The following is a 112370-nucleotide window of genomic DNA, read 5'->3' on the forward strand; positions in this document are numbered from 1 at the left end:
CCGTTATCGACGCGATAGATATCTTCATATTGCCATAGTGTGGCCTTGCGAAGACTCGACGATGACAATTTTCTGTTTCTATCGAGACCGCAGGGCCTTTGTTTTGCCCTGGGTCGCATTTAGTACTTGAAGGAGTACACCATGGCACAAGATACTTTGGTTCTTAGCGCTACCCCTCGCCAGGAGTTCGGCAAGGGTGTTGCTCGCCGTCTGCGCGCTGCAGGCCGCGTTCCCGGCGTTATTTATGGCCAGACCCTGGATAACCCCGTTCACTTCTCCGCTGATCTTCTCGAGATCCACGCAGTTTTGCGTAACTACGGCTCCAACGCCGTTTTCGAGCTCGATATCGAGGGCGACAGCCACATGGTCATGATTAAGCACGTCGACCAAAACGTGTTGACCTTCAACGCCGATCATATCGATCTGCTCGCTATTAAGCGCGGCGAGAAGGTAGAGGTTGAAGTACCTGTGGTATTCGAGGGCGAGACCGAGCCTGGTACTCAGTTGGTTCAGGATATCGATACCATCCTGGTCGAAGCCGATGTATTCTCTATTCCGGAAGAGATCATCCACAATATCGAAGGCCTCAATGCCGACGATAAGGTTTTGGCTTCGGATATCGAGTTGCCTGCTAAGACCACCTTGATCCTCGATCCAGAAACCGTTATCGCTTCCGTTTCCTACGAGGAGCTCAACGAGGAAGAGGTTGACGAGGACGCTGAAGAAGCGGCTGAGGCATCCGAGGGTGACGCTGAGGAAGCCGAGTCTGAAGAATAATCAACACTTAAAATGCTGGGGTCCCCTCCTCGAGGGGACCCTGGCATTTTGCTTATCAAGGATCGATGATGACTTTTCTGATTTTTGGATTAGGTAATCCAGGCCCCAGTTATGCCAAAACACGCCACAATATTGGGCGCATGGCTCTTGATGAACTGCTCGAACGTACCGGGGAAACCCTTAAACAACATACTCGGACTCGCACTCAGGTAGCGGAAACTCATATCGCTTCCCACCGGGTTATCTTGTCACAGGGGCGGTCATATATGAATGAATCAGGAATACCTGTCCGAGCGCTCGCGGACTTTTATAAGATTGATCCCTCTAGAATGCTGATACTCTTCGACGACCTTGAGTTGGAGTTCGGCCATACTGCACTCCGGCATCACGGTGGCGATCACGGACATAAAGGTCTGCGCTCAATAACGCGGAGTGCAGGTAAGGATTATATTCGCTGTGCCCTGGGTATAGGACGGCCACCCGGCCGAATGGATGTCTCCAGTTTTGTACTCAAACCCTTTTCTAAAAAAGAGCAGGAATCTCTGCCGGTAATATGTGCCGATATGGCCGACGAGATCGAACGCTATATCGCTACCACTTCCTAGCTTTTACCAGAGCGGCTTTCAGTGCGTTATCGTCGAGCTTTAGTGCCCCCGCTCGCCGCAAACGGTGCATGACCGTGGGGCACTTTTTGCACCGCGGATGCGAGCGGCAGCACTTTTTCTTAGGAGATCCCTTGGCTATGCTGTCACGCAGTTCGCGCGTGGAGGTGGGTGAGGATACCGCTGAGGGATGAATGTCGGACTCAGCTAGAGCTTGGGCAAAGGCGTCGTCGATGATCTTCCGCGCTCTCAGTTGCGTTGTCACCTTAGGCTGATAGCTGCTTAAGCGCGAGGAAGAAGAACTCATAGTACTACGAAGATAGCACAGCCTAAGCTGGCTAGGAAGTTCTCAGCTCTCGAACAGTTCTTGAATAATCTTGCGCGCTCGCTTGCGTTTAATATGATCCAGATCGGCGCCGACGAGGCAATAAGCGAACTCCTTAGTTTCTGCTATCCCCTTGACGGTTGCGGTCATAAAAGCTAATTCGGGATAGCTAAAGGGAAGGTCTGCATTATTTTCGCTCCAGGAACTCGGGATCCCCCTGGCATAGCGTCCACTGAAGGCGCGAGAAACTACTGTAGACGAAGAGTTTTTGATGAGCTTACGGTTGAACTTTGAGGTGCCCGCTTCCTTGGACCGCAAAAAGATAGAGCCGGAACACACTGCATGGACTTGTTTGATCTCAAGCATCGCCTCTACTTGACGGGCGGTTCGTACTCCGCCTGCTGCAATAAGCGGGGTTTCGGTGTGTTCAGAGACTTCTTGGACTAAGAGGTAGGTGGGGATTTGATTGGGTTCAATTTTTGGATCGAAACTGAGGCGATGCCCTCCGGCATCATAACCTTGAACTATGAGGGCATCTGCGCCGGCTTTTTCGGCTATGTGGGCTTCTTGCGCATTAGTTACACTCACCCAGGCCTCTATCCCTTGAGTGTGCAGCTTCTTAATTTCCTTAGAGCTAAAACAACCGAAACTGGAAGAAACGACCGTAGGTTTTAATTCGAGAACCGATTGAAATTTTTTGCTAAATCCGAAGCTGTAATCAGCCGAAGGCACCATATAGGGGTGCTTGAGATTCTCGTCGCTTACAGCACGGTCAAGCTTTTCGTAGACCTCGAAGATATCCTGCTTTTTGGGTTTCTTCAGTTGAGGGTAGTAAAGGTTGACCCCATAAGGAACATGAACAGCATCCATTTCTTGAATAAGATGTTTTGGTTTCGAGGTGCCACCCGCGAGGAATCCGAAGCCGCCGGCCTCACCAACGGCATTGACGAGATCAGGGGTCGATGGTCCGCCAGCCATGGGAGCCGCGATGATCGGGTACCTCAGCGACTTCAAGACGCTCATGTGCACCATCCTTGAGAATATGAGACTATTTGTCTATGTTTTGGCAGAAATGTGCATCTTTCTTTTCCTCACCCTATATACCCCTCCAATCCGCTGAGTGGCTGATCATCGGTCTGGGAAATCCCGGAGAACAATACACCAAGACCCGCCATAACGTCGGCTATAGGGCTCTAGATATATTACTGAAAGAAAGCGGCCGCACACTGTCTCCTGTCAAAGGAATGCCAGTGTTACTAGCATTTGCCGAGATTGATAATAGCCCGTGCGTTCTCGCCCGTTCAACTGAGTTCATGAACAACTCAGGCAAGAGTGTGGCAGCAGTTGCAGAGACGCTCAATATTGCCGCGGATCATATTATTGTTATCCACGATGAACTGGATCTTCCCGAGTTTAAAGTGCGCCTAAAGTTGGGCGGTAATGAGAATGGTCACAATGGGCTGAAATCGATCACAGCCCATCTTGGTACCCGCGATTACCTCCGCATTCGGATGGGAATTTCCCGCCCTCAGAAGGGTACTAATATTGCCAATTATGTCCTTTCCGATATACCTGAAAGTACGGAGCTCTCAGCCAGCATAAATACTGCAGCCCGCGCCGCGGAGCTGATAGTCACATCGGGCTTAGCACGGGCTCAAAATCAGATTCACTAATTGATAAACCGAGCGACGCCGAAAGCGGCGAAGCCCATAATGAGACTCATCATCCCGATACCTAGTGCAACCCCCTCGCCCATTCGCGAATTTTCGCGGGCGTTCGTAGCCTCAACCTGCGCTTGAGCAGGCACCGGTTGCAAGCTCGCATTGGGAACGGAAGGGGGTGGAGAGGAGGCTACCGGGGGAGCGCTTAAGGCGGGACTAAAGGGCGACTGCTGGATCGGTGTTGTTTGTCGCCTAACAATCACAGGCAGCTGTGAGGAGGCGCTTCGCGGTTGCACAGGAACGAACGTTTCCGCTGGTGCCTGTAGAGACTCTGGTGCCTGTAGAGATTGGGGACTCTCGGACTCTGTGCTTTTTTGGCGCGGTTCTAGGTTGTCTAAAGACTTGCCAAGCTTAACAACCTCGGAGTCGAGTTTTTTAAACTCACGGACCAGCACCCTGGGCAATTGACCAATGGAGCTGGCCGTACGAGATTGTCTGGGGCCACAGTTGGCGTCGTTCTGAGGTTGGTACACCTGCTGCTCGATGAATTGATAGTCCTGAGCGGTTATCAGGTCATCGATTGTCTCCTCACCCACCACAAAGTTCACCGTATAATCCGAGGCAATCACCGGATTATGGGCAAAATTGCCACCAAAGGCGAATTTGGTTGTATAGATCCCTGGCTGTGTAAATATAATGCCGCTATGAACGTGGGCGTGAGCTGGGAAATCCCACACCTTTGATGCGTCGGCGGAATCGAGCAATACATCCGCTTGGGAAAAGAGAGAATTCTGTTGCTTCCAAAATACTACGCGTCCGTCTTCCGGGCTTTCGAGGAGATCCATGCTCAGAGGTAGCGACGTCGCACCACCAAGCTGCTCACTGGTTATACCCAGAGTGGAAAAACCGACCCAGGGCACGTGGGTGCCGCAGGTGGTTATTTGCACCTCAGGAAGATTCCAGATCTCATCCTCACCGTTTGGCGTTATCCCTGCGCGGTCAGGGCCGAGATCTGGTTCCAGTCGTGCAGATGTCAGGCGAGCATCGTCCCCGACGAGAATAAAAACGGTTTCGCTTTCCCGCATCGGCGAAAGCCCACGGGAGTCGAAGGATCCATCATCACGCATGAGAAAGTTGATGCGTTGATCCTCACCGAGGAAAAGGTGCATATCTTGGTGATTTTCGCGCACCAAGTAGCGTTGGATACCACTACTTTCCTCCGCGGCAACTACCGCTGGTGGAAAAGCAACAGTTGCCATCCCCAACGGCATAAAGGCCAAGCTGACACTTAAGGCAAGGGCGTATTTTCTCATGATTTTTTGCGTCCTATCAGCCCCTGCGTGGGACTAAAGATCCAAGCGAAAAGGAAAATGGAAGTTAGTACCAACACGATGGTAGCACCGGTAGGCAGATCAATTGCCCAAGAAAGGTATACCCCCGCGATAGCTCCGATGACCCCAACCAGAGCCGCTATGAGCATCGTCATCTTCAGGTTATCGCTCAGCAGACGGGCCGTGGCGGCGGGGGTTATCAAAAGAGCTAGAACTAAAATATTACCGATGGTGCGCACACTCATCACCACCGCAGCTGTGACTGCCATATAGATAACCAGGTCAAGGAAGAATACCGGTAAATTCATAGCGCGTGCGGTCTCACGGTCCAAAGCTACCGCAGTTAATTGGGGAAGAAGTAAAAAGACTGCGGCGATTATAAGCGTGCCAGCGATGGCGGCAAAACCAATATCGGCGTCTGATACCCCAGTGATGGAGCCGAAAAGAAAGTTATTCAAGCTAGCTGTATACCCCTCGGTTCGCGAGATGACAACGAGGCCAAGGGCGAACGCTGCAGCGAAGAAGATTCCTATAACCGCATCCTCTCGAATTCGACGTCGCTGAGAAAAGACAGCTATGAGCAGAGCAACCGACGCTCCCGCTACCGCACCCCCGGCGAGCACTGATACCTGTAATGCAAAAGCAATGGCCAGTCCGGGAAAAACTGCGTGGGCCACAGCATCACCGATAAAGGACATACCGCGCAGAACCACGAAGGTGCCGATAATAGCGCACACGATTGCTGATATCACCGAGATCAGCAAAGCGCGGGGCAAAAATGCTAGAGAGGGGTTTGCGAGATCGTGGAGGAAGTCGACAAAGGAAATATCAATCATTGTATATGGGCTCCTACCAGGGTGAGCAGCGGCGAGGTCTCCCCCACTTGAAAAGTATCCATCCACACGTGCGGGTCACTCAGCTCTCGAGGGCTTCCATCTGCACGGATTGCTCCTCGAAAGAGCACCAGACGAGAACAGGAGTTAAGTGCCTCCCCAAGATCATGGGTGCACATGACAATAGAGATTCCTTGCTGGGCTAATTCCACAAAGAGTTGCGTCAACCCCTCCGCGGTGGGCATATCGAGGCCAGTAAAAGGTTCATCGAGAAGTAATAATCGCGGATGAGTAGACAGTGCCCGGGCAACAAGCACGCGTTGCCGCTGACCGCCGGAGAGTTGGCCAATCGGGCGGTCTGCGAGTCCGTCGAGGCCTACTCGCTTGAGTGCCTGGTCACACGCTGCTCGGTCGGCGGCACGTTTTTTTATGAGGACTCCATTGATCCCAATGCGGCCATTGATCACGCAATCGCGAATACTGATGGGGAAATCCCACGCAAATTCGTGGCGTTGTGGCACATACCCGGTGAGCTGCCGCATCTTTTTTAGTTGCGTTTCCCCGGCTATGCTAACCGTGCCTGTAGACGGCACCAGTCCTAGAATGGCCCGCAAAAGGGTCGTTTTGCCGGCCCCGTTGGGCCCCAGCAATCCCAGAAATTCTCCTTGATTGACGCTGAGATCCACGCCTTGAAAGATTCGCCGACCTGAGAGGTGAACTCCCAGATTGCGGGCGCGCAAAATTTCCACTAGTTCTGCTCAGCTCCTCTCTTATTAGAGCCAAGGACGAGTCGTACTACTGCAATAATGCTCACGATAACGAGAAGCGCCACGAGTGCGATGATCGACCACAGCACCCACTGGCTTTCGCCCTCGGCGCTTGACGCGGGGCCAGGCGTGACAGTGTCGTCATCGTCAGCAAGGAATTCTCCATCCCATGTGACTGCCTGGGCTGCGGGGAGGTCGGCCTCTTCACCGACGGCGAAAACCAGAGTCTTAATCGACTCGTGAGTGCTGCCATCATTAAACTCAGTGCTGAACTTTAGTGCTACCTGCTGGATTCCAGGCTCAGTGAATACCCAGTTTGCATGCGTGTGGGTATTGAGATCGATCCAAATTTTTTGGGCTTTCTGCTGCGCGGAGTTAAAGAGTACTTGCGGCGCTTCGAAGCCACCATTTTGTAAGAAGAGGGTAAATTCTCCAGGACCCTCGTGCCCGAGGAAAGTCATATTCATGCCGCGCGTTGCTTTATCAACGAAAAGAGGCGATTGGGTAGACCACCCTAACCACGGCACTCCTACTTCCTCCACCTGCGGGGCGACCCATACCTTTGCGCCAGGTTTAGCACCGATAAAAGCAAATTCTTCAGTGTCGGGAATTTGCTGAACAGCTTTATTATCCAAAACGAAGATCATATCGTCGACGCTGCGCCACACGGGAGGCACCTGCCTGTCATCGCGAATGAGTACATCGAATCCCGATCCATCAGTTTTCACCAGCGGAGCGATATCAGCATGCCCACCGAAGAACTCGGTGAGTTCGCCTTCGGGTGCAATCGGCTCATCCGCGCTAATAACTTGGTTCAGATCGCCGGCAGTGCTGATACTTGGGGTGATGCACAGACCCAGGCATAGTGATGCGGTCAGTGCAGCAACCTTCTCTTTGAACATATTTTCTCCTTAAATTACTTTTAAGTGCGCTTATTTTTGCTATCCCAGACACCGACGGAGTTCTTCGACATTGCTCCGCATGAGGTCAATATAGTTCGTCGCGGTGGAGTCAAGGGTATCGCCACGTATAGTGCACACAGCGATATCCAAGGTGGCAGCGGTTTCGGTCAGTACACCTGAGCGGCCAGCTAGTTTTGGTTCCAGGAAAACCGCTGGCACCTGTAAATTCTCCAATGTGCGCGTTAAGGCGATCACATCTCGGGGGCTCGCTTCAACGGCTGGGTTAGGGGTCACGAAGCCCGCGATATTGAGATCATAGTCGTGGCCTAAATATCCGTAGGCGTCGTGCGTGGTTACTAAATGGCGTCGGTGTGGCGAAATTGTACTCAAAGAAGCCCTCATCCATTGGTCTAACTCCTGGAGTGAGTCCACATATCGGTCAGCGTTGTCTCGGTAGATATCTCGTCCACCCGGGTCTATAGCTGTTAATTCGTCTTGGATTACGCGAACCATGGCAATGGCATTGGCGACACTGTGCCAGACATGGGGGTCAACCTCCCCGTGGACGTGCTTACCCAAGACCGCTTGTGGCAGTAGATAAGTTTCTTCGCCGGCGGTTCCTAGGAAACGGAAGGTTGGGTCACCAGGAATTTGTTGCAAAACGGATGATGGGACAGCCACGACCGAACGCTCGGGGTCGTAATCATAATCTGTTTGAATCCCTTCCGGGGCATCACCGCGAATGGTCATTCGGGCTTGATCCAGGTCAGCGGTGAGGTCCATATGTCCGTGATCTAGAACCACCGGATGAGCTATACCCGGAGTGCTGTGGGGATCAACCCCCACGGCGAAAGTCACCGTTGAGGTGTCAACTGGAATGGAAGACTCAGCGGTGTTGAGGGTGGCAGAAAAATTCAGCCGGTAGTATCCCGGCTTTGAAAACGCCCAGGACACATGGGTGTGGGCGTCGACAGGTAAAGTAGCTTGATCGGCGGCGTCGATTCCATCGCGGGTATTAAATAGGATCTCTGGAGTGCCGAAGGTACTAGTGATATAGGCTGCTGCGTGACCTGGACCTTCAGCCGCTGAGAGGGCAATATCTACGCCGGAATTGCGGCTCGCACCGAGAGCTTGCCCCTGGCCACCAATGCGCATCCCGAACCACACCGTATCAAGGGCAATATTTTCAACCAGGGGAAGCAATTCCCCGCCATGTCGTGGCGCTTGCTCGGCGAGCTCTACGAAAGGCACGCCCACACGTTTGACGTGCTGAGCCGTGGTCAGGAGAGAGTGCTGTTCGAGGAGGAGCCCATTGGCAAAAACGATATCAGCGTTGGCTATATTGCGAATATTGCGCAAACCCGGCTCATAATTGTGAGGATCGGCGCCGAGGGGCATCAGGGAGATAACCCGAGCACGATCACCTGCGACTTGAGAAACCAGATCCGCGATAATAGGTGTGGTTGATACGGCATCAACGGTCGAGTCGTTAGTGGTGGGTACTTGAGCATTATCAGACGCACACCCAGTGATCATCAGGGAGCCTGCTATTGCTACCAGTATTGTATGAACAAGGTTCCGCGAAAATCTTGTCATTTCGGTGCTACCGCCGATCGTGCACGTGACCTCATCATTGCATTGATCAATACGGTGCTGCCGGCACCCAATACGAAAAGACCGAGGCCGAAAATGACGAACGGGAGTACCCCGATGATTTTTTCTGCCAAGGATTTGCTCTCTGCGGCGTTCTGGTGTTGGACCTCGCCGAAATAATCTGGAATATTTCCAGTCTCCCCTGGTGCACCATTGGATACGTCACTTGGTATCGCTGGCGCTTGGGGCACGGGCGCGATTGCTTGCGCTTGAGAGATCCCCGGATCGCACTGCCCGCCTGCGGGGTTGATCACACTTCCTATGTCAAAATGCCCCGACTGATCACCATGACCTACATTGAAGACAAGAGTACCTGTACCTTGTGCTTGCTCCCCCGTAGTCAAGGTCACTGATTGCCGGATCGACACATAGTAGGTACCAGGGGCTCCAAATACCCAGTTGGGATGGACATGGGAATTGCGCGGAATTTCGTGTACCCCAGACGCCTGGTTATTCGCTCCTCTAAACCATTCTTCCCCCACCACGGTGCCGAGTGATCCCTGGCTGTAGACCACCATGGGGCCAGGACCGCGGAAGCCTACAAGTTCCCACACCACGGATCCTTGAGTATGCTCCAGCATGGTGGGATGTTGGTTATTCGAACCCACCCATGGGACATGGGGCTCCTGGGTGGATCCGATCATCCAAACTTTTCCTCGCGGTACGGGGCCTATACTAAGAGGTAGATCTTTAATAGCCGCTGACCCCAAGTGAAACTGCAGGTCATTGAAATTCACCCAGCGAGCTGGAGAGGTGGTGTCATCTTTAATCTGCGGAATCACCGTGGGTTCGCACGTCCCGGGTTGAGGTACGTGAGCCTGCGGCGCTAAAGGTGCAGGCACCGATTGGATTTGGGGGCGTGCTGGCTGAGGTCGGGATTGCTGCTGTATAGGGGCACTTTGGTTGCGCGAGGGTGATGGAGTGCGGCTGTTGTCTTGATGGGTAAGATCTGAGCTATCGTCCTGCGAGCGCCCGAGGGCAGCGGTGTCCCCCACTTTCCACGTATAGAGAGCGCGGTTTGAACTGACCCCGTTGCCGCTGGCCACGACTTCGAATTGGTAACTGCCTGCTTGGGTGAATGCCCAATTGACGTGGCGATGCGCTGGGTAGCGTTGGTCAACAGTACTACCTGAGGTGAGCTCGAAGCCGCCGTCACTGGTCACAGCAGCTAGTTCCCCGCCGATGCGATCTTCGAAGAGATAGACCGACCCTGGGCCCGAAACTGATTCGAAGGTAAGAGTTATCTCAGAAAACCCACCGGTCCGCACTCCCAGGGTGTCCCATCCAGGCCATAGAATTCCGGGCTGCTGTGATTGTGGGAGAAAATAACTGGCTTGTCCGATTTCCGACACCCGTGCTGTTTCTTGAGAATAAGCATTCTCGCCGACAATCAGGGTGATGTCTTCTGCTCGTCTGATCACCCCAGTGCCAGTGATGTCTTCTTTTACCGCCAAATCAAGTCCACCGTCTTGAGCTCGAACAGTGAAAAGATCCACGTGCCCGCTGCTCAATTCAATTCCCTGAGCTTGGGCTGGGGCGGTTATGAGAATAACCGAAATAAGGATGCTGCCTAGTAGTGCAGCTAATCGGCGCGTAGCAATCTGAGACATGAGACCTTCACAAAATTGAGAAACGAAAAAATCGCAGGGTGCGGGAATCCCGACACTCACGTAGAGTGTCGGGATCTTAACGATGGTGCCCTCTTAGAAGCGCGGAAGTAATCCTCCGTTGAGAGCCGCTGCAATCAGCCCACCGAGAGCAGCGATAATAGCTATCACAATTCCTACAATGGCCCCAACGCTAAGGCCGCTCTTTTCAGTAGGTTGCGAAGGGGCGGGAGAGTCAGGTTCGGCTGGACGTTGTGTCGTACTAGGCGCACTCGGTGCCTCAGGCTTTAACGGCGATTCTACGACCTCCCAGGTGTATGTAGCCTGGTTGGAGATGAGCTGACCCTGCTGAGCCGACACTTTCATGGTGTAGGTTCCAGGCTCGGTGAAGATCCAATGAACGTGGCTATGGGCTGGTTGAGTGATCAGATGAGAACCGGTCTCCAGCTTGAGCTGCCCACCGTTGAGTACCGGGCGAACATTTAAAAGTCCATCACCATTTGTTCCATCGGTTTTAAAAATATAGATCGAACCAGGACCACTGACTTCGAGAAAGTTGAAGTCGACAGGTAGCTTCTTGTTTTTCAAAGGGGCGTCCCAGCCAGGCCACAGTGTTTCTTGCCGTTGAGATTGTGGCAGATACGCGGCATTGGCTCCAACGGGATTAGTGGAAAACTTCTCAAATTTTTTGGCCTCTATCCAGGCTTTTTCGTTGACTTTAAAAACAACCTCATCGGCCTCACGGATAACACCGACGCCGGTCACGTCTTCTTTGACGTTGAGCTTGAGTTGATCCTTGTCCTGTTGGAGGTGCAGGAAGTCAACATGGCCTCGATCGAGAACGAGGGTCTCTGCATGAGCTACAGACATGGTAGACGTTCCCACGATGGCAGCGGTGCCCAGGGCGACGACGTGTTGGCGTAACATATTTTCTCCTTGTGAAAATGCTTCAAAAGCTTGGTGCCCAGTTCATTCCAGTTGAACCGAGGTGGGCATGACCCTAAGGGGTGCGACATGGCACCCCTTAGGGCAGTGGTGCCTCGCGCAATTTAACGATGCAGTATCGATCGAAGGAAATCGATGAGCCATTGCATCTGCAAGATTGCCAGAGCTGTGAGGGCAATCGTGGAGATGGCTGAAACAATTGGTATCCAGACTGGGGTGGGCTCCTGCTTTGGATCTTCAGGCTTTGGATCTTCAGGCTGCGGATCCTCTGGTTGCTGATCCCCAGGCTGCGTGTCCTCAGGGCTTTGTTCATCGTGAGATTGCTGGCTCAAAACTTTACAGGCTTCGTCGGCATTATGTCCCACCACAAAGGTCATTTCTTCGGGCTCAGAGGAAATGTTCGTGCCGTTGTTAAGTTCGCCCGTAAAATAGCTCTTGAGCGTGTATACGCCAGCTTTGCTAAACGCCCAGTTCATGTGCACGTGGGAAGCCGTGCTGATTTTTTCCTCGTAGTCTTTGGTCACTGAGTTGATCATGACCAAGGTGTTATCGCTGAGGGTGGCATCACGGTAGAGCCCAAACTGTGCTCCTTGAGGCAGTTTCGTGGGCTCTAGGTGCCACGTAATCCCATCGGAGAAGTCCTCCATATCGAGCTTCATGGTGTTGTAGCCAGGCCACAGAATACTGGTTTTATTGCCTAAGCTCTCGGGAAGGAGGTAGAACTTCTCACCCTGATCGAGGTACTGGGCATCGATGAAGTCGAGTCCCTGGTTATCAAACCGTTGCGTGCGTACCACGGAGGCGGCGGGCGACACAACATTGATTACTGATTCGATGTCACGCTTGATGAAGTCGTCGGTCTCGATCCCCGTCTCGTCGTAGATCATGGCGCTCAGCTTCTCGCCTTCCCGATCCACCACCAAGTCGGTGTGCCCGCGGTCGAGCAGAATCTTGTCTTCACACCGATGAATTACCCGGGGTACTTCTGGGGTTTCAGCGGGAGCGTCGATAAGCGGTGTGGACACCATGGGAGGAGTAGCAATGGTTATCGAATCGCTTTCCAGATCTATTGGTGCTGTGGCAGTTACGTCGACAGCACTAACCGCAACTGCTGGGTGGGGGATGATCTTGATATGCGGCTGGCGATCTTGAAGATCACTATCGCTAAGAACAAGGGTGCCTACACCGTTTTCAACGAAGAAGGAGTATTCATCGCCGCCCTCACCAGCGCGGAACTTGACTACGCCGCGCGCCCTGGGGTCGCTTGCGGTGAGCGTAACGCGATAGTGATCGTCTTCAATAGGAGTAATGGCAATTGCCCAGGTGATATCTTCACGTGGCTCAAAATTGTTGAGATCAAGGTCTACAACGTCGTTGGCAACCGGAGCTAGAACTTTTTCATCAAACGATGATTCTTCGGTTTCAACGCCTCCCACCGTCGCGGGGATGACCTGGAATTCCTCATCGACCTCGCGGCTTAAGATAGGCGAGATCCAGCGTTGCCCAGCGTCCCCCTCGGGGACGAAAATAGCTTGAAGTTTGGAGGCTTCAGGCCCCATGAGCTCATTCCAGCTCGCCACACCGTCTACCACGTCTAGATCAGTGAGATGGTAGCCATCGATAAGCACAGTCAGGGTACCGCGCACCGAATCGTCTTTGGCGTCGAAACGAATGGTGTCGAGCTTGTCATCGCCGGCGCTACTCTCGGCATTGAGCTCGGTCGGGGCAATGCTCAGTGTATAAGCCGGGGAATGCGTTTGGGCAGGTGCGTTGGAGTAGCGGTCCTTCAGGCTGGCGCTCGCAGTATCCTTAGGAGCTTCGCCGCCTACTTGTACCACTAGCGTGCTGAGCTTGGAGGAGAGCAGCTCCTTGTCAGTTTGGCGCGCTACGGTTCGGTAGGTGAGCTCATAGCGTCCAGGCTTGGTGAAAAGGGTGTAGTTATGGGTGTGCTCTCCGAAATCGAGCTTGCTCGAGCGAGGGCTCTGAGCGCTTGACCCGAGCAGTTGATTGAGACCAGCTGGGTAGTCCTCGTAGTAGTTAAACAGTTCCACGCGGCCTGGGCCTTTGACGCTCACGAGGTCGAGCATGGCCATTTGATTGAGGTACTGGTTGATTTTGAAGCTTTCATCTGACCCATAACCCCACCAAATCGGTGTTGCTGAACTGCGGATATTCGCTGGACTCGCGTAGTAGGTCGCTTCCCGCTTAAGTCCCATATGATCGAATAAATCATTATCAGGGGTGGTGAACTGATAGGTGGGTACATATCCACGGAATCCGCGCTCCCAGCCTTTACCGATCCAGATGACCGACTCGTCAAATTCGGCTGTCTTTCCGTCGGAGTATTCGGTGCGCAATTGGATAGATCCCGTTGCTTCATCGTAGAAGGTCTTTGGGGAATCGACATGGTGGCGCGTAATCACACGCTTGCCATCATCGGGGCTGGCAGTTGCTGTTGAGGGCACTATGAGCGCTGCACCGAGCATGGATAGCGAGGTTAGCGACGCTAAGAGCCTCTGAGCGGAAGGACGAAGGGACATGGGAGCCTTTCCATCAAGGGGTTCTTATTGAAAATAATGAAAACGAGTACCAATAGGCATCAGAATCCAAGAATAAACGAATAAGACTTTCAAACCAACTAAGCCACGCCCTATGTAATCAACACCACTCTGCTCATACGGAGAAAGAAAGGAGAGCACCTAGTTTGTACTATCCTTAAAAATCATGAGTTCAACCCACACCGCCACAGAAGCCGCCCGCCGTCGCACCTTTGCAGTCATCGCCCACCCCGATGCCGGTAAATCAACACTTACAGAAGCTCTCGCGCTTCACGCACACATCATTAACGAAGCCGGAGCCGTGCACGGTAAAGCAGGACGTAAGGCAACTGTTTCTGACTGGATGGAGATGGAAAAAGACCGCGGGATCTCGATCGCGTCATCGGCTCTGCAATTTGAATATGCGCCGGCGGGTCATGAGGGCGAGCCTTATATGATCAATCTCGTCGATACCCCAGGGCATGCCGACTTCTCCGAGGACACATATCGCGTCCTCACCGCGGTCGACGCAGCCGTGATGCTTATTGACGCTGCCAAAGGCCTCGAGCCGCAAACCCTCAAGCTTTTCAAGGTATGTAAAGCTCGTGGTCTCCCCATTATCACGGTGATCAATAAATGGGACCGCCCAGGCCGCAGCCCTCTGGAACTCGTCGATGAAATCGTTCAAGAGATCGGGCTACAACCCACTCCGCTTTATTGGCCCGTGGGAGAAGCAGGCGATTTTCGCGGACTCGCTCGCATCAATGATGAGGGTGAAGCAGAAAACTATATCCACTTTGTGCGAACCGCAGGCGGATCCACCATTGCCCCAGAGGAGCACTACGAGCCCGATGCCGCCCATACCCGTGAGGGCGCGGCATGGGACAATGCCACCGAAGAGGTAGAACTCCTCGCTGCTGATGGAGCCGTGCACGATCAAGAACTCTTTTTATCCTGCATGACTTCCCCTCTTATTTTTGCCTCCGCGATGTTGAATTTTGGTGTACACCAAATTCTCGATACCTTATGCACCCTCGCCCCCGCCCCCCAGGGAAGAGGCTCAGATGAGAAAGTATTAGCCGCCGCCACCGGCACCTTCGACGGTTTTCGCGAAGTAGGGTCGGAATTTTCTGGCGTAATCTTTAAGGTACAAGCCGGCATGGATAAAAATCACCGCGATTCACTAGCATTTATGCGAATCGTTTCAGGTGAATTCGAGCGCGGAATGCAGGTCACCCACGCTCAATCGGGGCGCAGCTTCTCCACAAAATACGCGCTCACTGTTTTCGGTCGCACCCGATCCACAGTGGAAAGCGCATTTCCTGGCGATATCGTAGGTATGGTCAATGCCGGTTCCCTCGCACCAGGCGATACCATCTACGCAGGACGAAAAGTGCAATTCCCACCCATGCCGCAATTCGCCCCCGAACATTTCCGCACCCTTCGCGCGAAGAGCTTGGGCAAATACAAGCAATTCCGCAAAGCGCTAGACCAACTCGCAGCCGAGGGGGTAGTGCAGATTTTGCGGAATGACGCCCGTGGCGATGCCGCCCCCGTCATGGCGGCGGTAGGTCCCATGCAGTTCGAAGTCATGATGGCTCGAATGGAGAATGAATACAACGTAGAAACCCAAGCTGACCCTATCCCCTACTCCGTAGCACGGCGCACCACCGAAGAGACCGCCCCAGAATTAGCCAAACAGCGCGGAGTTGAGATTTTCACGCGCACCGATGGCGAGCTCGTCGCTCTCTTTGGGGATAAGTGGAAACTTGCCTTTATCGAAAAAGAGCACCCCGAGTTTGAACTCTTCCCCATGGTCGCAGATTAGGTTAAGAACTTCCGACACCTCAACTGTCGCCGCAGCCCACGAGGCTCTCGAGATCTCACCATTTTCAAACGCCTCTCGTGGGGAATAGGTGAATCCTGATCACCGGACTGTAAAGCTATATTCGAAGAGTTCAAACTGATACCTAGGGGCATATGCGATCATATAGCGTGAGCCTTGGCCTACTGAGTGCAATGAAGTTCAGTATCTAGCGGCTGGCAGGGCCCCATAAACAACAGCCGGGCACCACTAACCGTTTCCTATATTGATTATGTGAGGCAGGCATCCAGTGATGCGTGCTGAGTCGGGCCACTTTTGCTCCTGAGCATTACGTCACTGTGCTAGCTTTACGCGATCTACTATCCCCTGAGCACCCCTCGACTCCTAGCAATAGTGCTGAACACGAGATGATACTAAGTGTCGAGGGCAAAAGCTCTCAATCCCGAGAATAGGAAATCCGCACCTTCGTGACAAAGGTGCGGATTAAACCACTGCTAGTTGAGGAAATACTCAACGACAAAAACCTGGCCTCTGCGCGCCGATGTAGCTACCCCAAATCCTCGCCCATCTGGATAATAGTTTGGGGAGTTTTTCAGCCACTTCGCCCGCTCGCGAGCTTGTTGCGGGGTATAGCGGTAAATATTTCCGGTGCCTTCACGCAGATGACTGCCGCCGCGTCCAGCATTGCCGTGGAATACCACTCGTCCGCGTGCAGCCTCATCAGCCCAAGCAGCAGCTATGCTATACGCCCGTTGATCAGGGGTATGCCCCATCTTTGCAAGGTGCTTTTCTGTGGCAGATTGCAAAGCAGCCCGCTCGTGAGTAGTGCGAGCGAGGGTGTCATCAGGACGCAACTCAGCAGGAACTGGGATCCTCAACTGATCGGCCACGTCGAGCAATTCCTTGGGCAGCACAAATTCGGAGCTTCCGCCTATCGCTGCTAAGTCTGAGCTACTCGGTGCAGGCTGGGCAGCTGCCTGAGGAGCTAATCCCATGACACAAGCAAGAGAGGTGGCGAGAGCGATATGGCGAATCTTCTTCATAGCTCTATGGTGGCATAGTTCCGCATATTTTTACATCCCCGCGCCCGAAATTTACCGAACCGTTATGAGATGAACTCTGTGCTACCAACCACTTAAAGATGAAAGCTGCCCATAAGGATCAGAGCGATTCCAACAGTATAACCGGCAATCTGCGAAGCCAAACGCGGTCGTCCACGCATTGCCTGGAACAGGACCGCTGCACGCGAGGTCGGCCGAGATCGGATAGACACCATCATGAGAGCCGATAACGTCGGTAGTGACAGAGCAATACTGGCGTAAACAATCATTCCCAGATAACGGGTCATCCAAGAAAAATCGCCGGCGCTTAAGACTGCAATACCCGCAAAAAAAGGAACCGATGTAACAGATTGGGCGAGCCCAATAAATAGTCCCATAATTAGGGTACGAAAGCTGGGGGTATGCAAAGGTGGCAGGAACTTTGCGACCATCGCCTGGGAGTCCCCTCCGCGAGCCGTCATCACAATACTTAATATGCCCACAAAGATAAGCAACCAACCAAATATGGGCGAAGAAACCGCTTTCCGTACGACATCGCCTAATTGGTCAAAAATAAACATCGTACTTAATGCAAGTAAAAAAACTCCCAACCAGTCACCAACAATGAGGACCCCCACCACGTGGCGATAACGGGAGCGCTCAGGCAGCATAATCCCCAATGCAACCACAATGCCGATGAGGAGGACGTTAAGCGAATCGAGGAATGCATAGGTTACAGCATGAAGCATTAAATACTGCCTTTATTTTTTGTGGGCTTCCTTTTGGTGTCCCTGACAGTCTAACGGGCATCCCTATTTTACGAGAGCTCCTCCAATAGAAAATGGGTTAGCAAGCTCGCATTTGATAGGCTGATAGCAATCTTTGTTGACTCTTCTGAAGGATTTCCGATATGAAAATTATTCCCCTCATTTGCGGGCTCGCCACCATAACCGCCCTTGCTGCCTGCGCTTCCGACGAAGACCACACAACAGCCGATTCAGGCACCAGCGTTGGCAGCGATGGTATTACCGTAGCCAAGCTCTACGACTATGTCCTCCCCTTGGGTGCAACGGAGATCGAGGATAAAACTGCCGCAGAGGGAACTTACTTCTGGGATGCCTACTACCCCGAGATGTCCACGGAAGCGCTCGCGACTTATATTTATTCCAACCCACCGCGCAAAGAGCTGGATATGACCCTTGTCTACGACCAACCGCTCAACGACGAATCCGAGACCCACGAGTGGTGCTGGCATACTCCCGCCAATGGCGAGGGAGTTTTTGAAAAAGTCATGATCTTCAACGTGTCTACTTACGAGGGTAAAACGCTCTTCTCAGCAGCTGCTGGAAGCGACACCATTGGTTGCGTTCAGCCCACAGGTTCCTAAAAGTCCTCTACGCTAAGATAAATAGCGGTATGTCCAGATTACAAGCTAGGTAACGCTGGTTACCTAGCTTGAAGTAATTCACCCTAGAGGAACCTCATTGTCTACCCACCTGCAACCACCTCGAACCCTCGATGACGTACGTTCAGATGGTTATTTCTCTGCTCTGCGCCGCGATTATGCCCTGCGGACCTGCTTGGGTACGTCCCCTAAGGTTGCTTATATGCGCACTGAATCCGGCTATGCGATTGACCTTATTGGGGCTGACCGGGCATTGAAGCTTAAGGGCCGAATTATCGGCTCACTCAACGCTGATCGGACTCATATTACATGGCTGGTTCCCCACCCCGATTTCGATTTTCTCTTCGCTCCCGCTTCAGATGAGCTCATCCAGGCGGCCCGGACGATTTTTGGACCAGGTTTGCTCTATCTAGCACCGCAGGATGACGGGACAACGGATCTCGTGCTAGCCGAAGATGCCGACTGGGGCGGTTTCTTGCCATCTATCGATGAAACACTCGCCCTTGGTTTGCGCTCCCTGCCACATTCCATAGATCTACAGCGAGCGCTGCTGTCTTTCGCGGCCTTCGAAAATATCAGGATTCGCGCCGACGATGATGTGATTGTCTTCGAAAACGGATCGCGCGTCAATCTAAGCTCGGGAACTTTAGAGTCGACGAACTCACTCAGCATCGCCGACGTTGTGGCAGATTCCTTCTACTTCAGTGTGGAACATCAACTCTTCTTCCACGGCGCATTTCCCCAGGCCAGAGTAACCTATGACGAGCAAACCCATCAGGCTCAGGTCAAGTTTCGCGGCAATTCCATTAATGCCCACGGGATCGTAGCTGGCTTCCTCAGTGGGGATACCTTCAGCTTCGCCCACTCCAGCGAAGCTGAGCTGCTACCGGTACGAGCCTTCGCGACAAAATACGCTATTCCTGAACTACTCCAACCTACTTCTATTGCTCGTGCCCAGGAACTAGGTCTTGTCCATGCTGTGAAGCGCATTGTAGGTCACTGGACTCACGTCTTTATTCCCGTGAATGAGTGCACCACTGCTCTCGTGCTTATCGACGCTCCCGCCTTCCATTTACCTCCCTATACTCCGGAGGCTGCGGCGGCCGCTCGATCCACACGTCTCCCGAGCGGCGTCGATAAGCAACGAGCAGAATTCGCCTACCGTCAACTACGACAATTCTAGTGCAGCTTTAATCGCATCCTTGTCCACATTATCGATGTGAGCAGGAGAGAACGAAGCATCGCGAGTTTTGTCCACGAGCACTGCTCGGACCCCCTCGGCAAAATCTGGGTGCTGGCGCTGATAGGCCCCCAGCCTCTCTTCTAAACGAAGTTCTTCCTCTATAGTGCTGGCTTCTTGGCTGCGAGTTAAGAGCTCGAGGGCGGCAATCATGGAGGTAGGACTTGCCACCTTGGTGAGGGTATCGAAACGCTCAGCGAGCTCGGGATAGGCAGTAAGTCGTCGTTCGATATCGGGCCATTCGGCCGCCGAAAAGACCTCCTCGATGGCCTCCGCAAATCTCGCAAGCTCCGATTCACCCTTCACTGGTCGAGCATAGCGATCAAGCGCTTGATCAATACCGTGGGCAATGATCGCAGAGCGCACACCTTCCATATCTGCGTGTTCGACATAATGGGTGGCAAAACCTGACCATAGAAGATCAGCTGGCCCCAGATGCCAGCCGCTGAGGAGCATAAATCGCGCGAGGGCTGGCGATGCGAAGCCTCGCTGCCCCACCATTCGTTGTGCCATATAGGCAACACCCACATCTGGGATGAACCCGATCGCCATTTCGGGCATCGCCGCAAGAGCATTTTCACTTATGATGCGGTGACTACCATGCACCGAAATACCCAAGCCGCCGCCCATGGCTACACCATCAATCAGCGCGATATACGGTTTAGTGCAGTGATGAATCTGAGCGTTCATGGCGTATTCAGCACGGAAAAATTCGTCGGCGCGCTCGGGATCGCCAGCAATAATATACTCTCGGGCGAGGCGCACATCACCGCCGGCGCAGAAAGCTTTGGAATTAGAATAAATCAGTATTTGGTCAATATCGGGATCGGCTTCCCAGATGCTCATATGCTTCGAGATAATAGTGACCATCTCGAGATTCAGAGAGTTAAGAGCCTGGGGGCGGTTAAGCTCGACAATACCGGTGCGATTTTCAACATAGGCACGAATCACGCTATCTGTCATAGGCTAAGTGTGACATATTAAAATGTGCTCCGCTAGCTAGCATCTTGTAAGGTAGCGTGGGCATTGCATGAACTTATCGAGAAAGGCACGCCGAGATAATGGGTAATCAGGATCCGCAGTACAAACTAGTCGTATGCGATATGGACGGCACGTTATTAGATAGCGAACACCATATACCTGAGGGGTTTTGGGCTCTTCTTGATCGACTAACTTCGCAGTCCGTCGCCTTCGCTCCAGCCTCAGGCCGTCAGCTGTATACGCTGCTTAATCAGTTCGAGCAGGCATCCTACCCGGTTTCGGTCATCGCCGAGAATGGCACAATGGTCTACCACGAGGGTGAGATCATCTCAACGACAACGATCGCCCCTGAGGATGCCCACCGCATTATTGACATTGTTGACGCTCACCCAGAGATCGATTGGGGCCTTGCCCTGTGCCGCACAGATGGGGCATTTGTTTCACGCACCGACGAGGACTTCCTAGCTGAAGGTACCCGGTACTACGCCCGCCTCACCCATATCGAAGACCTTCATCAGGCAGTCAACGATGATGTTGTAAAGCTTGCCCTCTACAGCTTCGAGGACGTTGAAGATCGCGCCCATGACCTTTTTTCCGCGCTTCCTGATCACCTCGCTGTTGCAGTCTCCGGCAAGCATTGGATTGATGTCATGAATAAGTCTGCTAATAAAGGCAAAGCTTTGCGCGAGCTTGCAGACGCTATGGGCATCGATATATCCCAAACTTTAGCTTTTGGAGATTATCTCAACGACTACGAACTTATCGAGGCCGCTGGGACCTCCTATGTCATGGACAACGGTCATCAAAAATTGAAGGATATTGCCGACCATATAGCCCCTCCCAATAGCGAGCACGGAGTGCTCACTGTTTTAGACGAGCTATTTCCAGATTCCGATAAATAGGTTTTGCTAGTTATATGAGCAGCTAGCGCGGCCAGGTTTCATGTTATTCCTCCAAGCGTTTGGCTACATCTGGAACATAACGGAACTCTTCCCGCGGAGGGCGCTGATAGTCATACGACGATTCAGGCCTCTCGGGTATCTCCGGTAATTCCTGTTTAATATGCTCATACGGGACAGCCGAGAGAATATGGTTGATCACATTGATCCGGGAGCGCTTCTTATCCTCACTCTCAACCGTGTACCACGGTGCTACCACAATATCGGTGTGGATAAACATCTCATCTTTAGCGCGGGAATAGTCCTCCCAACGTGTAATAGATTTGAGGTCAATAGGCGAGAGTTTCCATCGGCGCAGTGGATCGTTACGGCGGGACTTAAAGCGCTCAATTTGTTCTTCATTCGATACCGAGAACCAGTATTTGAGCAAAATGATGCCATCTTCCGTTAACAGGCGCTCAAATATTGGCGCTTGATGGAGAAATTTCCGGTATTCCTCGGTTGTACAAAATCCCATGACGCGCTCGACGCCCGCCCGGTTGTACCAGGATCGGTCAAAAATAACGATTTCGCCGGCGGTGGGGAGTTTCTCCACATAGCGCTGAAAATACCACTGTCCCTGTTCTCTCGAGTTGGGAGCAGGAAGCGCTTCAATCCTGCACGAACGTGGGTTGAGATATTGGGTGATGCGCTTAATTGCCGACCCCTTGCCTGCGGCGTCGCGGCCCTCCATAATAATGACCACGCGGGCCCCTGTAGCTACCACCCACTGCTGCATCTCCACGAGCTCGGCTTGTAGCCGCTTCAGCTCTGCTTGGTAGGTCTTCTTATTCAGTTTCCGCGGTTTTTTCTCTTCTTTGTTGGACATACCTCCAATTTACCCGCTTCGGCGTGTTTACGTCGCTATACGTGCAGTTGCTGATCTCAAATAAGATGCCGAATAAAGTCTTAAAACGAAGGCTAATGTCAACGAGGTCAAAGTTTTAAAGGCATTCGAATATATAACTTAGGAGTAGTATTATCTTCGCTATGCCCGTAAAGAAGACTGGACCAAAGCCTAAATTCAATGAATCTGACCTAGTACGTATTGCTCTCGAACGTGGAGTGGATAAATTCACCCTTGCCGATATAGCTCGAGAACTAGGAGTTTCCAGTCCATCGCTATACCGCCTCGTTCAAACACGCAACGATATAGTGCATCTATGTTTAGAACACGGACTATCGCAACTGACCTTGCCGAAGGACGAGATGGGTTGGCAGGATGCCTTACGCTTTCTGGTTAAGCAATTATGGGATCTTTTTGAGCGTTATCCTGGTTTCGAGAAGGCCATGTTAGAAACTCCAGCAGCTCATGTGCATGCCCTCGACTACTACAGGGATATCTCAGGCTATCTCGTTGCAAAGGGTTTCCCCGTTGATTACGCCAACGTAGATTTTCTCATCACCATGTTGGGTGAGCTAACAGTCACCGGCCATATCGCCCACTCCACCCTGCAAAGGGTTCATGAGGGTGGCGAAACAGGACTCAATGAAGCCCGTGAGCGTATTTCCGGAATCTCTGATCAAGCTTTCAGCCCTCTCGAAAGCTGGATGGACGCTGGCAAGCTCGGCCAATATGTCGAGCGCATTATCCAAGCTGTCGAAGATCAGATTGAGCTCGAAAGGCTTCGTGCCCAACTGTCATAGCTCGAGCTGCTCTCCTCGCTCCATCCATTCCATTTCCAGGCCCTCAATATCCTCACGGATCACGCGGGCCTTCTCCCCTAATGTCATCAGTTCACTGACGTTATGAGCGGCGGCGGCCATCTGAGCATCAAGCTCGGTGAGCTGTTCGCGAAGTTTTTCCACCCTACGCTCGAGAGCTTTCATCTCCTTCTCAACGCGCCTTTTTAAAGCTGGGTCGATCTGCGGCTGCGGCTGATGCACCTGAGCTTCTCCCTGTTGAATGAGCCCAGAAGGAGTGTCAGCTAGTATTTCCTGCCGTCGTTGTAAGTATTGCTCGATCCCACCAGGAAGGTTACTCAAGGTGCCATCACCATAAAGGGCCCATGTGGAATCAGCGATACGCTCGATAAGATATCGATCGTGCGAGACCACGACAAGAGTTCCTGCCCAGTTATCCAGAAGAGATTCCAATTCCTGCAAGGTATCAATATCAAGGTCGTTGGTGGGCTCATCCAAGAGCAGCACATTCGGCTCAGCCATGAGCACTCTGGTTAGCTGCAAACGTCGGCGTTCCCCACCGGATAGGTCGCCCACTGGTGTACGCTGGCGCTTCGCGCTAAAGCCAAGACGTTCGGCTAGTTGAGACGCGCTGAGCTCCTTAGTACCTAGCTGTACATAGCTTGCCACTTCTTCCACGGCATCAAGGAGTCGAATATGTGGATCCAAATCGTCGAGTTCCTGACGCAGCCATCCTATGCGCACGGTTCGCCCTTCAATACGACGTCCAGCACTGAGTGGATAAGCACCAGCGAGCACTCTTAACAGCGTGGTCTTACCGGAACCATTGATGCCTACGAGGCCAATTCTCTCGCCGGGCCCTAAACGCCAGGTGAGATCTTCAACAAGAACTCGATGGTCCTGAGTTTCGATACGGGCATTTTCCAGCTCAATGACAACCTTGCCCTGGCGTTTCTTTGAAAAAGCCATGAGCTCCACGCTGTCGCGCGGTGAAGGGACATCAGCGATGAGCGCCTCGGCGTTCTCAATGCGATAACGAGGCTTAGAGGTGCGTGCGGGCGCTCCTCGACGCAACCACGCTAACTCCTTGCGGGCTAGGTTTTTACGGCGTTGCTCTACGGCATCGGCTTGGCGTGACCGTTCCGCGCGGGCAAAAATCCAATCGTTATAGCCACCGTCGTAGATGTCGACGTGACCATCGTGGACTTCCCAGGTCTTGGTCGCGACAGTATCGAGAAACCACCGGTCGTGGGTGACTACTACAACCGCGATTTTGCGGGCAACAATATGAGCAGCCAGCCACTGGACACCCTCAATGTCAAGGTGGTTGGTGGGCTCGTCGAGAACGACCACATCGAGTTCTTTAACGAGGGCTGCCGCTAAATTTACACGGCGTCGCTCCCCACCCGACAGCTCCCCCACTTTAGTGTCCAGCCCGAGCCGTGCAACCCCTAAACCATTAAGCACTTCACGTACTCGCGCATCACCAGCCCATTCAAAGGTGGCTAGTCCCAACGGACGCAACACGATGTCGGCTATGGTGGCCTGTGGATCAAGCTCAGCGCGTTGAGTAACTACCGCCATCCTCAGGTCCGTAGTATGACTTACTCGCCCAGAATCTGGAGGCTCGATCCCCGTGAGAACCTCTAACAGAGTAGTCTTTCCCCCACCATTTAGTCCCACTACGCCAATGCGATCTCCGGACTGCACACCTAAGCTCACCTCATCGAGAAGGGTTTTTAAGCCGAATGACTTCGAGACTTCTGCCAGATTGATGAGATTAGCCATGATGTATCCGTTCAATATATGCCCCGCGAGCTGGACCGGAAGCGATAGCAGTGCGGGCTAGGGGTGAGAGCGCACGGGCGATAGCGCGTGCGCTCTCTTCATGAGGACTGAGGAAAGCACACGTCGGCCCCGAGCCGGAAATTATGCCCCGAAGAGCTCCGGCGGATTGACCCGCGGCGAGAATATCTGCAAGTGCTGGTTGAAGTTTTAAGGCGGCGGGTTGCAAATCATTGCACATAGCTTCCGCCAATGCATCCGCGTCACCGAGTCGAAGCGCAGCTTCTGCCCGCGAGGAGTCCATATGGGAAATACGATCCATAGAATCCAGGGTACGAAAAACCTCAGGTGTGGATAAGCCGGTATCCGAAAAAACAAGAGCAAAGTGGAATTTACCTTTGGACTCACAAGGCCGGAGCTCATCACCTCTTCCTTGACCAAGAGCTACACCACCGAGGATAGTAAATGGGATATCAGCACCCAGCTGGGCACCTAAGGATAACAGTTCTGCCTGACTGAGGCGACCGCCCAGCATGTGGTTAGTGGCCACCATGGCTGCGGCGGCATCGGCACTCCCACCGGCCATTCCACCAGCTGTCGGAATACCTTTCTCAATAGTAATCTTGAGACCCTGTGTTTTACCGAGGCGCCCATAGCGCTGCAGCACCAGTTCGGCTCCCCGCCACGCGAGGTTACGAGCGTTGGTTGGCACCCCGGTCTCCGCGCAATCAAGAGTGGTGACCCCAACCCCCGTGGTGGCCTCGACGGTAATGGTATCGCTGAGATCGAGAGCCATGAAAACTGTAGAAAGCTCATGGTAGCCATCGTCTCGTATGGGCCCCACCCCTAAATGGATATTCACTTTGCCTTGGGCTTTGGCAGTTACTTTCGATATTTTAGGAACCTTCGGCACTTTAGATGTCGCTCCCCCCGGCGTGAGCCAAGCGAATAAAATCATTTATGCCAAGCTTTTCACCGCGAATAGCAGGATCAATTCCTGCACGTCTGAGAGCATTTTCGGCCTGAGCTGCCGATCCATAGAATCCTGATAATGCCGCGCGCATGGTTTTGCGGCGCTGGAGGAAAGCAGCATCAATAAGTGGAAATACCTGCTGCCTCAGAGAAAGATCATAGGGACGAGTGCAATCGATACGAACCAAGCCGGAATCTATTTTCGGTGCGGGCCAAAAGACGGTTTTACCGATGGAGCCGGCTCTTTTTACATCTCCATAAAAGGCAGCTTTGACGCTCGGGACACCGTAAACCTTACTGCCGGGTTTTGCCGCTAGCCTATCGGCAACTTCTGCTTGCACCATCACCAAAACTCGTTGGATTGAAGGAAAAGTTTTGAGCATATGCAAGATTACTGGCACCGAAACATTATATGGAAGGTTAGCAACCAGAGCCGTGGGGTTCGAGAGATCAGTCGAACTTATCCGCAACGCATCCGCTCCCATCAAGGAAAAACGAGAGGCGAAATCTGGGGCGTAATCAGCTATCGTCTGCGGTAATTGACGAGCCAAGTTTTGATCAATCTCGATAGCTGTCAGATGCTGCGCCTGGTCGATTAAGCCGAGGGTCAAAGAGCCTAGGCCGGGCCCCACTTCGACGACGTGCTCTGAAACACCTTCGTCATTGAGTCCAGCTGCATGAACGATCATGCGCACTGTATTGGGGTCGAGAAGAAAATTTTGACCCAGCTTTTTTGTCGGGCTCACCCCCAGATGGTCCGCCAGCTGACGAATTTCCTGGGGGCCTAGAAGTCGAGGCGGTTCGAGGGTCTCCATAGCAGATAAATGTACCCTTTTAGAGAATATTTCTCTAAAAGGGTACCGCCCTTATTTCTTCCACGCAGGGTTGTGATCAAAGGCGAAGCGGTAATAGTCCGCATGCTCGAGAAGTGATGCCGCCTCTTCGTCAACGATCACGGTAGCGTGATTGTGCAATTGCAGTACTGAGGCCGGGCATACGGATGCGAGCGGTCCTTCTACAAAATCTCGTACTGCCTGAGCCTTATTGGTCCCCGTGGCAAGTAACAGCAGATGTCGGGCTTCGGAGATAGTGCCCAGTCCTTGGGTGAGAACATGGATAGGAACCTCATCCTCGGATTCAAAGAAGCGAGCGTTATCCTTGATCGTTTGCGGATGCAAAGTTTTCAGACGAGTGCGAGAACGCAGGGAGGAACCTGGCTCGTTGAACCCAATATGTCCATCGGTTCCAATTCCAAGAAGCTGAATATCTACGCCACCGGCCTCTTTGATAGCGGCATCGTAGGCTTTCCCAGCCTCAGTGACATCTGGGGCTGTCCCATCGGGACTCTTCACCGCGGTGTCATCGATATCTATATGGGAGGTAAATTCGTTCCGAATGGTGGCATAGTAGCTCTGCTCATGTGTGCGAGGTAGTCCCACATATTCATCGAGGAGGAAGGCTCGGCATTGCGCGAAGCTTAACCCTTCTTCGCGATGACGACGGATGAGCTCACGATACATCGCCAGCGGGGTGGAACCAGTCGCTAGTCCCAACGTTGCCCCTTCGGTGGCATAGCCTTCGTAGACATCGGCTGCGCGCAGTGCCACTTGGTGGGCATCAGGCATAATGATAATTTCCATAATTACTAACTCCTTTTTTAGTATGACAATTCTTTACCCAAGCGATAAACGCTCTGGATTGATAGATCCTCATCCATAATCACGAAATTGGCATCGCGGCCCATCTCTAGCTCGCCCGAGTTAAGCTGCAATAATGCAGCAGCATTCTGAGACACGAGGGGAACCATGTCGTCTAAGGTCCACCCTTTGGCGGTGTGCCGACGCAGTTGTTGGTGGATGGTGGACGTACCCCCGGCGATCGCTCCGCCGTGGGTGAGACGAGCGACTCCGTCGCTGACTGTCACCGGGAGTGCTCCTAGCACGTAGTCTCCGTCGCCCAAGCCAGCGGCAGCCATAGCATCGGTTATGAACATAGTATTATGAGGCGAACCATTGCGCACCATATTGACTATATGGTCATTAAGGTGAACACCATCGGCAACGACCTCTACTGTCACCAGGCCCTGCTCAGCGGCGTCGATAAGCGCGGTTGCTGCTCCTGGTTCACGGTGATGGATAGCTGGCATAGCGTTAAAAAGGTGCGTCGCAGTCACAGTCGCCCGCTTGCTGAGGGCATAATCAACAATCTCCCAAGTGGTATCGGCATCAGCGTTCGTATGCCCGAGGGAGACAATGATATTGTGGGCAACACACACATCGACAAGTTCCTTAGCATGAGCAGTTTCTGGGGCGAAGGTGACAGAGCGCATGGTGCCCTCGCTGCTGCTAGCAATCCGATTAAACATCTCTGGATCTCCGGGCATAATGGCATCAGGATCCTGAGCGCCACATTTACCTGGATTGACGAAGGGGCCCTCCATATGAATTCCGGCTATTTCACCCTCGTAAGTTAGTTGCGCAAGAATTTTTGTTTGCTCGGTCAGGATCTCCTCAGTTGCAGAAACTAGAGAGGCGAGCATCGACGTAGTGCCGTGCATAGCGTGGTAGCGTGCAGCTTTGCGACACCCAGCAAGGTCGGAGTTAGGGAAAGACTCCCCTGCCCCGCCGTGGTTATGGATATCAGTAAAGCCAGGGAAGAGAATGGGCAGCGAATCTGGATCCTCGTCGAGAACCCTCAGAGCCGAGATTGCACCGTCCGTTACCTCCATCTCCATGGGGGTGATTCCCTCACGATTAACGACACGTCCGCGGAAAATATCAGCCATTACGTATTGTCCTTTGTTCGAGCAAGATATGCGGCGCCCACGAGTGGTGCGTTAGTACCGAGAGTCGCCTGAGTGCACGGAATATCCTTAAGAGAAGAAATGAGACCTGAACGCAGACCTTTTTCGAAGGGCGCGAGGGTTTCCGGCAAGGTTCCTACTCCACCACCGAGAACTACGGCGTCGACATCATAAGAGTTGATAAAACCGGCAATCGCCTGCCCCACGCACTCCTGGCTTTTATCGATAAGTGCGCGCGCCTCCTTGACCCCTGCTCGGTAGTCCTGCATTACCGGGTGCAAAGAATCGGTGCCATAGGCTTGAGACATCGCTGGACCTGAACCAACGTGTTCAATCGGAGCGCAGCCTCCCTGTGGAGTGGGTCCCAGGAGATAAGCGATTTCTCCCCGATTGAAGTGGGGGGAATCAATCAATTCGCCCCGACTAATCAGAGCTCCCCCGATGCCAGTGCCAATGGAGACAAAGAGAACTTCTTTGTCTGCACCGATGCCATAGACGGCTTCTCCCAATCCCATGACGCGCACGTCGTTATGAAGAGCGATGGGAAGCTGAAACTCTTCGGTGATGCGTTCAGTAAGTTCGGTTCCGACCCAGCCTGGCATGGTGGGGCCCGCATATAGAATGCGGCCGTTCCCTACCACGCCTGGGGCTCCGATTCCGATGCGCTTTGGCTCCAGACCAGCTTCTTTGGCCTGCTCTCGGCTTTCTTGAATGGCGGCTATTACTTCGCGTAAGACTACCTGGCCACCCTCTTGAGCCAAGGTTGGACGAACGCTGCGAAAGAGCACTTCTTTAGGCTTGTCATCGAGGACAATTCCCGTGGCAATTTTGGTGCCACCGATATCGACGGCAATGCTGACCATACTTTATCCTTAATTGAGTTTCGCCACTGCTTCTCGCAGCGGAATATAGTGATGGTGGACTGCAGTTTTGAAGGCCTCAACATCACGGGCGGCAACGGCTTTGACCATGACGGCATGCGATTCAATGGTGCGTGCGTAGTCCGAAGAGATATCAAGGCTGAGCATGGGCACCGTTCGGTCGTGAATCTGCCAAAGGGCGTCGGAAAGCTCCCGCATAAGTTTATTAGATGTTGGTGCTAGTAGCTGCCGATGAAACAGACGGTCCTCGCGGGTAAAATGGCCGCGGTTTTCGTAGCTCGAACGCATTTGTTCAACCGTGATGAGCATATCCTCGATACTTGCGGAAGTATGCTTGTCAATTAGTTCTGCGGCCAGTGCTGATTCGATAGCCTCCCGCGTAGCAACTACCTCGAGGAGATTTTCCCCAGCGTTACGGGGATCGAGAGTCAAACGCAGAACCATCCCACGTACCAGCGGACTCATGCTCATTTTCGAAATAAAAGTACCCTGGCCACGACGGATGTGGACGATATCGAGTGACTGCAATGTTCGCATAGCCTCGCGGACGGAGCTGCGCGAGCACTCTAGCTCTTCACACAGGGTAGTCTCGGAGGGCAATGCATCCCCCTCACGAAGTCCGTGGGTTCGGATATATTTTTCTATTCCGGCTACTGCCTGCTGGGTAGTACTCACAGCCATGAGAATATATCCTTTCTGCCACGGTATAAGGGGGATGGGGATCCCATCAATTAGTATTCGATAGCCTGACTAAACCACGAGGTAATCGAGGTGGGATGAGTAATGGCGGTGCCCACACAGGCAGCATGGATCGGGCGAGTAAATACTTCTTTGAGCTGACTTATGGTGTGGATGCGGCCTTCGACGATGATGGGTCGAGTGATGTGCTCACATACAGCGTCGATAAGCTCGAAATCTGGTCCCGCGGTTTTTTCTCGATCACCGGTATATCCGGCGAGCGTCGTACCTATGAGATCAGCTCCAGCTTCCTCAGCCCGCAGGGCGTCATCGAGGCTACCGCAGTCAGCCATGATGGCGACTCCAGGGAATTCTTCGTGGATACTACGCACAGCATCGGCGAAAGACTCCCCTCCTAACCGGGGCCGATTGGTGGCATCAATAGCCACAATCGAAGCCCCGGCTAAGGCGCACGCACGAGCGTGAGCAGTAGAAGGGGTGATATACACTCCATCATGTCCGTACTTAATCAAGCCGATCACTGGGACTTCAACTGCCTGGCGCGCAGCTGAGATGTCGACGACACCCTGGACGCGAACCGCAACCGCTCCACCTGCAACTACTGCTTGACACATTCTGGCAGTGACTTCAGGAGTTCGCAGTGCCTCGCCTGGATAGGCTTGGCAGCTCACAATGAGCCCCTTTGTTTGCTCAATGATGCTGGTGATATCCGTGCTCATTATCGTTTAACCTTCTTCTAGAGAACGCCGTGAGCCTTGAGCAGTTCACCAATTCCTTGAACCACTTCCGCACTTTGAGTACGCACAGGAGCTGGCATCGTATTGCTGGTGAAAACGCCTTGGAGCATCAGAGAGGACTTGAAAGAACCTACGCCGGCGCCGTAGCCGTGCAGGTCTTGGGGTACGAAAACAATGCGCATCAGATCCGCAAGTCGATCCTGTTCGGCGCGTACGGTCTCCCAGTCGCCATTTTGGTAGGCGTTCCACTGGCGCACATAAGCTGCTGGATCAACGTTACCCAAACCTGGAACTGCTCCATCAGCCCCGGACAAATAAGCTCCGTCTACGACAACTTCGTGGCCGGTGAGGATGGTCAGAGGGTGGCCAGCGCGTTCGTTATCTTGGACCAAGAAGCGGAATGATACGTCGTCACCTGAGGAATCCTTAACACCAGCGAGAACACCTTCTTGTCCAAGACGTACGAGCAAGGTGTGCGGTAGTTTCGTGTGAACACACACTGGAATATCGTAGGCGAAAAGTGGCAACTCGCAGGCTTCGTGAATGAGGCGGAAGTGACGCTCAATCTCTTCGAGGCCCTGGAGTGCGTAGAAGGGGGCGGTAGCCACAATCGCATCGGCGCCGAGTTCCTGGGCGACCTTGGCATGTTCGATAACACGGTTGGTCTCTGTATCGATGCAGCCCACCAGCACAGGCACCCTGCCCGCGTTGAATTCAACTGCAGCAGCAATGATTTCCCGGCGCCGCGCGTCAGTGGAGAAAACGACTTCGCCTGAGGAACCGAGGACGAAAAGACCATGGCATCCTGCATCAATGAGTCTATCAATTAGACGTTTGAAGCTCTCGCGGTCGAAGGATCCATCTTCGAGTAGTGGGGTAACGAGCGGAGGGATGATGCCATGAAATTTCTTATTCATGATGATGTTAAGGACCTTTCCGAAAAGGAGAAAAAGATGAAGTATCCTCCAGTGCCCCGGAGGAGGAGGTTACGACCTCCGGGGCACACTGAGGGTGAAACTAGTAGAGCTTTTGCGATTCCTGCACCAATGAAGGAACTGCGGAGAGCAGCATCTTGGTGTAGTCATCATGGGCGTTGTTGAAGATATCGGTCGTCGACTGTTCTTCGACTACCGAACCCTTATACATCACCGCGATGCGATCAGAAATAAAGCGGACAGTATTGATGTCGTGGGAGATGAAAACCAAACCAAGTCCGAGGCGTTCCTTCAGATCTACGAGAAGGTTAAGTACCTGTGCACGCACCGAGACATCGAGGGCGGAGGTCGGTTCATCGGCGATGATGACATCAGGTTCTAGAACCAGGGCGCGAGCAATAGCCACGCGCTGGCGCTGGCCACCTGAGATCTGGCGAGGTAACACGTCGAGGGCCGACTGAGGTAGACCCACTAGATCGAGGAGCTCCTTGACGTGGGCAACGCGCGACTCCGGGGTGCCAATGCCGTGGACCTTCATAGGATCAGTTAACGCATCGCGGATGATCATACGAGGGTTGAGGGCGGTTGCGGGATCTTGAAAGACCACCGAAACAGCACGTCCAATTTCCTTGCGCCCTGAAGCATTGAAGTGTGCCGGTTTGCCACGGAAGAGAACCTCTCCCCCGGTAGGCTTCTGCAAGCCCACCATGACACGCGCTGTAGTTGACTTACCGCACCCTGATTCACCCACAATGCCTAGGGTTTTACCCTTAAACACCTTCATGGACACATCATTGACGGCATGAACCTTATCCGGCCGGAAGAGTTTACCAGTACGTGAGGTGTGAACCACGTGGACATTTTTCAGCTCAATAACAGGGACGTCCTGTGGAGAAGTCATGTCAGTGCTCCTTAACTCTTAGCAATCGGACGGTTGTGAGCGTCGAGGTATTCTGGAAGCTCCGCATACCAATGCTCGGGACCAACCTCAACGGGGACGGTACGGGTGTCGATACCCACAGTCGGGTGCGAGGAACGCGGAGCGAAACGATCGCCCGTAACAAATTCGCGAGGCGAAGGCACTGTGCCGGGTACCTGGTGGAGCCTTTCGGCTCCGGATTCGATCGAAAGCACAGCCCCCAGCAGACCCTTGGTGTATTCGTGGGTTGGGCTGGTCATAAGCTCGGCAGTTGGTGCCTGCTCGACGATCTGACCTGCGTACATAACGGTGACGCGATGCGAGACCGAGGCCACAAGGGCGAGGTCGTGCGATACGAAGACCATGGCGAATCCAAGCTTTTGTTGCAGATCGTGGAGCAGGTCAATGACCTGCTTTTGAACCGTCACGTCCAACGCGGTTGTCGGCTCGTCTGCGATGACCAATTTAGGATCGCGAGTGAGCGCCATAGCAATGAGCACACGCTGACGCTGTCCACCGGAGAGCTCATGGGGATAAGACTTCAAGGTGCGGTCAGGATCGAGGCCCACCAATTCAAGAAGGTCTTCAGCGGTTCGCGTTCCGCCGCGCGAGGTCAGTTGCTTCATCTGTGAGGAGATAAGCATCGAGGGGTTGAGGGAGCTCAGAGCATCTTGGTAGATCATGGCAATTTCATGGCCACGCAAGGAGTTGTGCTCCTTGGGATCCATACCGACTAGCTCGTGTCCGTCGAAAAGGATTGAACCAGTAATTTCTGCGGTATCAGGGAGCAGACCCATCACCGCCATAGACGAGATGGACTTGCCGCATCCGGACTCACCCACTAGACCCATAGTTTCACTCGGGCGAACGGAGAAGGAGACATTATCCACAATAGCCACATCACCGTGGGCTGCTGGGAACTTGATGGTGAGGTTCTTGACCTCGAGTAGTGGAGGTTGCGCGCTTTTCTCTGGGCTTAAGATGAGGCGATCATCGCGGGAGATTTCAGAAATGCGCAGCGCATCCAAGCGCTCGCCAAGAGATTCCTTCTGGCGAACATACTCGCTGACGATATACTCATTACGCTTTTCGACTTCATCCTCAGTTGCCCCGATGAACTTGGCATTACCGCGAGCTCGAGGTGCTGCTAACGCATCAGTGAGACCCTCGGAAAGTACATTCAGAGACAAGGTGGTGATCAAGATCATCAGACCTGGGAAGAATGTGGGCCACCAGAATCCTGAAGTCAAAAGTTGCTTACCGTCGGCCAGGATATTACCCCACGATGGAGCAGGTGGCTGAACTCCAGCTTGGATAAATGATAGCGAGGCTTCGAGTACGATCGCATCGGCTACCAGCACCGTCGCGAACACCATAATGGGAGCGATGCAGTTACGGGCAACGTGTTTAAACAGAATCCAGGACGTGCGAGCACCCATGACCTTGGTAGCGGAAACATAATCTTCACCAAACTGTGAGAGTACGTTGGCACGAACGATACGGGAGAGCTGCGGCACATACAGGAAGCCAATGGAAAAGACGATCACGCCGATTGTCTTACCGAGGGAGGCTACGAAAACAGCAACCAAAGCGATGCCGGGGAAGGACATGATGATGTCCAAAATACGCATGAGGATCTCGGAAACTACCTTGCCAGCTGTTGCTGCGATGGAGCCGAGGACCGCGGCGAAGACTAGTGCCATTGCGGTAGATAGGAGGCCAATGGCGAGGGAGTAGCGAGCGCCATAGGCTACACGAGCGAAGACGTCGCGGCCGGAGGCGTCGGTTCCAAACCAGAAGGTGGAATCTGGCGGAACGACTGGGACTAGTGCGCTATTAGCTTGTTCATCGCCAACCACCGAAGGATCGAAGGGAAGCGAGGTGGTGAGAGGATCAAATTTGGTGATCAACGGCGCGAAAATAGCCATGAGAATCACAAGGCCGAGCATACCAACGGCGATTTGCGAGCCTACGGGCAAGCTGGATTTTTTGAATCGCAATCCAGGCGTGCTGAGCTTTTGGGTCATCTTCTTGCGTATCATTAGACGCTCCTAATGCGCGGGTTGACCATCACGTAGAGAAGGTCAACGATGATATTGATGAGGATAAAGGCAATAGACACAGTCAAGGTCACGCCCTGGACAAGGTAGACGTCGTTACGGGTAACGCCGTCGAGGATGAGCTGACCCATCGCCTGAATATTAAAGATGATCTCGATGATCACCGCGCCACCCATGAGGTAGCCAACACGCAGACCCAAAACTGTAATTGGGGTGATCAATGCATTACGCAAGACGTTACGGCCGATGACAACAGACTTTGGAATGCCGGCTCCGATAGCGGTACGGACATAATCCCTATCGAGCTCTTCAACCATGGCAGTACGCACCACACGGGTCAAGGAACCTGCAACAGGAACAGCCAAAGCGAAGGCGGGCAGGAAGATATTGTTGATATAGCGACCAGGATCTTCAGTAAATGGGACCCACTCTGAGATCAACGCTGGGAACCAACCAGTTCCTGAAGGCACGGTACCGAAGGCCTGAATGAGCAAGATTGCCAGCCAGAACGAAGGAGTTGCCAATGCTGCGATAGAGAGGATACGGATGAGCTGATCAGGCCAGCTATCACGGTACAGGGCAGCGATAACGCCCAAGCTGAAGGAGATGATGACAGCAATGAAAAGGCCGATGAACGTTAATTGCAACGTAATTGGGAAAGCATAAGCGACGAGGTCGGTTACCGAGGTATTACCCTTGGAGGTTCCAAGATCTAGCCGCAAAAGTCCAAGAAGGAATTGTCCGTAGCGAACGAACAAGGGAAGGTTGAGACCGTTTTGCTCACGATAGGCCTCGAGGGCTTCTTCGGAAGCTGCTTCGCCAAGGGCTAGGCGCGCAGGGTCGGAGGGTGAGAAAGACATGACGAAGAAGACCAAAAAGGTAACGCCCAAAATCATGATGGGCAGCGCAACTAGCCTTCGTCCGATCAGTCGGATGAGATTCGACACAGTGGGACTGCTCCTTTCGTAAGAAATGAAGCTTAAGTAGTTTTTGTGGGGACAGGTATTTCAGTATTTAAGGAAGCTGCGTGCTTGCGATGACTGGGCAGTTTCCCCAAGATTTATGCGGGCACGACAAATAACGATGCCAGTGCGCATCACGGTTAAAGTTTGATTGTGCTCAATAATTTTTGGCCGAACACGAGCCAATTTCGACTAAGGGGCGGGTATTGGCAGGAGTCAAGCCCGCCCCGTTGTCGCTTATCTTCTACAAGATATTACTTCAGTCCCACATCGACGAAGGAGAGACCGGTGAGCGAGATCGGCTCGAAACCATCAAGTGCATCGTCGTTCCAAGCGGATGGGCTCTTGCGGTGGAAGAGCGGATACAGAGGTACCTCTTCGGAGAGGAGATCGAAGGTCTGGTGCCACAGATCCATTTGCTCGTCACCGGAAGACTGGGATGCCTTCTCAAGCAGCTCTTGAACCTTGTTGTAGGAGTCGGTGCCCTTCCAGTGCATACGACCATCGGTCCAGGTGTCACCTGCGTACCACCAGCGCATAAGAAGGTCGGCGTCAGCACCGAAGACGGAAGGATCACCAGGGGCGATCACAATATCCCACGTGTCATCAGATGCGATTTGGGTATAGAGATCCGAAGACTTCAACTCGGTGAACTCTACGCTTATACCAGCAGCCTCAAGCGATTCCTTGATGATTGGGGTGCAGCCCTTGACCCAGTCATGGTTGGTTACCAGCATCCGGACAGACTTCAGGCCAGTCTCGGCGAAGTGCTCGGTAGCCTTGGCAGCATCGAGGCTGTACACCATCGAAGCTTCCTTGTAGGCTGCGTGGTTTTCCTGGACGAAAGACTTAGCCGGCGACGCTTGGTTGGCCATGCCTGTCTGAATAACCTTGTCGATATCGATGGCATAAAGCACACCACGACGATTCTTGAGGTCCTTCATGGCAGAATTTTCACCATTGTTGAACATGATGAACAGCAAGCCGAAACCTTGAACAGACTCGACACTCGACGAGGCCTGAACCTGGGTGAGTGAGAGGTAGGGAACCGAATCGATAGCCATAACCGACTTGGATTCCATAGCGTTGGTACGAGTTGCTGCGTCTGGAAGAATCTTCCATGTCATCTTGGCAGCCTTGGCTGGCTTAGGACCGGTGTAATCCTCGAACTTTGTAAAGACAACCTGCGAAGATGCAGCACCGTTGTCGGTCATCTTCCACGGGCCGGTTCCTACAGGGTTAGCATCGAATGCTGCACTATCAGCCTCTACGCTTGCCTTCGGTACGATCTTCACTACCGATAGACGTTCCTTCACAAGGGTGAAGGGGTACTTCATCGTAAACATCACGGTGGTGGCGTCTTTAGCCTCGACCTTCTCAATGAATGGGATGAAGGATGCGTAGAGCGAATTATTTGACTCGTCCAATACGCGCTCGAAGGAGAACACGACATCCTCCGTGGTGACTGGCTCCCCATTGTGGAAAACTGCACCGTCGCGCAAAGTCACTTCAGCGGACTTTCCGTCCTCGCTTACTTTGGGGTCACCGTCAGCGAGCGCTGCGTAAACAGTGCGGTCTGGGGTGGGAGTGATCTCGTAGAGACCCTCCAGGGTATGCCAGTTCGCAGCAATCGTCAGTGCTGACGTTGTGGTCATTGGGTCATAGCCGTTGGTGCCCAGCTCATAGGAGATACCAGCGGTAATCTCATCTTTGCTCATAGCACCGCCGGATCCGGATCCGGATCCACTAGTGTTCCCATCTGACTTATCGTCAGAGCCACAGGCGCTAACGGTGGTAGCAATACCAGCGGCAGCGGCCATAACGCCTGCTGCCTTTAAAAAACCACGACGGTTCATACCTTCAGCGGTATTTGTCATGTTTCAACCTCCATTGAGTTGACTTGTCGGACGTCTGATGCCTCGACTTTGAGTGTACTAAACAATTACACCCATAACAACGGGCTACCGTCACTATTTCGCCTTAATGTAAGGTAGATAACATCTGACCGGGGCAAAAGCCGAGAATAGCGCCGTTATCTGCAGAAATCCTGACATAGGCAGTACAGAAAATCCACCCCCATCAACACCCCCTATTTTCGGCAGTAATGCCTGGGCAATCCGTCATATTCACTCGAAAGATTACTCATCACAAAAAAGGACCTCGCCACCTCACACAAATAAGGTGGCGAGACTCAGGTAATAAGAAGGAGAAGACTATCGCAAGCCCATTCTGGATGTGCACGCGGGCCACGCCCCCCAGCCCTGAACCGCCTGCACTTTTTGGGCTATCTCAATCTGTTGCTCTCGAGTTGCCAGATATGCCATGGGAGCATACTGCGCCCCGCCAAAACCCAGCCAGGTAGAATGAGCGAACTGCAGCCCTCCAGAGAACCCATTCCCGGTGTTAATAGACCAATTCCCTCCGGCTTCGCACTGTGCCAACTTATCCCACACCGATCCAGAACTGACCGCGGGCACGGAGATGACAGGCTTGGTTCCGCGTGCAATGGTTGCGGGAATTGCAGTATGGATAATCTCCTCAGATTGGATCTCTTGCGCGGTTTGCACCCCGTCGATGAGTGTAATAATTGAGCTCACCCGCTTGTGTCCAGGTGTACCGGGCTGGAGCACCTGTTCCACCCCTTTATCGAGGTGGGGATCCTCAAAATAGGCTGCAGGAGCGTCATATTCAATAACTTCTTCGACGTCCTGCTCTATCACACGGTTGATAACGATGTGGGTATTATGCGCTATCTGCTCTTTCAGATCTGGTGTCACGCGATCTAAAGCACTCAATGTTATACCTCGAGCTTTGAGCACATCAGCCACAGTAGGTTCTGCAATGGAGATATATGAAGTCCGACCCCCATCGGACAGCGTGATTATTTTTGGTGTTACCACGTTGATTTCACGTGGCCCCTCCGCCAATCTGGTGTAAACAGGCTGACTTAAACCCAAAGCCCGGGCTGCACTGGACACTGAATCAATTTGTGAGACTAATTCCCCGACGGTATTTGCATTAGTTTTGACCGTTTCGCGCTTGCCATCGATAACCAGATCGACTTGTTTCGAGGTACGCACTGAGATTACTTGATTGTGTTGAATCTTCTGATCGGGGGCGGGAGCGACGATATCGTCAGCGTCGACGGTAATCCCCGCTTTCTCCAACGCGCCAGCCACATCACTAGCCGTTGTGAGTAACTCTACGTTCTCCCCGTCGAGGTTTATCACCACGTCTTTTGCTTGGGCTACCATCGCTCCGCCACTCATCAGACAAGCCGCGGCGGTGCCACCGGCTGCACAACGGATGGCGATACGACGCGATGATCCTGGAGTTAAATCCTTGCGATGATGTCCCATAATCCCTTTCTCAACGTTCTGCCACCCTGCGTGACGAGTTTCCAACCCCCTCAGTGAGATTCGAGGGTTTGATTACATTATGATAACAGAACCACAACTACAGGCGGTAGAACTGGGAAAACGCGTTTGCCCCATGCGTGTACAGTCGTCACACCCGCCACTCAAATTGTTCCCAATGTTTCATCGAGTCCATAGGCGCGATGGAAATTTCGGTAGATTTGATAAGCACATTCTTCCAGCTCCATCCCGCGACTGTGCGCAATCACAGCCGCAGTATGGCCGATTAATGCCGGCTCATTTTTAACTCCGCGATAGGGCTCGGGCGTCATATACGGAGCATCAGTTTCCACCAAAATTTGATCCATCGGAGCCAGCGCAGCAGCCTGTCGTAGATGATCGTTGCGCTTGAAAGTCAGGTTGCCAGCGAAGCTCAATATATAGCCCCTGTCGATCGCCTCGAGCGCAACCTCCACGGGTGAAGAGAAGCAATGCAGGATAACTTCGCGTGGTCGAGGAGCATCCGCGAGAATTCGCAGTAAATCCGCATCAGCCTCGCGGTTATGTATCATGAGGGCCTTATTCGTTTTCACCGCCAAATCGATATGCCAGCGAAAGGCCTCTTCCTGAATATCTAGCGAAGCCGTCGACTCAGGAGCATGTGTAATCCAATAAGTATCAAGCCCTGTTTCTCCTACGGCGACACACCGCTCGTCCCCGGCCATACGAGTAAGCTGGTCGCGTGCCACCTCGTCGAGTTCACCTGCTCGTGTAGGATGTATCGCTACCGCAGCAAAAATACGAGGATTCACCTGCGCCGCCGTGAGAGCTAAGACGGCCTCGTCAAGGCCATCACCGACGGTACACAGTTTCTCCACCCCCGAGGCTAAGGCACGGTCGACTAAGGCTTTGATCTCACTGGTATTGCGAGCTCCACAACTAGCCAGGTGCGTGTGAGCATCGACAAGCAAAGGGATTCTAGGGTACGGTTGCGCGAGAGGGCGCGGCTTCTTCTTCCCCATGCTATTGCACCGGTGCCCAACTCGGGCCCTCCGTGGCGAGCTTAGGGTCTAATTTTGCAATCAGCGGGCGCGGCTTCGACAAGGGCGTACCGGCGACCATGTCGATGCGCTGCCAACAAGCCTGCTCGCTCGCATAATCCCCCATGATTACCGGATATGTAGAACTGGGGTCAGGTAAACCCACTCCGACCAGCTCAACCGGAATATCGTCGCTAACCTCAACGATCTCAGGCTGTGCTGCCCATATTCCCGAGCGTCCCAAAGTCTCGTGAACAGCTTGAGCGAGATGCGGCAAATATGGAGTGAGCATCACATTGATATCTGAAACCAGCTGCAAGGCTACCCACAAGACAGTGCCTAAGCGTTCACGCTGGGATTCATCTTTGGCAAGCTTCCACGGTTCCATCTCCGCAATATAAGCATTCGCCTCACCCACGATGTGCATAATATGAGAAATGCCTTGCTTAAATCGCGATTGGGCCAAATGTTCAGAAACTCGGTCGAAGGCTTCGGTAGCCGCCTGCAGAATGTCCATATCAGCCGGGAGAAGTTCACCACAGGGAGGAACCTCCCCGAAGTTCTTATGCGCCATAGAGACTGTACGGTTGATGAGATTGCCCCAGCCATTCGCCAACTCATTATTGATGCGTCGGACGAATTCATCCCAGGTAAAATCTGTGTCGTTGTTTTCCGGACCGGCGACCGCGATGAAATAACGCAAGGCATCCGGGCCAAATTCCCTGAGGAAATCCTTGACGTAGATGACAACGCCCTTCGACGAGGAGAACTTCGAGCCTGACATGGTCAGAAACTCCGATGAAACCACCTCGGTCGGTAAATTGAGGTGTCCATAGTGATGCTCCTGACCACCTTTGGCACCGGATCCTTGGTACCCCAAGAGCTCAGCAGGCCAGATCTGGGAGTGGAAAGTGATATTGTCCTTACCCATGAAGTAGTAGGAAAGAGCCTGTGGATTAGTCCACCACTTCTGCCAAGCGTCTTTATCGCCCGAGCGATAGGCCCACTCCAGGGATGCGGATAGGTAGCCTATAACAGCATCAAACCATACATACAATTTTTTTGTTGGCTTATTCTCCCAGCCCTCGACGGGAATTGGAACTCCCCAATCGATATCTCGACTCATGGCTCGCGGGCGCAAATCACCTAAAAGGTTGAGCGAGAATTTCAGCACATTAGGACGCCAATCCTTGCGACTATGAAGCCACTGCTCTAAAGACTCAGCAAGCGCCGGAAGATCAAGAAGGAAGTGCTCAGTCTCAATAAATTGAGGAACCTCACCGTTTATCTTCGATATCGGGTTGATGAGTTCCGCCGGATCTAGTTGATTGCCGCAGTTATCACACTGATCTCCACGGGCACCCTCCGAGTGGCAAATCGGACATTCACCCTCGATATACCGATCAGGCAAGGTGCGCCCTGTCGATGGCGACACCGCCCCGAAAGTTGTTTGTTTAATCATATAACCGTTGTCATACAGGCCCTTAAACAGTTCCTGTACCACCGCATAGTGGTTGCGGGTGGTCGTACGGGTAAAGAGATCATAACTTAGACCCAAACCGGTAAGATCCTCAACGATCTGACGATTATAGCGATCAGCCAGCTCCTTGACATGGACGCCCTCCTTGTCAGCCTGCACTAATAGGGGAGTTCCGTGCTCATCGGTCCCCGACACCATCAGCACATTATTCCCTGCCATTCGTTGAAAACGAGCGAATACATCCGAGGGGACACCGAAACCCGCAACATGGCCAATATGTCGCGGACCGTTGGCATAGGGCCAAGCAACTGCTACCAGCAAATTATTCATGGTTTAGAACTTTATCACGAGCAACCAAAGCGCTCTCGAAGATATCATTCGCACGCAAAGAGTACGTGCGGGCCAGGTCCTTGCAGACCGATTTAAGCCGCTCCCCAGCCGCTGCCCTCTCTACAGCTTCGGCAATAATATCGTCAATATCGACATCCCTCGCCCCCAAATTTCCCTCGATCACGCAGGTGATCTCGCCACGTACCCCAGACTGTGCCCACTGCAGAACTTCAAGAAGACTCCCCCTCTTAACTTCCTCAAATGTTTTAGTCAATTCGCGCACCACGGCGACACGCCTCTGCGGACCTAAAACATCGAGAGCATCCGAGAGCGTATCGACAATTCGATGGGGCGATTCAAAGAAACACACGGCCCGTTCTTCGTTCTTCAGAGACTCTAACCACGACAGTCGGGCTCCTTTTTTTCGTGGCGCGAATCCATCAAAGGCGAATTTTCCCACATGCAGCCCGGATAAGGCTAAAGCTACGGGCACGGCAGATGGACCAGGGAAGCAAGTGATGGGAATACCCTGCTCATGAGCAGCCTCAACAAGAGGAAATCCAGGATCCGACACGATAGGCATTCCTGCATCGGTCACCACAACAACACTTCCATCACGTGCCAGTTCAATGAGTGTAGCCACGCGCGAGCGTTCATTATGGTCGAAATTAGAGATGATCTTCCCCTTCACCTCAATTCCTAAAGCCTGCGCCAACGCCTTTGTACGGCGGGTATCTTCGGCGGCAATATAATCAGCCTCACTCAAAGCTTGGCGCAACCGCTCGGAAGCATCTCCGATATTGCCCAGTGGCGTCGCTGCGAGGATGAGCCCGCGTGGCAGAGGTGGTAGGTCGACGGTCATCTTCTTAATAACTCCTTAGAAGGCAGCGGCTTAACTAGCACCCCCTAATCTACCCTTATAGGACTATACAAAAGCGCCGCCAGTAAAAAACTGGCGGCGCTAGGTCAAGCTCTAGTGATCCTGCAACCTATGTGGCGACTGCTGATCGGAATCTCCTAAAGTTTCCGGGTGCTCACGTGAATTCTCAGATTCAATCTGATGAGACTCTGTGGTGCTCTCATCGGCCCCGTCAAGGCTCTCGTGTTCACGACGTTCTTCTTCAGCGATTTCCTCTTCGATCTCTTCCTCAACTTCAACGCGAATAGATTCCACGAATTCCTCGCGCTCTAGGTTCGACTCTTCAACATACCGATTTAACATACGCTGTTGTTTGGAGCTAAAGCGTAGGCGCGGATCGAGTTTACGCCGTAGCAATTCTCTGATGCGGTCGCGGCGTGTGGACTCCTCACGGATGGTAGTTAAGCTCTTTATCCATGCAAGGGTAATCACCGTAAAGAGGATCACTCCGATATAGCCCAGGATTGGGTATACCGTGGCAACCAATGTTTTAAAGCCTAGGAAGCTGGCACCAAATCCGATGAGGCAGGAAGCCACGAATACCAGGTAGAAACGCTGTGGAGATTTGGACGTTAGGCGCTTGGCAAAGGCGTAGAACATACCGACCGCAGTATTGAAGATCATGCCGATGATCACGATACTCATTAAAAGACCCAAGTTCGGATGAATGCCGTCGACAATGCGCAGCATAGGAACATCGTCTTGGGCCACCACATCAACGCTGCGGTAGAGTGCCAATGCGGTTAGTGTGAGCATGAGTCCAAAGACAATGCCACCGATGAGGCCGCCGATACCAGCAGCTTTTGGATCAGTATTATTTCCGCCGATGATGATTGCCATCGAGGCACCCACCATCAGATTCAGTCCTACGTAGTTCATGGAGGAAATAAACCAGTGCGGAGTAGCGGGCTCAATCAAGCGCACGCCAGCCTCAATAGCCTCTGGTGAGGAGGACGCATGGGTTAAGGCCCACACGGCCGCCAGCCCAATAAAGGCAACGATAAAGGGAGTTACGGCGCCGATAACGCCAGTGATCTTATCAACGTCGAGTAGACCTGCGATGAGCACCACAACCAGCAGTCCGATCGCGCCTACCCAAATTGGCCAACCAAATTGCTGATTCAAGTTGGAACCAGCGCCGGCAAACATAACCATACCGGTACAGAACAGGGTCACGAGGACGCCTGCATCGAGCATTTTGCCAACGATGGGGTGAGAGATCCGATGGATCACGGCCCCGTGGTCGTCGGCTAGAAAATAGGAGCCGAGTTGGATGGCAGCCATGCCCGAGAGCATAACCACGACACTGGATATGACTGCCGCAAGGATGCCCATCGAGCCAAAGCCTACAAAGTACTGCAGCACTTCCTGGCCAGTAGCGAACCCAGCTCCTACGATGACGCCGATGAATGCTAGAGCTATCGACGCAACGCGCTTAAACATGTGGAGTTTTCTCTTTCTTGTGGTGCCTGTCGAGACGGCGCTTAGCCTTATTCTTCTCCCGTCGAACGTGCTCTAAGTGGATGCGTCGTTCGCGGGCCAACCGGGATTGGAAGCGCTGTTGCTCACGATAGTCGAGGTAAATCGCATCGTTGCGAAGATCCTTCAAGAGAGCAAACATGAGCATAACAATAACAAGGAGGAAAGGCGAAGCGGCGATGATAGTTAAATTCTGCAAGTTTGATAGCACATCCGCTCCACCGGTGACCAACATCGTCATACCGATGAGAGCTACAAGAACACCCCAACCCGCAGAGACGAAGCGATTAGCGTCACTCTTACCATTTTGACTCATTGACCCCATCACCGTCGAGGCAGAATCTGCCGAGGTAATAAAGAAGGTAGCAAGCAGGATGAGGGCGATAATGCCAACAATATGCCCACCTGGCATCGTGTGGAGCAGATCAAAGAGCTGGTATTCTGCTTTGCCTTCACCATAGATCGAGCGACCTTCTTGCTCGAGGTGAATAGCGGTCCCACCAAAGATAGCGAACCATACTACGGACACGGCAGATGGTACCAGTAGCACTCCCATAATGAACTCGCGCACCGTGCGTCCGCGCGAAATGCGAGCCAGGAACATGCCAACAAAAGGTGACCAGGAAATCCACCAAGCCCAATAGAAGATCGTCCAGCCACCCAACCACTCGCCGGCAGAACCATTAGCGGACTCAGCAGTACGACCGATCATTTGGAAGAAGTTGGACAGGTAGGCACCTAGGGCACCAGGAATGAGGTTGAGGATGGTTACGGTAGGTCCCACGACGAACACAAAGAGTGCAACGAGCGAGGCGAGGACCATATTAGCGTTGGAAATATACTGGATGCCCTTGCCCACGCCCGACATAGCGGACACTAAGAACGCTAGAGTGAGCACAGAGACGATACCAATAAGCGTGGACATCCGTGGTTCCTCGACGATTCCCGCAGCGGTGAGACCAGCACGGATCTGAGTCGCTCCAATACCAAGGGAGCACGCAGTACCGAAAATGGTGGCTATGATTGCGAGGATATCCACCACGCGCCCTGGCCATCCTCGCGCCCCTTTTTCACCAAATAATGGGATGAAGGATGCGCTTAGCAGCTGGCGTCGCCCTAAACGGAAGGTCGAATATGCAATAGCAAGGCCAAAAATTCCGTAGATAGCCCACGGGTGCAATGCCCAATGCAGGAGCGTGGTTGCCATAGCCTGAGCCACGTTATTCGGGGCATAATTTGGCACTCCGTTGAGGTAGTGAGTCAACGGTTCCGATGCACCGTAGAACATCAGACCGATTCCCATGCCGGCAGCAAACATCATGGCGATCCAGCTGGCGGTGGAGAATTCGGGGGCTTCATCATCGCGGCCCAGTTTTATGGAACCAAATTTACTGAGCGCCACAACAATAGCGAATACCAATATGACGGTGGTGCCCAAAATGAAGGCCCATCCGAAGGTATCGATGACATAGCCAAGGGCCGTGCCGGCAAAGCCTGAGAATGAATCCGGAAGAAGGAGACCCCAAGCCACGACGGCTAAAACCGCGACGACTGCTGGTATGGTGACCAGCCAATCTACCTTGGCATCCTCATCTTCACCCTGAAGAATAATCTCTTCCTCGTCACCGTAGGCCTGCTCCTCGATTGTCGATCTACTCGAGAGCATGGCAGCAAGCTCATGCGTTGCAGTAGGTGCTGCTGCATCCTCCTGCGCGGTCGTCAAAGCGACACCGCTAGCCTCTGCAGGCTGAGATTCATTAGATTTTTCCATAAAGCTACCGTGCTCCATATGCAGCGATAATGCAACAAGGGCGCCCAAAATTGACAGCTCCGGCGCTCCAAATTGATCAATGTAACCATTTCGTTACCAACGCTATGCGCAGGCACGATAATACAATGCCTGACCGAAGGTCACAATAGGGTAACGATTAGGGCCATCAGCCACGCTATCCAGCTCCGGCGAGTTTCTCAATATCTTTCCACTCGAGACCGCTCTACCTCTAATATTAAAACAGTGAACCTCGTCAAGAAGCCACCTAACCACAAATACCCACGCCATATCTGGACCCTCGGGGATACTCTCTCCACGATGGTCGTTTTTATCTGCGCGGCACTCTTGCGTTTCGTCAATCTCGGCTCCCTCAGCGACCAAGAAACCCCAGTATTTGACGAAAAGCATTATGTGCCCCAGGCCTGGGATATGGTGGAGACGTGGATGAACCCGATCCTTGGAGGCATCGAATCAAATCCGGGCTACGGCCTCGTTGTCCATCCACCATTAGGGAAACAGCTTATCGCCCTTGGCGAAATGCTCTACGGTTACACGCCCTTCGGGTGGCGGGCGGTGGGCGCGCTGCTCGGCGCACTGACGATCACCCTTATCATGGCTATAACTAGGCAGCTCACCCGCTCAACCGGCCTAGCGACTACAGCGGGAGTGATAGCGCTAAGCGACGGCTTCCTTCTGGTAATCAGTCGATTCGCTCTTCTTGACGTCTTTCAAACTTTTTTTATTACTGCGGCCTCGTGGGCTCTTATCAGAGATTGGCTGCAGGTATCTGCCCGCTATGAGGATCGCCACGAATCACTCTACGGGCCTCCCATCGGATTTCGCTGGTGGCGTTTTGCCTGTGGAGTTTTTCTCGGACTAGCGCTGTCCGTAAAATGGTCAGGTCTGTATTATATGGCTTTCTTTGGCATCCTCTCGGTTATTCTCGATTACCGAACTCGCGCCCGCTCCGGTACGTTATCACCGTTTGTAGGAACACTTATGCGTGATAGCTGGCGCGCTTTTACCCACCTGGTTATCCTCCCTGTTGCGCTCTATATCTGGAGCTGGCGAGCTTGGTTCGCTAGCGAGACGTCGATCTATCACCATGTTGCTAGCGACGGCACTTTAGGAGATGATTCTTTTATCAAGCTTCTCCCCGAGGGACTTGCAGGTTGGACTTATTATCACTCAGAAGTGCTGAAATTTCATGCCTCGCTAACCACCTCCGCCGGCCACCAGCACCCCTTTGAATCCAAGCCATGGGAATGGCTGGTCGGGATTAAGCCCATTCTCTACTTCTCACAAACGGATATTCCTTGCGGACCAACCGCGTGCCGCCGCATGCTCTACCTCTTTGGCACTCCCGCTCTGTGGTGGCTCGTCATACCGGTTATTATTGCCGCCTTGTGGCTTGTCCTGATCAAAAAGGATTGGGTACTTGTTATCCCCTTATGGACGTTTGCGGCTGGCTTCATTCCCTGGTTGATCGGTTACGACCGCCAGATGTACTTCTTCTACGCGGCTCCTCTGATCCCGATGGTTATTGTGATGCTCACCTACCTATTAGGGAAAATAATCCACAGGAGACCCCGAGGGGGAACGGTTATTGTTAGTATCTACCTCGGCATCCTTATTGCACAGTTCTTCTACTTCATGCCTCTCTTCTTTGGCTTCATTCTGCCCGATTCAGCCTATGACGCGCTAGCGTGGATCCCTGCGTGGCGATAGCAAAAATCGTAGAGCCAAAGCGGTTGAGGGTCTAAAGGTCGATACTGCAAACGCAAAAAGTTATCCACAACTTTTCGCGTTTTTTAGAGTAGATATTGTGCTCGCGATTCTTCCTGTTTAGCGTCAGGAGCATGAAGACGTGCCTAGAATCGATAAAGGACCTCGCTCCACGTGGTGGTGAACTTGCTTACGAACTCAAGCGCACCGTTTTGACAAAAGACGAGATGGCGTTATTCCTCGACTGCACCCATACCGAAGCCTCACTGATGCTCGCGGTTGCAAAAACTTTTCACCCGGACGAGCTCGACCTAGCTATTGACTACCAACTGAGTTTTGCCAAACTACGTTTGATCTCAAGTGTGAGCAAAAAACTGCGCAATCCGAGCATCGATCCTAAGGAATTACGAGAAGAACTCATCCGTCAAGCGGCAACCTTGAGCTGCTTCGACCTCGATCGCCACATCAAAACTACGTTGAAAACATTAAATGCCGAGTATTCCCGCCCACGTGCTTGGTACGCCCGTTTCTCCGCAACTGCCGATGCAGACGGCATGCGCTATATCAATATGAAGCTCCCTGAAGCGCAATGTGAACGTCTGCGCACGGTGCTAACTCCACAAGCCCACGATAAAGCATCCCAAGGTATGGCCAACGGAGAGGCTGAAGGCCTCGCTATGGCTCTGTATGAAACCGTTATTACCAATACTTCAACTGATTCTGGCCATCGGGATCTTCGCCACAGTCCTCTGATCCTTATTCCGATAGCAGATGCGCAAGAACACTGCGATGGTACAGTCACCAATAGTGATGGCGTCATTCTCAATATTACCGATATTGCTGAAGAAATTATCAACGAAATGGGTTTTGCCATCGCAATCTACAAGGACTCACACGGAGTACCCAGGCCTCACGAAGTTCTTGATATCAAACGCTTAGCAGACGCAGACGACCGTTTTCGCGCGATAACTTCGCATTTGATATGTCAGCATCCAGAATGCTCGATCCCGGCGGTTCGCTGCGATATCCACCATATACAGGCCTTTTCTCGTGGAGGGGCAACTACCACTGCCAATCTCTGCCCCCTGTGTAGGGTCCATAACCTTAGAAACGACGATGACCCTAATAGGTCTCGCCACGGGCGTGTCGAAGCTGACCCTAAGACTGGACTTATCTCCTACCGGATGCCCGACGGCACTCAACGCGCTAATCTCCACCCAGCTATCTCCAAGGGAACACAGGCCTTCGCCCACCGGATCCTCGGAGAGTGCTAGTCCACACGCAATACCCACATCCTCGAGGTCGAAGGACCAAGGGGTTATTGAGGATGCCTTATTACAGAGAACGTCTGCCGAGTTCCAGCAATTCCCAGCCACGTTCAGCGAACCAACATCCCGCCAACGCTACGACGGAGAAAAGCAGCAATGCCAACTGAGCGAGTGCATCGTAGTTAATCGTCCCAACAACAATTTCACGCGTCGCAAAACCAAAGCTGAACATCCACGCAGCTCCATACACGGGCAAGATTCCGGCGATGAGGCGGTATTGCCAGCTGGCAAAAAATAGACCAAAACCCAGTGATAACCGCATAGCGGCTGCCTCTACTACAACTCTACTCATCAGCGGGTCATCGACTAGAAACTCAACATCGCCCAAAAGAAAGAGGGCCCAAAAGACCCAGAACAAACCAGTAACTGCAATGAATACGCGCGATACGGTGATACCGACAATTCGCGCAGACGCGTGACGGCGCCACTCGGATTCCACACCATGGATGATAATTGCCGACAAGTCCGGAGCGCGATCCCGCAAATTTTCGTTGAAGGCTAATCTGCGATTCATTAAGGCGGCTTGCTCAAGAAAATGGCGACATTGTTCGCACCCTATAAGGTGGGCATCAACGATCTCATCGTTAAGAGAAAAAGCTTCGCCATCCAAGCGAGCCGAGAGAGCAGCTTGAACCTTGTCACAGTTCAGCATCGCGGGTGAGAAACCAATCTACGCTGAGCCGACCTGCACCAAATACCACGACTACCATAAGAGACACAATAAGCAAGAGCACGTACTCGAATCCCCCACTGGACGCAAAAAAACCAGAACCTAGGTGGACGAAGTAAAAGGCCGCCGCCATAAGAAGAGCTAGAGCACCAGCAACTACAGTGGTTAGCAGTCCAATAACCAGCAAGGCTCCCCCACCGAGTTCAGCAATGGCAGCTATATAGGCAGAGAGCTTTGGCTGGGGAATAGCGCTTGCAGAGAACTGTCCGGCAATCTCATCAATTCCCTGGATGAATAGCTTCTGGTAACCATGTGCTACGAAGATGACGCCGAGGACGAGCCGAAATATTGCGAGTGCAATATCGCGTACCACTGGGCGATCCATGCCTAGCTCACCCGCCGCGAAGCTTCAGCATCATGTGTGGGCTGTTTATAATGAGCACTGTCGATGAGCTCCAATTCTTGAAAATCGGCTGACTCGTCGTCAATCTCTAAAACCACCGCGCCAGGGTGACGCAGCCGCTGCGGTATACCCAGATCGTTATCGGAGACGCTCCGTACACCAAGTCGGCTACGACGGAGGTGCCGAATGCGTCGGTTGCGTAACTCGATCTCTGATTTAACCAATTTCCTCAGCACGATCAGGTATGCCACAAATATAACGCCCATGAGTGCAGGGGCAATCCAGGCCAGTCCCCCAAATACAATCGCAGAGATAACAGCGACGAGAAGCAACACGCTCATCGTAGCTACTACGATCTTTCGCCGTTGATAACGTGACTTCGCGGCTTCTCGATCCGCTTCAGGGTCGAAACCTCCCCGACCACGCCTAGCCTGAATATACGAAAGCTCTTCTTCGGTGAACTCTGGGCTAAAGTCGTCGTTATCGGGCGTTTCCTCGCTATCTTCTACTTCATCGCCAGTATCTTCGTCGGGGGCTGGGAAGAGCAGATCCTCTGGATCGGTATAGGAAGAATCGATTTCATAGGTGGCCTGTGAAGAAAGGTCAGAGATAGTTTGTTCTCTAATAGGAGGATCTATGAGGATAGAATCTTCGTCTTGATCCTCGCCATTCACCGGCTCATTTTCCTCGCCCGATGCCTCAACGTCAGACTCGAGCTGTGAGTCACTGGGAGTTGGGACCGCTGAATCCTCGAGCGGCAATTTTTTCAACGATCGCTGGGGGCTGAGCTTTTTAGATCCACCCTCGAGAATGACGCGCGTTTCATTGAAGGCTTCGCCCGCTTTTCTTATCGGTTTCTGGGCACGCAAAAACCACGGTGCGAGCACGAAAATCCACAGCACGACGATGATGAGAAGACCAATGAGTCCGGTCACTAGTGATAGCCCTTTCTACTTAACAGTTCAAGCCTATTGGGGCGACCGAACATAGCTTATAAGGCGCGCCGATTCCTACTGGGCTTTTTTGAAATGATCCCTTGGTCGCTTATTCTATGGACAGCCGTCTGCTGAAGCTCTGAACGCGTGAGGGCCATTAAGTAATGATCGCGCCACCGGCCGTCAATATGAAGGTTTTCCTTTAATAAGCCTTCCTCTCTGAAGCCGTTTCTTTCCAGGATCCTTCGACTAGCTTTATTCGACGGAAGATGTGTTGCCGTGAGGCGGTGAAGACCCACTCGATTAAAGGCATGATCGATCGCTAGAGCCACTGCTGCGGTAGCAATGTGGTGGCCAGTTAGAGAAGAATGCAGCCAATAACCCACCCATCCTTCCTGAGCAGTCGCATGTTGGATATTGCCTATTGTCAGCTGGCCGGAAAATTCCCCGTTGACTTCGATAGCCAGGGGCAAAGTCTCTCCCTTAGCGGCACTGCGACTCAAGTATCTGTAGGTAGCTCGCCAAGCGGCACTGCTGTGTGCGAGGTGCCACGCGGCAGTGGGAGTCGGTTCGACGGGGCGGAGGAACCGTTCGTCGTCGATACGCAATTCGCACCATTGAGGACCGTCGCTTCTTCGTAGCGGCCGTAACCGAAGTTGGCGTGTGCCCACTCGAATATGCGGGGTATACTCTCGCCAACCTGGGTGCATGGGGTGTCGGGGGCCGAGAGCAAGACGCTCGCGAAAGATGGGCATTAGCTTTGCTGATTCATAAAGAGGACCTCGACGATATCGCCCGGACGCACCTGGGTTATACCTGCCGGAATACGAATCATCGCGTTGGCATCTGATAGGCCCGCGAGCAAGTGGGCGGGAGCTCCATTGGCACCCCCAAGTGCCTCGACAAGATAATCCTGCGTTTGTGCATCGCGCATAAGCCTGGCTCGGATGAAACCTTGCCGTCCGTTCTTACTGCTCACATGGTTCAGCGCCCGGGCGCGTACGGCCCGACGTCTAGCGTTACGCTTGCCTAGGCTCGCCCGTACTAGGGGCCGGATCATGGTTTCGAAGATTACCAAGGCGGATACTGGATTGGCCGGTAGCAGAAATACCGGTATCTGTTTATCACCGAGGAGACCAAAGCCTTGAACACTGCCAGGGTGCATGGCTACGCGGGTAGTGTCGATCTCACCAAACTCATTAAGAATGTCCCTAATGGTGTCCGATCCCGAACCCCCAACGGCGCCAGAGATCACGATAATTTCGCTGCGCAGCATCTGCGCTTCGACGATTTCGCGCAGCCGTCGAGGCTCCCCCGCCGCTATTCCCACGCGGTGCACGTCGGCGCCGGATTCTCGACCCGCGGCGGCTAAGGCGTAGGAGTTGACGTCATAAATCTGACCCAGGGAGGGATCCCGGTCAATGTCAACAAGTTCATAACCGATCGAAATCACAGACATCCGAGGGCGCGGATTGACCAGTACCTTACTCCGCCCCACAGCTGCGAGGAGGCCTATATGGGCAGGAGATAAAATCGTTCCTGCAGAGACCGCTATATCGCCGGGCTGTATGTCATCGCCCTGCCTGCGTACGAATTCACCTGGCCGTATAGCTCTGAGCGCGGTCATACGCTTGCGTCCTCGGTCGGTCCACGCCAGCGGGATAACAGCATCGGAAAGGCTCGGGAGGGGGGCGCCGGTATGGACGCGCACTGCCTGCTTCGGTTGCAACCGCAACGGTCTTGAGCTGCCAGCAGCTACTTCACCAACAACTGGCAACGACACTTCGGTGGGGACATCGGGATCCCCCGCGATCGGGGCGATATCGACTGCTCTAATAGCGTAACCATCGATTGCTGCTTGGTCGAAACCAGGTAGCGGATGCGTGGCCTGAACTTCCTCGGCGCACATGAGCCCCAACGATTCGGCGATAGCGATACGAACAGGTTCTGGGGTTCGTGCAGCCTGGGTGATGAGATTGAGCTGCTCGTCAACGGAGCGCACTAGGATTCTCCCTCTTTTCAGAGCCCATGCTCGTCAAATATTTTACGCAGGGCTTTTCGTAATCCAGGACCATACACGGGGTCTTGGAGACCAAAATCGACACACGCCGGTATATACCCTCCAGGATTTCCGAGGTCGTGGCGCTTACCGTGGTGAACCACAATATGGACGGGGTGCCCTTCCTCAATGAGTAGGGCAATTGCGTCGGTTAGTTGTAATTCTCCGCCAGCACCTGGTTGAATGCGAGCTAGGGCATCGAATATCGAACGATCTAACAGATAGCGACCGGTAGCAACAAAAGTAGACGGCGCTTGTTCAACGGTCGGCTTTTCCACCATGGCCTTAACTTTTTTCACGGTCAGATCGCCGGAATACGAAGCTTCTTCGATATCAAAAACCCCGTAATTGCACACGTTTTCCGGTGCGACTTCAAAGGCACAGAGTACCGACCCCCCGAGTTCATTGCGCACTGCAAGCATTTTCTCTACTACGCCCATAGGAAGTACAAGATCATCGGGCAACATGACCGCAACGACATCTTCATCGTCATCTAAGACGGATTCTGCGAGGCTAACTGCGTGGCCTAGGCCCAAGGGTTCTGCCTGCTCTACGGCGACTGGGGTAGGCAGAGTGTTGACACGTTGAACCTTGGTTAGTTGCTCATCTTTGCCACGATCTTCAAGCATGCGCTCGAGGTCCCCGAATTTTTGGAAATGGGCAAGCACCTCGCGTTTATTAGGGGCCGTGATGATAGCAAGCCGCTGGGCCCCGAGAAGTGCCGCTTCCTCAGCGATGAGCTCGATGCCGGGGGTATCGACAACGGGTAGCAACTCTTTGGGCACCGTCTTGGTGGCCGGCAAAAAGCGCGTACCCATGCCAGCCGCCGGCACAATAACGGTTCGTACCGCTGTCGAGGAATAGGAGGAAGGCAAAGTCATGGTTAATAGTGTAAACGTTTGACCGCTGAGTTTCGGAAAGCACCACCGCTATAGCCACGAGATTTTTTCCCGCCTAGGATTCAAACCATGAATAGTGCTGCAGCGAAATCGGTGATGCGAGATAAGGTGAGACGAGCTCGTATTTCTAAAGATTGCCGAAGTGAAAATGCTCAAATTTCCGGACACTTGGTGAAGTTTCTTCGTGACTATCATGCGCGAGCTGTTGCCGCCTACGCTCCCCTTCCTCACGAACCGGGTTTCGACTTTGTCGCTCCTCTCGCTGCAGCCCTCGAGCAGCTCTGGTTACCGCGTGTTGCTCAACGGCACCAGCTTCGGTGGGGCCTATACCAGGGTCCAGCATCCTTGGAAAAAAGCAGCTGTGGCATACGAGAACCTCGTTTGGCAACTAGGGATGTTGCAGTTCTAGGTGAGCTTGACGCGGTTGTGGTGCCAGGTTTGAGCTACAGCCCCAGCGGTGAACGCCTCGGCCAGGGCGGTGGCTTTTATGACCGCGCATTGGCTGATCGTCCTACGTTACTCATTGGGGTGTGTTTCGCCAGCGAGGTTCAACCCATCGTAGTCGAGGCCCACGATTGCCGTGTAGACATTATCCTCACTGAGAACGGAACCGTCGATCTTCGCTGTGAGTCATAGCAGGTATGATCTACCCTTTTGCCTCGCCAGGTATTGCCCGCCAGATCGCTTTTCGACGTCTCATTTCCGCGGCTTTGATCATCAGCGCTGCCCTCTTACTTGTGGCCGGACACAATAATTCCACCGCCACCGCGATCATCTACAGTCACGACGTCGCAGCCGGAACCCGACTGAAAGCCGAGGATTTAATGGAAAAGCAGGTGGCAATCGACCTCATTCCTAGGGGACAGTCGATGAAAAAGCAAGATTTTGTGGGTCGGGTACTTATTAGTCAACGGCCTAAGTCCGCGATTGCGCTCCCCGAGGATACTATTAATACCCAATTCGATGCCAAGAATATTGTCGGCCTCGACGGCAATGCACTCATTCCTATAAGTTTGAATGATCCTGCCCTTGCGGGGTTTGTCCTTCCTGGTGACCAAATTAGTATTGTGGCGCTCTCCGCCGAGACCGGGGAACCACGCACAGTTGCCTCAGGTGCTCAGGTGGTTTTTAGTAGTAGTGCCGATCACCAGGCGGCGGGTTTAAAAACTGGATCACTTTTGCTATCCCTCGATATTGCAGACGCCGAGAGCGTGGCGGCTGCGGCGGCGCAATCCCCCATTAGCGTCATCGTAACGGGAGCACGCGCTCAAGGCTGAAGTCGGGTACGATAACTCGAAGATCGTATCCCTTCGACGAAAGTTATAGAGATGTTTCAAGGTTTCAAAGAGTTTGTGCTACGAAGTAATGTCATCGAGTTGGCCGTCGCTGTGGTTGTGGGAGGAGCCGTTACTGGCCTGGTCAACGCCTTCAGTGATTCCCTGATCAGCCCAGTAATCGCCGCGTTGGGCGGAGCTGATGTTTCTGGTCTCGGATTCTATCTGCGCCCGGGCAATGAGGCCAGCTTCCTTGATTTTGGTGCCGTGATTACTGCCGGAATCAATTTCATGATTGTGGCTTCAGTTGTCTACTTCCTCGTTATAGTTCCTATGAATAAGCTCAGTGAGACCCTTGCCAAGGAAAAAGGAGTCGACCAGACTTCTGAAGCTGCCAGCATTGAGGTGGAGCTTTTAACCGAGATCCGCGATTTGCTCAGCCAAGAGCGTGGCACTAAGTCGCATCCCTAACTGACTTATCAGGTATGTCCATATAAGAGCTCAGCACACCTCCATCTGACAAATCAACCGTCCAGCTACCCGTAATCAAATAGTCATATCAAAAACATTGGGATAGCGCTCGACGTTTTTGTCTCGGCAGGTCCCGGGTGCCGGTATTAGCCAAGCTGATGCCGTTTGATTGGTCAATGCCGCTACTGTTACGCAAATAGTCAATCAGCGTCGTGGAAGGTGCAGGCTCTTTTTCGGAGTCCTGTAGTAACGATGCGCTCGCCCCATGAGGTTCATCAGATGAACTGCAGGCACCTACCACGATGGTGAAAGCCGCCGCTTGCATAACTAAATGCCAAGCATTGGATTTTTCCATGGGGAAGAATTTATCCGTTTCACGAAAAAAGCTAAGCTCCCACTTCGAGTGGTTCTACTCCCCGTAGTGCGGCGGTCGTTGATGAAGATAATGCTCCCGTGAATAGTGATCGCACTGTTCGTGTAGAACCTCCGTTGGTTCGACTCGGTCAGCCTCGCGATCGTAGTTCTGAGCGAGGCTTTGTCGAAAGACGCGCCGCTTAGCCATTGGTTACTGGTGGACGCAGCTGATCAACTAGGTGATGAACCAGCGGGATCATCGTGGCCATCCCATCACGAATTGCGGTCCGAGATCCCGCAAGATTGACCACCACGGTAGAACCCGAGACACCAGACGTTCCCCTCGACGTGCAAGCGTCTAAAGCGTTGCACAGCATACCTGAAAAGCGTAAAGCCTGAGCAATCCCTGGCACTTCCTGATCGAGAACCGCTTTGGTGGCCCTCAAGGTCTTATCGCGCGGGCCCACACCTGTTCCCCCTATTGTCACCACTAGGTCAGCTCCACCGATGACTCCTGCCTCGATACCGTTGCGAATCTGCGAGGCCTTTGCGGGAACCCTAATAGAGCCATCCACCACGAATCCGCCCTCAGCCAGCAATTCAGCGACGAGTGTGCAGGTTGCTTCACATTCGCGGTCATCACGACTATCAGTGACCAAAACTGCCAGAGCGCGGCGCAACCCCTTCTTATGCTCAGCTTGTTCTTGGGCGAAGAAGAGATCATCGTCAGGTTCTCGGATATCACTCAGCTTTGATAGATCTCGGGGCAAATTTAAATGGTTTTTGGAACCCATATTATGCTCAGTTTCTCCTTGAAAATTAGGCGGTCGCTCGGTTTCTTATTAACCTACTCGTCGGAAAGTCGAACCTCTACCTCCCGCGGATTTTCACCCCTGAGATCCGTTAGTTTGAGAGTTATGGTCTGGCCGAAGTCAGCAGATCGCACGGCCGCTATAAGAGCGTCAGCACTGTCAATGCGGCGATCACCAAATCCTACTACTACGTCGCCTGGGCGTAGGCCCGCAGTTTCACCTGGGCTCCCTGAAGTGGTATCAGCGATGACAGCACCAACGATGCGGGGGTCGTTGCCTAATCGAATTCCGATCATGGGCTGCTTAGCTTCCCCGCTCTCAATTAATTGCTGCGCTACTCGTTTGGCAAAATTGGCGGGAATGGCGAAGCCCAATCCAATCGATCCAGCACTGTCACCGTTGTGCGGAATCGAGGCAATCATAGAATTGATACCTATCTGATTTCCGTTCATATCCACGAGTGGTCCACCTGAGTTTCCGGGGTTGATCGCAGCATCGGTTTGGATAGCGTCGATGAGGGAGGACTGGCCGAGGTCCCTGCTGCTGGCTCGTACGGGTCGATTAATTGCCGAGATCACCCCCGTTGTTACTGTCGAAGACAATCCGAGGGGGGCACCGACTGCGACGACAGGTTGTCCTACTTGGATCGATGAGGAGTCGCCGAAGCTCATAACGGGAAGATCCTGGACGTCATCGATTTTTACAACAGCTACATCGGTATTGGGATCCCCGGCTACAAAGCGAGCTTGCATGCGACGTCCATCGTTGAACACAACCGTGATCAGCGTGCGGTGGGGATCACCCGCAGTTCCCTCCACAACGTGGTTATTTGTCAGGATATAGCCGTCGGGTGACAGGACTGAACCTGACCCTTCTGACACTCCCGTGGAGTCGCTGACCTTCAACGAAACCACCGCCGGTAGCACCTTGGCTGCCACTTCCTGAACTCCCCCGGTTGGCATGTCAGGTGTGACCCCGTGACTAACTGGAGCATTTAATGCAGCAATGACTTGACCTTGGGACTGGTTATTGGTTGATAGTTGGGTGGCATAAATGCCGGTCAAAGTACCTGAACCGACGGCCGCTGCTAGTGCTAGAGCTATAGCACTGCGAACACCGATGGTGCGCTTTGGGGTGGCTAAAGACTGGGGATCTGGTGTCTGCTGTGCAACGATTGGCTGGGCGTAGGGGTTAACAACCTGCTCAAAGCGAGGATCGCGCTCGGGATGGATCCATTGATTATTATCGTTCATATCAGTCATGATGCTCCACGTTTGTTAAGGGAGGCTGGAATGATTTTAAAAAGAGTCTGTGAATCTAGCTTATCTTCTTTGTGTTCCGCCGACTGCGTCGGGGTCCGTTGATCCCGGAATGGTCACTCGCATTAGTGTGCCGCCGTCCTCGGAATCTAGGACTTCTATAGTGCCGTGATGGCGCGCAATCACCTTGGCCACAATCGATAGCCCTAAGCCGGACCCAGGTACCGCTCGAGCCTCAATTGACCGGTAGAATCGCCCGAATACTTTGTGCCTCTCCCTTGGGGCAATTCCAGGTCCCGAGTCAGCAACAGATAGCTCCAAGAGATCTGAAGAGAGTTGCTCCATATTTACCTTGACAGGGGCCCCCGGGGGAGAGAATTTCGCCGCATTATCAATCAAGTTGAGGATGGCTCGATCTATCCCTTGGAGATCTCCCCATAAATACCAAGGACTGAGATTCGCTATGAATTGAATATCGGGGCGCCTGCGGCGCACTTTTTCAAAGGCCTCGTCAACGGAGTCGGCTAACTCGACCACTTGCAGTTCTAGGGAGGATGAATCTTCGCGTGCTAGATCTCCCAAGGTCTCGATAAGGGTGGTCAATTCTTCCATCTGCGCCAGCACATCGGATTCCATCTCAGCGCGATCACTGGCACTTATCCCGCCTTGTTTTTCCATCATCATGAGCAATTCAATATTGGTTCGCATAGAAGTCAACGGTGTTTTAAGTTCATGACCCGCATCAGCGATGAGTTCTGCTTGTTGTTTGCGGGACTCTTCCAATGCTCGAAGCATCTCGTTGAAGGAAGTGGTCAGTTGGGCTAATTCTACTGTGCCTGAGACCGGAATCGGCTCGAGTTTTTTGGTTTTGGTGACTTCTTCTACAGCAGCTTGCAGTGCTACCAAAGGCCGTAATCCTGCCCTAGCAACAAATAAACCTATTGCCACTGCGAGTACGATACCCAGGCCTGCGATAATCAGTAAAACAAAACCTAGAGCAGCTAAGAGCGACTGAACGCCACCAAAGTCGCGGGCTATCATCACCATAGTGCGCTGGTCATCGATAAGCAGATAGATGCGTTTTCCGTCAATAGTTTCTACTTTAGATCGGTCGGTGGCTCGAATGACCGGAAGCGGGAGTTCATCGCCAACGGAATAGACCCAGTCGGAGCGCTGCACAGTGGCAAAATAGTCAGGGTTGCGGACCTTGAAATAATCAATCTCTGATCGAGCATTTAAGGCGAATTGAGGGGACTCGCTCAGAACCATCATAGATTCCGCCTTGGCACGCAGGTCTTGGTCGACTGCATTAGTAATCGCCCTCGAAGCCGATAAGTAACTGAGGATTAATACCACGAAGATGACGATCGCCACCATATAGGTGGTAAAGATTGTTACCCTCCACCGCAAAGAATTGGAGGAGCCGAACAGGTCGTCTTTAAGGAGCGCATCCTCCGCTGGCCCCACCGGCGCGGCGGGGCCAAAACTGGGACGTCTGAGGATCACGGTGCCGTATCGCGTAGAACATAACCCACGCCGCGCACCGTGTGGATGAGACGGGTCGCCCCTCCCCTCTCGGTCTTGCGGCGTAGGTAACCAATATAAACTTCCAAGGCATTACCCGAGGTTGGAAAATCGTAGCCCCAGACCTGCTCGAGGATTTGGCTGCGACTGAGTACCTTTTTGGGATTAGCGAGTAAATACTGTAAGAGAGCAAACTCGGTACGCGTGAGACTTACACGGCGGCGGCCTCTAGTGACATCACGGGTTTCGGGGTTGAGAACCAGATCGGCGAATACTAACTCGCCGCTGGCAGCAGGAGTGGTTGATTCGGCAGCAGCACGGCGCAGCAGAGATCGGACCCTTGCTAGTAGTTCTTCGAGGGCGAATGGTTTTGGAAGATAGTCATCTGCGCCAGCATCGAGTCCGGCGACGCGATCGGAAACGCCATCACGGGCGGTTAGGACGAGGATAGGACGGTCATCCCCAGAACCGCGCAGGAAGCGACACACTTCCAGCCCATCCATATTGGGCATCATGACATCCAAGATCACCAGATCTGGGTCCTCGCTGTCGATCATGCTGATCGCCGTCTCACCATCTTTGGCTGTAGTAACGGTGTATCCATTAAACGATAATGAGCGCCTGAGTGACTCTCTCACTGCTTGCTCATCGTCGACGACTAAGATTTTCATAATATAAAAAGCCCTACTGTTCTACCTCCTGACGATCAGGAGTTCATTATGCCCATCTTAAGTTACTCGGATCACTTCTACAGCACTTTTGCTAGATTAAGAAAAACCTAGCCCCATGGTGCGCAGATTTTATCCGCACCATGGGGCTAGGTTCTATATTAATAAATCTAGAACTGCTCGACGTCGACCAAGCCTAGTTTAGCTGCCCTAACCAGACGACGAGGGATACGCACAGTGCGACCATCGATCGTGACTTCCTGGAGGGCCACGTTATCAGCCTTCCACTGGGAACGGCGGGCGTGGGTATTAGCACGCGACATACGACGCTTTGGAACTGCCATTTTTTCTTCCCTCCTTAGGACTTCTTAGTGCGGCGGGCCATGCCACCGAAACGACGCTGGAACTTCTCAACACGACCAGCGGTATCCATCACGCGCTGAGCACCGGTCCAGAATGGGTGCGATTCGCTTGTGACGTCTACGACGATCAACGGATATTCGTTACCGTCCTCCCACGTGACCTTGCGGTCGCTATGAGCGGTGGAACGAGTCAGGAACTGGAAGCCAGTACCAGCATCCTGGAACACGACCGGATGGTAGTCCGGGTGGATGTCCTTCTTCATAATTCTCCGATTCCCTCAGGATTGAAACTTCAGGTCGTCTCGCCCCTACTTACTATATGGAGTGATCGTGCCTGAGTTGGGTTTCGTTTACGGTTAGTTGTCATGCTTCTACCACATATAAGCCCACCACCTATGCGGTGGCGTGATAGCAACCTCGGAAATACTACCAGCAGCAAGGGTGGAAAAGGAAATCTTCTTAGCCACTTTTACAGTGAAACTTCTCATGCGGCATCGGGTAGTACGAGGTGGTCCGCATGACTGCAACCACTAATGTGCTACTCCTTTACGTCCATCAGACTACTTTTCGGGGTCATCGAGGATTGGGATTAGGAATTTATTGAGTTTTTCGGTATGGTTGTCCCTTGCTGTTGTCGAAATTGTTCGTTAACGCCCTTAGTACCTTGTTAGCGCAGGTGTGAACGAAGGGCGGCTAGGAGAAAGTTTTACCCATGTCGGCTATTTGCCAGGTTACGGGACGCACGCCGAGTTTCGGCAAGTCTGTCTCTCACTCGCACCGACGCACTTCCCGCCGTTGGAACCCCAACGTGCAGCGTCGTAGGTTCTACCTGCCCTCTGAGGGCCGTACCATTGTTTTGAATGTTTCCACCAAGGGTCTGAAGATCATCGATCGCGACGGCATTGAGTCCGTGGTTGCACAGATCCGCGCCCGGGGAGAGAAGGTCTAACACATGGCACGTAATGACATCCGTCCAATTATCAAGCTGAAGTCTACGGCTGGCACTGGTTATACCTATGTCACTCGTAAGAATAAGCGCAACAATCCTGATCGCATTACCTTGAAAAAATACGATCCGGTTGTCCGCAAGCACGTCGAATTCCGCGAGGAGCGATAATCTATGGCTAAGAAGTCCAAGATCGCCAAGAACGAGCAGCGCAAGGAAATCGTCGCCCGCTATGCGGAGCGTCGTAACGAGCTCAAGGCAATCATTAAGAATCCCAATACCTCTGACGAGGATCGTCTGGATGCACAGTTCGAACTGAACCGTCAACCTCGCGATGCCTCCCCAGTTCGTGTCCGCAATCGCGACTCGCACGATGGCCGTCCTCGCGGTTACCTCCGCAAGTTTGGCCTGTCCCGTGTCCGTATGCGCCAGATGGCTCACCGCGGTGAGCTGCCAGGCGTTCGTAAGTCCAGCTGGTAATTCAGGGAGTATCTAATGAAGCGCACTAATATGAAGAAGGCGCGGATGGAACAATCCCGCCGCCCGAAGAAAAACCCTCTCAAGGCTCAGGGCATTGAGAAGGTAGACTACAAGGACATTAACACCCTTCGTCTATTCATCTCAGATCGCCACAAGATCCGTTCACGTCGCGTGACTGGTCTTACCCCACAGCAACAGCGTCAGGTCGCAACCGCTGTGAAGAACGCTCGCGAGATGGCTCTCCTGCCGTTCACCAGCCGCTAAGTCTGGGACGATTAACGCCTCTCTCTTCGTAGAGAGTTGCAACGACAGCCCTAAGCGCTCCACCTTATATCTGGTGGAGCGCTTTGTTGTGCACAGCGAGTTATTATTGGATTTGTGCGCTAAACTAATGTGGTTATTTTTTTACAACGGGGAAAGCTGGAAAACTGTGTTGCATGATTCTCTTCTTGAACTCGCCTCCCAGGCGCCGCAGTGCCAGAATGCTGCCACCGCTCGCGGTATTCTCCTTGAGTCTCAGGATCTCATCCGCAACGCAATTGAGCATGAGGCTAGGCCCCAAGAGCTGGTCATTTGGTTTTCACGACTTATTACCGATGTACTCCACTCGGAAGGTATCAAGGACCTGACTGGGGGTGCGGATCTAGTACTCACCGGAGCGGTCGGCCGTGGCGACGCACTGCCTAGTTCACCCATTAAGTGGCTAACCGTCGGCGGTACCGCGGTTGATACCCAGCCACTGATCGAGCTTATTGGGCAAGTAGGACTCCTGACTGAACGCACCCACTTTGGATTCGAAGCGCGGAGCAAGGAAAAGTGGATCATGGAACTGAAAGGCACTGATGGTCGTGGGTTCGCCGTCTTTGCCGACGCTGGCACGTGGCTATTAGCACACGTCGTTAACCAAGAAAATGCAGCCGTTGAGCTGCTTAAAGAGGCATTTACTTACCGACCGCCAGCCGTTAGGATGAACTCGGGATTGCCAGATCTTAAGGCTCATATCGATATTCGCCAATCGCTGCTCTATCCTATTATTGCGCTCGCTAGATGGGCTGGAGTGGCCGCGAAATCACAAGAGTTCTCTACTCCCGCGCGATTAAACTCGGCAGTGCTGGCGGGAACGCTCGAGGCTGCGCAGGCAGACTATCTGCGCACCGCGTGGGAATCTGGACTAGGCTTGCAATTTAGACGCTTCACTGATCGAGTACATGGCCACGAAACCACCGCCGCTTCTTTGCCTGCCATTCAGCGCAGTACTTATGGAGCGTCGACACGTATGGTTTCGGATGTATTTTCTTCCCTAGAGTCCGCGCTTCCTGCACAGAAAGAGGTATAAGGATGGCTGGAGCAGTGGGGCGTCCCCGCAAAAACAGTCCTCGTCGGCGTGGCGCTACCGCCCGCGAAGAGATCTTGGATGCAGCCGCGGAGTTATTCACCACCCAAGGCTTTGCCACTACGTCCACCCACCAGATAGCTGATGCGGTGGGTATTAGGCAAGCGAGTCTGTACTACCACTTTCCTTCTAAGACTGAGATATTTCTAACCTTACTTAACTCCACGGTAGAACCGTCGATGGCGCTCGCTGCGCATTTCGAAAACGCTACCTTACCCGCCCCAATGCGGCTGTGGGCGCTGACAGCCTCAGAATGTCGCCTGCTACTATCTACTCGGTGGAATGTCGGTAAACTATACCAACTGCCAGTAGTGAGCTCCGAAGAATTTGCCACCTATCATGATCAGCGTCGCCGGTTGCGGGAATTCTTCCGCGCAACCGCGGCTGAAATTGTGGGCCCAGACGATCCTCGCGCTCACGTACCTTTTCTTTTAGCCACCTCGGTGAGCGAAATGCGCGATAATGACGGCTCGACCCCATATCAGCTCAGTTCCACCTGCCTGCCGGAAACGGCGTGCATGCTCGCCGACGCAGCTCTCGCCGTTTTAAATTCCCCTCTGCCAGAAGACCGGGTCGACGTTACTCTTGATCTTTTGCGTACTTATGCCGCGCAATAATCCGATGTGCTTGCTGGATAAGTGGAGCATCGATCATTTCACCATCTAATTGGAAAGCTCCCGGGTAGTTCGCTGCTTTAGCTACAACTTTTTCTGCCCACTGATAGTGGCTGGGCTCGGGGGCGTAAGCCTTGCGAATCACCTCGACTTGGCGCGGGTGTATACACGCACTGGCGGCGAAGCCAGAGCGAGCTGCATCGGTTGCCTCCGCCCGCAGACCTTCATCATCGGTGAAGTCCCCGTAAACTGCATCGATACTGATCTTGCCGTGAGCCGCGGCTTGCATATGCATCATGGCTCGAGTCAACCGCATCGTGTCGCGATAGGTGTGCGGGTACACCTCGTCGGGTCCACGGCGCGAGTGAGTACCTCCCAGTTGCACGGTTAGGTCTTCGGCTCCCCACAAAAGGCCCACAATGCTCGGATGCGCGGCGATCGCTGGCAGGTTGACCACTGCTTGAGGAGTCTCGATCATCGCAATCACATCGAGGCCCTCTAGGACTGCTGGAATATTGGAACCTATTTTAGGCACGATCACCGTGGAATAAGGAGTCGTTTTTACGAAAGCCACATCTTGTTCAAAGAACTGACTGTCGGGACCAATCGTGCGCACAATGGTAGAAGCCGGATCCAGACCGCATGCTCGGATATTTTCATAAGCCAAGTCACGGTCGATATCACCGGCACCGTCCTCGAGGTCGAGAATGACCATATCGGCTATACGGGCTGCCTTGGGGATGATATCAACTCGGCCTGCGGGTGCAAATAGAATGGCAGGGCCAGGAAGGGTAATAGTCATAGCTTTAAAAATAGTCGATCGGGTGGCGGCTTTCTTCTAGTGCGAGCAAAACCACCACCACGATCACCAATTCCTAGTGAGCGAAGTGTCGGGTTCCCGTAAGATACATCGTCACTCCCGCGCGTTTAGCGGCCTCGATAACATCGGTGTCACGAATCGAACCACCGGGTTGCACGACCGCTTTAATACCGGCGTCCGCCAAAATTTCGAAGCCATCAGGGAAGGGGAAGAAGGCGTCTGATGCCGCCACAGCACCGCGAGCCCGTTCGATATCTCCAGCGAGACTATTAGCGCGTTCGACTGCTAATTTTGCGGCATCTACCCGATTAACCTGCCCCATGCCTACCCCCACTGTGGCGCCGTTCGCTGCAAGAAGGATGGCGTTGGACTTCACCGAGCGTACTGCCCGCCAGGCGAAGTTAAGGTCTTCTAATTCCGCTGGGTCGCTGGGAGTACCAGCAACGAGGGTCCAATTCTTGGGGTTATCCCCATGGGCATCAATTATATCTCGCGATTGGACTAGGAGGCCGCCTGCTATCTCACGGCGCTCTACTCCCCCAACGAGAGGTGGTTCGGCGCGCAGGATGCGAAGGTTTTTCTTAGCTTCGAGGATCTCGATCGCTTCAGCCTCATAGCTGGGTGCGATGATCACTTCAGTAAAGATCTCAGCGATACGGCGCGCCATGTCAGCTGTGACTTCGCGATTGGCTGCAATAACTCCACCAAATGCGGACAGTGGATCACAGTCATGGGCTAGTTGGTGAGCGTGCGCTATCGATTCATCCGAGACCGCGATGCCGCAAGGATTGGCATGTTTAATGATGGCCACGCAGCTGCGCTCGTGATCCCACGCGGCCCGCCAGGCGGCGTCAGCGTCGGTAAAGTTGTTATAACTCATTTCTTTACCGCTCAGCTGCTGTGCACTAGCGAGTCCCGTGCCCGAGCTATAGAGGGCGGCTTCTTGATGTGGGTTCTCTCCGTAACGCAGAGTGGTGCTGAGCTGGTACTCGAGCCCTAAAAATTCTGGGAATTGAGAATCAGTCTCGTTTTCGGCCATCCACGTCGCTACAGCGAGATCATATGAGGCAGTGTGCCGGAAAGCTTCGGCGGCTAAGCTCTGGCGCTGCTTAATGCTAAAGCCTCCTATTTGAAGGGCATGCTCAATATCGCTATAGCGAGCCGGGGATACCACCACGGCGACCGAGGAGTGATTTTTAGCGGCTGCCCTCACCATTGTGGGGCCCCCAATATCGATGTGCTCGACACACGAATCCACATCGGCACCCGAGGCGACGGTCTCCTTAAAGGGGTACAAGTTAACAACAACCAACTGGAAAGGGGCAATGTTGAGCTCTGCCAACTGGTGGAGATGATGGGCTTTTCGGGTATCGGCTAAAATGCCGGCGTGCACGTTGGGATGTAGAGTTTTGACCCGCCCTTCCAGGCATTCTGGAAAACCCGTCAGGTGATCCACTGCGGTTACTCCGATGCCGAGTCCAGCTATATATTTCGCGGTTGAACCAGTGGAAACGATTTCCACTCCAGCGCTGTCAAGGGCTTGGGCGAGTTCAGCGAGCCCTGTTTTATCGTAGACGCTAATGAGCGCACGGCTAATCTTTTTGCGATCTTCACTCATGGATGGAAGAAAACCTCTCTGTGTGCTGGTCCTCCCGAAATTTTCGGGCAAAAGAATTGAGAACGTCGACGATGAGCCTGCGCTCTACGTCTTTGATTCGTTCATGTAGTTCCGCCTCAGAGTCCCCGCTCAAGACCGCCACGGGCTCTTGAGCGATGATCTCACCGGTGTCCACCCCTTCATCAATAAAGTGCACGGTAGATCCTGTGATTTTCACACCGTAATCTAAGGCATCCCGCACCGCATGAGCCCCAGGAAAAGCGGGCAGTAGAGCGGGGTGGGTGTTGATGGTACGCCCTGCATAGTGATCAAGAAATGGGGCACCAAGTATCTTCATGAATCCAGCGGATACGATGAGGTCTGGCTCATACTGGGCGATAGTGACCGCTAAATCCGCATTCCACTGATCTCGATTCATTCCCAGCGGCACGATGCTGCTGGGAATACCAGCCTTTTCACTGCGCGACAACGCGGGACACGTGATATCGCACACCACCCCTACTACGTGGTATAAACCCTGGTTATCAAGGATGGATTGCAAAAGGGTGCCCGCCCCTGAGGCGAGCACCACAATTTTGAGCGGCTGAGAAGATTCGAAGCTGATCACAGGGATATCCTAGCCGTGCTGATATAAGGTTTTCCTAGTTTTCTGTCTCTTTTTCTTCTTGAGCTGATTCAAAAGCTATGTCTTCAAGGTCAGCTTCGGAGCGTTCGGGCCCGAAGGCGATTGGTTCCTCTAGATTTGCCTCTGGTTTTACCGGCTCGGATTCTTCAGCGACCTCTTCAGAATCTAATGGCCCGACCTCAATTACGCCCTCCTCATCCTTCTCCTCTAATTCTGGTTCGCTATCAGTTTTGTCGGGCTCTACCGGCTCTGATACGTTTGCGATCTCTTCGGTCTCTTGGGAATCTAAAGCTCCCGCGACTTCTGGCGATCCTGCTAGCTCAGGTTGACTGGTATCTTCTTCCGTCTCACCAGTGGCTGCCTCAGGGTGATTCCCCGTGTCGCTAGGATCTGGTTCATTAGATGTCGAGGATTCATTGTCGGTGCGCCGCGAGGCTTGGACAGTGGCGGTGGCCCACGTACAAAATAGTGCAGTGGTGAATATCGTGGGAACGAGAACTATCGCGATGACGTGTGGACCTGTCAGCCCATAAACACCCAATTCGCCCCGTCCGAAGTAAATAAGGGCCGCATTGAGTACAGTAGCCACGCTCACAGCTACGGCAGATTCTAGAGCGTTCAACCGCGCCTTTACAGCGACATAAATTGCTACACCAGCAGGTATAGCTAATAGACTAGGTGCGACACTATGAGCAGACTGAGGAATCGCGGCCATAAGCGGTAGCGGTGGTAGGGCCACCAGATTAATCCCAAAGAGGCTGATAGTTGCCTGGCCGATAATCGCTTCTGAACCAGAGAGCAAAGCTAAAGTAGCGATCATAAAATTCGGCACATACAGGAGGCTGAGAATACTCGCTCCTACGATGCCCCACGGTGAATATACCTGCACAAGCTCGGATAGCACGTGATAGTGGAAGCCTAAGGATATAAGAAGGACCACTAAGCTTGCCACAAGGCAATAAGCAATAAAACGGACTGCGGCTACTGCTCCGTCAATCAGGTTCGGCGACAGACCTGCTCGCTTTATCAGGGCGCGCCACAACCGTGGGCCCATTCCCACAACCAGAGCAAGCAGATGCAGAAGGACTGTAGCCCCCACTGCGTGCAGCAACGGTGGCACCGCAACTGGGAAAACGACGGAAGCATCAAAGAGCATCCCGGCGGCGATCAGCGTCAAGGCAGTGGGTATACCAAGGACCGCACAGGCAATAACCGCGAGATCATAAAGGCTGACGCGGTCCTTAATCAAACGGTAGACCGTTCGAGCCTGTACACAAGCGAAGAGGAGAGGAGGCGCGAGGGGTACGTAGGAGATCACCACATCCTCACCGCTGAGGGGCGCTGCATTAAAAGCTAACCAACCCAACGCAATCGTGGCAGGTAGAGCCGCCATGGAGGTTTCAGTGAGAAGTAAAATAAGCAGGGCGCCAGAAATTATCACACCCAGAATAACTGCTATGGGAACCGTCAAGGTAAAGAGGATATGACGAATTTTAGCTTTTATACTCAGGTCAGCTGGAATCTTGTCCGTGGAAGAGATCCTGGCACTTTTCTTCTTCGACGTGCTCGTGCGTGAAGCGGGAGCGGTTGATCTCACCGCTGTTCGCGGGCGACGAATACGCTGCGGTTCGACACTCGGGCCGGTCTTTTTGCTCATTCTTTCCAGTCTGCCATCACCTGTGGGGATCAGCCAGAAAGACGCGGCCACCCCTGAAAAATTTAAATCAATCTACACCTCGAATGCGCACAACCTCACAAGTCCAAACCTCCCGTACGGGTGGTGCCGAGGATATCTATCTGCCTCGAACTAGGGAATCTCTTAAACGCGGCAATATGGAGTGAATACTGGCTGTGGTGGCAAGTTTGTGAAATCGGAAGAGATTAAGCTTACTCTCCTACCCTTACCCGGTAGCCACTGCTCACGCGTCACCGCGGGAATTTTGGGGATAAGAGAAGGACCCCGCTCAACCTATCTCCTAAGCACAACCTCAAAGAATGTGGGGCATGCGTCAGCTGCAGTCCATATACTTATTAAGGCACTAGAAGAATATGTCTAAGAGTAGGCGAGCAATCGATAGGCACTGTGTGAACCACCAGCAATAAGATGAGGGGTATCACGATTGATAAGAAGTATTTTTTCTTCGCAATTGGCTTGCCTATCGCTTCGCTAACAGCTAGTGTTATATCGCAGTACATAACAAACTGGTTACAATCGTGATTAAGATGTAACACCAGCGATAATGCGTGTTCATAGAGGACAATACGCAAATTTTATTGTCCGTCAGGTTTCCAACAAGCAAAGGGAAGTTAGCTTCATGCATCAGCCACGAACTCGGAGTGGGGGCAAGCACCGCAAGCAGATCAACCCAGTCCGCGGGAGAGTAGCTTTCGTTGCAGCTGCTACCGGCATCGCTTCCTCTGCGGGCGCCACTGGCGCCGCCTTAGCCGCAGCACCCCAGTCCGGCTCGCCCGCTATTAAGCTTGCCGCTAATGATGTCCCGGCCGCAGATCTTGCTGCTCCTCAAATTCTGGAGTTTGCGGAATTCAAGCCGGCTTTTAACCTCACCGACCAACTGATCAAAGCTATCGCTTTCTCCGCTCAGGTCGAAGAGGCTGATCATCTTGCTAGGACCCCAAAAAATATTGTTGTAAAGCCTGCTGAGGGTTTATTCACCTCAGGTTTTGGTGCGCGATGGGGAACCATGCACAACGGTATCGATATCGCGAATGCTATGGGGACTCCCATCGTTGCTGCCATGTCAGGTACTGTTATTGACGCTGGTCCCGCATCAGGTTTTGGCAACTGGGTTCGAGTACTGCATGACGATGGAACGATCACCGTTTATGGCCATATGGAGACCGTCGAGGTCGTTGTTGGTCAGCATGTAGATGCTGGCCAGCGTATTGCTGGCATGGGCTCTCGCGGTTGGTCAACTGGATCTCATCTTCATTTCGAGGTTCACCCTGCGGGTCAAGGTCCTATCGACCCGGTGCCGTGGCTAGCTGAACGTGGCGTTTTCGTCGCTTAAGTTGGCTCACTAGATCACCCCCCACCTCTGAAGAGGTTGGGGGATTTTTGTGTCTTAACCCACAGTCACTTGCCCTACTCTTAAGTTACTCGGTAACCTCAAAGTTAGTTACTCAGTAACCTCTATTCTTAGGAGAAGGCAGCACCATGGCTATCAAGCAAGCACTCCTTGCGCTACTGCTCAGACAACGCCTCACACCCAGTCAATTGCAAGCGCAATTCCTCGAACTGACCGACCACACTCAAACCCTCAATATGGGGCAAGTAACCCAGACCCTCAAGAGGCTCGAACGAGATCAGCTCATCACTGCAGCTGGCCCCATCACTGGCGCCAACGGACACCAATCGGAAAGTTACCTCATCACCGAACAAGGCGCTGAACTCGTCCGCGAGTGGTTTAGGCGCCCAGTATCTACCCCGTTAAGCGAAAGAGATGAATTAGAAACAAAGATCTACCTCGCTATTGCCGACCCATCCATCGACCTCATCGATCTACTCGATAATCAGCGCTCCGAAATTTTAGGCCAGCTTCGCATCTTAAATAAGCAGGCTCGAGAGCTACCCCACCAACGCCTCCCGCGACGTCTGCTGATCGAACACCGCATCTACACTCTCGAAGCTCAGGCTCGCTGGCTCGATCGCATCGAATCCCTCCACCCCTGCCCCACCCACCAAGGAGAACGGTAATGTACCCCATCGAACTCAACGGCATCTCTTGCGTATTCGGCTCCGGCGCCCGGCGCGTCGTGGCCCTCGATCATATCGATCTCACAGTGGGTCAAGGCGAGCTTGTCGCCGTCATGGGACCATCCGGATCAGGGAAATCCACCTTGCTCAATGTTGCGGGTTTATTACAACAACCTACATCAGGGCGGGTTCTTATTGATGGTGTTGATACCTCCAATATGAATGATGCTTATGCTGCCCGACTGCGTCGCCAACACATCGGAGTAGTTTTCCAGCGCTATAACCTCATACCAACGCTGACAGTAGCCGAGAATATTGCGCTTCCTCTAGAGCTTGAGGGTGCTTCCTTTGCCAGCCTCACCGACGATATCGCCGCGGCTTTGGAGGAAGTGGGACTTTCGGACACCTTCGACCGATACCCAGGGGAGATCTCCGGTGGGCAAGCGCAGCGCGTCGCCATTGCTCGAGCCCTCATTGGTCCTCGAAGTATCGTGCTTGCTGATGAGCCCACAGGGGCTTTGGACACCTCCAGCAGCGAAGAGGTAATGAAAGTCCTCCGAGATCGAGTTGATCGCGGTGCCGCAGGAATTCTGGTGACCCACGAACCTCGTTTAGCGGCCTGGACTGACCGCATTGTCCATGTCCGTGACGGCAAAATCTCAGTGAAGGAGTTCTAATGAGCGCGTATATAGCCAGTCTTAGGCCCACGCTTCGAGACTTAAGAGCGCACCTATGGAGAAGTATTGCTGGTATATTGCTCGTTACTATCCCCGTAGCGGTGGTGAGCTTTAATATCGCCATGGACCAGTCGCGTATGAGCCTCTCGGATCTTCGCGCCGACACAACTGTCGTAGAGTCTCTCGGAGGCCAGTGTAAACAAGATATCACCGGGTATAACTACGAATGCTCTAACGAGTCCGATGCCCGCACAGATCCCCGCTCAGAAGCTCGGATCTTTGGTGCACGCACTCAGCTCGAGCCCGTTGCCACAGCAGAGGCTCTCGCTACTATCGACGGCAGAAATACTACACTCCAGATCACGCATATCCCTGATAATCAGGCCCTCGAACGGGCGCCTTCATTAAACCCAGGAGAGATTATCATTGGCGAAGGATCAGCGGGACGGTTAGGGCTGCGGCCAGGAGATACGCTGAGGGTGACGGAAAATCGGCTCATTGATAGCACCCGTGCAGCCACAACCACCCTCACAGTAAAATCCATATCGCCAGGCTGGGACAGCTTCGTGCTCATCGGCTCCCTCCTCTCTGTCGACGACGTGGCCCAATCAGCCAACACCCAGTGGGTCCTCAGGGATGCCGAAACCCCGAGCTGGTCCACCGTGAAGCAGGCCAATGCCCGCGGCATGGTGGTGCAATCGGAAGCTGTCATGGAATCGGCTTCGGATATCCCTGACGAAGAACTCTATCCAGGTTTTGACTTGAAGGACTTTAATTCTTCCTACGCAGCAGAGTCTGTGATGTGGTTGTTCATATCATTCACTTTTATCCTCATTCTCTTGCTGATCATGATGAGTGTGATCACTCCTGTTTTTGCTATTGCGGCCACGAAACAGGCCGAGGTCTACGCCCAGATGCGCACCCAGGGCGCTTCCCGACGCCATATTCGCCTCGCGGTTTTAAGCTACGGCCTCGTCACCGCTCTTATCGGCGCCACCCTGGGGCTGGTCATCGGATTGGGTACCTTCTTTTTTCGGTGGACGTACCTCTTTCCTGATTTCAGCTTAGATTTTGCCCCGCTGCTTCAGCTATTAGTGTTCGTTACCGCTGTAGCTGGGGGTATAGGAGCCGCATATGTGCCCGCCCTCCTGGCTAGTCGCGGGTCCCCTATCGCTGGGGTTACCCTGAATCGCTCCGACCAGATTCTGCGCTGGCACAAGTGGATGACCATCGGTCCTGTGCTGCTCCTGCTGAGCATTATTGGTGCTATCGCCCTGCATTCCTTACCGCACTCTTCCGAGGCCGTAGCCTATTCCAGTGGGGACACTGTCATGGCCCTTGCAGCCATCCAGTTCTTGCTAACAGTGGGAGGAATACTCGGTCTCATCGGCTGCGTTCCGGGGTTGATCTACCTTGCGGGGCTGATCAGAAAACCACTATCCGCACGTCTGGCAGCTCGGCTCGTGAGAAGGCAAGCCCTGCGCTCGAGCTCCATCGTGATGGCGCTCTTGGCCATTGCAACAATAACAACCTTCCTCACAGTCACCGGCCTCGGCTACTCTAGTCCGTGGCGCGTCGTCGAGGCTAAAACATTCTCGGAAACACTTGTCACCATTGGGAGTGCTACCGAGAAAACATCTCCGGATATCGCCAGCGCCTTATCCGCCCGCGATGAAAATATCGAAAAAGTTGTCGCCGGCGCCACTATTACCCCACTGCCAACCCTGACGACCTCGGACTGGTCAGATTTCTCCCTGGAGATTGCAGATGGCTGCCGCGCTCACGATTGGTCTCATTTCTCCTATCAAGGTCAATCGCCTACTGATTCTCCTGAGGCGGCTCGGCACTGTCGACATAAGATATTAAATCCCACTGTGAATCTGCAATCAGGCATCTCAACAATAGTATTAGGAGAGGCCGATAACGGAATCCTGGACCTCTTTACCTTAAGTCCAGAGCAACGTGCCCGCGCCGCTGACGTTCTTGCAGCAGGTGGAGTCTTGGGAAGTAGCGCCATCGTCCACGAGGGCGCCACGGCAGACTTTATTCTGAGTGAACTTCCCCAAGACGAGGGAGTCCATACCATTGGACGAGCCCAACTCCCCTTCGCGGCTGTTCTGCCCGAATTCTATAATGGGTGGATCCTGAGCCCACAGGCTGCCCAAGCGCTCATCCAGCAGAATCAGACCATCAAGTTCGACACCTCAACCTACGCGGTCAACTTCCCCGAGATTCCCTCATCGAAGATACTCAACAAGATCTCCGAAATGGTCGACGATTATTACTACACCTCCTACTTCCCAGAATCGCAATTCCAGGCGGAGTACCTCTTCCTAGCGGCATTATTCATTGTGATTGTAGCTCTGATGATCATTCTGGCAGCGCCAACAATGAGGCAGCAGAACGAACAACTATTCACTCTCGGCGCCGCGCCGAAGCTGCTCAGCGCAATCAGCGCCTTTTATGGAATTATCACCACATTATTGGCTACTATTCCAGCCCTGATCTTAGGACATGGGCTCGGTTATATTTTACTCGACAGTAGCGAATATGATATCAACGGCGAACTCATCTCTTTGGGTGGCCGGGGGCTATACCAAGGTTCGTGGCCGATCGTCATTCTCTTCCTTCTAGTGCTTCCCGCCGTGGCGGGGCTGCTGGGGGCCTTCCTCGGCCGTCCGCGCGATCTGGTGAAGTACCGACAGGATTAGAAATAGGGGCCATGAGATATGGCCCCCATATCCCTATAGCTTCTCCAACGGAACTCCGCCAATGAGCATCAGACGAACTTTTCCGGAAGAACCAAAATCGATCATCACGGTGGTATGTGCGGCACTTCCGCCTACCTCCATCACAGTTCCGAGCCCATATTTAGCGTGATTCACACGATCACCGACCTCGAGATGAAGGTCACGTGCTTGCGTCTTCGGCCCACCCAAGGGCCGCTGCCGCGTTGAGCGCTGCGGAGGAATATACGGGGCACTCGACCCACCTGACCATTCAGATCTCTCAGGTTCCACCCGCTGGAAGTGAATAAGATCTTCCGGAATTTCGCCAATGAATCGAGACGGCGGGTTACTCACCGCATTACCCCAGGAAGATCGAATCATAGCGCGCGAAATATAGAGCTGCTCCCGCGCTCGTGTAATACCGACATAAGCTAATCGACGCTCCTCTGAGAGTTCCCGTGGATCCCCGAGAGCGCGCATATGCGGAAATTGCCCATCTTCCCACCCGATGAGGAAAACCACCGGGAACTCTAGGCCTTTGGCGGTATGTAAGGTCATCAATGTGACCACACCTTGTTCGTGCTCCGGGATCTGATCGGCATCAGCCACCAAAGATACCTTCTCCAAGAAGGCCTTTACGCTTCCTATCTCTTCTTCTGGTTCCTCATCGGTTCCCATCCGTTCATAGGCCAAAAGATTGGCAGCCTCCGAGGAAAATTCGCGGGCCACGGATACCAGTTCATTGAGGTTATCCAAGCGCGCCCCATCCTGAGGATCACTCGAAGCTTCCAGTTCCGCCTGATACCCTGTGGTTTCGAGAATCTCGGCGATAATATCGCCGATATTGGGAAGCTGGGTGACATCGTCAACCGCTCCTTGTGCGAATGTGCGCAGATGCTCGATCAACTCCACGAAGCCTGCAAGAGCTTTGTGCACCCGCGAGGTCATCAGGGCGATTCTTCCCTCGACGGCGTCTTTGAGCGCGTGGGAGAAAGAGACTCCAGTGCTTTCTGCATGCATAGTAAGCATCGCAATAGCCCGATCCCCGATCCCGCGCCGTGGAGTGTTGATCACGCGGCGCAGGGATACTTCATCGTCCGGATTATCGATAACCTTGAGGTAGGCGATAATATCGCGGATTTCCTTACGTTCATAGAACCGCGTACCGCCTACCACCTTATAGGGAATGCCCGTTCGAATAAAGATATCTTCCAGGGCGCGCGAGGAGTTATTAGTACGATACATCACAGCCATATCGGAGTAATTGCGTCCGCGATCGGTGAGCTTATCAATTTCAGCAGCCACAAAGCGCGCTTCATCGTGCTCATTATCAGCTACATAGCCCGTGATCTGGTCACCGTCTCCAAGATCGGTCCATAATTTCTTCTCGCGCCGATTGTCATTCTGGGCGATTAGTGCATTAGCGGCTGAAAGAATGGTCTGGGTGGAGCGGTAGTTCTGCTCTAGGAGGATCGTGCTTGCTTGGGGATAATCTCGCTCAAATTCCTCGATATTGCGAATTGTTGCCCCACGGAAAGCATAAATCGACTGGTCACTATCACCTACCACGCACAATTCTGAGGCATCGTCACCAGTGCCCACCAGCAACGCGATCATGCGGTACTGCGCGTGGTTAGTATCTTGGTACTCGTCGATCAGCACGTGCCGAAATCGGCGCCTGTAAAACGCAGCCACGTCGGGATACTCGGTGAAGATACGCACCACTTCACCGATGAGATCATCGAAGTCGAGTGCATTGGAACTGCGCAACCGCCTGTGATATTCCGCAAAAACCTCGGCTACAGTGGTATTAAAGGGATTTTTAATTGCCTCTGCGTCCGCGAGTGCCCGTTCAGGTGTGATTAGTTCATTTTTCCACTGCGATATATGGGCGGCGAGCATACGGGGGCTAAAACGCTTTAAATCCAGCTGCAGATCTTTGGCTATCATGCCGATCAGCCGTTTCGAATCGTCTGCATCATAGATGGTGAAATTTGCGTTTAGCCCCGCCACCAAATGTGACTGCTCGCGCAGAATGCGCACACACGTCGAGTGAAAGGTAGACACCCACATACGTTGAGCCACCGTGCCAACGAGCTCAGTGACACGCTCTCGCATTTCGGCTGCGGCTTTGTTGGTAAAGGTAATGGCAAGAATCTGGCCGGGATGGACATCGCGATACCGCATGAGATAGGCGATGCGCTTCGTCAGCACCGCGGTCTTGCCAGAACCAGCACCGGCCACGATCAGCAGTGGGGATCCCTGATGTTTCACCGCGGCCTCTTGTTGCGGATTTAAACCGGTAAGCAGATCTGGCTCATCTCGCACCGGGTGACTGGGGTTGGATATGTCACGATGGCGGCGGGAGGGGGAAAATGGCGAGTGATTGTCATTCATAGTGCCTCTAATGTACAACGCCAAAAGGACACAAGATGTTCTCCCTCTACCTTCTTGCCTTCTAGCGTGGCACAATAGGTAACCATGAACGATTCTGATCCCCACTTCGAGGTTCGGTTTCCCTCAGGCACCGACGATCCCCTCACGGATCGCGAGATCCAGCTGTACCGCGAAGAGATTAATCGTCTCGACCGTCTGATCCTTGATGCGGTGAAGCGTCGCACTGAGATTTCCAAGGCGATTGGACGCACGCGGATGTCCGCTGGCGGCACGCGTCTCGTTCACACCCGCGAACTGGCAATTATCAATCAGTTTCACGCCGAATTGGGCGATGAAGGCCCGAGCTTAGCGCAGATCTTATTGCGCATGGGTCGCGGGAAGCTCGGCACAAAATCCACCTAGCCTCAACTATGGTGTTGACCACCTTGAGCTCCCTCGAGGTCACTATTTAATATCATTATCGACTACCGTAGACTTTTAGGATCTTTCGCATTGTGCGAAACCAGTAATCGTCATGAATGGAGATATTCTCATGTCCCTTGATATCACTAGCTCCCCAGCGTGGAAAGAACTCAGCGTTGCCCATAAAGAACTCGAGCAGACCACTTTGCGCGAGCTTTTTAGCGCTGACAGTGAGCGCGCTTCCCGCCTCAGCTTCGAAGCCGCAGGATTACACGTCGATTTGTCGAAAAACCTGATCAATGACCAGGCCCTCGCAGCCCTGATCAAGGTCGCTGAAGCCGCCAATCTCTCCGGACGTATCGAGGAGATGTTCACCGGCGAACACATCAATAACACCGAAGACCGCGCCGTTCTCCACACCGCCCTGCGCCTACCTGTGGAAGAAAGCCTCAAGGTTGACGGCCAGAATATCGCCGCCGATGTGCACGAGGTCCTCAGCCGGATGCGCGACTTCGCAACCTCTCTGCGCTCGGGTAGCTGGTTAGGTTACACCGGACACACCATCAAAACCGTAGTCAATATCGGTATTGGCGGCTCCGATCTGGGTCCAGCCATGGCCACCAAAGCACTGCGCAGCTATGCCACTGCCGGTATCAATGCCACATTTGTTTCCAATGTTGATCCTGCCGATATGATTGCGGCGCTCGATGATCTCGATCCTGAGTCCACTCTCTTTATCGTGGCCTCGAAAACCTTCACCACCCAGGAAACCCTAGCGAATGCTCATGCTGCAAAGCGGTGGCTGGTAGAAAAGCTCGGCGCCGAAGAAGCAGTGGCCAAGCATTTCGTTGCGGTTTCCACGAATGCTGAGAAGGTTGCCGAATTCGGTATTGATACCAAGAATATGTTCGGCTTCTGGGAATGGGTCGGAGGCCGGTACTCTGTCGATTCTGCCATCGGTCTGGCCCTGATGGCTGTTATCGGCCCCCGCGATTTTATGCGCTTCCTCGAGGGCTTTAATGCCATGGATAAGCACTTCCGCACCGCCAGCTTGGAAGAAAATATTCCTGTTCTAATGGGCCTTTTGGGAGTTCTATATAATAATTTCTTCGGTGCGGAGACCCACGCGGTCCTACCTTATTCTGAAGACCTAGGGCGCTTCCCTGCTTATTTGCAACAGCTCACCATGGAATCCAACGGTAAGTCTGTGCGCCATGACGGCACCGCTGTGACTACCTCGACCGGTGAGATTTACTGGGGTGAACCCGGCACCAACGGCCAGCACGCTTTTTATCAGCTGATTCACCAGGGAACCAAACTGATCCCTGCTGATTTCATTGGATTCGCCCGCCCCAAGGAAGATCTTCCTACCGCTAGTGGATCTGGCTCCATGCATGACCTTCTGATGAGCAATTTCTTTGCTCAAACCAAGGTTCTAGCTTTTGGCAAGACCGCCGAAGAAATCGCCGCCGAAGGTGTTAAGAGCGAATTGGTCAATCACAAGGTGATGCCGGGCAATCGCCCCACCACCACTATTTTGGCTAAGGAATTGACCCCACAGGTACTCGGTGCCTTGATTGCCCTTTATGAACACATCACTTTTGTTCAAGGAGTCATCTGGGATATCAATTCCTTCGACCAGTGGGGTGTAGAACTAGGCAAGCAGCAGGCTAATGACCTGGCTCCAGCAGTCTCTGGCGAGAAAACTGTAGATTCTGGAGATAGCTCCACCGATCAGCTCATTACCTGGTATCGCAACCATCGCTAAAACCATGACATAGCATAACCGGCCCTCTTATTGGGCCGGTTTTGCTATGTATTAGGTTGGCACTGAGAGCACCACCAAATAATGCGTTCGAGCTCCCCTTCTTCCCCGTGCGCGTCCTTGCCACCCAATTTTCCTTTTTCGATCAGCGTGCCACACCGTCGACACGGCTTACGATTACGACCGAAGACATAGGAGGTTTGGCCGGGGATTTTAACCCCTGTACTCACGCGGGTGGTCGATAGCCTGTTGGACCACATCAACCGTCGAGTGATTGCTAACACTTGATCGATATCAACATCTCCAACACGGCGTAACGGGTGCAAACCAGCCAGGAAAAGAATCTCGGCTCGGTACTCATTACCTACTCCAGCTAGATTTTTCTGATCCATCAGAGCTGCCCCGATCGTTCGATCCGGCCTTAAAAGGAGGCGTCTTTTAGCCTCGGCGGCATCAAACTCAGGGGCTAGAACGTCAGGTCCCAAATAACCAATCGCTTCGTCATATTCACTCGCCTTGATTACTCTGACCAGTCCTAAAGAATGGCCCACTATTTCGATGGGATCGTTGGGGGGATCTGCCAGTCTGAGTACCACGCGGGCGGTAAAAGCTGGCTTTCGCCATCGATCGCCTAAGCGGTGAACCGACCATGTTCCCTCCATTTTGAGGTGGGTCTGCAGAATATCTGGACCGAAAGCCATAAACAGGTGCTTGCCATAGGGCCACACCTTCTCGCATTGTCGACCACTGAAATCCGCAAGGGCGAATCGGGGAACCCGAATATCGCTAGAGATAACTTCCCGTCCGCTCATAAATTGCAGGCGTCGGGCTAATCGGAAGACGGAATCACCCTCGGGCATTAAAGAATACCGCGCGGTTGGGAGGACTGATCAGCGGCGACAATTCGTTTCCCGAACGGGAACAGACTCACCGGAATCATCTTGATATTAGCTATAGCTAGTGGGATCCCCACAATGGTGACTGCTTGCGCTGCAGCGGTCATAATATGGTTGAGGGCCAGCCACCAGCCTGCTACTAGGAACCAGAGGATATTGGCTACATCGCTCAAGCCGTTTGTTGCTTGGGGTTCCACGACTCGGCCGAAAGGCCAGAGCGCATAGCTGGCCATACGGAAGCTAGCCACCCCAATTGGGGCGGTAATTACGAAAAGGAAAGCGATAATTCCCGCTAAAAAATAGCCCAATGCTAACCACAGGCCTCCGCAGAGGACCCAAATGATATTGAGGATAGTACGCATAAGGCTCATCTTAGCGATCACTAGTCATCGAAGCTGAGATCAGCAGACGCATCGTCTAAACTCCGCCCTGGTCGCCCTCGTGTATTGCGGCGCGGGGTAGGCTGGTGCATCAAGACCAGTCCCCGTGGGTTGATGGATAAACCAGCCTCTTTCAGCGATTTAAGGAGAGGCGACTCCAAAGCTGAATCTCCGTTGACTTTCTCGATAACCAGCCGGGAACGCACCTTTTCTCCGAGGGCATTAATGACCAAATCATAAGCTGGCTCGGGGGTGTCCATCAGGATGAGGTTCTTTCCTCCTCGAGTCATATAAGCCGCGAGGAGGCCATCGATGAGCACAACAAGGGATCCAGCAGCCCGCGTTAAACCCCGTTCTGGCCAGGCGATAGCGGCCCCATAAGGATTGGCAGGATCGGCTGCGGCAAGAACCACAACCTCAGGGTTCTTCGCACCCGACGGCCATCCTGAAATATCGGCACTATCGTCATAACCACGCAAACGGTCGATAATCGCCGGTGTTGAAAATTGAGTAGCGCCCATACCTTCAATTAAGTGCCCGCGCATCGCTTTGCCAGATTCTTCGAACTGCTTGAGAACCTTGTACACCAAGGCGAAGCCACCAACGATATCTTCACCCATCGCACTACCACGAGTTACCACTCCATAGCGATCCAGTAGTGTTTCACCGAGCGTAAAGGCCCGCGACGTGGCATCCGTGGAGGCGGCTATCGTGCGCCCCCACCGTCCCACCATGTCGGGAGGCGTGGTGTGAGTGGGGACTTGACTGCGCATTCCTCGAAAGCGCCCCCTGCTTCGGTTCGGGGTGCGCTTGGCCCTATGCGCGGTATTCTTTCCCCCTGCCAGGCGGGCGCGAATAGGGCGAAAACTATCGGGAGACACCAGCCCCAATTCAAAGAGACCCCATAGCGCCTCCCTCAGGTCCTTATCAAGGGCATCCGATCTGAGCTCCTGGTAGAGATGACTGCCAGAAGTGCCCAGTTGAGTTAATACACTTTCTTGTAAATCAGTCAACGAATAATCGCTGGGGTCGGTGATCAGAGAATCTGCGTAGGCAGCTGGAACCAAGGTCAGCCATGGATCTCCGGCCCCGGCCTTACCTTGGCCGATGATGAGTACCTCACCGTTATAGGTCAGTTCATCAAGGTCCGCCGGGTTGTAGTTTCGCACGCGGTTGGGGAAGATCCACTCCTCCCAGGCACTCGCCGGCAACCGGACGCCGGCGAGCTGCTCGATAACGCTGTACACCCCATCCACACCATAGAGTTCAGGCTCGCTGCCCACGGCAGCCACTTGATGCCACGACGAGAGAAACCGGGCAAAGGCAGAAGGTGACACGGGGGCGGTTTGGCTGCGCAATTTCGCCAGCGATTTACTCCGAATTATGCGGAGCACTTCACTGGCAATATACTCTTCCGCCTCAATTCCCTTACGGTAATGGCCAGCGATAATGGCCTTAGATTCCATGAGTTTTTCTAAGGAAGCAAAAGCGACGCTCGCAGCCAGACCGAATGCGTTTTGGAGATCTGAGAGCACAAATGGTCCGCGGGTGCGAGCCCACCTGGCTACTAACTGGTCAAGAGCATCAGTCACTGGCTCAATCTGTGCTCCCACCCCTCTCGGTACGGGGACGCCAAGACCATCGCGTAAAACAGCCGCGTCGGCTACCTGTGCCAGATGGTCGAGGCCGTTAATGCGTACCTGCATGATCCTGTTGGGGAATTGTTTGAGGAGTTCAGCCGTGCTGGTATCAAAGCTAATATGCTCATTCAGATCAGCAATAGGCCCTAAAATGCGCAAGGCATCTATAAATTCCTCGGGGTTGCGGGCCTGGCGATCCGTGCTAATACGACGCAGCTGGGCGTCTACTTCGGCGATAATCTCGGGTTCAAGGAGCTCCCGCAATTCCACTGTGCCCATGAGTTTGGCCAAGAGGGCTGGGTCGAGGGCCAAGGCGGCTGCTCGTTTTTCGGCTAAGGGGCTATCGCCCTCGTAGACAAAGGCACCGGTATAACTAAAAAGAATCGAGGCCGCGAATGGCGAGGGCTGCTCAGTTGTGATCTCAACAATGCGCGTTTTCTTGAGCTTGAGGTCTTCGAGAACGCCTACCAGACTCGGTAGATCATAAACATCTTGCAAGCATTCGCGTACTGCCTCCAAGATAATGGGGAAAGTCGGATATTTCCGAGCCACATCGAGTAACTGGGCGGCCCGCTGCCGCTGCTGCCATAGTGGTGCGCGCTTGCCCGGATGACGTCTCGGCAATAACAGCGCACGGGCGGCACATTCGCGAAAACGCGAGGCAAAGAGCGCCGAATTGCCAACCTGCTCGGTCACAATATGCTCGATTGCATCGGGGTCAATGAGGAATAGTTCAGCCCCAGGTTCCACATCAGCATCAGGCAACCGCAGCACAATCCCATCGTCCGAGCTCACTGCTTGCGCATCTATTCCTGTGCGCTGCGCAATCTCCGAGCCCACAGCTAACGCCCACGCGGCATTAACGCCGCGACCGAACGGCGTATGTAAAACGACCCGCCAGTCTCCGAGGTCGTCGCGGAAACGTTCCAGAACAAAGGTGCGCTCATCGGGGATGACCCCTGTCGCTTCGTGCTGTTCCTGGAGAAAACGAACGATATTCTCGCGGGCATTATGGTCGAGGGTGGCAATCTCCTCGAGAGCTTGTGGTGTAGAAAAGATCTCGCGTCGGAAAGCGCCGACCGCTTTTCCTAATTCCGCTGGGCGACCGAGCTGATCGCCCACCCAAAACGGCAGGCGCCCCGAATGCCCTGGTGCGGGACTAACCAATACCTGGTCGCGAGTGATCTCTTCAATTCTCCAGCTCGACGCTCCAAGAGTGAATACATCACCAACCCGAGATTCATATACCATCTCCTCATCGAGTTCACCCACACGGCGTGCGCCGACCTCGCCGCCTACGAGATAGACCCCGAATAAGCCCCGATCGGGAATCGTGCCGCCACTGGTCACCGCAACACGCTGGGCCCCAGGTCTGGCAGATAACGTGCCAGTGATGCGATCGTAGACTATGCGGGGTTTCAGTTCCGCAAAATCAGTGGAAGGGTACACTCCACTGGCTAAGTCGAGCACGGCATCGTAGACCTCACGCGGCAGCGTGCGGTAGGGAAAAGCGCGTATAACAGTCGCATACCATTCCTCGACATCGATATCCTCGACAGCCACCTGGGCGACAGTCTGTTGAACCAAAACATCGAGGGGGTTGCGCGGGATATGCAGTGCCTCAATATGGCCGCCCCGCATCCTTTTAACAGTCACTGCTGTTTGCACGAGATCCGAGCGATGTTTGGGGTAGAAAGAGCCGTGTGAAACCGCTCCCACCACGTGCCCGGCGCGCCCTACTCGTTGCAGCCCTGATGCCACCGATGGCGGAGCTTCGACCTGAATGACTAAGTCCACTGCTCCCATATCAATGCCTAGTTCGAGTGAGCTGGTGGACACCACGGCGCGGAGTGCTCCTTCTTTGAGCATGGTTTCGGTGGTGGCGCGCTCGTCTTTGCTCACCGAGCCGTGGTGCGCTCGGGCGATCACCAAACCCGCATCTTTGATCGCATCCTTACTTGGCATCACTTGGGCCGGAATAGTACTTTGTGCTGGGGTCTCAAGCACCTCGGGCGAATGCTCTGTGACATAGAGTTCGTTGAGCCTCGCGGCGAGCTTTTCGGCGCTGCGTCTGGAATTGACAAAGATGATCGTGGATCGGTGATCCATGACCTCGTCGTAGAGCATGGCTTCTATATGTGGCCAGATGGAGCCAGTGCGCTGATCCCCGCCGATCATCATAGTTTCGTCGGTATTGCTACTGAGCCCTAAAGAATCGTCGATCAGTTCATCATTAGCTGTGAGAGATTGATCGAGTGTGGGCAAATCCGACATATCCTCCACGGGCACGCGGACCACGAGATCAAAGCTCTTAGTTGCTGGGGGGTTAATAATCTGCACAGGACGATCGCCGCCTAGAAATTGGGCTACTGTCTCAATCGGCCGCACGGTTGCTGAAAGCCCGATGCGCTGGAGTCCGCTCCGGTTCGTGCCCTCGGCTGCAATCAGGCGCTCGAGGCGTTCTAAGCTGAGGGCCAAATGCACCCCGCGTTTGGAACCCGCTATGGCGTGAATCTCGTCAATAATCACGGTGCGCACTGTTGTGAGGATGCCTCGCGCCTTGGACGTCAGCATCAAGTAGGCAGACTCTGGGGTGGTGATAAGAATGTCTGGTGGGTTACGTAATTGCGCTGCGCGTTCGGCGGCTGGGGTGTCACCCGAGCGAACACCAACGGTGATAGTAGGGTGCGCGAGTCCGAGATTGGCTGCGGTGCGCGCGATTCCGATAAGAGGGGCGCGCAGGTTGCGCTCAACGTCAACTCCGAGCGCTTTCAGTGGAGAGATATAGAGAACCTTAACGCCTGCACCTGCGTCTTTATCTGATTCCGACGCTGGGTCGAAAGTGTTATTTGCCACAGCTAGTGTGGTTTGACCTGAGGTCGTAGAAAGCTCGTTAAGTGACCATAAGAAGGCTGCTAGCGTTTTACCTGAGCCAGTTGGAGCAACCACGAGGGCATTTTCACCAGCAGAAATGGCCTTCCATGAGGCGTTCTGCACAGAGGTAGGTGAGGCGAATACATCGGTGAACCAGGTGCGCACAGCTGGTTGAAAACGCTCGAAAACTTTCTCAGAATCCACTGAGAGATCATTGTCAATAATGTTCAATTTTTCGCTGACCCTCTAGACTAGTTAACTATGACTGCTCAATTTGATGATGCTACGTTGACCTACCGAATCGCCAAAGGCACCGGCGATATCCTTAAAGGCGTGCGCACAGATGATGTTCTGCGGGATCGTGCCCTAGGCGATGCTGGCGACGATCTTGCCCAAAACTGGATCGCCCGCGTTCTCGCCCAGCACCGCCCACACGACGGATTCCTTTCTGAAGAAGCAGCCGATAACCCAGAGCGCTTAGGTAAAGAGCGCGTTTGGATCATCGATCCGCTCGATGGCACTAAAGAATATGCCACCGGACGTCAGGATTGGGCTGTGCATATCGCACTGGTTGAGAACGGGATTCCCACTCATGCCGCAGTTGGTCTCCCCGACCTTGGCGTGGTCTTCCATTCCGACGAAGCCCGTGCCGTTACCGGCCCGATGTCCAAGCGTATCGCAATTTCACATAACCGCCCACCCGCGGTAGCCCAGCATGTAACAAAGAGCCTCGGTTTCTCCTCGGTCTCCTTAGGTTCGGCTGGTGCCAAGGCTATGCACGTTCTGTTGGGTGATTATGATGCCTATATCCACGCCGGCGGCCAGTACGAGTGGGATTCCGCAGCCCCAGTTGGTGTGTGTAAAGCCGCAGGTCTGCATTGCTCGCGCCTCGATGGCAGTGAATTAACCTATAACAACAAAGATACCTATATGCCAGATATTCTCATCTGCCGCCCAGAGTTAGCGGAAGAGATCATCAAGCTGGCTACTGAGTTTCGAGATGAGCACGGATCTTATTAAGATGCACCTCTAGACTTTAGCCCGCTGCACCCCGAGACCTTTGATTCACTCGGTGTGTGGCGGGTTTAAAAACGTACGATGGTGCACTGAGCATAAATACAACTCGGAGATAAAGGAGCGTTCACCGTGTCTACTATTGCCACCCCCTATGAGGATCTCCTGCGGAAAATTCTCTCAGATGGATCTCATAAAGACGATCGCACAGGTACGGGAACGACGAGCTTATTTGGACAACAAATGCGCTTTGACTTAGCGCAATCGTTTCCGCTTATTACTACCAAGAAAGTGCACGTGCATTCAGTTGTTGGTGAATTACTGTGGTTCTTGCAGGGTTCATCAAATGTGCGATGGTTACAGGACAATAATATTCGCATCTGGAACGAATGGGCCGATGAGAATGGGGACCTAGGCCCCATCTATGGGGTGCAGTGGCGCAGTTGGCCGACCCCCAATGGGGCTCATATCGATCAGATCTCTCAAGCTCTCACCACATTGAAAAATAACCCCGATTCCCGCCGCAATATTGTCTCGGCGTGGAATGTTTCCGAGCTCGACAATATGGCTCTGCCCCCCTGTCATCTCTTATTCCAGCTGTACGTGGCAGATAACAAACTTTCCTGCCAGCTTTACCAGCGTAGTGCCGATATGTTTCTCGGGGTTCCCTTTAATATCGCTTCCTATTCTCTACTTACTCACATATTTGCCCAGCAAGCTGGTCTTGACGTCGGGGAATTTATCTGGACCGGTGGCGACTGCCATATTTACGATAATCACCGTGAGCAGGTAGCCCTGCAATTATCCAGAGATCCCCGCCCTTATCCCCAGCTCAAATTACGCACGGCACCAGATATATTCTCCTACACCTTCGACGATATTGCTTTCGAAGGCTACGATCCGCACCCTGTAATTAAGGCTCAGGTGGCGGTGTAGAGATGCTAGGAGCTATTTGGGCGCAAAATCTCAACCGTATAATCGGCGATGGCCTTACCATGCCGTGGCATGTGCCAGAGGATATGCGGTTCTTTAAAGAACAGACACTTAACCACACTGTCATTATGGGGCGCAAGACGTGGGAATCGTTGAGCGTGCGTCCCCTACCTCATCGGGAAAATATTATTATTTCCTCTCGCGAACCCGGCGCGTGGTCGCAGGGTGCCAGGGTGATACATGATCTAGCTCAGCTACCCGATCGTGGCTGGATCATCGGGGGTGGGGAGATTTACCGGCAAACACTCCCCCTGGTGGGTCGCATTGTTCGGACACTTATCGACGCCGATATCGAAGTTGGTGAAAAAGCCGTTCTAGCCCCTGAGATCCCCCAAGATTTTAGACTCACCGATCACACCGATTGGACCATCTCCCGTTCAGGCCAGCGTTATTGTTTTCAAACCTGGGATAGAATAGAAACAGAAATCTTCAGCGACTAAGGATTTGATTCATGAGTTCAACCCCCATCACCATCTATGCCACCTCGTGGTGCCCGTTCTGTCAGCGCTTGCTGGCCGATTTGGACCACAAGAATATCCCCTACACCACGGTTGATGTCGATGCTGATGCCACAGCCGCAGCGTGGGTGGAATCCGTCAATAGCGGCAATCGGGTAGTGCCCACCGTGCTGTATTCTGACGGATCCCACGCCACCAATCCTCCGGCCGGTCAAGTGGCGCGCCGCTATAAGGAGCTCAGCGCCTTATAGCTCTCGCAAGAGATAGATATCCAAAATCCAGCCGTGGCGCTGACGGAGATCTTGCTTGAGATCGCGCACCTCGTGACCGATCTCTGAAACATACCCGTGGCGCAGTACCTCCTTATCGGTGCCCAGATAGGCGCCCCACCACATATAGGTCTGAGGGCTAAAATTCTCCAGCCAAGCTGCGTGGCCGTCCAGCATAACCACACAATTGCGGCGCTCTATCTCTCGGGTATCTTTGAGGTTGCGGCCGGTAGTGATATGAATAGCTTCACCAATACGATTGAGAAGCAGTCCATGGCGTGCGGTCAGCACTTGGATAGCAGTAATGCCAGGAATAACATCAACTGCCATCTCTAGCCCCTCGAGCTCCCGCATTTTCTCGATAATGCGCAAGGTGGAATCATAAAGAGAGGGATCCCCCCAGACAAGAAAGGCGATCGTATCGTCCTTGTCTGAATTGTCTCGAATACTTGAGGCCAACAGGTGCGCTCGAGCGCTGTGCCAGGAGCGTACCTCGGCATCATAATTCTTAGGGTTGCGATCTCGGGGAGGATCTTCCACGGAATAGATCGGTGTTTGTGGAGCATGGCGCTCGATGATACGACGCCGAAGCTCTAAGAGATCGGCCTTAGTATCGCCTTTATCGAGAGCAAAAACAGCTCGGGCGCGTTTAAGAGCTGCGCTAGCCTGTAGGGTGAGAAAATCTGGGTCGCCGGCACCGATGCCGATCACGAGAACTGTCCGCATTTATCTAATTCTCATCTTGTGGATCCACTGGATCCACTGGATCCACAAAGCTCTCACGTTCACTAGAGGTGAAGTGCCCTGATAGGACGGTAAAATCAGCCGATATCTGTTGACGTAAATAGTGCTCACATGCCATTGACATCTGTTTAGCGTCATACCGGTTGAGGGTGAGCAAACGAGAGAGCGGATGTCCCTCGTCGTCGATCAGATCAAGGGCGAGATACTGGTGGCCATCCTCCTCGATCATTGATGCCGATACGCTAATTCCTGTAACATCGCGAAAAATCGCCTCGCTGGACATATCTAAACCTTCCTCACACTTCGTCTGCACTAGTTAGTAGTGGTGATTCTATACGGTTCTATGGCTAAGCAAAAGCATAGGCCAGATAGCCACCGGCTGGAATGGCGAGATATTTTTGCTGCTAGGGGTACTAATTATGGCCACTTCCTAGCATTCGGGTACGCTACCTAGATGGTGGGCTTTGACCCTACCGCTGCCCTAGTAGCTCAGTGGATAGAGCACGGCTCTCCTAAAGCCGGTGTCGGAGGTTCGATTCCTCTCTGGGGCACTTTTTTATTCCTAAGAGCGATCCCTAGTGAGTGAACTCCAAACGATAGCCGGATTTTTAGTATCTATCTCATGGACCCCGCTTCCGTCATCTCCTTTATGCGTGAACAACAATCGCAACCTGTCTTATCCTGAGTCATTCCTTAACTATGAGGCTTTGACGCTTGGAGAATTCGATTCGTGTTAACCGCGTGGGCCCCTTGGTGTGGACTCGATGTGCAGAATGCACCCCTATCGTCGGCCCTCATATCTGCCGTGCTCATTCGGCTAGGATCACGGAGTCCTAAGGGCGTAGCCATAATCTTTGCCGTCATGTGACTTTGCTTAATTTCCTCCCCCCTTTATCGCAGCTTCCGAGAACGCAGGGGTACAGGTGGCAATGCGAAATTAACAATGGAAGAGATGACATCCAATACCGCTAGAAGCACGAAGCTCACATTGCCCTTGACTGGGTGCGCTGTCTGTAGCACCATCCAGCCTTAGGAATATTCACCCGTGCCTGAGAAATTGGCTTGATTCTTATTATGAGATTTCTCCGGTGATCACATTAAAATCAATGCAATGCAGAATTTTCTGGGTGATTCAGAACCCGTCCTCCTGGCCGCCGGCTCCGTGGAAACCAGCACGCTTGTCTCCTTCGCGTGGATCATGGCTGCGGCCTCCTTAGCCCCAATATTGTCTTGGCTAACTGGAAAGCGTATTCCAGCTGTGGTTTTGCTTATTGGTTTGGGAGCTCTCATTGGCCCTCATGCCCTTCACCTCGCTGATATTGAAGGTGGAGTTTCTTTACTTAAAGATCTGGGCCTAGGAATGCTCTTCCTACTGGCTGGATACGAGATCAAGGTGTCAACTGTGCGCAGCCGTGAAGGATTCACGGCCTCTGTTACATGGCTCGCATGTATCGCTCTATCTTATATAGGCGCTAATTATATTTTAGATTATGGCACATCGGCTACCGCAACGGTGCTCGCAATCGCAGTGACATCGACGGCCGTAGGCACGCTCTTGCCCATCATGAAACAACAGGACATGCTGGATACTAATGTAGGCAAGTCGCTGCTAGTGCATGGCGCTATCGGCGAGATCTTCCCTATTTTCGCTATGGCTCTGCTGCTTTCTACCCGCACCACCTGGCTAACCGCCACGGTACTGCTTTCATTCTTCGCGATTGCGGTGCTCATCGCCGCAATTCCAGCGACAGTAAGGAATCTAGTTCCATGGGTGGGCAGAGCTATGATTAGCTCAGCGAGCGCAACGAATCAGATGGTATTGCGCGTGGTAATTTGGATGCTCGCCATATTGATGGCGGTCGCAGCCGCTTTCCAACTCGACGTAGTTTTGGGCGCGTTTGCAGCTGGTTTCATCCTGCGTCAGTTGGTGCCGAAAAAATATCGCAACGCTCTTGAACAGCGTCTCGATGTCGTTGGGTACGGTCTATTAATTCCCGTTTTCTTCGTGTGCTCGGGTATGGCAATCGACACTGCCGCCGTCGTCGACAACCCCATGCGTCTAGCGATTCTCATTCCGGTCATCTATATCGCGCGCGGGCTACCAATTTTACTTCGCGAGATTTTCTCCAATACTGGCTCCGGGCTCGAGACAACTCGAGAGAAAATCCAGCTCAGCTTATATGGCGCGACCGCGCTACCCATTATTGTGGCCGTCACCGATGTGGCGACAACCTCTGAGATCATAAGCTCTGCCAACGCTTCAATTCTGGTGGCGGCAGGTAGCATCACAGTGCTACTTTTCCCTCTACTGGCTCACCTGTTGGATAAATCCAACTCGCAACAGGAACAAACAGGGTAGTTTTTTAAGCGTTGAAAGTGTTAAAGTCTTGAACCAGTGTGATCTATTAGCATCACTGATAAGGAGCAATATGTCTTTCTTTAACACCCGCCTCGTCAAGGCTCTCGCTCTCAGCGCCGCCATCAGCATAGGCTTTTCACCCCAAGCATTTGCTTTGGGACCCATCCAAGCAACCGTTCTCGACTATTCTGCTGGCGTTCCCTCGGCAGCTGCTGTAAAAGCCAGCGGTGCTGCGGGCGCTGTCCGCTATGTCTCCCGCCCACGCCCCGATGCACTCTGGATGCTAGGCAAACCCGTTGGCCTAAGAGAGACTCGTGATTTTGCAGCGAACGGTCTCAGCACCGCTTCCGTCTATCAATTTGGCAAAGGCCCCACAGCGGATTGGCGCCAGGGAGCATACGGCGCGGCAATCCACGCGCCGCAGGCTATCGCTTTGCACAAGGCTGCAGGGGGACCGACTGGTCGCCCCATCTACGTAGCCATCGACGATAACCCCACATGGGCAGAGTACGATCAGCTCATTCGCCCCTACCTTCGAGCTTTCCAAGAAGCTCTCTTATTAGGGGGCTACAGCATGGGCATTTATGGCAATTACAACACTATTGAGTGGGCCAGTCGCGATGGACTCGGATCCTTCTACTGGCAGCACGACTGGGGCTCCCAGGGACGTATCCATCCCCTCACAACCATCCACCAAAAGGCCGGTCAACAACGTACTGTGGACGGAATTCTCGTTGATGTCAACAATGTTTATGCTCGCGACTGGGGTCAGTGGCGACCGGGCGACCGCGGAATCCTTCTCCCCCAACCACCGGCGCCACCTCGCGCTGATCTGGGACACGCTCTTGCTGGTTTAAGCTCGCACATTCCAGGTGCAGATCGCTTCCCATTGCCACATGGGGATCAGATCAATCAGGCTCTTCAAATTGTGCGGCTGTCGAGCTAGTCGATGTCGCTAACGGAGCATCGATAAGCTGCATGCGGACGAGCTTGGTCAGCTTGTCCGCATCACCGTAACTGCTGGCCACGACCACAAAGTCAGTTCCAAAAGATGCGGAGGCGTGGATGTCTTTTTCATTAGACCACGCAAACTTAGTTCCTTCCACTCCCGGAAAAATAGCGGTACCAAAGTTTTGACTCGTTCCGTCCTTAGCGGTCGCTGCCGTGTCTCGCATCGCTCGCAGCACCGGCGCCTGCGGATTATTAATGAGCACCTGGGCAAGGAAGTAGGCAACGTCGAAAGTACTCGTCAGCGAATATCCCCACTGAGTATTCGCTTGGGTTGATTCGAGACCGTATTTTTTAATCACCCAATCGATGGATTGCGGATATTTTTCATACAGATCCGTGGCTAGATCGTCATCGGAAGTTCTAACCATTGACCTAGCCCGGGGGAAATCGCTTGTATCGCCACGCTCGAAAATATATTGAGCGATATAGAGCTTGATCAGACTGAGAGCGGGACGGGGTGCGCGCTCATTCACAGTCCCGATATGACCGCCTTCGGCGATATTGACATAGGTAATTTGAGCGCTGAAATTATCTTTTACTGGATCTCCCAGCTGAGGGACCTGAAACCCTTTGAGATCAAGCCATCGCCCTTCGTGTTGACGTCGGGTTAAGGAGGGTTGATCTGCAGGTTCGCGGGTGCAAGCCCCGAGGCATAGTCCGACTATGAGTAGCGGGCCTATGACCCGGTGTGGCCATATACCGAAGCCCTTCCTGCTAGCAGAGGTTAAGAGCATTTCTTCATTCTATTGACGGTATATGAGCACATACAAACGGCCGTGATTAAAGCCTTAACAGGGTTATTTTTGGAGCCTTAAGGCTCTACCGCGATACTAGTGATCGACCGCCGCTTCGACTCCGACGCCAGTTAGAGAGCGGACTTCCATCTCCGCCTGAAGGTGATCGAGGTTATCTGGTTTGCCCATAAAAGTTCCAATAATGCCGGCTAAGAAGGCCAAAGGAATCGATACTATACCTGGACTGTTGAGCGGGAAGTATGCAAAGTTGACGTTCTCCCCCAGCATGGAATTCGCCGATCCCGAGACTGCTGGTGAGAAGACTATAAGCAAGACGGCCAGAGCTAAACCTGTGTACATAGAGGCTACAGCACCTGTGGTATTGAATTTCTTCCAGTACAGCGAGAGCAATATGGTGGGTAGGTTTGCCGAGGCGGCAACTGCGAATGCAAGAGAGACTAGGAAAGCTACATTTTGCCCCATGGCAAGGATACCCAGAGCTATCGAAACCGCGCCAATGATGACAACTGTTATGCGCGATACCCGTACTTGCTCTTCTTCCGTGGCTTCTCCATTGCGAAGTACCCCATTGTAGATATCGTGGGCGATTGATGCCGAGGCGGTAATTGCGAGTCCCGCGACAACAGCTAGGACGGTTGCAAAGGCTACTGCCGAAATAATCGCCATGAAGAACGGGCCAGCGAGTGCCAAAGCAAGTAACGGAGCGGCTGAATTGGCTCCCCCAGGTGCGGCAAGGATCCGGTCCGGTCCCACCAGAGCGGCAGCACCGTATCCAAGAACCAACGTCATCAGGTAGAAGGCGCCGATGAGGATGATAGCCCACGTAACTGAGCGCCGTGCCTCCGTTGCGGTAGGAACGGTGTAAAAGCGCATGAGCACGTGCGGGAGACCGGCTGTACCCAGGACTAGAGATAGTCCGAGGGAAACAAAATCAAGACGTGAGGTCGCAGTCTGGCCGAATTTTAACCCTGGTTCCAGAATCTGTGACGCTTCGTAACCTTTTTGGGCGAGGGTGTCTGACACACGATGGGTTTCTACCGCCATGTCCATAACGGCGGAGAGACCACCCTTGATGGAGATAAAAACCAAAATCGACATGCTGCCCACGCCAATAATTAGAAGAACAGCTTTGATCATTTGCACGTAGGTGGTGCCCTTCATGCCTCCAATGAGCACGTACAAAATCATGACTACTCCCACCGCTGCGACTACTATCGCCTGTTTTCCAAAGTCGTGGACATCAAGCAAGACTGATACCAAGGATCCCGCTCCGGCCATTTGAGCGATCAGATAAAACAGGGAAACGAATAGGGTGCCAAATGCCGCTGCCACCCGTACTGGCTTCTGGCGGAGACGGAAGGAGAGCACATCGGCCATCGTGAAACGACCCACATTCCTTAAGGGTTCAGCCACCAGTAGAAGGGCGACCAACCATGCAACAAAGAAGCCGACAGAATAGAGGAATCCATCATATCCATTGAGCGCTATCGCACCGACGATACCTAAGAAGGAGGCAGCAGAAAGATAGTCACCCGCAATTGCGAGTCCATTTTGTCGTCCAGAGAAGGATCCACCACCGGTATAGAAGTCGGAGGCCTCCTTTGTAGACCGCCCAGCTTTTAACACCACCCCCATGGTTATAACAATGAAGATGATAAAGACGGAGATGTTGAGCACGGGGTTTCCGGTTGAAACGGTTTCAGCTACATATAATATCTTCATTTTTTAACCCTCCATACGTGAACGGATTGCTGCAGCCTGGGGCTCAATATTCCTATTGGCATAACGGATATACACCCACGTGATTACGAAGGTGGTAATAAACTGAGCAAATCCGAAAATCACTCCGATATTCACATTCCCGTACACGGGGGTGGCCATAAAGCTCGGCGCATACGTAGCGGTTAGGACATAGGCGATGTACCACACAAAGAACGCAAGCGACATAGGGAAAGTAAAGGATCGATAGGTCGACTTGAGTTCCAGGAATTGGCGGTCTTTTTGCATCTCTACAAATTCTTGGGCGGTGGGCTCGCGCCGCCTAGGCATGGGGTGAGCATTCATGGTGCACTCTCTTTCGCATCACAGCTTCGCGTGCAAATACCGAGGTGGGTCTTTTGACTGCGGAGCTATATTATTTTCGGTCGATTGGGGCCTAAGGCTGAGCTTTTACTACGCGGAGCCGGAATATTTAAGAATTTCGCGTGTGCTAAAACTCTGGCGATGTGCGGCTTGACGTCTAGGTAAATTTTTAGAAATAAGCCACAACAGCAACATCATGTGTTACCAGTCACATGTATATATCTTCGCTTCCTAACCTACCCAAACTTCCCCCCAATAGCCGCAGATCCTGAATTATTTTCTCTATCTTTTTTATCTACTACCCCCGACCTCCTCGCTTTATGCAAGATTTTAGTTACCCCCGCACCCTAAAAAAACCACTGTTCTGGAATCGACAATTTTGCTAAGCTACTCTTCCTTTGCGTACAAAAAAACCCGCATCAGCTTTAGCGATGCGGGTTTGAAGAATTCGATTTAGCGGGCGTCTAGCAGATCAATCACAAAGACAAGGGTACGTCCCGCAAGTGGATGGCCGCCTCCAGCAGGGCCGTACGCAGCCTCTGGGGGAATAACGAGTTGGCGCCGACCTCCCACCTTCATTCCGGGTATTCCCTCTTGCCATCCAGCTATCAAGCCGCTTAAGGGGAATTCAATGGATTGTCCGCGGTCCCAGGAGGAATCGAACTCCTGGCCGGTTTCAAAATCTACGCCCACATAGTGCACTTCAACCATGCCACCAGGCTGGGCTTCTGCTCCGTCACCTTCAAGAAGGTCAGTGATGACAAGATCTTCAGGGGCTGCACCTGCGGGGACTTCAATAACTGGTTTTTCCATGGAAGCTGTATCTCCTTCAAGCACGACTACTGTCGATGGGTTTTGGTTCTACGTCATATGAGGTCTTAGTTGATAAATTAAGGCCCCACTGGAACCTTTCCCGCTTATTCTAGCGGTAAAGTCCAGCGAGACCTTAATTATCCAGTAATTTCTCAGCGCTCGGAGATAGGTGGAAGCGTGCGATTTACCTCGCCAGTGTATATTTGGCGTGGTCGATTAATCTTTGTTGAGGTGGCCAATTGCTCCCGATACTGAGCAATCCAGCCAGGCAACCGGCCGATTGCAAAAAGAACCGTAAAGAAATCGGTATTAAATCCCATGGCTCGGTAGATTAGACCCGTATAGAAGTCAACATTTGGGTACAGCTTGCGCTGAATAAAATAATCATCCTTCAGTGCAATCTCTTCTAACTTCATTGCTAGATCGAGCAGGTGGTCACCGCCCAAATGCTCGAGAATCTCGTGGGCAGCATCCTTAACAATAGCGGCGCGTGGATCGTAGTTGCGGTAGACGCGGTGTCCGAACCCCATCAAGCGAACGCCTTGCTCCTTATTCTTCACCCGGTTCATGAAGTCTGTTGCGTCTCCACCTTGGGCGTCGATTTCTTCGAGCATCTCCAATACCGCCTGGTTAGCACCTCCATGAAGGGGGCCAGAAAGGGCATTGATGCCACCAGCAATGGCAACAAACATATTGGCTTGAGCAGATCCGATCATCCGAACCGTCGATGTGGAGCAGTTCTGCTCGTGATCGGCGTGCAGAATCAGCAGCTTGTCCAGAGCACGAGCCATCACCGGATCAACCTCATAAGGCTCAGTTGGATAGCCAAACATCATCCGCAGGAAGTTTTCGCGGGTATTGAGGGAGTTGTCCGGGTACATAAACGGTGCGCCCTTGGATGCACGATACGCCTGGGCTGCCAGCATAGGCACTTTGGCCAGCAGCCTCACTGTGGCCATATCAAGTTGCCTCTCATCCAGTGGATCCAATTGATCCTGGTAGTACGTCGAGAGAATATTCACCGAGGATGCGAGCACCGACATGGGGTGCGCGTTGCGCGGGAAGATGGAGAACTGGTCTTTAAAGTCCTCGTCCAAGAGCGTGTGATGACGAATTTCATTTTCGAAAGCGTCGAGCTCCTCTTGATTCGGGAGCTTCCCTTTGATCAGTAGATAGGAAACTTCACTGAAATTGGCATTCTCAGCGAGGTCAGCAATATTGTAGCCGCGATAACGAAGAATTCCCTCTGCGCCGTCGATATAGGTAATCTTCGATTCCGTTGACCCAGTGGATACATAACCTGGATCGTAGGTAACAAAACCAGTGTCAGCGAGCAGGTTGCCCAGCGCGATGCCGTCATTACCCTCATGAGAGCGAATGATGTCAAGTTCATATTCTCCGCCTGGATATTGAAGAAGGGCCTTATCTTTGTTGGTAGTCATAGCTTCCCTTTCATGAAAACTCGTTGTGGTTCCCGGCTCGTTAGCTCCACCCTCACACTTCGCGACCCTCGCAGAGACTTCGTGAGCAGCAGGAGGCTGGCCAAATAAGTCACACGAGTTCTTACAACGTGCCAATTCCACAAGAGATTAGATTGATTCTTTTGGTTGAAAAGGATCTTCACCTACATGCCTTGCAGAGCGGATTGCCGTTTCCCAATATTCTAGTTCAAATATAGCGAGCACTTCTTCTATGGAGCCACAACCTCAAACCACTCCACCCTCTAATCCTAGGCGCAGGCGGGTTTATCGAGCTGTGAGTGACGCCAAAATATTAAAAAGTGGCCTGGTGCACATTTTAGCAAAAATTGTGATACGAACTACCTTTACCCCCTTTATTTCACTAAAACTAGGCAAAAAGGGAAGATCAACGTCCTCTAACTACCCCCGTTAAGGTAACGGTTATGGCTGGAAGATTTTCCTCACTTATACCCCACTAGGGCACGAATATCGGTAATCTGGAATTTCTACTCCATGAGTATCCACCCGCGAGTATCTACCCGAAACTAGAAAGCAGAAATATGAGTGAGACACCTAGAATCCCCGCACACCTTCTTCCTCACGATGGGCGCTTCGGCTGTGGGCCGTCAAAGGTGCGGCCCGCGCAGGTTGATGCCGTGGCAGCTGGAGCCCGCACCGTTCTGGGTACTTCGCACCGCCAATCTGCGATCAAAGACATTGTCGGGAGTATCCGCACCGGCCTAAGCCAACTATTCAATCTCCCCGAAGGCCATGAAGTCATTCTTGGCTTAGGTGGAGCGACTGCCTTTTGGGATGCCGCCACCTTCGGTCTCATACGAAAAAAATCAGGACACTTGGTATGCGGTGAGTTCTCCTCTAAATTCGCGACCGCAGCCGCCCAAGCCCCGTGGCTTGATCAGCCCGCCATTATCTCTGCTGAGCCAGGCAAGATCCCCACACCGGGCTCTCATGACTTTGACGGATGCGATGTCATCGCATGGGCGCATAACGAGACCTCCACGGGCGCTATGATTCCCACCCATCGCCCCGCGGCCCCCGAAGATGCTCTGACTGTTATCGATGCCACCTCAGGTGCTGGCGGTCTACCAGCCGATTTGAACGCGGTTGATGTTTATTATTTCTCCCCTCAGAAGTGCTTCGCTGCGGATGGCGGGTTGTGGATAGCCATCATGAGTCCTCGCGCACTCGATCGCGTTGAGGAGATTGCCAAGTCGGGTCGCTATATCCCTGAGTTCCTCAATCTCAAGACTGCAGTGAACAATTCCCGCAAGAACCAGACGTATAATACCCCGGCGGTGGCCACCCTTATCATGCTCGCTGAACAGGTAAAATGGATGAATGAGCTGGGCGGACTCGATGCTATGGTGGAACGCACCCGCCGCAATTCAGATACGTTATACGCGTGGGCCGAGAACCACCCTCATGCCCAACCTTTCGTCAGTGAGCCTTCACACCGCTCCCTTGTGGTAGGCACGATTGACTTCGACGACAGCGTCGATGCTGCAGCGTTGGCGAAAATCCTGCGCGCACACGGCATTGTCGATGTGGAACCTTACCGGAAGCTAGGCCGCAACCAGCTTCGTGTGGGATTATTCCCAGCTATTGATGCGGCAGATATTCACCTTCTCACCCAAGCGATCGATCATATCTTGGATCATCGCTAATCTTTGTGGCACTCAGCTCCTGCGTGGAACTCCAATACAGGAGGTGGGATGCGATAAGATTGGGTGGATACGCACCTCAGTATGTTGAGTTGAGGAACGGGGACTTTCCCCCGATCCTCAACTCGGATACATCACCGATTGGAGAGCCGCAACTATGAAAGAACTCTTCTTCAATGAGTCGGAATCGACTCCCACCTCATTGGTATTTACCGATAAGGAAACGGACGAGCAGTTTTTTCTGGCGGTCACTGATTCCCTCCTCGCAACTGTGCAGCCCAGCGAGAAAATAAAAAAAGAGCTCCCTGACAACGATGACAAGGCTGAGAAGCCTTCCCGCGGGGTCGACCTACGGACATCTTCACCGCTAAAAATGCGCCCGAGAGAGATCCAAGATCGCATCCGCGCTGGCGCCACGATCGAAGAGGTTGCTGAGCTAAACGGCGTTTCTCCCTCTCGCATCGAGCCCTATGCACATCCCATCATTGGTGAGCGCAAACGCCTAGCCGACATGGCCAAGCAAGCCTACCCCGTCCGCGACGATGGCCCTGCCAAACTCACGCTGTGGGAAGTCCTTGCTACTGCTTTCGCCGCCCGCGATATGGATCTATCTCAGGCAACGTGGGATACTTATCGCGATGCTGCCGCCCAGTGGGTCGTCACGTTGACGTGGCAATCCGGCTTAGTCAGCAATATTGCTGAGTGGAGTTATCTGCGTCATTCCTCCTCTCCTGCCACCGCTGTTGCACGCAATGGGCTCGCAGCAGACCTCATCAATCCGAGTTTTTCTCAGCCAGTCCGCTCCTTGAGTCCCGTGAGTTCGTTGCGTCCGGCTGAGACTTCCCAAGAAGATCTGGAGAAAACTGATACCTTCGAGGAACTCAGTGGAGATGAATTGCTGCAGCATCCTGATGGGGAAAAGCCAGAGAAACGACGTCGGAAAGCAGTAACGCCGCACTGGGAAGATGTGCTGTTGGGAGTTCGCACGAATACCAAGCGCCCCCGCAAATGACCGTAAAAAGGCTTTCCCGCGACGTGGTACTGACCTTGTGGTACGTCACGAGCGCCAATCCAGAAAAGGTCATTAGCGCCTCACCGCGTGCTGATCGTGGGTTCGGAAGAAAACTGCTCGCCCAAATTTATCCCACACTACCTATAACCCCAATCGGATCTTTTAGCCTAAACCATTCAACGCATCCCTCTCGCGATGAGTTTTATATTGCGGCCTTCCCAGGATTGGGTCTTATGCAGACTCTCGTGGCTCATCTAGATCGATTGGAAAATGTAGACCCACGTTTGATCGCAGCAATACCTGCTGCGGATATATTTGTAATCGCCACCGATACCGCATCAGGTTATGCCGGTTTCGCACACTGGCATGGCACAACGCTCAAGCGGGCATTTAGTGCCGAGCCCGACCGCATTATTGAAGATAGCGGTCTCGTAGAGCCCTTCGAAAGTCCATATTGGGCGGGAGAATTCAGCTCCGGTCAGGGTGGGATCCTACTCCCCTTTGCTCCTCTCGATTTGGCATTAGCTGCGCAGAGAGCGTGGCTCGGGTTCGACCCAGTCTCCGCCCCCAATATCAACGTGGTGGGTTATGCCACCGATGGGCGCCCAGAACCTCCTCCGGCTCCACGAAAGCCAACAATCGGCGAAATCGCGCAACAGTCCACCGCAAAATTGGGGATCGGCGAGGTTTATCGAGATTACGATGATTACGAAGATCCCGACGAGGAAGCAGAGCTTGACGACGACCTAACGCTAAGACTCGGTCAAGCTGCTCGTGGCTCATTCAGCTGGGCGCAGAAATCGGCCGTGCGTGCTCATTTACTCTACGACGCGTTTGTGGAAAACCTCGGAGAGAAGCTGCGCTACTCCGATCGGCTCACGCCATCGATAAAGAATTTTTTCTCATCCTTAAAAGCTCAACAATCTGAAGAGCCCGACGAAAAGGCTTGAGAGCGGACTCTCTCGTAGAGTGCAATGGCGGCTGCAGTGGCCAGGTTAAGACTATCAGTACCCGGCGCCATGGGAATACGAGCTCGAATATCTGTTGCCCGCATGGCATGTTCCGTTAAGCCTGGGCCTTCAGCTCCCACTAAGAGTGCAATCTTTTCATAGGGCTGAGCATGTGAATCATAAAGCGCGGTGGCTATATGCGCAGCCTGCGGGTCTGGGGTCAGGGAGACGAGGTGAAAACCTTGTTCTCTCAACTGCTCTAGTCCCCATTGCCAGTTGGTATAGCGTCCCCCGAAGTGGGCGAACGGGGTACGCAGGACGTGTCCCATCGATACCCTCACCACGCGGCGGTATAGCGGGTCTGCGCATCCATTGCCAAAGAGCACCCCATCGACCCCCATCCCCGCCGAGTTGCGAAAAATTGATCCAATATTCTCGTGATCGCCGACGCCTTCCAAGATGACGAGTGTGCGCGCATGCTCAATAACGTCCGATACGGCAAGTGGGCTGGGTCGGTCGGCGGAGGCAAGGAGACCGCGGTGCATATCGTACCCCGCTAATTCAGCGAGATCATCGCGCTCGATTGCATAAATAGGAATATCTTTGACGAGTTCAGGGATATGATCTTGGGCGAGGAAATTGTCCACCTTCGATGGGAACCCTATTAGGCTCCGAACTGGAAATCGGGAGCGCAAGAGCCTTTCTATCACCAAGGGTCCCTCGGCTATGACGAGGCCCTTGGCCCCCGGAATATCGGGGCGTTTATCGGAATGTTTGAGATCTCGAAAATCGGCTACCCGCTCATCGACAGCAGAGTCAATAGGGATGATGTTCACATAAGTCATAGCCATTGAGGTTACTCTCTCGAAAAGATAAAAGCCGCCTACCACTTATGTGGTAGGCGGCTTTAATAAAGGGTTTTAGCCAACGATCTGCAACAGTGGTTCCGCTGCAAAGTAGATAAGGAACAGGGCCGAAACGAGCCACATGATCCAATGCACACTCTTTGCTTTTCCTGCTGCGGCTGCCATGATGACATACGCAATGAAGCCCACCCCGATTCCGTTAGCGATGGAATAGGTAAAAGGCATGATGACAATAGTGAGGAAGGCCGGTAGCGCGATATGGAATTGGGAGAAATCGATATCGCGAACCTGTGCGATCATAAGCGCACCCACCACGACCAACACTGGGGCTGCCGCTTCGATAGGAACAATGGCGTAGAGCGGGGTGAGGAACATAGCCAAGAGAAAGAGAATGCCGGTGACTATATTTGCTAAACCAGTTCGGGCACCATCGGCAATGCCTGCTGCGGAATCGATATAAACCGTATTGGAGGAGGCTGAGGCTCCACCGCCAACGATGGCACCTGCGCCTTCCACGATCAGTGCCGCTCGTAGGTTAGGAAGATTTCCTTTTTCATCGGTAAGTTGAGCCTGCTTGCCTAGTGCTGTCATGGTCCCCATTGCGTCGAAAAAGTTGGCCAGCACAAGGGTAAAGAGAAGCAGTGTGGCCGCCAGCGCGCCGACTCGAGTAAAGGCTCCGAAGAGGGAAATATTGCCGATGATGGAAAGATCTGGAAGTCCACCGATAGTTTCGGGCAGAGTAGGGACTGCCAACGACCAGCCAGTTGCTACGGGTTGCCCGTCGACAAAGGATGGGCCGGCATGCGTGAGAGCTTCGACAACCATTGCGACAAGTGTGGTGGCAACGATTCCGATGAAGAGCCCGCCGCGAACCTGGCGTACCACCAGAATTCCACACAGAACGAGGCCGATCACGAAAACAAAGGTGGGCCACGAGGCAATCGATCCCCCGGAGCCGAGAGTGACGGGAACTGTCGTGCCTGCGGCATCTGGTATACGGCGAACGAAACCAGCGTCGACGAGTCCGATCATGGCGATGAACATACCAATACCTACACCCATAGCTGCCTTGATCGATGCCGGGATGGCGTTGAAAACTGCCATGCGGAAGCCAGATACGGCAAGCAGGACGATGATAATACCGTCCAGGACAACCAGCCCCATAGCCTCTGGCCAACTGAGGCCCTCTACGCTGACCATGGTTACCGCCACTAGGGTGTTAATGCCCAGACCGGTAGCGATGCCGAAAGGATACCGAGCGATCAAACCGAAGGCGATGGTCATAACGCCTGCGGCGAGAGCCGTAGCGGCTGCTACTTGGGGTACTCCAAGAGTAAGCCCCTCAGAATCGGCAATGGTACCGATAATGAGGGGGTTTAAGATGATGATATACGCCATCGCGAAGAAGGTGACGACGCCAGCGCGGATCTCTGTGCTGATTGAGGAACCCCGCTCCGTGATGTGAAAAAAGCGATCTAGTGTGGAGGCATTCTGCCCCACAGCGGTTTCGGCCATATTCTCTCCAGAATGGTTGGGCTAGGTAACTATCGATTGCACTCTCACTATGTGAAAAATCACTTTTGAGGAGTGCACGTCTTAAACAATCCCATTTAAGCTGCATTGTTAACAAATGATCAGGAGAGAATGTGAGATATATTACATAAGGGTTATACCGGCTCCGGCCGGAGTGCTCTTTCACATCACCCCACCGCCTACGTGCGCACCTCCACCTCGACGAGGGATTCGTCGTCGAAAGCGGGTGTCTCTACCCGCTTTTGAGTTTGTGGGGTTTCCACTCCCGAGTGCGCACCGCATCCATAGTCTTTGGCCACCACCTGATCGTGCGCTGAGTATTCATTAGCGCATACCCCGAAATCAGGCCCTAATGGGTGAGCGAACGGCAGATAGAATGCGCAGCTCCTGCACGGGTGCGGGGCTTTTTGTGCATATTCAGTGTCCGGTCCCCACTCTCCTTTGTGCCAGCGTTGCTTCATGGTCTCCAGTTCTATCGCAGCAAGCTTTCGCTGTCCTGGCGCAATAGCCTGACCGGTTAAGAGAACCGATTCCGTATCATTATCGCTTAAGCGGGGATCTGAGGGAGCTGGAGGCATGAGATCCCCAGGGCCAAGATCGCCGGGCTGCACTCGATCGTGGTAGGGAACCCATTCAGGGGCTTTAAGAGCCTCCCCTCCACTGACGAGACCAAGTTCGGAGATAGTTACCCAACGGCTACCAGGTGCGGCAGCAACCACCACATTCCATTCCCACCCAGGATACCCAGGGACGGCAGCTTCGAAACAATGCGTGGCACTATTATTGCCAAGAGCCGCAACCCCAATATGGCTTCCTACCTCGCCTTCGTCCAGTTCCTCAAGGGCGCGACGGGCGATCGATACTGCTCTAGCACTCAATAACAGCGGAGGGGTTCTTTTACGTGACACACCTCTATTATGGCCTATAGCCGAGCAAGTCTGCGCAAATCGAGCCGTGGTGGGGCATGATAATAGCTATGACGAGTAGTTCTTATTGGCGCGGTGCCTTCGCGAGTATAAGTGTCTTTGCAGCGCTAAGCTCGGGGGCCTGCGCCCCGTATTCTGCTGCCCCCATCGAGTATCAGCACGTTGAAATTCTTCATACCTATCCATTCGACTCCACCACCTACACCCAGGGGCTGGAGGTTGATGGTGATCGCCTCCTGGTTAGCGGCGGACAGTACAATCGATCCCGAATTTACTACTACACACTCGACGGCGTCAGTACTCATAATCAGCCGCTCGACCCAGAGCTTTTTGGCGAGGGCGCCACACGATTTGGCGATACGGTATGGCAACTCACGTGGCAAAGCGGAATTGCCTTTGCCCGCAACGCAGAAAGTCTCGACGTTACTCATACAGTGCGTTACCCCGGCGAGGGGTGGGGTTTGTGCTCCTACGAGGACTATATGGTGATGAGCGACGGAAGTGACACTCTCAGAATTCTCGACGGAGAGAGCTTCGCAGAGCGCGATCGTATTTCCATTACTCGCGATGGTGAGCCGGTAAGTATGCTCAACGAGCTCGCCTGCACAAAGGAGTCCGGAACTCGATATGTCTATGCAAACATCTATTTAAGTACTGATATTTATAAAATTGATCTCGACCATAAGCGAGTGGTCGCCATTATCGATGCCTCGACGGTTCCAAATCGCACCAGCGGCGATACCGATCATGTTCTCAATGGTATTGCTAATATCCCCGGCACTGATCGCTTTTATATCACGGGTAAGCAGTGGCCCGACCTTTATGAGGTCCGGTTTAGCAGTGAGCCAGCCTAGGAGGATTTAAAAAATATGCGCCCAAAGACGAAAAAAACCATTGTTCAGGTAGCGGGGCTTGGTGTGGCGGTTCTCGTGGTTCTCATCACCTCAATAGCCTTTCAAAATTGGTGGAATAACCGCCCCGGTACTGCGCCGGAGGACCTCAAAATACAGGCTCAACTGGGAAGCGAGCGCTTCGAAGTTCCCCCGTATAGCGTATGCGAACTTGGAGAGCCCTGCCGAGAAGACAGCCCCACTCTCAAAGATCTTAGCGCCGCTAACGAGCTGGTTGTTGACGTACCTCGAGATATATACGACCATGACTGGACAGTCTTGAGTATCTACGACGACCCAGCCCACAACAGTGAATTCTACTTCGGCCCCTACGAAAAGAAGCATATCGAAATCCCCACAACCAATAGTGATGCCGAGCTATTAGTAGTGGAGATTAAATCCGTACTCATCGGCCGCGACGCCGACGGAGCTGAAACTCCGCTGAGCGTGGTTTGGTCTGTTGGCGCAACGAAAAAGCCCGCCTCCTAAAGATCAGACGGGCTCTGTGAGATTAGATCTCAATGCTAGATATCGAGCTCAGCAGCGACAGCTCGCAGAATCTCAGCAATACGCTTGCCCTCTTTACGGTCAGGATAGTGACCCGCAGTTAATTGCGGCAACACCTTACCGTCAAGGAGATTCACGAGATCAGCGACCACGGATCCCAGCTCCTCGGCGGAGTGCTTACGCTCAACGCGCTGCGGCTTTGCGTGTACGCGAGGTGGATCAATAATAGCGACGCGGAGGGCTTGCGGGCCCTTTTTGCCAGATGCAAAATCGAATTCGATTCGCTGACCGCGGTGAAGTTCAGTGACGCCATCTGGAAGAACAGCTTGGCTAACGAAAACGTCTTCAGATCCCGGGTTGGATACAAAGCCAAAACCTCGTTCGGGGTCGTACCATTTGATCTTGCCAATAGGCATGACACTCATTCCTTCCTAAATTTTTTAAGCTCAGCCGCCTCCGCGGGACACTGGTTCTTCAGTCTAATCTGCGAGGGTCAAAATAGATAGACGAAAGATACTATTCTAGCGAAGGCTGAAGCCTGACGCTAACCCCCTAAAGGAGAGAGCTGTAGTGGCCCCAAGATAACGAATCAGCAACAAATATTGCGACTACCTAACTCTCGCCACGACTTACCCGAAAAGTGCTGCCTACAAGCCACGATAGTCCACCCGAGGCCACCTACGAGAAAAAGTAAACAGTAAAACGTGACAATTTCGTTATAAATACGCTAGGCTGATTGACCAGAACCTTTGCAGCTCTGGTTTTTCCAAACATAAGTACGATGTATACTCATCAATTCTTCGATGATCTCCACCACTCCCTTGGTCTTTGCTTGGATCATCGAAATGCCTTATGGAGAGAAATCTACGCTCAGAGGACCAAAAAGACAGCTGATCCTCATTGGGGATCATGACCACTTTAATGACATTGCAAGCACACCAAGGGAAGTACTGGCTCGAAAATCAACAGCCAGTATCAGGAGTAAGCTAACCGCTTTCTCCCCACAACCGGTGGCCACTGAGAGGATACCCAGAAACTCATGGCGAAACATGCCCGCAAGACCGCTACACCGCTGAAGAAACTAGCCGCTGGAGCCGCAGTAGTAGGAGCAACCACCGTCATCTTCGCTCCCGCAGCCAATGCTGCTCCTGACTCCGACTGGGATCGACTAGCCCAATGCGAAGCTGGAGGCAATTGGTCCATTAATACCGGCAACGGTTACCACGGGGGGCTGCAATTCTCCCCATCGACCTGGAGTGGTTATGGTGGCGGCGAGTTCGCCCCCTACGCCTACCAAGCAACCCGTGAGCAGCAAATCGCGGTCGCTGAGCGCGTGCTCGCCGGCCAAGGCTGGGGTGCGTGGCCCTCCTGCTCGTCTCGCCTAGGACTCAACGCAGCTCCTACCCCCCGCACTATCGTGGCGGATGCTCCAGCTGTAGTCCAAGAAGCTGTAGCCCAAGCAGAATTCGCGGCTGAGCGCGACGGCCAAAACGCGGAATCCTTACCAGTTGACGCGCTCTATAACCTCATCGTGGCTCGCCTCGCAGAATTTGGTCTCACTGTTCCCCCGCAGATCGAAGCTCTCTACTACTCCTTCCGCGTAGACCTCAACGCCTTCTATAGCGCTAACCGTGAGCTCATTCACTCCATCTTCTAGGAGCTCGATGTAGCCACAAAAAAAGGGCACGACTGCTTATTGAGCGGTCGGGCCCTTTTTTGCTGGGAAATACTATTTGTTGATACGCGTATAAGGATGAACGTAGCCGGTCTGCTCGGCTGGAACAGGAAACTCAATATCGCCGAACGGACTGTTGGCACCAGCAAATTTCGCGATAATATCCGTTACATAGTGGCCGCCGCCTGGAACCTCGGTGGGCCAACCTGGATCAACATAACCTTTTTTCTCCATATTTGACATACTTCTCATTTTGGCAAATCTTCACCAAAACCGCACCTTTTCAACAGCTACAATTGGATTTCACCATGAATTCTGCCACCCCCACACCACCATCTCTTGAAGAGTATCTCACCTCCCTCGACGATGATGAGTTGAGTGTTCTTTTTTCCAACCGCCCCGATATTCTCTTTCCGACACCCCCACATATTCGTTCTCTGGCTGGCCGTTTGAGACTTAAACAGAGTATTGTGCGCGCACTCTTCCAGCTCAACGCGCGCGAGATCGCAGTTCTCGAGGCTTTGGATACTTTAGGAGGCGATCTTCACGCGGTACCCGAAGAGGATATGAAAAACTTACTAAGCCCTTATATCGAAGGGTCTTGGTCTCTCTCTGAGCTCATTGATACCCTCAGCAGCTATCTTTTAGTAATCCCCACTGCTAACGGCATAGCCCTAGCGGAGTCCGTGGCTGACTATCTTCACCCTGTGGTTCGCGTTCTAGCAGAAAAAGATAGCGATGATTTCGCGACAACGGCTCTTAAAGTGTCGGCTCTTGATCACATATCGCTGAAGATCCTCACAGCCCTCGCGGCTCCGCAGGCTACGGGAACAACCCGCGATGCGCACCCTCATGCCGATCAATCCAAACCAATACCCCGCCTAATCGCCGACGGTCTATTGGTGCGGCGAGATGATACTACAGTGGCTTTGCCTACCTATGTGCGCCAGATTCTCGCAGGTCACCGGTTTATACCCCTAAGCTCCCCCAACAGTCACTCACAGCCTAAACTCGACTCTCAGCTAGCGGAACAGGCGGTTGCAACCGCTCTTGATATCGTACGATTATGTCGCCATACAGTGGAGTACCTAGACACCACACCCGTTGCGCTATTAAAAAATCGCGGATTAGGAGTACGCGGTGAACAACAACTGACTCACATCCTCCACACGAGTCAAGGCATTGTGAATACCGTCGTGGCTCTTCTTTTTGGGGCACGCCTTGTTGTCACCCACCACAACGAGGAGGGTGGTTTGGAATTGGCCAATACCGAGCGCTGCGCAGAATTCCTCGAATCTCCCTTGGCCACTCAGTGGGAGATGATCTGGCTGGGCTGGTGGCGGGCAGGGGCCTTGCAACACTGGATAGCAGGCACTAAAGATGATAAGGGACAATCAATCCGCCTCAATAGCGAAGAAACTTGGGATGAAAAGCTTCCCCCATTACGACGGCAATTTTTTAAGCTCTTTGGCGATACCGGATTAACTCGAGCACATATCTCAGCGGAATTAGCTTTTCGCCATCCTTATCAACAGCTTGCCTACGATGATCAGTTTATCGATGAGCTCATTAACGAAGGCCTTTCGATGGGGGCTCTCATCCACAATGACGGATTCTACTTCGCTGCTCCTGCGCTTCGCAGCATTGACAAGAACTTCGCTGAGCTCCTTGTCGCGCTCACGCCTCAGGAAATCAGCTATCTCATTCCTAATAGCGATCTCACTTTGCTCGCCCCGGGTCCTCTCGAATCAACGGTGCACCGCTCTATTAATCTTTATGCTGACCTCGAATCCCCAGGGCTTGCTAGTGTATATAGAATCTCGGAATCCTCTCTGCGTCGAGGCTTCGACGCTGGGCGCAGCGCCGCTGATATCAGGAATTTCTTCACGACTCACCTTATCGGGGAGCTACCCTCAGTAATCGAATTTCTTATCGATGATATTTCCCGCACCCATGGGCAGATCCGTGGCGGGGTGGCCACCAGTTATCTCCGCATCGACGATGCTGTGCTTCTTACTCAGATTATTGCCAGCCCAAGTATCAAAAGGCTCAGCCTCAGTCAGATAGCACCCACAGTCGCGGTATCGTCAGCGCCGCTAGCCCACGTTATTGCAGCCTTACGGGCGGATGGCTACCACGCCGTAGCCGAGGATCACCACGGTTTAAGCGTCGATATCAGGCCTCAGCGTGAACGCCAGGAAACCCCTCCGGCTCCACGATCAACACCTAGTCTCAGTGAGGATTCCATCCTCAAAGCACTCCAGGCACTGAAGGCTTCTCCGCCCTCGCACTCTATCGGGTCCGGGGAGGCATCAATAAGCGTGGTTCACAAAGCGATTCGCCATAAATTAGACCTTATACTTAGCTATGTCGATGCTGCAGGTATCCAGCACTCTCAAGAAATGAGCCCCATTGCGATGACCGCGGGTCATATCTCAGCCATTGAGAAAGTTACCGGGGAGCTAATTCGTATCCCCGCTCATCGCCTCAGTGCAGCGCAGATCATACACAGCGAAGGAAAAACGGATGACTAACGGATCGGGCCCCCTTATTGTCCAGTCAGACAAAACAGTTCTACTCGAAATTGACCACCCTAACGCCGATGTTGCTCGGGCTGCCCTTGCCCCATTCGCCGAACTCGAGCGCGCCCCTGAACATATCCACACCTATCGCATAACGCCCCTTGCCCTGTGGAATGCCCGTGCCGCAGGATTCGACGCTGAGCAGCTTATCGACGTCCTCGATAGCTACTCGCGTTTTCCGATCCCTCAAGCACTCCTGATCGATATAGCTGAAACAATGGCTCGTTACGGGCGCGTGCGGATCCTCGATCATCCCGCTCACGGTCTCATACTTGAGTCTGAAGATCTTAGCGTGCTGACGGAGATCACGCGGCATAAGAATATCGCACCAATGCTGGGGAGCCGTATTGATTCAGAAACTATTGCCGTCCACCCTTCCGAGCGCGGGCGCTTGAAGCAAGAGCTCATTAAAATCGGGTGGCCGGCCGAAGATCTTGCCGGATATATAGACGGGGAAAGTCACCCCATCACGCTACAGACCGGCGATTGGAATATCCGCGATTATCAGAAGATGGCCGCAGCCGCCTTTTATAACGGGGGCTCAGGTGTCGTAGTGTTACCTTGTGGTTCGGGGAAAACCATCGTAGGTGCCGCGGCTATGGCTAAGGCGCAAGTGACCACCCTTATTTTGGTCACTAACACCCTTGCAGGGAGGCAATGGCGCGACGAGCTGCTGGCGAAGACCTCTCTTACTGAGGCGGAGATCGGTGAGTATTCCGGGGAAAAGAAAGAGATTCGACCCGTCACCATAGCCACGTACCAGGTGGTGACACGCAAATCCAAGGGCGAGTATCGGGCTCTCGAACTCTTCGATAGCCGAGACTGGGGCCTCATCATCTACGATGAGGTCCACCTGCTTCCTGCCCCGGTTTTCCGTATGACTTCCAATCTGCAATCACGGCGTCGCCTCGGCCTCACAGCAACACTAATTAGAGAAGACGGGCGCGAGAGCGATGTCTTTTCACTGATCGGACCCAAGCGCTATGATGCCCCTTGGAAAGACCTTGAAATGCAGGGGTTCATCGCGAGCGCAGAGTGCATTGAGGTCAGAAGTACCATGACGCACGATGAGAAGATGAGCTACGCTATCGCCGAAACTAGGGAGCGCTACCGCCTCGCAGCGTGCTCGGAGAGCAAAACCTCAGCGGTGCGAAAAATTCTTGATTTCCACGCTGGGGATCCAGCCTTAATTATCGGCGCTTTCGTCGAGCAGCTTGAGGAGCTCAGTGAGAAACTCGGAGCGCCGCTCATTGACGGGCGTACCCGCACGAGCCGACGAGAGGAACTATTCCAGCAATTTCGCGAAGGGAAAGTGCCAACACTTGTGGTGAGCAAAGTTGCGAATTTCTCTATCGACCTTCCTGCCGCCCAGGTGGCGATTCAGGTCTCGGGTACCTTCGGATCCCGTCAAGAAGAGGCGCAGCGTTTAGGGCGGTTGCTCAGACCTAAGGCAAACAAGCAATCGGTGCACTTCTATACAGTTGTCAGTCGTGACAGTATTGACGCCGAGTACGCGGCGAATCGGCAACGCTTCTTAGCAGAACAAGGCTACGCCTACCGGATAGTCGATCTTCAAGACCTCGATGAGCTCTTGCCTCAGATTGCACCACGGAAAGAAGGATAAAGATGCAAAAATTCTCGTTTAGCGTCGACGAACAGTATGCCCGCAAACATAACGAGCTGCTGCGCGATGGATCGCGATTAATCAAAGCGGCTCTATTAGCCGTCGTACTCCTGATAGGCCTAATATTCGTGGTTGACTATATAAATCTTGGTGGTTACGCAGTCGTGGCCAAGATCGTTTTAGGTGCTCTAGCGGCTATGAACGCAGTGCTCGTTTTCGTTCTACCTAGAGCTATTGGCAGCGCCGAGAAACTTTATAATAGCTACGAACTGTGCGCCGCTATGATCGCGGAGGTTAATCCACGTGACTGCGTCCTTTTAGCCCTCGTTAATTTAAGCGCACTCGATACCCAGCCACCACAATGGGCATTAGCTACGCGCACCGTTACTGGATTGGGGGACCACACCCGAAAGATCGGTGAGAAAGTTCCTGCGGTAGCGGTGAGTGGACGCAAAGATGTATACGCAAAGGATGCATGGGGCGAAGTCTCCCCTGTGCCTATTACATGGGGGACACCGGACCGGGAGGTAATTGCGCGCGCTAGAGCAGCAATCCCTGAGGAACAATGGAGAGTCTTGGAAGAAAATCTTCACCGTCTTGAAGACGTTCAAGCTACCCCGAGAAATTTGCTCGAGTTAGAGCTTTCATAGCCACCCTATTGGAGATATGGGTGCCCCCCGCTTAGGTATTAGTTGCAGGAAAGAATCGGGACCACTTGAACTAGGTACAGCATCAAGCCGCTAGATCTAGGTCTACCAAATTATCCGGATCCCAAGCCCCCCGAGCTGACGGCGCCATGCTGGAGAATACAGGAAGTTTTTGGACCATTTATTATAGCTGTCGATTAACTCCCTTGAGATCTAAAGCCGGCTGCACAGCTCTATATCCCGAGCCGGTAGAGAGTATACTCTCCACCGAGCAATTAGGCGTTTATTCCCTGGATCTATTACTCCTGGGCCCCTAGGAGTCGGCAAATGGTGACTACAATAACCGCGAGTTAGTTACTCCGCATCCTGCCCGTATCGACACTAACCATCTGGAATCTTCTAGCCTATTTCAAGGACAAAATAGTCCTGCGCCAGAAATGGTAAGCAACCCGGAACCGATTACGGGTATATGAGACAAAAAAAGGGGGAGGGGTTGCGCACAAGCACACAGCCTGCACACAACCCCTCCCACCATCTTAAGTTTTAGGTCGGCGGTGACTTACTCTCCCACAAACTCCCGTTTGCAGTACCATCAGCGCTACCAGGCTTAGCTTCCGGGTTCGGAATGGGACCGGGCGTACCCCTGACGCAATAACCACCGAC

The 112370-nt window shown here is 53.1% G+C and carries 106 protein-coding genes, 1 tRNA gene and 1 rRNA gene; 41 read left to right on the forward strand and 67 right to left on the reverse strand.

The window, feature by feature from the left end:
- The first annotated feature begins 141 nt into the window (after positions 1–141).
- Together NXT01_RS05055 and pth (NXT01_RS05060) are read left to right on the forward strand one after the other, a co-directional pair.
- On the forward strand, positions 142–777 hold the full coding sequence (locus tag NXT01_RS05055; protein ID WP_259078249.1) for a 50S ribosomal protein L25/general stress protein Ctc: 636 nt from the start codon (positions 142–144) through the stop codon (positions 775–777).
- 65 nt (positions 778–842) lie between these two features.
- Positions 843–1382, forward strand: a complete 540-nt coding sequence (gene pth, locus NXT01_RS05060; protein WP_396124740.1) for an aminoacyl-tRNA hydrolase — start codon at positions 843–845, stop codon at positions 1380–1382.
- Here pth (NXT01_RS05060) and NXT01_RS05065 read toward each other — a convergent pair.
- Entirely contained in the window at positions 1369–1686 is a 318-nt protein-coding gene (locus NXT01_RS05065; RefSeq protein ID WP_259078461.1) for a hypothetical protein, read from the reverse strand. The two genes, pth (NXT01_RS05060) and NXT01_RS05065, sit on opposite strands and share 14 nt — an antisense overlap.
- 42 nt (positions 1687–1728) lie before the next feature.
- Entirely contained in the window at positions 1729–2727 is a 999-nt protein-coding gene (locus NXT01_RS05070; RefSeq protein ID WP_259078251.1) for a nitronate monooxygenase, read from the reverse strand.
- A gap of 35 nt (positions 2728–2762) precedes the next feature.
- On the opposite strand from NXT01_RS05070, the gene pth (NXT01_RS05075) reads away from it, so the two are divergent.
- A complete protein-coding gene (gene pth, locus NXT01_RS05075; RefSeq protein ID WP_259078253.1) occupies positions 2763–3377 on the forward strand; it encodes an aminoacyl-tRNA hydrolase in 615 nt (204 codons plus the stop codon).
- On the opposite strand, the gene NXT01_RS05080 is transcribed toward pth (NXT01_RS05075), so the two are convergent.
- The 8 genes from NXT01_RS05080 to NXT01_RS05115 all read right to left on the reverse strand — a co-directional run bounded on the left by NXT01_RS05080 (position 3374) and on the right by NXT01_RS05115 (position 13943).
- On the reverse strand, positions 3374–4678 hold the full coding sequence (locus tag NXT01_RS05080) for a choice-of-anchor M domain-containing protein (protein WP_259078259.1): 1305 nt from the start codon (positions 4676–4678) through the stop codon (positions 3374–3376). The genes pth (NXT01_RS05075) and NXT01_RS05080 overlap by 4 nt on opposite strands.
- Positions 4675–5532, reverse strand: coding sequence for an anchored repeat-type ABC transporter permease subunit (locus NXT01_RS05085; RefSeq protein WP_259078262.1), 858 nt, complete (start codon positions 5530–5532; stop codon positions 4675–4677). The genes NXT01_RS05080 and NXT01_RS05085 overlap by 4 nt, the downstream gene beginning before the upstream one ends.
- Positions 5529–6278 (reverse strand): anchored repeat-type ABC transporter ATP-binding subunit, encoded by a 750-nt coding sequence (locus NXT01_RS05090; RefSeq protein ID WP_259078263.1) that lies wholly within the window; start codon positions 6276–6278, stop codon positions 5529–5531. The genes NXT01_RS05085 and NXT01_RS05090 overlap by 4 nt, the downstream gene beginning before the upstream one ends.
- Positions 6278–7198: a choice-of-anchor M domain-containing protein gene (locus NXT01_RS05095; RefSeq protein ID WP_259078265.1), complete on the reverse strand. Its 921-nt coding sequence runs from the start codon at positions 7196–7198 to the stop codon at positions 6278–6280. The genes NXT01_RS05090 and NXT01_RS05095 overlap by 1 nt, the downstream gene beginning before the upstream one ends.
- Before the next feature lie 39 nt (positions 7199–7237).
- Positions 7238–8794 carry an anchored repeat ABC transporter, substrate-binding protein gene (locus NXT01_RS05100; protein ID WP_396124741.1) on the reverse strand — a complete coding sequence of 519 codons (1557 nt, stop codon included), beginning with the start codon at positions 8792–8794 and terminating at the stop codon, positions 7238–7240.
- Positions 8791–10461: a choice-of-anchor M domain-containing protein gene (locus NXT01_RS05105; protein WP_259078269.1), complete on the reverse strand. Its 1671-nt coding sequence runs from the start codon at positions 10459–10461 to the stop codon at positions 8791–8793. Before NXT01_RS05105 ends, NXT01_RS05100 begins: the two co-directional genes overlap by 4 nt.
- Before the next feature lie 93 nt (positions 10462–10554).
- Positions 10555–11385 carry a choice-of-anchor M domain-containing protein gene (locus tag NXT01_RS05110; RefSeq protein ID WP_259078270.1) on the reverse strand — a complete coding sequence of 277 codons (831 nt, stop codon included), beginning with the start codon at positions 11383–11385 and terminating at the stop codon, positions 10555–10557.
- 122 nt (positions 11386–11507) lie between these two features.
- Positions 11508–13943 carry a choice-of-anchor M domain-containing protein gene (locus tag NXT01_RS05115; protein WP_259078272.1) on the reverse strand — a complete coding sequence of 812 codons (2436 nt, stop codon included), beginning with the start codon at positions 13941–13943 and terminating at the stop codon, positions 11508–11510.
- Between the two features lie 184 nt (positions 13944–14127).
- Between NXT01_RS05115 and NXT01_RS05120 the strand changes: the two genes are divergently transcribed.
- Positions 14128–15768, forward strand: coding sequence for a peptide chain release factor 3 (locus NXT01_RS05120; RefSeq protein WP_259078273.1), 1641 nt, complete (start codon positions 14128–14130; stop codon positions 15766–15768).
- A 491-nt stretch (positions 15769–16259) separates the two neighbouring features.
- Here the strand turns inward: NXT01_RS05120 and NXT01_RS05125 are convergent, their stop codons facing one another.
- Positions 16260–16808, reverse strand: a complete 549-nt coding sequence (locus tag NXT01_RS05125) for a hypothetical protein (RefSeq protein WP_259078274.1) — start codon at positions 16806–16808, stop codon at positions 16260–16262.
- 92 nt (positions 16809–16900) lie between these two features.
- On the reverse strand, positions 16901–17554 hold the full coding sequence (locus NXT01_RS05130; RefSeq protein ID WP_259078276.1) for a hypothetical protein: 654 nt from the start codon (positions 17552–17554) through the stop codon (positions 16901–16903).
- A 161-nt stretch (positions 17555–17715) separates the two neighbouring features.
- Here NXT01_RS05130 and NXT01_RS05135 point away from each other — a divergent pair, with 161 nt between their 5' ends.
- Positions 17716–18192 (forward strand): hypothetical protein, encoded by a 477-nt coding sequence (locus NXT01_RS05135; RefSeq protein ID WP_259078277.1) that lies wholly within the window; start codon positions 17716–17718, stop codon positions 18190–18192.
- A gap of 97 nt (positions 18193–18289) precedes the next feature.
- A complete protein-coding gene (locus NXT01_RS05140; protein ID WP_259078279.1) occupies positions 18290–19393 on the forward strand; it encodes a DUF6882 domain-containing protein in 1104 nt (367 codons plus the stop codon).
- Here NXT01_RS05140 and NXT01_RS05145 read toward each other — a convergent pair.
- Complete coding sequence (locus NXT01_RS05145) at positions 19379–20413, reverse strand: 3-hydroxyisobutyryl-CoA hydrolase (RefSeq protein WP_259078280.1); 1035 nt, start codon at positions 20411–20413, stop codon at positions 19379–19381. The genes NXT01_RS05140 and NXT01_RS05145 overlap by 15 nt on opposite strands.
- 98 nt (positions 20414–20511) lie before the next feature.
- Here NXT01_RS05145 and NXT01_RS05150 point away from each other — a divergent pair, with 98 nt between their 5' ends.
- Entirely contained in the window at positions 20512–21333 is an 822-nt protein-coding gene (locus NXT01_RS05150) for an HAD family hydrolase (protein WP_259078282.1), read from the forward strand.
- A 43-nt stretch (positions 21334–21376) separates the two neighbouring features.
- Here NXT01_RS05150 and ppk2 read toward each other — a convergent pair whose 3' ends face one another.
- On the reverse strand, positions 21377–22198 hold the full coding sequence (ppk2, locus tag NXT01_RS05155; RefSeq protein ID WP_259078284.1) for a polyphosphate kinase 2: 822 nt from the start codon (positions 22196–22198) through the stop codon (positions 21377–21379).
- A 161-nt stretch (positions 22199–22359) separates the two neighbouring features.
- Here ppk2 and NXT01_RS05160 point away from each other — a divergent pair, with 161 nt between their 5' ends.
- Positions 22360–23016 carry a TetR/AcrR family transcriptional regulator gene (locus NXT01_RS05160; protein WP_259078286.1) on the forward strand — a complete coding sequence of 219 codons (657 nt, stop codon included), beginning with the start codon at positions 22360–22362 and terminating at the stop codon, positions 23014–23016.
- Here NXT01_RS05160 and NXT01_RS05165 read toward each other — a convergent pair.
- The 19 genes from NXT01_RS05165 to NXT01_RS05260 form a co-directional block, all read right to left on the reverse strand.
- Positions 23011–24801, reverse strand: coding sequence for an ABC-F family ATP-binding cassette domain-containing protein (locus tag NXT01_RS05165; protein ID WP_259078293.1), 1791 nt, complete (start codon positions 24799–24801; stop codon positions 23011–23013). The genes NXT01_RS05160 and NXT01_RS05165 overlap by 6 nt on opposite strands.
- Complete coding sequence (locus NXT01_RS05170) at positions 24794–25711, reverse strand: 4-(cytidine 5'-diphospho)-2-C-methyl-D-erythritol kinase (RefSeq protein ID WP_396124748.1); 918 nt, start codon at positions 25709–25711, stop codon at positions 24794–24796. The genes NXT01_RS05165 and NXT01_RS05170 overlap by 8 nt, the downstream gene beginning before the upstream one ends.
- A gap of 1 nt (position 25712) precedes the next feature.
- Entirely contained in the window at positions 25713–26585 is an 873-nt protein-coding gene (gene rsmA / locus NXT01_RS05175; RefSeq protein ID WP_259078297.1) for a 16S rRNA (adenine(1518)-N(6)/adenine(1519)-N(6))-dimethyltransferase RsmA, read from the reverse strand.
- 51 nt (positions 26586–26636) lie between these two features.
- Positions 26637–27410, reverse strand: coding sequence for a glucosamine-6-phosphate deaminase (gene nagB / locus NXT01_RS05180; protein WP_259078299.1), 774 nt, complete (start codon positions 27408–27410; stop codon positions 26637–26639).
- Between the two features lie 17 nt (positions 27411–27427).
- Complete coding sequence (locus NXT01_RS05185; protein WP_259078301.1) at positions 27428–28555, reverse strand: N-acetylglucosamine-6-phosphate deacetylase; 1128 nt, start codon at positions 28553–28555, stop codon at positions 27428–27430.
- Entirely contained in the window at positions 28555–29436 is an 882-nt protein-coding gene (locus NXT01_RS05190; RefSeq protein WP_259078303.1) for an ROK family protein, read from the reverse strand. Before NXT01_RS05190 ends, NXT01_RS05185 begins: the two co-directional genes overlap by 1 nt.
- 9 nt (positions 29437–29445) lie before the next feature.
- A complete protein-coding gene (locus NXT01_RS05195; RefSeq protein WP_259078308.1) occupies positions 29446–30135 on the reverse strand; it encodes a FadR/GntR family transcriptional regulator in 690 nt (229 codons plus the stop codon).
- A 50-nt stretch (positions 30136–30185) separates the two neighbouring features.
- The gene (locus tag NXT01_RS05200) at positions 30186–30872 is read right to left on the reverse strand and encodes an N-acetylmannosamine-6-phosphate 2-epimerase (protein WP_259078310.1); all 687 of its coding nucleotides are present in this window, start codon (positions 30870–30872) and stop codon (positions 30186–30188) included.
- A 17-nt stretch (positions 30873–30889) separates the two neighbouring features.
- Positions 30890–31807: a dihydrodipicolinate synthase family protein gene (locus NXT01_RS05205; RefSeq protein ID WP_259078311.1), complete on the reverse strand. Its 918-nt coding sequence runs from the start codon at positions 31805–31807 to the stop codon at positions 30890–30892.
- 100 nt (positions 31808–31907) lie between these two features.
- Positions 31908–32726 (reverse strand): ABC transporter ATP-binding protein, encoded by an 819-nt coding sequence (locus NXT01_RS05210; RefSeq protein ID WP_259078313.1) that lies wholly within the window; start codon positions 32724–32726, stop codon positions 31908–31910.
- An 11-nt stretch (positions 32727–32737) separates the two neighbouring features.
- Entirely contained in the window at positions 32738–34783 is a 2046-nt protein-coding gene (locus tag NXT01_RS05215) for a dipeptide/oligopeptide/nickel ABC transporter permease/ATP-binding protein (RefSeq protein ID WP_259078452.1), read from the reverse strand.
- A gap of 2 nt (positions 34784–34785) precedes the next feature.
- Positions 34786–35751 carry an ABC transporter permease gene (locus tag NXT01_RS05220; RefSeq protein WP_259078315.1) on the reverse strand — a complete coding sequence of 322 codons (966 nt, stop codon included), beginning with the start codon at positions 35749–35751 and terminating at the stop codon, positions 34786–34788.
- 269 nt (positions 35752–36020) lie between these two features.
- Complete coding sequence (locus tag NXT01_RS05225) at positions 36021–37643, reverse strand: ABC transporter substrate-binding protein (RefSeq protein ID WP_396124742.1); 1623 nt, start codon at positions 37641–37643, stop codon at positions 36021–36023.
- Positions 37644–37979: 336 nt separating this feature from the next.
- Positions 37980–39125, reverse strand: coding sequence for a transglycosylase family protein (locus NXT01_RS05235; protein ID WP_310470326.1), 1146 nt, complete (start codon positions 39123–39125; stop codon positions 37980–37982).
- A 161-nt stretch (positions 39126–39286) separates the two neighbouring features.
- Entirely contained in the window at positions 39287–40144 is an 858-nt protein-coding gene (locus NXT01_RS05240) for a TatD family hydrolase (protein ID WP_259078317.1), read from the reverse strand.
- 1 nt (position 40145) lies between these two features.
- The gene (gene metG / locus NXT01_RS05245) at positions 40146–41972 is read right to left on the reverse strand and encodes a methionine--tRNA ligase (RefSeq protein WP_259078319.1); all 1827 of its coding nucleotides are present in this window, start codon (positions 41970–41972) and stop codon (positions 40146–40148) included.
- Positions 41965–42834 carry a 16S rRNA (cytidine(1402)-2'-O)-methyltransferase gene (rsmI, locus tag NXT01_RS05250; protein WP_259078321.1) on the reverse strand — a complete coding sequence of 290 codons (870 nt, stop codon included), beginning with the start codon at positions 42832–42834 and terminating at the stop codon, positions 41965–41967. Before rsmI ends, metG begins: the two co-directional genes overlap by 8 nt.
- Before the next feature lie 111 nt (positions 42835–42945).
- Positions 42946–44334 carry a hypothetical protein gene (locus NXT01_RS05255; RefSeq protein WP_259078323.1) on the reverse strand — a complete coding sequence of 463 codons (1389 nt, stop codon included), beginning with the start codon at positions 44332–44334 and terminating at the stop codon, positions 42946–42948.
- Positions 44327–46036, reverse strand: coding sequence for a BCCT family transporter (locus tag NXT01_RS05260; RefSeq protein ID WP_259078456.1), 1710 nt, complete (start codon positions 46034–46036; stop codon positions 44327–44329). The genes NXT01_RS05255 and NXT01_RS05260 overlap by 8 nt, the downstream gene beginning before the upstream one ends.
- A 348-nt stretch (positions 46037–46384) precedes the next feature.
- Between NXT01_RS05260 and NXT01_RS05265 the strand changes: the two genes are divergently transcribed.
- Positions 46385–47869 carry a dolichyl-phosphate-mannose--protein mannosyltransferase gene (locus NXT01_RS05265; RefSeq protein ID WP_259078329.1) on the forward strand — a complete coding sequence of 495 codons (1485 nt, stop codon included), beginning with the start codon at positions 46385–46387 and terminating at the stop codon, positions 47867–47869.
- A gap of 131 nt (positions 47870–48000) precedes the next feature.
- A complete protein-coding gene (locus NXT01_RS05270; RefSeq protein ID WP_259078330.1) occupies positions 48001–49140 on the forward strand; it encodes an HNH endonuclease in 1140 nt (379 codons plus the stop codon).
- Positions 49141–49201: 61 nt separating this feature from the next.
- On the opposite strand, the gene NXT01_RS05275 is transcribed toward NXT01_RS05270, so the two are convergent.
- The 6 genes from NXT01_RS05275 to NXT01_RS05300 are packed head-to-tail and all read right to left on the reverse strand — an operon-like array spanning position 49202 to position 54142.
- A complete protein-coding gene (locus NXT01_RS05275) occupies positions 49202–49846 on the reverse strand; it encodes a zf-HC2 domain-containing protein (RefSeq protein WP_259078331.1) in 645 nt (214 codons plus the stop codon).
- On the reverse strand, positions 49833–50249 hold the full coding sequence (locus NXT01_RS05280; protein WP_259078332.1) for a DoxX family protein: 417 nt from the start codon (positions 50247–50249) through the stop codon (positions 49833–49835). The genes NXT01_RS05275 and NXT01_RS05280 overlap by 14 nt, the downstream gene beginning before the upstream one ends.
- Positions 50250–50251: 2 nt before the next feature.
- A complete protein-coding gene (gene glpR / locus NXT01_RS05285; RefSeq protein WP_259078333.1) occupies positions 50252–51202 on the reverse strand; it encodes a gephyrin-like molybdotransferase receptor GlpR in 951 nt (316 codons plus the stop codon).
- A gap of 56 nt (positions 51203–51258) precedes the next feature.
- Positions 51259–51957 (reverse strand): GNAT family N-acetyltransferase, encoded by a 699-nt coding sequence (locus NXT01_RS05290; RefSeq protein ID WP_259078335.1) that lies wholly within the window; start codon positions 51955–51957, stop codon positions 51259–51261.
- On the reverse strand, positions 51957–53204 hold the full coding sequence (glp, locus tag NXT01_RS05295; RefSeq protein ID WP_259078337.1) for a gephyrin-like molybdotransferase Glp: 1248 nt from the start codon (positions 53202–53204) through the stop codon (positions 51957–51959). Before glp ends, NXT01_RS05290 begins: the two co-directional genes overlap by 1 nt.
- Before the next feature lie 17 nt (positions 53205–53221).
- The gene (locus tag NXT01_RS05300; RefSeq protein ID WP_259078338.1) at positions 53222–54142 is read right to left on the reverse strand and encodes a UTP--glucose-1-phosphate uridylyltransferase; all 921 of its coding nucleotides are present in this window, start codon (positions 54140–54142) and stop codon (positions 53222–53224) included.
- An 87-nt stretch (positions 54143–54229) separates the two neighbouring features.
- Between NXT01_RS05300 and NXT01_RS05305 the strand changes: the two genes are divergently transcribed.
- From NXT01_RS05305 to mscL, 3 genes are read left to right on the forward strand one after another with little or no spacing between them, the layout of a single operon-like run.
- Positions 54230–54796: a 5-formyltetrahydrofolate cyclo-ligase gene (locus NXT01_RS05305; protein WP_259078339.1), complete on the forward strand. Its 567-nt coding sequence runs from the start codon at positions 54230–54232 to the stop codon at positions 54794–54796.
- A 5-nt stretch (positions 54797–54801) separates the two neighbouring features.
- Positions 54802–55437 (forward strand): hypothetical protein, encoded by a 636-nt coding sequence (locus NXT01_RS05310; RefSeq protein ID WP_259078340.1) that lies wholly within the window; start codon positions 54802–54804, stop codon positions 55435–55437.
- A 51-nt stretch (positions 55438–55488) separates the two neighbouring features.
- Positions 55489–55905 (forward strand): large conductance mechanosensitive channel protein MscL, encoded by a 417-nt coding sequence (gene mscL / locus NXT01_RS05315; protein WP_259078341.1) that lies wholly within the window; start codon positions 55489–55491, stop codon positions 55903–55905.
- An 88-nt stretch (positions 55906–55993) separates the two neighbouring features.
- On the opposite strand, the gene NXT01_RS05320 is transcribed toward mscL, so the two are convergent.
- From NXT01_RS05320 to NXT01_RS05350, 7 genes are all read right to left on the reverse strand, one after another.
- Positions 55994–56260 carry a hypothetical protein gene (locus NXT01_RS05320; protein WP_259078342.1) on the reverse strand — a complete coding sequence of 89 codons (267 nt, stop codon included), beginning with the start codon at positions 56258–56260 and terminating at the stop codon, positions 55994–55996.
- 199 nt (positions 56261–56459) lie between these two features.
- Positions 56460–57053 (reverse strand): molybdenum cofactor biosynthesis protein B, encoded by a 594-nt coding sequence (locus tag NXT01_RS05325; protein WP_259078344.1) that lies wholly within the window; start codon positions 57051–57053, stop codon positions 56460–56462.
- A gap of 53 nt (positions 57054–57106) precedes the next feature.
- On the reverse strand, positions 57107–58333 hold the full coding sequence (locus tag NXT01_RS05330) for a S1C family serine protease (protein ID WP_259078345.1): 1227 nt from the start codon (positions 58331–58333) through the stop codon (positions 57107–57109).
- A gap of 60 nt (positions 58334–58393) precedes the next feature.
- Positions 58394–59836: a HAMP domain-containing sensor histidine kinase gene (locus tag NXT01_RS05335; protein ID WP_259078346.1), complete on the reverse strand. Its 1443-nt coding sequence runs from the start codon at positions 59834–59836 to the stop codon at positions 58394–58396.
- Entirely contained in the window at positions 59833–60525 is a 693-nt protein-coding gene (locus NXT01_RS05340; RefSeq protein WP_259078347.1) for a response regulator transcription factor, read from the reverse strand. Before NXT01_RS05340 ends, NXT01_RS05335 begins: the two co-directional genes overlap by 4 nt.
- A 167-nt stretch (positions 60526–60692) precedes the next feature.
- A complete protein-coding gene (gene rpmF, locus NXT01_RS05345; RefSeq protein ID WP_259078348.1) occupies positions 60693–60866 on the reverse strand; it encodes a 50S ribosomal protein L32 in 174 nt (57 codons plus the stop codon).
- Between the two features lie 14 nt (positions 60867–60880).
- Positions 60881–61147: a type B 50S ribosomal protein L31 gene (locus tag NXT01_RS05350; RefSeq protein ID WP_259078349.1), complete on the reverse strand. Its 267-nt coding sequence runs from the start codon at positions 61145–61147 to the stop codon at positions 60881–60883.
- 449 nt (positions 61148–61596) lie between these two features.
- Between NXT01_RS05350 and rpmB the strand changes: the two genes are divergently transcribed.
- The 6 genes from rpmB (at position 61597) to NXT01_RS05380 (ending at position 64320) form a co-directional block, all read left to right on the forward strand.
- A complete protein-coding gene (gene rpmB / locus NXT01_RS05355) occupies positions 61597–61833 on the forward strand; it encodes a 50S ribosomal protein L28 (RefSeq protein ID WP_259078350.1) in 237 nt (78 codons plus the stop codon).
- A gap of 3 nt (positions 61834–61836) precedes the next feature.
- Entirely contained in the window at positions 61837–62001 is a 165-nt protein-coding gene (rpmG, locus tag NXT01_RS05360) for a 50S ribosomal protein L33 (RefSeq protein ID WP_006063179.1), read from the forward strand.
- 3 nt (positions 62002–62004) lie between these two features.
- On the forward strand, positions 62005–62310 hold the full coding sequence (gene rpsN / locus NXT01_RS05365) for a 30S ribosomal protein S14 (protein ID WP_259078353.1): 306 nt from the start codon (positions 62005–62007) through the stop codon (positions 62308–62310).
- Positions 62311–62325: 15 nt separating this feature from the next.
- A complete protein-coding gene (gene rpsR / locus NXT01_RS05370; RefSeq protein ID WP_259078355.1) occupies positions 62326–62574 on the forward strand; it encodes a 30S ribosomal protein S18 in 249 nt (82 codons plus the stop codon).
- A gap of 169 nt (positions 62575–62743) precedes the next feature.
- Positions 62744–63646 (forward strand): putative nucleotidyltransferase substrate binding domain-containing protein, encoded by a 903-nt coding sequence (locus tag NXT01_RS05375; protein WP_259078458.1) that lies wholly within the window; start codon positions 62744–62746, stop codon positions 63644–63646.
- 2 nt (positions 63647–63648) lie between these two features.
- Positions 63649–64320, forward strand: coding sequence for a TetR/AcrR family transcriptional regulator (locus NXT01_RS05380; protein ID WP_259078357.1), 672 nt, complete (start codon positions 63649–63651; stop codon positions 64318–64320).
- Here the strand turns inward: NXT01_RS05380 and NXT01_RS05385 are convergent.
- The 4 genes from NXT01_RS05385 to NXT01_RS05400 form a co-directional block, all read right to left on the reverse strand.
- The gene (locus tag NXT01_RS05385) at positions 64283–65119 is read right to left on the reverse strand and encodes a CoA ester lyase (protein ID WP_259078358.1); all 837 of its coding nucleotides are present in this window, start codon (positions 65117–65119) and stop codon (positions 64283–64285) included. The genes NXT01_RS05380 and NXT01_RS05385 overlap by 38 nt on opposite strands.
- Positions 65120–65192: 73 nt before the next feature.
- The gene (gene purH / locus NXT01_RS05390; protein ID WP_259078359.1) at positions 65193–66755 is read right to left on the reverse strand and encodes a bifunctional phosphoribosylaminoimidazolecarboxamide formyltransferase/IMP cyclohydrolase; all 1563 of its coding nucleotides are present in this window, start codon (positions 66753–66755) and stop codon (positions 65193–65195) included.
- Positions 66748–67368, reverse strand: coding sequence for a phosphoribosylglycinamide formyltransferase (gene purN / locus NXT01_RS05395; RefSeq protein WP_396124749.1), 621 nt, complete (start codon positions 67366–67368; stop codon positions 66748–66750). The genes purH and purN overlap by 8 nt, the downstream gene beginning before the upstream one ends.
- Positions 67369–67396: 28 nt before the next feature.
- Positions 67397–69037 carry a DUF6350 family protein gene (locus NXT01_RS05400; RefSeq protein WP_259078362.1) on the reverse strand — a complete coding sequence of 547 codons (1641 nt, stop codon included), beginning with the start codon at positions 69035–69037 and terminating at the stop codon, positions 67397–67399.
- 658 nt (positions 69038–69695) lie between these two features.
- On the opposite strand from NXT01_RS05400, the gene NXT01_RS05405 reads away from it, so the two are divergent.
- From NXT01_RS05405 to NXT01_RS05420, 4 genes are all read left to right on the forward strand, one after another.
- Positions 69696–70409 carry a M23 family metallopeptidase gene (locus NXT01_RS05405; protein WP_259078364.1) on the forward strand — a complete coding sequence of 238 codons (714 nt, stop codon included), beginning with the start codon at positions 69696–69698 and terminating at the stop codon, positions 70407–70409.
- A gap of 146 nt (positions 70410–70555) precedes the next feature.
- A complete protein-coding gene (locus NXT01_RS05410) occupies positions 70556–71095 on the forward strand; it encodes a PadR family transcriptional regulator (RefSeq protein WP_259078365.1) in 540 nt (179 codons plus the stop codon).
- Positions 71095–71772: an ABC transporter ATP-binding protein gene (locus tag NXT01_RS05415; protein WP_259078366.1), complete on the forward strand. Its 678-nt coding sequence runs from the start codon at positions 71095–71097 to the stop codon at positions 71770–71772. Before NXT01_RS05410 ends, NXT01_RS05415 begins: the two co-directional genes overlap by 1 nt.
- Positions 71772–74483, forward strand: a complete 2712-nt coding sequence (locus tag NXT01_RS05420; protein ID WP_259078367.1) for an ABC transporter permease — start codon at positions 71772–71774, stop codon at positions 74481–74483. Before NXT01_RS05415 ends, NXT01_RS05420 begins: the two co-directional genes overlap by 1 nt.
- A gap of 33 nt (positions 74484–74516) precedes the next feature.
- Here the strand turns inward: NXT01_RS05420 and pcrA are convergent, their stop codons facing one another.
- Positions 74517–76898 carry a DNA helicase PcrA gene (gene pcrA, locus NXT01_RS05425; RefSeq protein ID WP_259078369.1) on the reverse strand — a complete coding sequence of 794 codons (2382 nt, stop codon included), beginning with the start codon at positions 76896–76898 and terminating at the stop codon, positions 74517–74519.
- Positions 76899–76982: 84 nt separating this feature from the next.
- Here pcrA and NXT01_RS05430 point away from each other — a divergent pair, with 84 nt between their 5' ends.
- Complete coding sequence (locus NXT01_RS05430) at positions 76983–77300, forward strand: chorismate mutase (RefSeq protein ID WP_259078370.1); 318 nt, start codon at positions 76983–76985, stop codon at positions 77298–77300.
- A gap of 130 nt (positions 77301–77430) precedes the next feature.
- Complete coding sequence (pgi, locus tag NXT01_RS05435; protein ID WP_259078372.1) at positions 77431–79068, forward strand: glucose-6-phosphate isomerase; 1638 nt, start codon at positions 77431–77433, stop codon at positions 79066–79068.
- Between the two features lie 44 nt (positions 79069–79112).
- On the opposite strand, the gene NXT01_RS05440 is transcribed toward pgi, so the two are convergent.
- The 3 genes from NXT01_RS05440 to NXT01_RS05450 are packed head-to-tail and all read right to left on the reverse strand — an operon-like array spanning position 79113 to position 85059.
- Positions 79113–79925 (reverse strand): DNA-formamidopyrimidine glycosylase family protein, encoded by an 813-nt coding sequence (locus NXT01_RS05440; protein WP_259078374.1) that lies wholly within the window; start codon positions 79923–79925, stop codon positions 79113–79115.
- Positions 79925–80323, reverse strand: coding sequence for a YccF domain-containing protein (locus NXT01_RS05445; RefSeq protein ID WP_259078376.1), 399 nt, complete (start codon positions 80321–80323; stop codon positions 79925–79927). Before NXT01_RS05445 ends, NXT01_RS05440 begins: the two co-directional genes overlap by 1 nt.
- Before the next feature lie 20 nt (positions 80324–80343).
- The gene (locus NXT01_RS05450; RefSeq protein ID WP_259078377.1) at positions 80344–85059 is read right to left on the reverse strand and encodes an ATP-dependent helicase; all 4716 of its coding nucleotides are present in this window, start codon (positions 85057–85059) and stop codon (positions 80344–80346) included.
- Positions 85060–85116: 57 nt separating this feature from the next.
- On the opposite strand from NXT01_RS05450, the gene NXT01_RS05455 reads away from it, so the two are divergent.
- From NXT01_RS05455 to NXT01_RS05470, 4 genes are all read left to right on the forward strand, one after another.
- Positions 85117–85875, forward strand: a complete 759-nt coding sequence (locus NXT01_RS05455) for a 3'(2'),5'-bisphosphate nucleotidase CysQ (protein WP_259078379.1) — start codon at positions 85117–85119, stop codon at positions 85873–85875.
- 126 nt (positions 85876–86001) lie between these two features.
- Positions 86002–86805: a thymidylate synthase gene (locus tag NXT01_RS05460; RefSeq protein WP_259078381.1), complete on the forward strand. Its 804-nt coding sequence runs from the start codon at positions 86002–86004 to the stop codon at positions 86803–86805.
- A gap of 2 nt (positions 86806–86807) precedes the next feature.
- The gene (locus NXT01_RS05465) at positions 86808–87302 is read left to right on the forward strand and encodes a dihydrofolate reductase (protein WP_259078382.1); all 495 of its coding nucleotides are present in this window, start codon (positions 86808–86810) and stop codon (positions 87300–87302) included.
- Positions 87303–87313: 11 nt separating this feature from the next.
- Positions 87314–87571, forward strand: coding sequence for a mycoredoxin (locus NXT01_RS05470; protein WP_259078383.1), 258 nt, complete (start codon positions 87314–87316; stop codon positions 87569–87571).
- Here the strand turns inward: NXT01_RS05470 and cobF are convergent.
- Both cobF and NXT01_RS05480 read right to left on the reverse strand, forming a co-directional pair.
- The gene (gene cobF / locus NXT01_RS05475; RefSeq protein ID WP_259078384.1) at positions 87566–88315 is read right to left on the reverse strand and encodes a precorrin-6A synthase (deacetylating); all 750 of its coding nucleotides are present in this window, start codon (positions 88313–88315) and stop codon (positions 87566–87568) included. The two genes, NXT01_RS05470 and cobF, sit on opposite strands and share 6 nt — an antisense overlap.
- Before the next feature lie 4 nt (positions 88316–88319).
- Positions 88320–88616, reverse strand: a complete 297-nt coding sequence (locus tag NXT01_RS05480; RefSeq protein WP_259078386.1) for a hypothetical protein — start codon at positions 88614–88616, stop codon at positions 88320–88322.
- A 195-nt stretch (positions 88617–88811) separates the two neighbouring features.
- On the opposite strand from NXT01_RS05480, the gene NXT01_RS05485 reads away from it, so the two are divergent.
- The 3 genes from NXT01_RS05485 (at position 88812) to NXT01_RS05495 (ending at position 91638) form a co-directional block, all read left to right on the forward strand.
- A tRNA-Arg gene (locus tag NXT01_RS05485) sits at positions 88812–88884 on the forward strand.
- 560 nt (positions 88885–89444) lie between these two features.
- A complete protein-coding gene (locus tag NXT01_RS05490) occupies positions 89445–90692 on the forward strand; it encodes a cation:proton antiporter (protein WP_396124744.1) in 1248 nt (415 codons plus the stop codon).
- 70 nt (positions 90693–90762) lie between these two features.
- Entirely contained in the window at positions 90763–91638 is an 876-nt protein-coding gene (locus NXT01_RS05495) for a DUF1906 domain-containing protein (protein WP_259078388.1), read from the forward strand.
- Here NXT01_RS05495 and NXT01_RS05500 read toward each other — a convergent pair.
- The 5 genes from NXT01_RS05500 to NXT01_RS05520 form a co-directional block, all read right to left on the reverse strand.
- Positions 91601–92437, reverse strand: a complete 837-nt coding sequence (locus NXT01_RS05500; protein WP_259078390.1) for a hypothetical protein — start codon at positions 92435–92437, stop codon at positions 91601–91603. The two genes, NXT01_RS05495 and NXT01_RS05500, sit on opposite strands and share 38 nt — an antisense overlap.
- A 96-nt stretch (positions 92438–92533) precedes the next feature.
- Positions 92534–94180: a cation acetate symporter gene (locus NXT01_RS05505; protein WP_259078392.1), complete on the reverse strand. Its 1647-nt coding sequence runs from the start codon at positions 94178–94180 to the stop codon at positions 92534–92536.
- 3 nt (positions 94181–94183) lie between these two features.
- Positions 94184–94522, reverse strand: a complete 339-nt coding sequence (locus NXT01_RS05510; RefSeq protein WP_259078399.1) for a DUF485 domain-containing protein — start codon at positions 94520–94522, stop codon at positions 94184–94186.
- Positions 94523–94993: 471 nt separating this feature from the next.
- On the reverse strand, positions 94994–95353 hold the full coding sequence (gene fkpA / locus NXT01_RS05515) for an FKBP-type peptidyl-prolyl cis-trans isomerase FkpA (protein ID WP_259078400.1): 360 nt from the start codon (positions 95351–95353) through the stop codon (positions 94994–94996).
- A 152-nt stretch (positions 95354–95505) separates the two neighbouring features.
- On the reverse strand, positions 95506–96795 hold the full coding sequence (locus NXT01_RS05520) for a citrate synthase (protein ID WP_259078403.1): 1290 nt from the start codon (positions 96793–96795) through the stop codon (positions 95506–95508).
- A 578-nt stretch (positions 96796–97373) separates the two neighbouring features.
- Between NXT01_RS05520 and serC the strand changes: the two genes are divergently transcribed.
- The 3 genes from serC (at position 97374) to NXT01_RS05535 (ending at position 100457) form a co-directional block, all read left to right on the forward strand.
- The gene (serC, locus tag NXT01_RS05525; protein ID WP_259078405.1) at positions 97374–98498 is read left to right on the forward strand and encodes a phosphoserine transaminase; all 1125 of its coding nucleotides are present in this window, start codon (positions 97374–97376) and stop codon (positions 98496–98498) included.
- Positions 98499–98652: 154 nt separating this feature from the next.
- Positions 98653–99507, forward strand: coding sequence for a septation protein SepH (gene sepH, locus NXT01_RS05530; protein WP_259078407.1), 855 nt, complete (start codon positions 98653–98655; stop codon positions 99505–99507).
- Positions 99504–100457, forward strand: a complete 954-nt coding sequence (locus NXT01_RS05535) for a DUF6928 family protein (protein WP_259078409.1) — start codon at positions 99504–99506, stop codon at positions 100455–100457. The genes sepH and NXT01_RS05535 overlap by 4 nt, the downstream gene beginning before the upstream one ends.
- Here NXT01_RS05535 and NXT01_RS05540 read toward each other — a convergent pair.
- The 3 genes from NXT01_RS05540 to NXT01_RS05550 all read right to left on the reverse strand — a co-directional run bounded on the left by NXT01_RS05540 (position 100424) and on the right by NXT01_RS05550 (position 103764).
- Positions 100424–101308 carry an RNA methyltransferase gene (locus tag NXT01_RS05540; protein ID WP_259078411.1) on the reverse strand — a complete coding sequence of 295 codons (885 nt, stop codon included), beginning with the start codon at positions 101306–101308 and terminating at the stop codon, positions 100424–100426. The genes NXT01_RS05535 and NXT01_RS05540 overlap by 34 nt on opposite strands.
- A 69-nt stretch (positions 101309–101377) precedes the next feature.
- Positions 101378–102838 carry an NCS2 family permease gene (locus NXT01_RS05545; protein ID WP_259078413.1) on the reverse strand — a complete coding sequence of 487 codons (1461 nt, stop codon included), beginning with the start codon at positions 102836–102838 and terminating at the stop codon, positions 101378–101380.
- A gap of 197 nt (positions 102839–103035) precedes the next feature.
- Positions 103036–103764 (reverse strand): DUF3027 domain-containing protein, encoded by a 729-nt coding sequence (locus NXT01_RS05550; RefSeq protein WP_259078415.1) that lies wholly within the window; start codon positions 103762–103764, stop codon positions 103036–103038.
- Positions 103765–103832: 68 nt separating this feature from the next.
- On the opposite strand from NXT01_RS05550, the gene NXT01_RS05555 reads away from it, so the two are divergent.
- Positions 103833–104636, forward strand: a complete 804-nt coding sequence (locus NXT01_RS05555; RefSeq protein ID WP_259078417.1) for a glutaminyl-peptide cyclotransferase — start codon at positions 103833–103835, stop codon at positions 104634–104636.
- 15 nt (positions 104637–104651) lie between these two features.
- On the forward strand, positions 104652–105161 hold the full coding sequence (locus NXT01_RS05560) for a DUF2771 domain-containing protein (RefSeq protein WP_259078418.1): 510 nt from the start codon (positions 104652–104654) through the stop codon (positions 105159–105161).
- Between the two features lie 35 nt (positions 105162–105196).
- Here NXT01_RS05560 and NXT01_RS05565 read toward each other — a convergent pair whose 3' ends face one another.
- Positions 105197–105595 (reverse strand): cold-shock protein, encoded by a 399-nt coding sequence (locus NXT01_RS05565; protein ID WP_259078420.1) that lies wholly within the window; start codon positions 105593–105595, stop codon positions 105197–105199.
- 623 nt (positions 105596–106218) lie between these two features.
- On the opposite strand from NXT01_RS05565, the gene NXT01_RS05570 reads away from it, so the two are divergent.
- Positions 106219–106836 carry a resuscitation-promoting factor Rpf1 domain-containing protein gene (locus tag NXT01_RS05570; protein WP_259078422.1) on the forward strand — a complete coding sequence of 206 codons (618 nt, stop codon included), beginning with the start codon at positions 106219–106221 and terminating at the stop codon, positions 106834–106836.
- A gap of 72 nt (positions 106837–106908) precedes the next feature.
- Here NXT01_RS05570 and NXT01_RS05575 read toward each other — a convergent pair whose 3' ends face one another.
- The gene (locus tag NXT01_RS05575; protein WP_259078423.1) at positions 106909–107097 is read right to left on the reverse strand and encodes a hypothetical protein; all 189 of its coding nucleotides are present in this window, start codon (positions 107095–107097) and stop codon (positions 106909–106911) included.
- 65 nt (positions 107098–107162) lie between these two features.
- Here NXT01_RS05575 and NXT01_RS05580 point away from each other — a divergent pair, with 65 nt between their 5' ends.
- The 3 genes from NXT01_RS05580 to NXT01_RS05590 are packed head-to-tail and all read left to right on the forward strand — an operon-like array spanning position 107163 to position 111710.
- Positions 107163–109388 (forward strand): helicase-associated domain-containing protein, encoded by a 2226-nt coding sequence (locus NXT01_RS05580; protein WP_259078425.1) that lies wholly within the window; start codon positions 107163–107165, stop codon positions 109386–109388.
- Positions 109381–111060: a DNA repair helicase XPB gene (locus NXT01_RS05585; protein ID WP_259078427.1), complete on the forward strand. Its 1680-nt coding sequence runs from the start codon at positions 109381–109383 to the stop codon at positions 111058–111060. The genes NXT01_RS05580 and NXT01_RS05585 overlap by 8 nt, the downstream gene beginning before the upstream one ends.
- Before the next feature lie 2 nt (positions 111061–111062).
- The gene (locus NXT01_RS05590; RefSeq protein ID WP_259078429.1) at positions 111063–111710 is read left to right on the forward strand and encodes a DUF3239 domain-containing protein; all 648 of its coding nucleotides are present in this window, start codon (positions 111063–111065) and stop codon (positions 111708–111710) included.
- 543 nt (positions 111711–112253) lie between these two features.
- On the opposite strand, the gene rrf is transcribed toward NXT01_RS05590, so the two are convergent.
- Positions 112254–112370 (reverse strand): 5S ribosomal RNA (gene rrf / locus NXT01_RS05595).

The organism is Corynebacterium sp. ES2775-CONJ, assembly GCF_024814515.1.
Classification (GTDB): Bacteria; Actinomycetota; Actinomycetes; order Mycobacteriales; family Mycobacteriaceae; genus Corynebacterium.

What these genes read in the sequence shown, in the direction of transcription:
- NXT01_RS05055 (WP_259078249.1), top strand. Translation starts at nt 142, where the DNA reads ATGGCACAAGATACTTTGGTTCTTAGCGCTACCCCTCGCCAGGAGTTC.
- pth (WP_396124740.1), top strand. Translation starts at nt 843, where the DNA reads ATGATGACTTTTCTGATTTTTGGATTAGGTAATCCAGGCCCCAGTTAT.
- NXT01_RS05065 (WP_259078461.1), bottom strand. Translation starts at nt 1,686, where the DNA reads ATGAGTTCTTCTTCCTCGCGCTTAAGCAGCTATCAGCCTAAGGTGACA.
- NXT01_RS05070 (WP_259078251.1), bottom strand. Translation starts at nt 2,727, where the DNA reads ATGAGCGTCTTGAAGTCGCTGAGGTACCCGATCATCGCGGCTCCCATG.
- pth (WP_259078253.1), top strand. Translation starts at nt 2,763, where the DNA reads ATGTTTTGGCAGAAATGTGCATCTTTCTTTTCCTCACCCTATATACCC.
- NXT01_RS05080 (WP_259078259.1), bottom strand. Translation starts at nt 4,678, where the DNA reads ATGAGAAAATACGCCCTTGCCTTAAGTGTCAGCTTGGCCTTTATGCCG.
- NXT01_RS05085 (WP_259078262.1), bottom strand. Translation starts at nt 5,532, where the DNA reads ATGATTGATATTTCCTTTGTCGACTTCCTCCACGATCTCGCAAACCCC.
- NXT01_RS05095 (WP_259078265.1), bottom strand. Translation starts at nt 7,198, where the DNA reads ATGTTCAAAGAGAAGGTTGCTGCACTGACCGCATCACTATGCCTGGGT.
- NXT01_RS05100 (WP_396124741.1), bottom strand. Translation starts at nt 8,794, where the DNA reads ATGACAAGATTTTCGCGGAACCTTGTTCATACAATACTGGTAGCAATA.
- NXT01_RS05105 (WP_259078269.1), bottom strand. Translation starts at nt 10,461, where the DNA reads ATGTCTCAGATTGCTACGCGCCGATTAGCTGCACTACTAGGCAGCATC.
- NXT01_RS05110 (WP_259078270.1), bottom strand. Translation starts at nt 11,385, where the DNA reads ATGTTACGCCAACACGTCGTCGCCCTGGGCACCGCTGCCATCGTGGGA.
- NXT01_RS05115 (WP_259078272.1), bottom strand. Translation starts at nt 13,943, where the DNA reads ATGTCCCTTCGTCCTTCCGCTCAGAGGCTCTTAGCGTCGCTAACCTCG.
- NXT01_RS05120 (WP_259078273.1), top strand. Translation starts at nt 14,128, where the DNA reads ATGAGTTCAACCCACACCGCCACAGAAGCCGCCCGCCGTCGCACCTTT.
- NXT01_RS05125 (WP_259078274.1), bottom strand. Translation starts at nt 16,808, where the DNA reads ATGAAGAAGATTCGCCATATCGCTCTCGCCACCTCTCTTGCTTGTGTC.
- NXT01_RS05130 (WP_259078276.1), bottom strand. Translation starts at nt 17,554, where the DNA reads ATGCTTCATGCTGTAACCTATGCATTCCTCGATTCGCTTAACGTCCTC.
- NXT01_RS05135 (WP_259078277.1), top strand. Translation starts at nt 17,716, where the DNA reads ATGAAAATTATTCCCCTCATTTGCGGGCTCGCCACCATAACCGCCCTT.
- NXT01_RS05145 (WP_259078280.1), bottom strand. Translation starts at nt 20,413, where the DNA reads ATGACAGATAGCGTGATTCGTGCCTATGTTGAAAATCGCACCGGTATT.
- NXT01_RS05150 (WP_259078282.1), top strand. Translation starts at nt 20,512, where the DNA reads ATGGGTAATCAGGATCCGCAGTACAAACTAGTCGTATGCGATATGGAC.
- ppk2 (WP_259078284.1), bottom strand. Translation starts at nt 22,198, where the DNA reads ATGTCCAACAAAGAAGAGAAAAAACCGCGGAAACTGAATAAGAAGACC.
- NXT01_RS05160 (WP_259078286.1), top strand. Translation starts at nt 22,360, where the DNA reads ATGCCCGTAAAGAAGACTGGACCAAAGCCTAAATTCAATGAATCTGAC.
- NXT01_RS05165 (WP_259078293.1), bottom strand. Translation starts at nt 24,801, where the DNA reads ATGGCTAATCTCATCAATCTGGCAGAAGTCTCGAAGTCATTCGGCTTA.
- rsmA (WP_259078297.1), bottom strand. Translation starts at nt 26,585, where the DNA reads ATGGAGACCCTCGAACCGCCTCGACTTCTAGGCCCCCAGGAAATTCGT.
- nagB (WP_259078299.1), bottom strand. Translation starts at nt 27,410, where the DNA reads ATGGAAATTATCATTATGCCTGATGCCCACCAAGTGGCACTGCGCGCA.
- NXT01_RS05185 (WP_259078301.1), bottom strand. Translation starts at nt 28,555, where the DNA reads ATGGCTGATATTTTCCGCGGACGTGTCGTTAATCGTGAGGGAATCACC.
- NXT01_RS05190 (WP_259078303.1), bottom strand. Translation starts at nt 29,436, where the DNA reads ATGGTCAGCATTGCCGTCGATATCGGTGGCACCAAAATTGCCACGGGA.
- NXT01_RS05195 (WP_259078308.1), bottom strand. Translation starts at nt 30,135, where the DNA reads ATGGCTGTGAGTACTACCCAGCAGGCAGTAGCCGGAATAGAAAAATAT.
- NXT01_RS05200 (WP_259078310.1), bottom strand. Translation starts at nt 30,872, where the DNA reads ATGAGCACGGATATCACCAGCATCATTGAGCAAACAAAGGGGCTCATT.
- NXT01_RS05205 (WP_259078311.1), bottom strand. Translation starts at nt 31,807, where the DNA reads ATGAATAAGAAATTTCATGGCATCATCCCTCCGCTCGTTACCCCACTA.
- NXT01_RS05210 (WP_259078313.1), bottom strand. Translation starts at nt 32,726, where the DNA reads ATGACTTCTCCACAGGACGTCCCTGTTATTGAGCTGAAAAATGTCCAC.
- NXT01_RS05225 (WP_396124742.1), bottom strand. Translation starts at nt 37,643, where the DNA reads ATGACAAATACCGCTGAAGGTATGAACCGTCGTGGTTTTTTAAAGGCA.
- NXT01_RS05235 (WP_310470326.1), bottom strand. Translation starts at nt 39,125, where the DNA reads ATGGGACATCATCGCAAGGATTTAACTCCAGGATCATCGCGTCGTATC.
- NXT01_RS05240 (WP_259078317.1), bottom strand. Translation starts at nt 40,144, where the DNA reads ATGGGGAAGAAGAAGCCGCGCCCTCTCGCGCAACCGTACCCTAGAATC.
- metG (WP_259078319.1), bottom strand. Translation starts at nt 41,972, where the DNA reads ATGAATAATTTGCTGGTAGCAGTTGCTTGGCCCTATGCCAACGGTCCG.
- rsmI (WP_259078321.1), bottom strand. Translation starts at nt 42,834, where the DNA reads ATGACCGTCGACCTACCACCTCTGCCACGCGGGCTCATCCTCGCAGCG.
- NXT01_RS05255 (WP_259078323.1), bottom strand. Translation starts at nt 44,334, where the DNA reads ATGTTTAAGCGCGTTGCGTCGATAGCTCTAGCATTCATCGGCGTCATC.
- NXT01_RS05260 (WP_259078456.1), bottom strand. Translation starts at nt 46,036, where the DNA reads ATGCTCTCGAGTAGATCGACAATCGAGGAGCAGGCCTACGGTGACGAG.
- NXT01_RS05270 (WP_259078330.1), top strand. Translation starts at nt 48,001, where the DNA reads ATGAAGACGTGCCTAGAATCGATAAAGGACCTCGCTCCACGTGGTGGT.
- NXT01_RS05275 (WP_259078331.1), bottom strand. Translation starts at nt 49,846, where the DNA reads ATGCTGAACTGTGACAAGGTTCAAGCTGCTCTCTCGGCTCGCTTGGAT.
- NXT01_RS05280 (WP_259078332.1), bottom strand. Translation starts at nt 50,249, where the DNA reads ATGGATCGCCCAGTGGTACGCGATATTGCACTCGCAATATTTCGGCTC.
- NXT01_RS05290 (WP_259078335.1), bottom strand. Translation starts at nt 51,957, where the DNA reads ATGCCCATCTTTCGCGAGCGTCTTGCTCTCGGCCCCCGACACCCCATG.
- NXT01_RS05300 (WP_259078338.1), bottom strand. Translation starts at nt 54,142, where the DNA reads ATGACTTTGCCTTCCTCCTATTCCTCGACAGCGGTACGAACCGTTATT.
- NXT01_RS05305 (WP_259078339.1), top strand. Translation starts at nt 54,230, where the DNA reads ATGAATAGTGCTGCAGCGAAATCGGTGATGCGAGATAAGGTGAGACGA.
- NXT01_RS05310 (WP_259078340.1), top strand. Translation starts at nt 54,802, where the DNA reads ATGATCTACCCTTTTGCCTCGCCAGGTATTGCCCGCCAGATCGCTTTT.
- mscL (WP_259078341.1), top strand. Translation starts at nt 55,489, where the DNA reads ATGTTTCAAGGTTTCAAAGAGTTTGTGCTACGAAGTAATGTCATCGAG.
- NXT01_RS05320 (WP_259078342.1), bottom strand. Translation starts at nt 56,260, where the DNA reads ATGGAAAAATCCAATGCTTGGCATTTAGTTATGCAAGCGGCGGCTTTC.
- NXT01_RS05325 (WP_259078344.1), bottom strand. Translation starts at nt 57,053, where the DNA reads ATGGGTTCCAAAAACCATTTAAATTTGCCCCGAGATCTATCAAAGCTG.
- NXT01_RS05330 (WP_259078345.1), bottom strand. Translation starts at nt 58,333, where the DNA reads ATGACTGATATGAACGATAATAATCAATGGATCCATCCCGAGCGCGAT.
- NXT01_RS05340 (WP_259078347.1), bottom strand. Translation starts at nt 60,525, where the DNA reads ATGAAAATCTTAGTCGTCGACGATGAGCAAGCAGTGAGAGAGTCACTC.
- rpmF (WP_259078348.1), bottom strand. Translation starts at nt 60,866, where the DNA reads ATGGCAGTTCCAAAGCGTCGTATGTCGCGTGCTAATACCCACGCCCGC.
- NXT01_RS05350 (WP_259078349.1), bottom strand. Translation starts at nt 61,147, where the DNA reads ATGAAGAAGGACATCCACCCGGACTACCATCCGGTCGTGTTCCAGGAT.
- rpmB (WP_259078350.1), top strand. Translation starts at nt 61,597, where the DNA reads ATGTCGGCTATTTGCCAGGTTACGGGACGCACGCCGAGTTTCGGCAAG.
- rpmG (WP_006063179.1), top strand. Translation starts at nt 61,837, where the DNA reads ATGGCACGTAATGACATCCGTCCAATTATCAAGCTGAAGTCTACGGCT.
- rpsN (WP_259078353.1), top strand. Translation starts at nt 62,005, where the DNA reads ATGGCTAAGAAGTCCAAGATCGCCAAGAACGAGCAGCGCAAGGAAATC.
- rpsR (WP_259078355.1), top strand. Translation starts at nt 62,326, where the DNA reads ATGAAGCGCACTAATATGAAGAAGGCGCGGATGGAACAATCCCGCCGC.
- NXT01_RS05380 (WP_259078357.1), top strand. Translation starts at nt 63,649, where the DNA reads ATGGCTGGAGCAGTGGGGCGTCCCCGCAAAAACAGTCCTCGTCGGCGT.
- NXT01_RS05385 (WP_259078358.1), bottom strand. Translation starts at nt 65,119, where the DNA reads ATGACTATTACCCTTCCTGGCCCTGCCATTCTATTTGCACCCGCAGGC.
- purH (WP_259078359.1), bottom strand. Translation starts at nt 66,755, where the DNA reads ATGAGTGAAGATCGCAAAAAGATTAGCCGTGCGCTCATTAGCGTCTAC.
- NXT01_RS05400 (WP_259078362.1), bottom strand. Translation starts at nt 69,037, where the DNA reads ATGAGCAAAAAGACCGGCCCGAGTGTCGAACCGCAGCGTATTCGTCGC.
- NXT01_RS05405 (WP_259078364.1), top strand. Translation starts at nt 69,696, where the DNA reads ATGCATCAGCCACGAACTCGGAGTGGGGGCAAGCACCGCAAGCAGATC.
- NXT01_RS05410 (WP_259078365.1), top strand. Translation starts at nt 70,556, where the DNA reads ATGGCTATCAAGCAAGCACTCCTTGCGCTACTGCTCAGACAACGCCTC.
- NXT01_RS05415 (WP_259078366.1), top strand. Translation starts at nt 71,095, where the DNA reads ATGTACCCCATCGAACTCAACGGCATCTCTTGCGTATTCGGCTCCGGC.
- NXT01_RS05420 (WP_259078367.1), top strand. Translation starts at nt 71,772, where the DNA reads ATGAGCGCGTATATAGCCAGTCTTAGGCCCACGCTTCGAGACTTAAGA.
- pcrA (WP_259078369.1), bottom strand. Translation starts at nt 76,898, where the DNA reads ATGAATGACAATCACTCGCCATTTTCCCCCTCCCGCCGCCATCGTGAC.
- NXT01_RS05430 (WP_259078370.1), top strand. Translation starts at nt 76,983, where the DNA reads ATGAACGATTCTGATCCCCACTTCGAGGTTCGGTTTCCCTCAGGCACC.
- pgi (WP_259078372.1), top strand. Translation starts at nt 77,431, where the DNA reads ATGTCCCTTGATATCACTAGCTCCCCAGCGTGGAAAGAACTCAGCGTT.
- NXT01_RS05440 (WP_259078374.1), bottom strand. Translation starts at nt 79,925, where the DNA reads ATGCCCGAGGGTGATTCCGTCTTCCGATTAGCCCGACGCCTGCAATTT.
- NXT01_RS05445 (WP_259078376.1), bottom strand. Translation starts at nt 80,323, where the DNA reads ATGCGTACTATCCTCAATATCATTTGGGTCCTCTGCGGAGGCCTGTGG.
- NXT01_RS05455 (WP_259078379.1), top strand. Translation starts at nt 85,117, where the DNA reads ATGACTGCTCAATTTGATGATGCTACGTTGACCTACCGAATCGCCAAA.
- NXT01_RS05465 (WP_259078382.1), top strand. Translation starts at nt 86,808, where the DNA reads ATGCTAGGAGCTATTTGGGCGCAAAATCTCAACCGTATAATCGGCGAT.
- NXT01_RS05470 (WP_259078383.1), top strand. Translation starts at nt 87,314, where the DNA reads ATGAGTTCAACCCCCATCACCATCTATGCCACCTCGTGGTGCCCGTTC.
- cobF (WP_259078384.1), bottom strand. Translation starts at nt 88,315, where the DNA reads ATGCGGACAGTTCTCGTGATCGGCATCGGTGCCGGCGACCCAGATTTT.
- NXT01_RS05480 (WP_259078386.1), bottom strand. Translation starts at nt 88,616, where the DNA reads ATGTCCAGCGAGGCGATTTTTCGCGATGTTACAGGAATTAGCGTATCG.
- NXT01_RS05490 (WP_396124744.1), top strand. Translation starts at nt 89,445, where the DNA reads ATGCAGAATTTTCTGGGTGATTCAGAACCCGTCCTCCTGGCCGCCGGC.
- NXT01_RS05495 (WP_259078388.1), top strand. Translation starts at nt 90,763, where the DNA reads ATGTCTTTCTTTAACACCCGCCTCGTCAAGGCTCTCGCTCTCAGCGCC.
- NXT01_RS05500 (WP_259078390.1), bottom strand. Translation starts at nt 92,437, where the DNA reads ATGCTCTTAACCTCTGCTAGCAGGAAGGGCTTCGGTATATGGCCACAC.
- NXT01_RS05505 (WP_259078392.1), bottom strand. Translation starts at nt 94,180, where the DNA reads ATGAAGATATTATATGTAGCTGAAACCGTTTCAACCGGAAACCCCGTG.
- NXT01_RS05510 (WP_259078399.1), bottom strand. Translation starts at nt 94,522, where the DNA reads ATGAATGCTCACCCCATGCCTAGGCGGCGCGAGCCCACCGCCCAAGAA.
- fkpA (WP_259078400.1), bottom strand. Translation starts at nt 95,353, where the DNA reads ATGGAAAAACCAGTTATTGAAGTCCCCGCAGGTGCAGCCCCTGAAGAT.
- NXT01_RS05520 (WP_259078403.1), bottom strand. Translation starts at nt 96,795, where the DNA reads ATGACTACCAACAAAGATAAGGCCCTTCTTCAATATCCAGGCGGAGAA.
- serC (WP_259078405.1), top strand. Translation starts at nt 97,374, where the DNA reads ATGAGTGAGACACCTAGAATCCCCGCACACCTTCTTCCTCACGATGGG.
- sepH (WP_259078407.1), top strand. Translation starts at nt 98,653, where the DNA reads ATGAAAGAACTCTTCTTCAATGAGTCGGAATCGACTCCCACCTCATTG.
- NXT01_RS05535 (WP_259078409.1), top strand. Translation starts at nt 99,504, where the DNA reads ATGACCGTAAAAAGGCTTTCCCGCGACGTGGTACTGACCTTGTGGTAC.
- NXT01_RS05540 (WP_259078411.1), bottom strand. Translation starts at nt 101,308, where the DNA reads ATGGCTATGACTTATGTGAACATCATCCCTATTGACTCTGCTGTCGAT.
- NXT01_RS05545 (WP_259078413.1), bottom strand. Translation starts at nt 102,838, where the DNA reads ATGGCCGAAACCGCTGTGGGGCAGAATGCCTCCACACTAGATCGCTTT.
- NXT01_RS05555 (WP_259078417.1), top strand. Translation starts at nt 103,833, where the DNA reads ATGACGAGTAGTTCTTATTGGCGCGGTGCCTTCGCGAGTATAAGTGTC.
- NXT01_RS05560 (WP_259078418.1), top strand. Translation starts at nt 104,652, where the DNA reads ATGCGCCCAAAGACGAAAAAAACCATTGTTCAGGTAGCGGGGCTTGGT.
- NXT01_RS05565 (WP_259078420.1), bottom strand. Translation starts at nt 105,595, where the DNA reads ATGCCTATTGGCAAGATCAAATGGTACGACCCCGAACGAGGTTTTGGC.
- NXT01_RS05570 (WP_259078422.1), top strand. Translation starts at nt 106,219, where the DNA reads ATGGCGAAACATGCCCGCAAGACCGCTACACCGCTGAAGAAACTAGCC.
- NXT01_RS05575 (WP_259078423.1), bottom strand. Translation starts at nt 107,097, where the DNA reads ATGTCAAATATGGAGAAAAAAGGTTATGTTGATCCAGGTTGGCCCACC.
- NXT01_RS05580 (WP_259078425.1), top strand. Translation starts at nt 107,163, where the DNA reads ATGAATTCTGCCACCCCCACACCACCATCTCTTGAAGAGTATCTCACC.
- NXT01_RS05585 (WP_259078427.1), top strand. Translation starts at nt 109,381, where the DNA reads ATGACTAACGGATCGGGCCCCCTTATTGTCCAGTCAGACAAAACAGTT.
- NXT01_RS05590 (WP_259078429.1), top strand. Translation starts at nt 111,063, where the DNA reads ATGCAAAAATTCTCGTTTAGCGTCGACGAACAGTATGCCCGCAAACAT.